This is a genomic window from Sphingomonas sp. AC449 (assembly GCF_979253475.1).
The window spans coordinates 56226-171568 of the sequence record NZ_CEEDCZ010000007.1 but is presented as its reverse complement, the minus strand read 5'-3'; the positions used below and the strand labels follow the sequence as shown (position 1 = coordinate 171568).

Annotated in this window: 87 protein-coding genes and 1 tRNA gene (2 of these 88 cut by a window edge); 56 read left to right on the top strand and 32 right to left on the bottom strand. The window is 67.3% G+C overall.

Features of this window, described 5'->3' with window-relative positions:
* A protein-coding gene (locus tag AC0CH3_RS13045) for a glycosyltransferase family 2 protein (protein ID WP_354299717.1) crosses the window boundary here: on the top strand, positions 1–586 show its 3' portion. 260 nt of this gene lie to the left of the window's left edge; only the last 586 of its 846 coding nucleotides appear in the window; its start codon lies off the left edge, out of view; its stop codon occupies positions 584–586.
* Here the strand turns inward: AC0CH3_RS13045 and AC0CH3_RS13040 are convergent.
* Positions 567–1919 (bottom strand): sensor histidine kinase, encoded by a 1353-nt coding sequence (locus AC0CH3_RS13040; RefSeq protein ID WP_354299715.1) that lies wholly within the window; start codon positions 1917–1919, stop codon positions 567–569. The genes AC0CH3_RS13045 and AC0CH3_RS13040 overlap by 20 nt on opposite strands.
* Positions 1916–2590: a response regulator transcription factor gene (locus AC0CH3_RS13035; RefSeq protein WP_354299713.1), complete on the bottom strand. Its 675-nt coding sequence runs from the start codon at positions 2588–2590 to the stop codon at positions 1916–1918. Before AC0CH3_RS13035 ends, AC0CH3_RS13040 begins: the two co-directional genes overlap by 4 nt.
* Positions 2591–2698: 108 nt before the next feature.
* On the opposite strand from AC0CH3_RS13035, the gene AC0CH3_RS13030 reads away from it, so the two are divergent.
* Together AC0CH3_RS13030 and AC0CH3_RS13025 are read left to right on the top strand one after the other, a co-directional pair.
* A complete protein-coding gene (locus tag AC0CH3_RS13030; protein WP_354299712.1) occupies positions 2699–3364 on the top strand; it encodes a hypothetical protein in 666 nt (221 codons plus the stop codon).
* 150 nt (positions 3365–3514) lie between these two features.
* Positions 3515–5389, top strand: a complete 1875-nt coding sequence (locus tag AC0CH3_RS13025) for a CocE/NonD family hydrolase (RefSeq protein ID WP_354299710.1) — start codon at positions 3515–3517, stop codon at positions 5387–5389.
* A 6-nt stretch (positions 5390–5395) separates the two neighbouring features.
* On the opposite strand, the gene AC0CH3_RS13020 is transcribed toward AC0CH3_RS13025, so the two are convergent.
* The 4 genes from AC0CH3_RS13020 to AC0CH3_RS13005 form a co-directional block, all read right to left on the bottom strand.
* Positions 5396–5959: a 3'-5' exonuclease gene (locus AC0CH3_RS13020; RefSeq protein ID WP_354299708.1), complete on the bottom strand. Its 564-nt coding sequence runs from the start codon at positions 5957–5959 to the stop codon at positions 5396–5398.
* A 104-nt stretch (positions 5960–6063) separates the two neighbouring features.
* Positions 6064–6420 carry a hypothetical protein gene (locus AC0CH3_RS13015; protein ID WP_354299706.1) on the bottom strand — a complete coding sequence of 119 codons (357 nt, stop codon included), beginning with the start codon at positions 6418–6420 and terminating at the stop codon, positions 6064–6066.
* Complete coding sequence (locus tag AC0CH3_RS13010) at positions 6413–7969, bottom strand: PepSY-associated TM helix domain-containing protein (protein ID WP_354299704.1); 1557 nt, start codon at positions 7967–7969, stop codon at positions 6413–6415. The genes AC0CH3_RS13015 and AC0CH3_RS13010 overlap by 8 nt, the downstream gene beginning before the upstream one ends.
* Positions 7966–8205 carry an iron transporter gene (locus tag AC0CH3_RS13005; RefSeq protein ID WP_354299703.1) on the bottom strand — a complete coding sequence of 80 codons (240 nt, stop codon included), beginning with the start codon at positions 8203–8205 and terminating at the stop codon, positions 7966–7968. The genes AC0CH3_RS13010 and AC0CH3_RS13005 overlap by 4 nt, the downstream gene beginning before the upstream one ends.
* A 280-nt stretch (positions 8206–8485) precedes the next feature.
* On the opposite strand from AC0CH3_RS13005, the gene AC0CH3_RS13000 reads away from it, so the two are divergent.
* Entirely contained in the window at positions 8486–9772 is a 1287-nt protein-coding gene (locus AC0CH3_RS13000; RefSeq protein ID WP_354299701.1) for a glycoside hydrolase family 130 protein, read from the top strand.
* Positions 9773–9832: 60 nt separating this feature from the next.
* Here the strand turns inward: AC0CH3_RS13000 and AC0CH3_RS12995 are convergent, their stop codons facing one another.
* Positions 9833–12223, bottom strand: coding sequence for a TonB-dependent receptor plug domain-containing protein (locus AC0CH3_RS12995; RefSeq protein ID WP_465237979.1), 2391 nt, complete (start codon positions 12221–12223; stop codon positions 9833–9835).
* Positions 12224–12798: 575 nt separating this feature from the next.
* Here AC0CH3_RS12995 and poxB point away from each other — a divergent pair.
* On the top strand, positions 12799–14547 hold the full coding sequence (poxB, locus tag AC0CH3_RS12990) for a ubiquinone-dependent pyruvate dehydrogenase (protein ID WP_354299697.1): 1749 nt from the start codon (positions 12799–12801) through the stop codon (positions 14545–14547).
* 59 nt (positions 14548–14606) lie between these two features.
* Here the strand turns inward: poxB and AC0CH3_RS12985 are convergent, their stop codons facing one another.
* Both AC0CH3_RS12985 and AC0CH3_RS12980 read right to left on the bottom strand, forming a co-directional pair.
* Entirely contained in the window at positions 14607–16274 is a 1668-nt protein-coding gene (locus tag AC0CH3_RS12985; RefSeq protein ID WP_056022747.1) for an MFS transporter, read from the bottom strand.
* Positions 16275–16377: 103 nt separating this feature from the next.
* A complete protein-coding gene (locus AC0CH3_RS12980) occupies positions 16378–17820 on the bottom strand; it encodes a DcaP family trimeric outer membrane transporter (RefSeq protein WP_465237978.1) in 1443 nt (480 codons plus the stop codon).
* A gap of 147 nt (positions 17821–17967) precedes the next feature.
* On the opposite strand from AC0CH3_RS12980, the gene acs reads away from it, so the two are divergent.
* The 3 genes from acs (at position 17968) to AC0CH3_RS12965 (ending at position 21457) form a co-directional block, all read left to right on the top strand.
* Positions 17968–19923 carry an acetate--CoA ligase gene (gene acs, locus AC0CH3_RS12975; RefSeq protein WP_465237977.1) on the top strand — a complete coding sequence of 652 codons (1956 nt, stop codon included), beginning with the start codon at positions 17968–17970 and terminating at the stop codon, positions 19921–19923.
* Positions 19920–20567, top strand: coding sequence for a response regulator transcription factor (locus AC0CH3_RS12970; RefSeq protein WP_056022737.1), 648 nt, complete (start codon positions 19920–19922; stop codon positions 20565–20567). The genes acs and AC0CH3_RS12970 overlap by 4 nt, the downstream gene beginning before the upstream one ends.
* A 101-nt stretch (positions 20568–20668) precedes the next feature.
* Complete coding sequence (locus AC0CH3_RS12965; RefSeq protein ID WP_056022734.1) at positions 20669–21457, top strand: hypothetical protein; 789 nt, start codon at positions 20669–20671, stop codon at positions 21455–21457.
* 4 nt (positions 21458–21461) lie between these two features.
* Here AC0CH3_RS12965 and AC0CH3_RS12960 read toward each other — a convergent pair whose 3' ends face one another.
* Entirely contained in the window at positions 21462–24785 is a 3324-nt protein-coding gene (locus AC0CH3_RS12960; protein ID WP_354299691.1) for a PAS domain-containing hybrid sensor histidine kinase/response regulator, read from the bottom strand.
* Between the two features lie 195 nt (positions 24786–24980).
* Here AC0CH3_RS12960 and AC0CH3_RS12955 point away from each other — a divergent pair, with 195 nt between their 5' ends.
* The 12 genes from AC0CH3_RS12955 (at position 24981) to AC0CH3_RS12900 (ending at position 39392) form a co-directional block, all read left to right on the top strand.
* On the top strand, positions 24981–26615 hold the full coding sequence (locus tag AC0CH3_RS12955; protein WP_056022727.1) for an NAD(P)/FAD-dependent oxidoreductase: 1635 nt from the start codon (positions 24981–24983) through the stop codon (positions 26613–26615).
* Between the two features lie 60 nt (positions 26616–26675).
* Positions 26676–27674: a cell wall hydrolase gene (locus AC0CH3_RS12950; RefSeq protein WP_354299689.1), complete on the top strand. Its 999-nt coding sequence runs from the start codon at positions 26676–26678 to the stop codon at positions 27672–27674.
* A gap of 73 nt (positions 27675–27747) precedes the next feature.
* Positions 27748–27972: a hypothetical protein gene (locus AC0CH3_RS12945; protein WP_354299687.1), complete on the top strand. Its 225-nt coding sequence runs from the start codon at positions 27748–27750 to the stop codon at positions 27970–27972.
* A gap of 97 nt (positions 27973–28069) precedes the next feature.
* Positions 28070–29377, top strand: coding sequence for a dicarboxylate/amino acid:cation symporter (locus tag AC0CH3_RS12940; RefSeq protein ID WP_354299685.1), 1308 nt, complete (start codon positions 28070–28072; stop codon positions 29375–29377).
* A 143-nt stretch (positions 29378–29520) separates the two neighbouring features.
* On the top strand, positions 29521–31116 hold the full coding sequence (locus AC0CH3_RS12935; protein WP_354299684.1) for an isocitrate lyase: 1596 nt from the start codon (positions 29521–29523) through the stop codon (positions 31114–31116).
* Between the two features lie 166 nt (positions 31117–31282).
* Positions 31283–31960: an ABC transporter ATP-binding protein gene (locus tag AC0CH3_RS12930; protein WP_354299682.1), complete on the top strand. Its 678-nt coding sequence runs from the start codon at positions 31283–31285 to the stop codon at positions 31958–31960.
* On the top strand, positions 31957–34464 hold the full coding sequence (locus AC0CH3_RS12925) for an FtsX-like permease family protein (RefSeq protein WP_465237976.1): 2508 nt from the start codon (positions 31957–31959) through the stop codon (positions 34462–34464). Before AC0CH3_RS12930 ends, AC0CH3_RS12925 begins: the two co-directional genes overlap by 4 nt.
* Positions 34464–35525, top strand: coding sequence for a lipocalin-like domain-containing protein (locus AC0CH3_RS12920; RefSeq protein WP_354299679.1), 1062 nt, complete (start codon positions 34464–34466; stop codon positions 35523–35525). The genes AC0CH3_RS12925 and AC0CH3_RS12920 overlap by 1 nt, the downstream gene beginning before the upstream one ends.
* Positions 35526–35620: 95 nt before the next feature.
* Complete coding sequence (locus AC0CH3_RS12915; protein ID WP_465237975.1) at positions 35621–36643, top strand: sulfate ABC transporter substrate-binding protein; 1023 nt, start codon at positions 35621–35623, stop codon at positions 36641–36643.
* Positions 36644–36673: 30 nt separating this feature from the next.
* Positions 36674–37528, top strand: coding sequence for a sulfate ABC transporter permease subunit CysT (gene cysT / locus AC0CH3_RS12910; RefSeq protein WP_354299675.1), 855 nt, complete (start codon positions 36674–36676; stop codon positions 37526–37528).
* Positions 37525–38364: a sulfate ABC transporter permease subunit CysW gene (gene cysW / locus AC0CH3_RS12905; RefSeq protein ID WP_082446088.1), complete on the top strand. Its 840-nt coding sequence runs from the start codon at positions 37525–37527 to the stop codon at positions 38362–38364. Before cysT ends, cysW begins: the two co-directional genes overlap by 4 nt.
* Positions 38361–39392 (top strand): sulfate/molybdate ABC transporter ATP-binding protein, encoded by a 1032-nt coding sequence (locus tag AC0CH3_RS12900; protein ID WP_354299673.1) that lies wholly within the window; start codon positions 38361–38363, stop codon positions 39390–39392. Before cysW ends, AC0CH3_RS12900 begins: the two co-directional genes overlap by 4 nt.
* A 41-nt stretch (positions 39393–39433) precedes the next feature.
* Here AC0CH3_RS12900 and AC0CH3_RS12895 read toward each other — a convergent pair.
* Positions 39434–39518, bottom strand: a tRNA-Leu gene (locus tag AC0CH3_RS12895).
* Between the two features lie 146 nt (positions 39519–39664).
* Entirely contained in the window at positions 39665–42748 is a 3084-nt protein-coding gene (locus AC0CH3_RS12890) for a TonB-dependent receptor domain-containing protein (protein ID WP_354299672.1), read from the bottom strand.
* Between the two features lie 202 nt (positions 42749–42950).
* Here AC0CH3_RS12890 and AC0CH3_RS12885 point away from each other — a divergent pair, with 202 nt between their 5' ends.
* From AC0CH3_RS12885 to nagE, 6 genes are all read left to right on the top strand, one after another.
* Positions 42951–43967 carry a N(4)-(beta-N-acetylglucosaminyl)-L-asparaginase gene (locus AC0CH3_RS12885; protein WP_354299671.1) on the top strand — a complete coding sequence of 339 codons (1017 nt, stop codon included), beginning with the start codon at positions 42951–42953 and terminating at the stop codon, positions 43965–43967.
* Between the two features lie 8 nt (positions 43968–43975).
* Positions 43976–44734, top strand: a complete 759-nt coding sequence (locus AC0CH3_RS12880; protein ID WP_354299669.1) for a copper homeostasis protein CutC — start codon at positions 43976–43978, stop codon at positions 44732–44734.
* A 183-nt stretch (positions 44735–44917) separates the two neighbouring features.
* On the top strand, positions 44918–45934 hold the full coding sequence (locus AC0CH3_RS12875; RefSeq protein WP_354300420.1) for an SIS domain-containing protein: 1017 nt from the start codon (positions 44918–44920) through the stop codon (positions 45932–45934).
* Entirely contained in the window at positions 45931–47079 is a 1149-nt protein-coding gene (gene nagA / locus AC0CH3_RS12870) for an N-acetylglucosamine-6-phosphate deacetylase (protein WP_354299667.1), read from the top strand. The genes AC0CH3_RS12875 and nagA overlap by 4 nt, the downstream gene beginning before the upstream one ends.
* Before the next feature lie 46 nt (positions 47080–47125).
* Positions 47126–49618: a phosphoenolpyruvate--protein phosphotransferase gene (gene ptsP, locus AC0CH3_RS12865; protein ID WP_354299666.1), complete on the top strand. Its 2493-nt coding sequence runs from the start codon at positions 47126–47128 to the stop codon at positions 49616–49618.
* Positions 49615–51333: an N-acetylglucosamine-specific PTS transporter subunit IIBC gene (gene nagE / locus AC0CH3_RS12860; protein ID WP_354299664.1), complete on the top strand. Its 1719-nt coding sequence runs from the start codon at positions 49615–49617 to the stop codon at positions 51331–51333. The genes ptsP and nagE overlap by 4 nt, the downstream gene beginning before the upstream one ends.
* 60 nt (positions 51334–51393) lie before the next feature.
* Here the strand turns inward: nagE and galA are convergent, their stop codons facing one another.
* Entirely contained in the window at positions 51394–54315 is a 2922-nt protein-coding gene (gene galA, locus AC0CH3_RS12855; protein ID WP_354299662.1) for a beta-galactosidase GalA, read from the bottom strand.
* Between the two features lie 22 nt (positions 54316–54337).
* Positions 54338–55075 carry a GntR family transcriptional regulator gene (locus tag AC0CH3_RS12850; protein WP_056022680.1) on the bottom strand — a complete coding sequence of 246 codons (738 nt, stop codon included), beginning with the start codon at positions 55073–55075 and terminating at the stop codon, positions 54338–54340.
* A 263-nt stretch (positions 55076–55338) separates the two neighbouring features.
* Here AC0CH3_RS12850 and AC0CH3_RS12845 point away from each other — a divergent pair, with 263 nt between their 5' ends.
* The 8 genes from AC0CH3_RS12845 to AC0CH3_RS12810 all read left to right on the top strand — a co-directional run bounded on the left by AC0CH3_RS12845 (position 55339) and on the right by AC0CH3_RS12810 (position 70993).
* Positions 55339–57702: a beta-N-acetylhexosaminidase gene (locus AC0CH3_RS12845; protein WP_465237974.1), complete on the top strand. Its 2364-nt coding sequence runs from the start codon at positions 55339–55341 to the stop codon at positions 57700–57702.
* Positions 57702–60287 carry a beta-mannosidase gene (locus tag AC0CH3_RS12840; RefSeq protein ID WP_354299659.1) on the top strand — a complete coding sequence of 862 codons (2586 nt, stop codon included), beginning with the start codon at positions 57702–57704 and terminating at the stop codon, positions 60285–60287. The genes AC0CH3_RS12845 and AC0CH3_RS12840 overlap by 1 nt, the downstream gene beginning before the upstream one ends.
* Positions 60284–62821, top strand: a complete 2538-nt coding sequence (locus AC0CH3_RS12835) for a glycoside hydrolase family 3 C-terminal domain-containing protein (protein WP_465237973.1) — start codon at positions 60284–60286, stop codon at positions 62819–62821. The genes AC0CH3_RS12840 and AC0CH3_RS12835 overlap by 4 nt, the downstream gene beginning before the upstream one ends.
* Positions 62818–64239: a glycoside hydrolase family 125 protein gene (locus AC0CH3_RS12830; protein WP_354299655.1), complete on the top strand. Its 1422-nt coding sequence runs from the start codon at positions 62818–62820 to the stop codon at positions 64237–64239. The genes AC0CH3_RS12835 and AC0CH3_RS12830 overlap by 4 nt, the downstream gene beginning before the upstream one ends.
* Positions 64236–66533, top strand: coding sequence for a GH92 family glycosyl hydrolase (locus AC0CH3_RS12825; protein WP_354299654.1), 2298 nt, complete (start codon positions 64236–64238; stop codon positions 66531–66533). Before AC0CH3_RS12830 ends, AC0CH3_RS12825 begins: the two co-directional genes overlap by 4 nt.
* Positions 66534–66551: 18 nt before the next feature.
* Entirely contained in the window at positions 66552–68489 is a 1938-nt protein-coding gene (locus AC0CH3_RS12820; protein WP_354299653.1) for an alpha-L-fucosidase, read from the top strand.
* 101 nt (positions 68490–68590) lie between these two features.
* Complete coding sequence (locus AC0CH3_RS12815; protein WP_354299652.1) at positions 68591–68830, top strand: hypothetical protein; 240 nt, start codon at positions 68591–68593, stop codon at positions 68828–68830.
* A 96-nt stretch (positions 68831–68926) separates the two neighbouring features.
* Positions 68927–70993, top strand: coding sequence for a catalase (locus AC0CH3_RS12810; protein ID WP_465237972.1), 2067 nt, complete (start codon positions 68927–68929; stop codon positions 70991–70993).
* Positions 70994–71170: 177 nt separating this feature from the next.
* On the opposite strand, the gene AC0CH3_RS12805 is transcribed toward AC0CH3_RS12810, so the two are convergent.
* The 5 genes from AC0CH3_RS12805 to AC0CH3_RS12785 all read right to left on the bottom strand — a co-directional run bounded on the left by AC0CH3_RS12805 (position 71171) and on the right by AC0CH3_RS12785 (position 77109).
* Positions 71171–71422: a hypothetical protein gene (locus AC0CH3_RS12805; protein ID WP_465237971.1), complete on the bottom strand. Its 252-nt coding sequence runs from the start codon at positions 71420–71422 to the stop codon at positions 71171–71173.
* Positions 71423–71436: 14 nt separating this feature from the next.
* Positions 71437–72231: a formate/nitrite transporter family protein gene (locus AC0CH3_RS12800; protein WP_465237969.1), complete on the bottom strand. Its 795-nt coding sequence runs from the start codon at positions 72229–72231 to the stop codon at positions 71437–71439.
* Positions 72228–74588, bottom strand: a complete 2361-nt coding sequence (locus AC0CH3_RS12795; RefSeq protein WP_465237968.1) for an FdhF/YdeP family oxidoreductase — start codon at positions 74586–74588, stop codon at positions 72228–72230. Before AC0CH3_RS12795 ends, AC0CH3_RS12800 begins: the two co-directional genes overlap by 4 nt.
* Before the next feature lie 132 nt (positions 74589–74720).
* A complete protein-coding gene (locus tag AC0CH3_RS12790; protein ID WP_354299646.1) occupies positions 74721–76070 on the bottom strand; it encodes an ABC1 kinase family protein in 1350 nt (449 codons plus the stop codon).
* Between the two features lie 46 nt (positions 76071–76116).
* Positions 76117–77109 (bottom strand): SDR family oxidoreductase, encoded by a 993-nt coding sequence (locus AC0CH3_RS12785; protein WP_082446080.1) that lies wholly within the window; start codon positions 77107–77109, stop codon positions 76117–76119.
* Between the two features lie 261 nt (positions 77110–77370).
* On the opposite strand from AC0CH3_RS12785, the gene AC0CH3_RS12780 reads away from it, so the two are divergent.
* Positions 77371–78288: an alpha/beta hydrolase gene (locus AC0CH3_RS12780; protein WP_465237985.1), complete on the top strand. Its 918-nt coding sequence runs from the start codon at positions 77371–77373 to the stop codon at positions 78286–78288.
* 21 nt (positions 78289–78309) lie between these two features.
* On the opposite strand, the gene AC0CH3_RS12775 is transcribed toward AC0CH3_RS12780, so the two are convergent.
* The 7 genes from AC0CH3_RS12775 to mdcA are packed head-to-tail and all read right to left on the bottom strand — an operon-like array spanning position 78310 to position 84262.
* Complete coding sequence (locus tag AC0CH3_RS12775; RefSeq protein ID WP_333993193.1) at positions 78310–79218, bottom strand: ACP S-malonyltransferase; 909 nt, start codon at positions 79216–79218, stop codon at positions 78310–78312.
* A complete protein-coding gene (mdcB, locus tag AC0CH3_RS12770; RefSeq protein ID WP_333993192.1) occupies positions 79215–80060 on the bottom strand; it encodes a triphosphoribosyl-dephospho-CoA synthase MdcB in 846 nt (281 codons plus the stop codon). Before mdcB ends, AC0CH3_RS12775 begins: the two co-directional genes overlap by 4 nt.
* Positions 80057–80686 (bottom strand): malonate decarboxylase holo-[acyl-carrier-protein] synthase, encoded by a 630-nt coding sequence (mdcG, locus tag AC0CH3_RS12765; protein ID WP_354299644.1) that lies wholly within the window; start codon positions 80684–80686, stop codon positions 80057–80059. The genes mdcB and mdcG overlap by 4 nt, the downstream gene beginning before the upstream one ends.
* Positions 80686–81402 carry a biotin-independent malonate decarboxylase subunit gamma gene (locus AC0CH3_RS12760; RefSeq protein WP_333993188.1) on the bottom strand — a complete coding sequence of 239 codons (717 nt, stop codon included), beginning with the start codon at positions 81400–81402 and terminating at the stop codon, positions 80686–80688. The genes mdcG and AC0CH3_RS12760 overlap by 1 nt, the downstream gene beginning before the upstream one ends.
* Positions 81389–82291 carry a biotin-independent malonate decarboxylase subunit beta gene (locus AC0CH3_RS12755; protein ID WP_354299643.1) on the bottom strand — a complete coding sequence of 301 codons (903 nt, stop codon included), beginning with the start codon at positions 82289–82291 and terminating at the stop codon, positions 81389–81391. The genes AC0CH3_RS12760 and AC0CH3_RS12755 overlap by 14 nt, the downstream gene beginning before the upstream one ends.
* Positions 82288–82605 (bottom strand): malonate decarboxylase acyl carrier protein, encoded by a 318-nt coding sequence (mdcC, locus tag AC0CH3_RS12750; RefSeq protein WP_354299642.1) that lies wholly within the window; start codon positions 82603–82605, stop codon positions 82288–82290. Before mdcC ends, AC0CH3_RS12755 begins: the two co-directional genes overlap by 4 nt.
* A 10-nt stretch (positions 82606–82615) precedes the next feature.
* Positions 82616–84262 carry a malonate decarboxylase subunit alpha gene (mdcA, locus tag AC0CH3_RS12745; RefSeq protein ID WP_354299640.1) on the bottom strand — a complete coding sequence of 549 codons (1647 nt, stop codon included), beginning with the start codon at positions 84260–84262 and terminating at the stop codon, positions 82616–82618.
* A gap of 165 nt (positions 84263–84427) precedes the next feature.
* Between mdcA and madL the strand changes: the two genes are divergently transcribed.
* The 3 genes from madL to AC0CH3_RS12730 are packed head-to-tail and all read left to right on the top strand — an operon-like array spanning position 84428 to position 86336.
* On the top strand, positions 84428–84865 hold the full coding sequence (madL, locus tag AC0CH3_RS12740; RefSeq protein ID WP_465237967.1) for a malonate transporter subunit MadL: 438 nt from the start codon (positions 84428–84430) through the stop codon (positions 84863–84865).
* A gap of 10 nt (positions 84866–84875) precedes the next feature.
* The gene (gene madM / locus AC0CH3_RS12735; RefSeq protein WP_056022622.1) at positions 84876–85640 is read left to right on the top strand and encodes a malonate transporter subunit MadM; all 765 of its coding nucleotides are present in this window, start codon (positions 84876–84878) and stop codon (positions 85638–85640) included.
* A gap of 6 nt (positions 85641–85646) precedes the next feature.
* Entirely contained in the window at positions 85647–86336 is a 690-nt protein-coding gene (locus AC0CH3_RS12730) for a GntR family transcriptional regulator (protein ID WP_354299638.1), read from the top strand.
* Between the two features lie 147 nt (positions 86337–86483).
* Here the strand turns inward: AC0CH3_RS12730 and AC0CH3_RS12725 are convergent, their stop codons facing one another.
* Positions 86484–86828 (bottom strand): hypothetical protein, encoded by a 345-nt coding sequence (locus AC0CH3_RS12725; protein WP_354299636.1) that lies wholly within the window; start codon positions 86826–86828, stop codon positions 86484–86486.
* An 85-nt stretch (positions 86829–86913) separates the two neighbouring features.
* Here AC0CH3_RS12725 and AC0CH3_RS12720 point away from each other — a divergent pair, with 85 nt between their 5' ends.
* Entirely contained in the window at positions 86914–87576 is a 663-nt protein-coding gene (locus AC0CH3_RS12720; RefSeq protein WP_465237966.1) for a Fe2+-dependent dioxygenase, read from the top strand.
* Between the two features lie 177 nt (positions 87577–87753).
* The gene (locus AC0CH3_RS12715; RefSeq protein WP_354299633.1) at positions 87754–88515 is read left to right on the top strand and encodes a FadR/GntR family transcriptional regulator; all 762 of its coding nucleotides are present in this window, start codon (positions 87754–87756) and stop codon (positions 88513–88515) included.
* Positions 88516–88552: 37 nt separating this feature from the next.
* Here the strand turns inward: AC0CH3_RS12715 and AC0CH3_RS12710 are convergent, their stop codons facing one another.
* Entirely contained in the window at positions 88553–90286 is a 1734-nt protein-coding gene (locus AC0CH3_RS12710) for a DUF885 domain-containing protein (protein WP_354300416.1), read from the bottom strand.
* Between the two features lie 236 nt (positions 90287–90522).
* On the opposite strand from AC0CH3_RS12710, the gene AC0CH3_RS12705 reads away from it, so the two are divergent.
* The gene (locus tag AC0CH3_RS12705; protein WP_354299632.1) at positions 90523–91839 is read left to right on the top strand and encodes an MFS transporter; all 1317 of its coding nucleotides are present in this window, start codon (positions 90523–90525) and stop codon (positions 91837–91839) included.
* On the opposite strand, the gene AC0CH3_RS12700 is transcribed toward AC0CH3_RS12705, so the two are convergent.
* On the bottom strand, positions 91826–94114 hold the full coding sequence (locus AC0CH3_RS12700; protein WP_465237965.1) for a glycoside hydrolase family 3 N-terminal domain-containing protein: 2289 nt from the start codon (positions 94112–94114) through the stop codon (positions 91826–91828). The genes AC0CH3_RS12705 and AC0CH3_RS12700 overlap by 14 nt on opposite strands.
* A 140-nt stretch (positions 94115–94254) precedes the next feature.
* On the opposite strand from AC0CH3_RS12700, the gene AC0CH3_RS12695 reads away from it, so the two are divergent.
* From AC0CH3_RS12695 to AC0CH3_RS12680, 4 genes are all read left to right on the top strand, one after another.
* Entirely contained in the window at positions 94255–95337 is a 1083-nt protein-coding gene (locus tag AC0CH3_RS12695; protein ID WP_354299629.1) for a LacI family DNA-binding transcriptional regulator, read from the top strand.
* Positions 95334–98333 (top strand): TonB-dependent receptor, encoded by a 3000-nt coding sequence (locus tag AC0CH3_RS12690; protein WP_354299627.1) that lies wholly within the window; start codon positions 95334–95336, stop codon positions 98331–98333. Before AC0CH3_RS12695 ends, AC0CH3_RS12690 begins: the two co-directional genes overlap by 4 nt.
* A 63-nt stretch (positions 98334–98396) precedes the next feature.
* Entirely contained in the window at positions 98397–99815 is a 1419-nt protein-coding gene (locus AC0CH3_RS12685) for a glucoamylase family protein (RefSeq protein WP_354299625.1), read from the top strand.
* Positions 99816–99906: 91 nt separating this feature from the next.
* On the top strand, positions 99907–101559 hold the full coding sequence (locus AC0CH3_RS12680) for a S10 family peptidase (protein ID WP_465237964.1): 1653 nt from the start codon (positions 99907–99909) through the stop codon (positions 101557–101559).
* Positions 101560–101582: 23 nt separating this feature from the next.
* Here the strand turns inward: AC0CH3_RS12680 and AC0CH3_RS12675 are convergent, their stop codons facing one another.
* On the bottom strand, positions 101583–102845 hold the full coding sequence (locus AC0CH3_RS12675; protein WP_354299622.1) for an NAD(P)/FAD-dependent oxidoreductase: 1263 nt from the start codon (positions 102843–102845) through the stop codon (positions 101583–101585).
* Positions 102846–103057: 212 nt separating this feature from the next.
* On the opposite strand from AC0CH3_RS12675, the gene AC0CH3_RS12670 reads away from it, so the two are divergent.
* Both AC0CH3_RS12670 and AC0CH3_RS12665 read left to right on the top strand, forming a co-directional pair.
* On the top strand, positions 103058–104323 hold the full coding sequence (locus AC0CH3_RS12670; RefSeq protein WP_354299621.1) for a PQQ-dependent sugar dehydrogenase: 1266 nt from the start codon (positions 103058–103060) through the stop codon (positions 104321–104323).
* Positions 104324–104468: 145 nt separating this feature from the next.
* Positions 104469–105011, top strand: a complete 543-nt coding sequence (locus tag AC0CH3_RS12665) for a GNAT family N-acetyltransferase (protein WP_354299619.1) — start codon at positions 104469–104471, stop codon at positions 105009–105011.
* A 21-nt stretch (positions 105012–105032) separates the two neighbouring features.
* Here AC0CH3_RS12665 and AC0CH3_RS12660 read toward each other — a convergent pair whose 3' ends face one another.
* Positions 105033–105746: a VIT1/CCC1 transporter family protein gene (locus tag AC0CH3_RS12660; RefSeq protein WP_354299618.1), complete on the bottom strand. Its 714-nt coding sequence runs from the start codon at positions 105744–105746 to the stop codon at positions 105033–105035.
* 1 nt (position 105747) lies between these two features.
* Positions 105748–106398: a BON domain-containing protein gene (locus tag AC0CH3_RS12655; protein ID WP_465237963.1), complete on the bottom strand. Its 651-nt coding sequence runs from the start codon at positions 106396–106398 to the stop codon at positions 105748–105750.
* Between the two features lie 173 nt (positions 106399–106571).
* On the opposite strand from AC0CH3_RS12655, the gene AC0CH3_RS12650 reads away from it, so the two are divergent.
* The 9 genes from AC0CH3_RS12650 to AC0CH3_RS12610 all read left to right on the top strand — a co-directional run.
* Positions 106572–107390, top strand: coding sequence for a universal stress protein (locus AC0CH3_RS12650; RefSeq protein WP_354299615.1), 819 nt, complete (start codon positions 106572–106574; stop codon positions 107388–107390).
* Positions 107391–107393: 3 nt separating this feature from the next.
* Complete coding sequence (locus AC0CH3_RS12645; RefSeq protein ID WP_354299614.1) at positions 107394–107519, top strand: hypothetical protein; 126 nt, start codon at positions 107394–107396, stop codon at positions 107517–107519.
* A 133-nt stretch (positions 107520–107652) separates the two neighbouring features.
* Complete coding sequence (locus AC0CH3_RS12640) at positions 107653–109218, top strand: PAS domain-containing sensor histidine kinase (protein WP_354299613.1); 1566 nt, start codon at positions 107653–107655, stop codon at positions 109216–109218.
* Positions 109211–109843 (top strand): response regulator transcription factor, encoded by a 633-nt coding sequence (locus tag AC0CH3_RS12635; RefSeq protein WP_354299611.1) that lies wholly within the window; start codon positions 109211–109213, stop codon positions 109841–109843. The genes AC0CH3_RS12640 and AC0CH3_RS12635 overlap by 8 nt, the downstream gene beginning before the upstream one ends.
* Positions 109844–109922: 79 nt before the next feature.
* Entirely contained in the window at positions 109923–110372 is a 450-nt protein-coding gene (locus AC0CH3_RS12630) for a response regulator transcription factor (protein ID WP_354299609.1), read from the top strand.
* Positions 110373–110540: 168 nt separating this feature from the next.
* A complete protein-coding gene (locus tag AC0CH3_RS12625) occupies positions 110541–113132 on the top strand; it encodes an ATP-binding protein (protein WP_465237962.1) in 2592 nt (863 codons plus the stop codon).
* Positions 113129–113521, top strand: coding sequence for a PAS domain-containing protein (locus AC0CH3_RS12620; RefSeq protein WP_354299606.1), 393 nt, complete (start codon positions 113129–113131; stop codon positions 113519–113521). Before AC0CH3_RS12625 ends, AC0CH3_RS12620 begins: the two co-directional genes overlap by 4 nt.
* A gap of 208 nt (positions 113522–113729) precedes the next feature.
* A complete protein-coding gene (locus AC0CH3_RS12615; RefSeq protein ID WP_354299604.1) occupies positions 113730–114329 on the top strand; it encodes an alpha/beta hydrolase in 600 nt (199 codons plus the stop codon).
* A 138-nt stretch (positions 114330–114467) separates the two neighbouring features.
* Positions 114468–115343: the 5' portion of a bifunctional methionine sulfoxide reductase B/A protein gene (locus AC0CH3_RS12610; RefSeq protein WP_354299602.1), read on the top strand. 81 nt of this gene lie beyond the right edge of the window; the window shows 876 of its 957 coding nt (coding positions 1–876); it begins with the start codon at positions 114468–114470; the stop codon falls past the right edge of the window.

Genomic DNA, 115343 nt, shown 5'->3' with positions numbered 1-115343 from the left:
TTGCATTCCCCTGTCGCGCTGCATCGGGCGGCTGAGCGAGACGCTTGACAGCGAAGACGCGCTGCTGTGCGCAGACGTCCGGTATCTGGGTGCCGACGACGCACGCACGACCTGGGACGACGCCGCACTGCTCGATCGCGGAACCCGACACCCGGTCCGCGATTTCCCCGCTGCAGGCGTGCGTCGCGAGACCAATCCGGGCCTGTTCTGGTCGCTCGCCTTCGCGATCCGCCGCACCCGCTTCACTGCGCTGGGCGGCTTCGACGAAGCGTTTACCGGCTATGGCGCGGAGGATACCGATTTCGGGTTCCGCGCCGACCGCGCGGGCACGCCGCTGCTGTTCGTCGGCGGCGCGATCGCCTGCCATCAGCATCACGAGAGCTTCGAGCCCCCCGTCCAGCATTTCGACGACGTCGTCCGCAACGCGGCGCTGTTCCGCCAGCGCTGGGGGTGGTGGCCGATGCAGGGCTGGCTCGATGCCTTCGCGGCGATGGGCCTCATCAGCCAAAGCGAGGATGGTATCCGCATTCTTCGCCGCCCCAACGCCAGCGACAGGGCAATCGCCGCTACCGCTCCCCCGCGATAGGCAACGTCACCGTCGCGGCCAGTCCCCCGCCCGGTGCCTCCTCCAGCACCAGCGCGCCACCGTGAAGGACCGCCAGCTCGCGGGCGATCGCAAGTCCGAAGCCATGTCCGTCATCGCGCTCGTCGAGCCGTACGCCGGGCGCCGTCGCGCGCGCGCGATCCTCTGCCGCGATCCCCGGTCCGTCGTCGACGACACGCAGCCGGATCCTACCCCCGTCGATCGCACCCTCCGCGGTGGCATCGATACGCACGGCGGACACCGCATGTCGCATCGCATTGTCGATCAGGTTACCCGCGAGCTCGTCGAGATCGGCGGCATCCATAGCGACCAACAAGCCCGGCTGCGCCGTCCGGGTGATCGCGACCGCGCGGCCAGCGTGGACCCGCATGATCGTGGACGCCAGATCGGCGAGCGCAGGCTCCAGAGCCGTGCATGCGCGCCGGTCGACCGCGACACTGCGCGCTCGCGAGAGATGATGCCGGATCGTCGCATCGATCCGTGCAACCTGCGCCGCAGCCGCGGCATCGTCGCGGACGGCGAGCGCAAGCGTTGCCACCGGCGTCTTCAGCGCATGCGCGAGATTGGCTGCCGACGCGCGGGCCGTCGCCAGCGCGGTGGAGGTGTCGCGTGCCAGCGCGTTGAGCTCCTGCGAGAGAGGCCGCAGCTCCTCCGGCTGGTCTTCGGACACGCCGTCAGCACCCCGCCGCATCGCCGCCACCCCGTCGCGCAACGTCCGCAGCGGGCGCAACCCGATCCGCAATTGCAATGCCGTCGCGATTCCCAGCAGCACGCCGAGGATCGCGAGCGTCCCCAGTAGCGGCAGGATCGCCGCACGGATCGGCCGCGCCACCACGTCACGCGGTGCCGCCGCGGTAAGTGTCACCGGCCCCGCGCTCGTCGTCAGTATGATCTGACGCGCGTGCAGCCCGGTCCCGCGCGCCTGCACGGCGTCGAGCGGATACGGGCGACCGGGCTCATCGAGCGGCGGTCGCTCGCCATTCGGCCCCCCGCGAAACGGAGGCCTGCGGTCGAGATCGGCAAGGACGTCCGACCCGATCGCGCCCGTCGGCGCGACGATCTGCCATCGCCACTCGGGACCGGCATCCAGCAATCCGCGCAGCCGCGTCAGTTTCGCGCGATCGATACGACCATCCGCGCCGACCGCGCCCGCCAGCAGCGACAGTTCCGCGTCGAGCCGCTGGTCGAGCCCCTGCGTGACGAAGCGTTGCAGCACGCCGGCGATCGCCGCCCCCGCAACAGCCAGTGCGACCAGCGTCGCGAGGACGGACAGCGCGAGCATCCGGCCATGGATCGATTGCGGGATCACCCTCATGCCGCACTCGGCGTCGGCGTCGCGAGACGGTAGCCACGGCCTCGCACCGTATCGATCAAACTCGCGCCGATCTTCTTGCGAAGCCGCCCGATGATCACCTCGAGGCTGTTCGAGTCGACATCCGCATCACCCTCATACACGCGTTCGGCCAGCGCGAGCCGCTCGATCACCACGTCCCTGGACAACATCAGCGCGGACAGCACGCGCCATTCGAGCGCGGTCAGTTTCAGCGGCAGGCCGTCGAGTTCGAACTGGCCCGTCTGCGTCTCGAACGCCAGCGGCCCGCATTCGAGCCGCGTTGCCGCATGACCTGCGGATCGCCGGACCAGCGCGCGCAGCCGCATCACGAGCTCCTCGACACGGAACGGCTTGGTCAGGAAATCGTCGGCGCCTGCCTTGAACCCGGCGACCTTGTCCGACCAGCCATCGCGCGCGGTAAGGATCAGGACCGGCAGGTCGCGCCCCGCCGCGCGCCAGTCGCGCACGATCGCGATCCCGTCCCGCCCCGGCAATCCCAGATCGAGCACCGCCGCGTCATAGGTCTCGGTATCGCCCAGATGGCCTGCGTCGACGCCGTCCGCGGCAAGATCGACCGCGCAATTCTCCCCGCGCAACGCCTTAGCGATGGCGGGGCCAAGATCCGGATCGTCCTCGACGAGCAATATACGCATGACGACCTCGCTAGCTTCGATCGCTAAACCCAATCTGAACGGGGAAGTTCAGCGTGGCGTGGGGCGGCGCGCTCTAGAAGCGGGACATCGACACGAAGGAGACGTTGAATGCCCCGCTTTACCGACAGAATGCCCCGCGCCACGCAGCTCAAGCTGGGCGCCGCCGCGTTGCTCGCGATCGGCGTCGCAGGAGGTGCCGGTGCCGTATCGCTCACGCGTCCGAGCATCGAGATGGCGCCGACGACACCGACCGCGATCGCGCGCCTCGCCACCACGGACGGCGTGGTCACCGTCAAGGGTCGCGTCGCCGAGGTGTTTGGCGACCGCTTCGTCCTCCAGGATGGGACCGGACGGACGATGATCGACGCCGGGCGCGATGCCAAGGCGGTCAGCAAGGGTGCGGCAATGACCGTGCAGGGCCGCTACGCCGATGGCCAGGTCCGCGCGTCCTATCTGGTCGATCCCGCCGGTCGCATCGATGCGGTTGGTCCGGCCGGTGGACGGCCACCGCGTCACCCGGAAGGTCCCGGCGGCCCGGGCGGTCCCGGCGGTCCGGGCCGTGATGGTCCGGATGGTGCCCCGCCGCCGCCCCCCCCCGGCGGCCCGGGCGCTCAGCGTCCGGAGGCTCGCGGACCAGGCAATGGCGCACCGCAGCCCGGCTGTGCACCGGCGCCTGTCGCTGGCGCCCTTCCCCCCGCGCCGATCGCAGGTGCGCGTGCACCCGCTCCCGCAACGCCGGTCGCGATCCGTTCGACCAGCACTGCCGCACAATAAGCGCGCGTGCTCCTGGCACCCGTCACCCCGACCACGGTCGGAGTGACGGGATCGCCGTGGAAGCGGCTTGAAACGACGGCGCGCGAGCCCGCTTGCGTCGCGCCACGGCCCGGCTAAGCTCCTGCCATATCGTCGGCTGGGGGTTCGGTCTTGAAACACGTCATCGTCACAACATTGCTGATCGTCGCGGTTCCCGCGAGCGCGCAGGACTTCTCGAAATACAGCGACGCCGCGGCTGCACAGGCACTGGCCGAGCAGGCGACCGTCGAGACGATCGTGATGGTACCGATGCGCGATGGCGTCGGCCTTGCGACCAACATCTACCGTCCGCGCGGTGCCAAGGGTCCGCTTCCGACCATCCTTTCGAAGACGCCGTATAACGAGCTCGGGAACAAGCCGTCTTCGCAGCGCGCGGCACTGAAGGCCGTCAGTCGCGGCTACGCCTTCATCATCCAAAACGAACGCGGCCGGTATTTCTCCGAAGGCAAATACGAGATTCTCGGCAAGCCGCAGACCGACGGCTACGACATGCTGACATGGGTCGCCAAACAGCCCTGGTCGAACGGAAAGGTCGGCACGCTCGGCTGTTCGTCCTCCGCGGAATGGCAGCTGGCGCTTGCCGGTCAGAACCATCCCGCGCATGCGGCGATGGTGCCGATGGCGTCGGGCGCGGGGATCGGCAAGGTCGGCCGGTTCCAGGAGCAGGGCAATTGGTACACCGGCGGCGTGCCGCGGACGCTGTTCTATGTCTGGCTCTACGGCGTCGACAATCCGCTGCGCGCCCAGCTTCCAGGCGGGCTCGATCAGGCAACGCGGTCGCGGATCGCGCAGTATAACGACCTCGATGCAAAGAAGCCCGAGGTCAACTGGACGCAGCAGATCAAGCATCTTCCCGTCGCCACGATGCTTTCCGACCTCGGCGAACCACCCGCGACGTTCGAACAGTTCATCACGCGTACGCCCGCCGATCCCGGCTGGACTCAGGGCGGACTCTATCACGAGGGGATGGGCTGGGGCGTTCCGGCGCTGTGGTTCAACAGCTGGTACGATGTGTCGATCGGCCCCAACATGGAACTGTTCAACCATGCCCGCGCCGCGAACACCGACCGCGAGGCAAGCGCGAACCAATATGCCGTGATCGGCCCGAACAATCACTGTGCGTTCGGCGCGCTCAAACCGGGTTTCGTGTCCGGCGATCGCGCGCTCGGCAACCCCAGCTTCGATACCGATGCCGAGATCTTCGCGTTTTTCGATCGGTTCCTGAAAAGCGATGTGAAGGCGTTCCCGAACACCACGCCGCACGTCCGCTATTACACGATGGGCCTGAACGCGTGGCAATCGGACGCGGCATGGCCGCCCAAGGCCGCGCGGATGGTCCGGATGTATCTGCGCAGCGGCGGTCGCGCGAACGGGCTCAGCGGCGACGGGCGGCTGCTCATGACCGCTCCGGCAAGCGGCGAGCCCGCGGATCGCTTCACCTATGATCCGATGAACCCCGTCCAGACGATCGGCGGCGGCGATTGCTGCAACGGGGGTATCGTCACTGCGGGCGCGTTCGACCAGCGCGTGATCGAGGCGCGCGACGATGTGCTCGTCTACACGACCGACGCGCTCACCGAACCCATGGAGGTGTCGGGGTTCGTCGATTCCGTCCTGAAAATATCGTCCGACGCGAAGGACACCGATTTCGCGGTCAAGCTCGTCGACGTCGCCCCCGATGGCACCGCCTATATCCTCGGCGACACGATCGTCCGCGCCCGTTACCGCGACGGCTATGCCTCCCCGGCGCCGATGCAGCCCGGCACGGTCTACACGCTGAAGCCCACCCCGATGACCACCAGCAACCGCTTCGAAAAGGGCCACCGCATCCGCGTCGAGGTGACATCCTCGAACTTCCCAAAATTCGTCCGCAACCTCAACACCGGCGGTCCGAACGAGAGCGAGAGCAAGGGGATCGTCGCGCACAACGTCGTGGTGCACGACGCCGGCAATGCGTCCTATATCGACCTTCCGGTCGTCAAATGAGGCGGCTCAGCGCTCGCGCGGGGTGATCTTATCCCGCCGAGCGCGCGCCGCGTCGCGCACCGCCGCCCACAGCGCCTGTTCGGCACGCGCATCGGGCAGCGCCCGGTGTGCCGGCGCGCCGGCTGCGCGGACATCGACGAGGACCATCACCGTCTCGACCTCGGCGTCCAGCGCCGCTGCGGGAACCACCTCGCGCAGGATGCTCCGCGCGACGTCCGCGAGTGCCTCGTCGGTATCGCGAAGCCGAAGCGTGTGTTTGGGATATCCCGTCGCGCGGAACAGGACGTTCAGCCACTTGCCGTCCCAGGAGGGCGCGCTGGCATGGAGGCTGTGGCCGGCAAGCACCGCGACCATGCGATCAGCGACTTGCTGCGCCGGCGTTCCCTCGCCCACCAGCATCGCGCGATCGATATGGTGGATCGCCTCCGCAGCGGGATCCCAGTCGGTCCACGCGGGCGCCGGCGCTATGAGATACGTTTCGGACGTCCCGTCCTCGAAAACCCAGGCGACCTCGATCGGATAGCTCGTCTTGCCGAGAGACGACGCTTCGAAATCCAGAAAAGCCAACATTCCCCGTCATGTATCAGCGCGCGTGATCGCCGCCAAGCACCGTCGGGATGAGGCGAACCGGACGAGCGCGGGCACACGCGTCGATCGATTGCCCGTTCCCGGTCCTATCGAAACGATGCGGTCCGGACTGGCACGGCGTGTGCGCTGTTCCGCGACTGCCGCATCGAGCGCGCCAGGGCGAGCAGGACCGCGACCGGTCGAAGCGCGGTCATCGGCGCGATCGACAGTGTCATGACCATGACCACCGCCGAGAGCGAACTCCCGCCGAGGAAGCGGACGATCCGCTCCCCGGTGACCGGTGCGCCGCAGCGCATCAGCGCGACCGCCAGCACGGCACCCGCCGCGATGCGGAGCGCGCGAACCGTCGAAGGGTTCGTGATTGCGAGATCCCGTCTGAAGCGAAATGCAGACGCCGCGAGCAGCATCCAGCCGACCGCCGTGATGATCACCGTTTCAAGCATGCGATACTCCTCGTGATTGCCCGTGCGACGGGCGGCGGTGCTTCGCCTCCGGCTTTTTCGCGACGATCCATGCTGCGACCCCGAACAGCGCCGCGGTCGCGAGCATCGCGCCGTCGAACCCGGCGAACAGCAGGTCGCCCGACGCCAGCGACGCCGCGAGCCCGCGGTCGGTTGTCGCTGCATTGACCAGCGGGATCGCGGCGAACGCCGCCGCCGCCAGCGCGAAGCCCTCGATCCAGGCGCGCTGGGGCGAACGGGCAAGCTGCGCGATCGCGACGCCGCCCCATAGCCAGAACATCGTTGCCACTTCGATGTCGGCGCGCCCGACCGCGTTCGCCGGGACCAGCCGGTTCGCCAGCAGATACCCCGCCATCCCGATCGGCAACCCGGCGATGACGGCGATGTTGAGCCGCTCGACCAGACGAAGCCCGAAGAACGGCACCGCGCCCGGCTTGCGACGCTTCGTCGTCCACAGCAGCAACCCCGTCCCGACCATCACCGCCCCCGTCAGGCCGAGCAGGAAGTAGGCCCAGCGCAGGCCGGTGCCGGCATATTGCGCGACGTGAAGCCCCAGCATCACGCCCGCCGTGTTCAGTGCCGGCCCCACATCGCTCGAGCGTTCGAGTTCGCGCCCCGAGCTGCCCGAAAAGGTCACCGAGGGCCCGCGCGCGTTGAGCGATGCGCTGGGATGCCGATAGACTGTGACCGTCGATGCGCTGTCGTTCGGATTGCGGACCACCACCCGCGTTGCCGGTGCGCTGAACACCGTCTCGGCACCGGCCACCATGGGGCCGATCGGCAGCAGCGGCGCGGCCACGCCGGTCGCCGCCCGGTCCGCCGGGATCCCGAACGCGACCGCGCCGAAGTCGAGCGGCGTCCTGTACGTCGCCATCACCGGCCACGGCATGTACATCGCAACCAGCGTGATCAGCCCGGTATAGGTGATCATCGCGTGATAGGGGAGCGCAAGCACGGCGGAGACATTGTGCGCGTCGAGCCAGCTGCGCTGGCCCTTGTTCCAGCGCAGCGTGAAGAAATCGGCGAAGATCCGCTTGTGCGTGATGACCCCCGATAGGATCGCCGCCAGCATGAACATCGCGCACAGCCCCGCGAGCCAGCGCCCCCATGGATGCGGCAGCTGAAGCTGGAAATGGAACCGGTAGAAATGCTCGCCACCGCGCGTCTCGCGTGCCGCAAGCGGCGTGCCGGTCGCGGGATCGAGAACGATTTCAGCGGGTCGCGGCCCCTTCGCCGTCGCGCTGGGCTGTTCGAAGATACGCGTCACCGCGGTACGGGCGTCGGGCAGATAGATGAACCACTGGACGTCGTCGGCACCGACGGTCTGCATATGGTCCATCGCGGTCTGCGCAGCCTGCGCCGCACCCACCTGCTTCGCGCGGAACTCGGGTTGCATCCACTGCGTGATCTCGGGCCGGAAATAGCTCGCGGTGCCCGTCAAGAACATCGCGAACAACAGCCAGCCCGCCAGCAGCCCCAGCCAGCCGTGAATCCACGCCATGCTTTGCCGCACGGTGACGGGCTTCGTCACGGGCGCATTCCGAGCAAGTAGAGGGCGAGGACAAGCGCCGCGGTCCCGCCCCAGACGAGCAGCATCACGCGCGCGACGCGCGGCTCGTGAAAACACCATAAGGCAATGCCGGCAAAAGCGAGAAACGACAGGTTCATGCCCCAGGCGGTCGCGTCTGCCCTGTCGACCGGCAGCAGCCGCGCGATCAGTGTCGCCACCGCGGACGCCAACGCATACCCGCCGAACAGCGCCGTCATCGACCGCGCCGCGGTCGTCAGCACGACAGGCCGGATCCGCCGCCGCGCAGGCGTTCCGCTGCGCCCGTTCGCCGGGTCCCGATGGGCTGCTGCGTCCATGAAGCGGCATTAGACGATGCTGCGACTGGTTATCAATAGCAAAGTTTTTTCCGGGTTTGTGCAGGCGTTCCAGAACAAACCGGCGGAAGATTGACGTGCGCGGGATATAAAGCGCCACTGCATCGCTCAGAACTAGGCACCGCGGCGCCCTTCGCGCCGCCGACGAAAAAAAGGGTCCCCGATGCTCGCTGCCGACGTCTTCACCACGCTCGACGTGGAACTCAAACCCGATCCGTCACGAACCGTCATCCGCCCGTTCAGCTTCGCCTATCCGGACGCGTTCAAGGCCGACCGCCCGACCCGGGCGATGGCGGTCGCCAGGCGCGTGCTCGACCTGAACGCGGACATGCGTGCGCGCATGATCGAACTCGTCTCGACACCGATGCGCGAGCGCCACCGCGACGCCGAAAGCGTCTTCCGCCGCCGGTTCGAGGAGATGCGACCCGAACTCGGCGACCTTGTCTGCGACCCGGACGAACAATTCCTGCTCGGTGCCTATTTCAGCCAAGAATATGCGTTCGAATCCGCCGCGCTCTTCAATCCGAGCATCGTCCGGATCGAGGACGAGCCACCATCGCAGCCCGATGCTGTCCGCTTTGCGCTGTCGCTTCGCGGCATCGGTGAGGGGCATATCTCGTCCGTGACGTTCCGGACGGGTGAATGGGCGTCGGACGGCGGCCTGACGATCCATCCGGCTAGCCCGCACGGCGTCCCGCCGCGGATCGAACGCAACCACGATGGCTGGGTGCGTCTCGTCTGCGACGACAGTCGCGAACCGTCCGAAACGGTGATCTTCCCGGTCCTTCCTAGCCAGCGCCAGGGCGTCGAGGATCTCCGGCTGGTCAATTTCACTGACCATGACGGGGTCCAGAGCCTGATCGGCACCTATACCGCGTTCGACGGCAAGGTCGCTCGTCAGGAGATGATCCGCGGCGTCGACATGCGCACCTTCGAGATGCGTCCGCTTGCGGGGGCGATGACGGGCTATAAGGGCATGGCGCTCTTCCCCCGGCGGATTAACGGCCAGTTCGTCATGCTCGGCCGTCAGGACAGCGAGAACATCTGGCTCAACCGTTCGGACGATCTCTATACCTGGGAGACGGGGACGCCGATCATGGCGCCCAAATACCCATGGGAATTCGTCCAGCTCGGCAATTGCGGATCGCCGATCGAGATCGACGAGGGCTGGCTCGTCTTCACGCACGGCGTCGGCATGGTGCGCGGCTATTGCATCGGCGCGTGCCTGCTCGACAAGGACGACCCTGCCCGCGTCCTCGCACGGACGCCGTCGCCGCTGCTCTTCCCCAGCGCCGAGCAACGGGGCGGCTATGTGCCGAACGTCACCTACAGCTGCGGCGGGCTGCTCAACGGGCGGCGGATCCTTCTCCCCTATGCGATCGGCGACGAATATACCGCATTCGCAACCGCCGATGTCGGCGACATCCTGTCCGTGATGGTCCCCGCCTGACCCCGCGCAGGCCGTCCGAAGGTTCGGGCGCGGTACCGGCTGATACCGCGCCCGATCTCGTCAGAAGGTGATGTTGAAGCGCGCGTAATAATAGCCGCCGTTGATCCCGTACGGGCTGAACGTCAGCGGTGCGTCGAGGACGTTGCCGTCATTGACCGTCGAATTGGTCGACCCCGGCACGAGCCCGACATTGGGCGGTCGCTTGTTGAACACGTTGTTCGCCCCGACCGAGAGCTTCAGGTCGCGGGTCAGATCGTAATTCAGCTCGACATCGCCGATGAACGCGGTGCCGATCGTCTGCTTGTAATAGGAGCCGCCGTCGGGGCTGAGATACGCAGTCGTCTTGCCGTACAGCGTACCGCGCAAGGTGGCGCCGAACTTGTCCAGCGCATAGAATATGGAGCCGATCACCTTGGTCTTGGGCGATGCGGTCTCGAGATAGCTCTGCGCTTCGAGATCGAACAACGGGATGTTGCCCAGCGTCGTCGGGGCGGCATTCAGGTTGAGCGCCTTGGTCTCGTTATAATTGCCCGACAGCGTCCAGTTGACCTTCCCGTAATCGGCAAAGTCGGTGACATAGCTGACCACCAGGTCGACGCCGCGCGTGCGTGTGTCGGCGCCGTTGGTGAAGATGTTGATCCCCGTCTGGTTGACGGTCGGGTCCAGCACGTTGCCATTCGCGCGGATCGCCTCGGTCACGATCGGAAAGTTGTTCGCACCGCCGCTGCCATAGATCGACCCCGTCCCCAGAATGCGATCGCGGATCTTGACCTGATACGCGTCGAGCGTGATCGTCAGCCGCTCAGCGGGCCGAATGACCGTGCCGATGCTGTAATTGGTCGACTTTTCGGGTTTCAGATTGGCGAACCCCAGCAGCTTCGCCGCTGCGGAGTTCGCCGGCAACTGGACGAATGCAGACGTCGGCGAGACGTTCGTCGCGGAATAGAACGACTCCGCCAGAGTCGGCGCGCGGAACCCGGTCGAGAACGTCCCGCGCAGTGCAAACGCGTCCGAGAAGTCGTAGCGTGTCGTCCCCTTGTAGATGAACTTGCTGCCGAAATCCGAATAATGCTCGTATCGTCCGGCGATATCGAGCTTGAGCCCTGCGACCGGCATCATCGCGACGTCGACATACGCGGCCTGGCTGTTGCGCCCGTTGACCCCGGCATCCGAAGGCCGGAACCCCGGATAGGACTGCCCGCCTTCCTTGTAGATCGATCCCGGATCGCCCGATCCGATCTCGTACACATTCTTGCGATACTCGCCGCCAAAGGCCAGGTTCAGCGGCGCTGCCATCCCCGCCTCGATCTCGCGCGTGAAATCGGCATTGGCGGTGAATTCGGTCGATTTGAAGAATCCGTTATAGAAGCTCGTCGGGGTGAATCCGGTATCCGCGTAGAGCGAGGCATTCGCCGAATCGACGGTGTAGATCAGGTTCTTGTCCTGGCCGAACGTCGTCGACAGATCGTAGTGGAAGCCGCTGACAAGCCCGCGGACGCCGCCGGTGAACGCCATGTCGTCCTCACGGATCTTCTCGCGCGGCGAGAAGCCGTTGACCGGGTTGTCGCCTTCGGGATCGAAATAGGTCGTCACACCATCCACCGTGCGCGACACGCGCGTCGGCACGCGAAGATTCTCGTATGCGCTCGCGATACGCTTGGAATAGGTCCCGAAGCTGTAGACCTCGGCGTCCCCGAAATCATACACGGTGTTGTATTGCAGGTTGGTCAGCCGCGATTGCGCATCCCCGTTGATCCGGTTGACGTAAGGGAAGTTTGGAATGTTGGCATAGAGCCGTTGCTGAAGCGGCGTTAGCGAGGGCGACGTCGTTCCCGTTAGCAGGTTGCCGTTGATATCGGTGACCCGCCGATCGATTCCGCCGACCTGCGTGAAGTCGTGATAGCGGTGGAACGCGGTGATGTTGAAGAACCCGTCCTCGCCGATCTTGGTCCCCAGATGCAGCGTTCCCGCATAGGTTCGGCCACCCGTCTGGTAGTTCTCGCCCAGGGTCGCATACCCGTCGCCGCCCGCATCGTCGTCCTTCAGGATGATGTTGATGACGCCCGCAATCGCGTCCGAACCATATTGGGCCGCCGCACCGTCCTCGAGGACTTCGATCCGCTTGATCGATGACGGCGAGATGAGATCGAGGTCGGCGGTCGCCGCGCCCTGATACGGCCCGCCCAGCACCGCGAGATTGGCCGTCCCGTGCCGCCGCTTGCCGTTGATGAGGACCAGCGTGTGGTTGGGGCTGAGACCCCGCAACCGCGCCGACAGCGTCAGATTGGCGGTATCGCCGCCAAATGCCTGCGCGGTGAACGACGGGACGAGTTGCGCCAGGACCTGATTGAGATTGGGTTGGCCGACATGGCTCATGATATCCGCATCGAGAACCTTGATCGGCGCCGCGCTTTCGGCGGCCGTAATCCCGGTCGCGCGGGTGCCCGTCACGATGATGTCGTCGGGAATCTGTCCGGTTGGTTGCGTATCGGCTGAGGCGATGGTCTGGGCGATGTCTTGCCCGAATGCCGCGGCATGCCCCCCGGCGACCATGGCTATCACAAGTGCACTGCGTGAAATGCTATGAACTATCTTCATTAGGCTACCCCCACATGATGAGCGCCTTTCGGATACTTCTCCCAATCCATCGACGATTTACGCCGTCTGCCCACGCGTTACTGCACTGCCGATCGAAACCTTTCGCTTGCCCTGCATCGACCAGATTCGATGTCAGGGGTACATGCTCGTATCTTGTTTTGTGCGATGCAACAGATTCACGCGGCAAATCGTCGGATGGCGTCGAATGTTCGCGCGATCGAAAGAATCGTTACCTTTTTGCAACAATCCGGTGACGGCGCGAAGTCAGTGGGTTCGCGTCGATCCGGCCCTGCGCGCGCCACCGCGGCCGCCAGTTGATAAAAACCCCGCGCCTTGGTCAACCAAAGCGGCGCCAGGCGCGTTTTCGATGCTCATCGTGCCCGGCCAACGCGCCCGGCCGCCCCGCTCACCGAGCCCGGAGTTTCCTGATGTCGAAGACCACGATCGCGGACCTGTTCGCGGATACCCTGCACCTCGCGGGCGTCGAGCGCATCTACGGCGTCGTCGGCGACAGCCTCAACGGGCTGACCGACAGCCTGCGGAAACGCGGCAAGATCGAATGGATCCATGTTCGCAACGAGGAGGCCGCCGCCTTCGCGGCCGGCGCGGAGGCGCAGTTGACCGGCAAGCTCGCGGTCTGTGCGGGTTCCTGCGGCCCCGGCAACATGCACCTGATCAACGGGCTGTACGACTGTCACCGGACGCGCGTCCCGGTTCTCGCCATCGCCGCGCAGGTGCCGAGCGGCGAAGTCGGCTCGAACTATTTCCAGGAGACACGCCCCGAAGCGCTGTTCCGCGAATGCAGCGTGTACTGCGAGACGATCGCCGATGCGGACCAGATGCCGCGCACGCTGGACACCGCGATCCGTGCGGCGGTCGGACGGCGCGGCGTGTCGGTCGTCGCGATGCCGGGCGACGTCGCCTTGCGCACCACCACGGGGCAGATCGCACGCTCGGCGACGGCGCTGCTGCCCGAGCCCGCCAAAATCGTCCCCGATGCCGGGACGCTGGCGGAACTCGCGGCAATGCTCAACGACGCGGGCCGCGTGACGATCCTCGCAGGGCGCGGCTGCCGTACCGCGCATGCCCAGCTCGTCGCGCTGGCAGCGGCATTGCAGGCGCCCGTCGTCCATGCGCTCGGCGGCAAGGAGTTCATCGAATACGACAACCCCTACGACGTCGGGATGACCGGGCTGATCGGCTTCTCCTCGGGCTATGATGCGATGATGGGCTGCGATACGCTGTTGATGCTCGGCACCGACTTTCCGTATCGCCAATTCTATCCCGAACAGGCCAAGGTCGTGCAGGTCGACCTGCGCCCCGAGTCGCTCGGTCTCCGAACCGCGATCGATCTCGGGGTGGTCGGCGACGTCGGCGCGACGATCGACCATCTGCTGCCGCTCGTCACGCGCAATCGGGACGACGCCTTCCTGAAGGAATCGCGGGCCAACTATGCCGAAGCGCGCAAGGGTCTCGACGACCTGGCGAACGGCACGCCGGGCAGCGGGGTGATCCACCCGCAACATGTCGCGCGGCTCGTTAGCGAGCAGGCGAGCGACGACGCGGTGTTCACCTGCGACGTCGGGACGCCGACGGTATGGGCAGCGCGCTATCTCGCGATGAACGGCCGCCGTCGGCTGATCGGGTCGTTCAATCATGGATCGATGGCCAATGCGCTGCCGCAGGCGATCGGCGCGCAGGCCGCCTTCCCCGGCCGTCAGGTCGTCAGCCTGTCGGGTGACGGCGGGCTCGCGATGCTGATGGGCGAGTTGCTGACCGTCCGCCAGCTCGGGCTGCCCGTGAAGATCATCGTCTTCAACAACGGCACGCTCGGGTTCGTCGAGATGGAGATGAAGGCGGCAGGACTGATCGAAACCGGCGTCGCGCTCGACAATCCCGACTTCGCGGCGATGGCACGCGCGATCGGTATCCACGGCGTCCGGGTCACCGACCCTGGCGAAGTCGACGCGGGCGTCCGCGAGGTCCTGTCGCATCCCGGCCCTGCCCTGCTCGACGCGGTCACCGCGCGCACCGAATTGTCGATGCCGCCCAAGATCACGCTGGAGCAGATGAAGGGCTTCACGCTCTACATGGCAAAGGCGGTGATGAGTGGCCGGGGCGACTCGATCGTCGAGCTGGGCAAGACGAATGCCGGCCTGCTCAAGCGGCTGTTCTGACAAACGCAAACGGGGTGCGGTTCACAGAACCGCACCCCGTCGCCGTGGTTTCGGGACGATCAGCCGTGCAGCGAGCGGCGGAACGTCTCGGGGAGGAACACCAGGCCGACGGCGGCGGTCACCGCACAGGCTACGATTGGGTACCAGAGCCCGTAATAGATATCGCCGGTTGCCGCGACCATCGCGAACGCCGCGGTCGGCAGGAACCCGCCGAACCAGCCGTTACCGATATGGTAGGGCAGCGACATCGACGTGTAGCGGATCCGCGTCGGGAACAGCTCGACGAGCAGCGCGGCGATCGGACCATAGACCATCGTCACGTACAGGACGAGCAGCACGAGGATCGCAACGACCATCGGCTTGTTGATCTGTGCCGGGTCGGCCTTTTCGGGATAGCCCACCGATGTCAGCGCGGTCTTCACCTCGCCACCGAACGTCTTGATCGCGGCGGCACGATCGGGACCGGTAACGACCGCGGGATTGACGACAGGGATCGTCGTATCACCGATATGGATCTGCGCGACCGTCCCCGCTGGCGCGACGACGTTGGTGTACGAGATACCCGCCTTCGCCAGATACGACTTGGCGATGTCGCACGAGCTGCTGTCGAACTTGTTCTTGCCGACCGGATCGAACTGGACCGAACATTCGTCCGGATTGGCGACGACGGTCACCGGTGCCGCCGATTGTGCCGCGTAGAGCGCCGGATTGGCGGCCTTCGACAGCGCATGGAACAACGGCATATAGGTCAGCGCCGCAAGCGCGCAGCCGGTCAGGATGATCCACTTCCGCCCGATCTTGTCCGACAGCCAGCCGAAGAAGATGAACGCGGGCGTCGCGATCAGCAGCGCGATGGCGATCAGGATGTTGGTGGTCGGCCCGTCGACACGCAGGTTCTTCTCGAGGAAGAACAACGCGTAGAACTGGCTGGTGTAGAACACGACGCCCTGGCCGACGACCGCACCGAACAGCGCGATCAGCACGACCTTGAGGTTGCTCCACTGGCCGAATGCCTCGGTCAGCGGGGCCTTCGACGTCTTGCCCTCGTCCTTCATCTTCTGGAACACCGGGCTCTCTTCGAGCTGCATGCGGATCCAGAGCGATACCGCGAGCAACGCGATCGAGACGATGAACGGAATACGCCAGCCCCAAGACGCGAACGCCTCTTCGCCGACCAGCGTCCGGACACCGATCACCATCAACAGCGCCGCGAACAGCCCGAGCGATGCGGTAGTCTGGATGAAGCTGGTGAACAGGCCGCGCTTCTTGTCGGGCGCATGCTCGGCGACATAGGTCGCGGCACCGCCATATTCGCCGCCGAGCGCGAGGCCCTGCAACAGCCGCAGCACGACCAGCGCGATCGGCGCGGCGACGCCGACCGAGGCATAGCTCGGGAGCAGGCCGACGAGGAACGTCGACAACCCCATGATCGCCATCGTGACGAGGAAGGTGTTCTTCCGCCCGACGACATCGCCGATCCGCCCGAACACCAACGCGCCGAACGGGCGTACCGCGAACCCGGCCGCGAACGCCGCGAGCGCGAAGATGAACCCGGTCGTCTCGTTGACGCCCGAGAAGAACTGCGCGGTGATGATCGTCGCGAGCAGGCCGTAGAGATAGAAGTCATACCATTCGAACACCGCCCCGAGCGACGAGGCGATGATGACCAGCGGTTGGCTTTGCTTCACATGCCCGAGGGGCGAAGCGTCCCCTGTTGTAGTCGCCATGGCGGTTTCCTCTCAGATGGAATGGTGGTTGGAACAGCCGATCGTCGCCGGCTCGGGAAAATTGCGGTGTCTCCCCCGCCCGGGGGACGGTGATAAGCGCCGTCTAGAACGAGTAGCGCGCGGCCAGCTCACCGCGGTCGAGCTTGCCGACCTGCCCGTCGACCAGCCGGCGCTCGGCGTGACGGAATTCGACCCCCAGATCGATGTTCTTGATCGGCGAATAGAACAGGTTGGCGGACGAGCTCCACACGGAGGCGCTCGCGCCGATCGGCTCGCCGCCGGTCGGATAATCGATCCCCTGGACGCTCCCGATAAAGGTCGAGCGGAGCTTGTCGGTCCAGCCGAGCTTGAGCGCGGCAAAACCCGCGGTCACGCTCGGCGTGTACAGCCTAGCCCCCGGCACGGGCAGGAACACCGCGTCCGGCGCGAGATTGAGCCCGACATAGCGCCCGATGCCATCGCCATGCGTGACCATGAACCGGATGTCCGAACGCCCGGCGGTATCGAGCGGAACCTTGCCCGCAAACGACACGCCCCACCCGTTCGCGCTGTCTTTCAGCGTGCCGGTGTCGATCGTCAGCTTGCGCGCCAAGCCCGCCAGCGAGAATTCGCCGAAGCCCGTCTTGTAGTTCAGCCGTGCGGCGACGTCAGGAAGCCGGTCGTCGGCATTCTCGACGATGGCCGCCGAGGCGAGACCGGTCGAGGCGGTTTCCGGATTTTCCGCCGCAACCGCGAGCGTGAGCGTATCGCTCAGCTTGCGCGTGTAGCGGACCTGCGCCTGCCGCACGAACACGCTCCCTTCGGACGGGCCGACAAAGTCGGTCGTCTCGGGTAGCGCGCCGATATACTGGAACGTCGTCCATTCCTGGCCGAACAGCCAGTTGTCGAACGTGAAGAACGCGCGGCGCAGTCCCGGATTATACCCGCTGACGACACGCTGGTTGCCCTGCGATCCTGGAACGACCTGGAAATCGAGTTCGATCAGCCCCTTGAGGCTATGCCCCGCGACGGGCGTCTCGGTCGCCATGACGATCCGCGTCTGCTTGGCATGGCCCTCGACGCTGTTGCCCTCGTTGCGGCCACCGACCGGGATCATCGACGGGAAATAGAAGTCACGGCCGACCGACTCGGGCGGAATGTTGCCGCCGCTATACCGGCTGACCGATGCCCAAGTCTTAAGGAAGCCGTTGAGCTTGACCGTCGTTCCCGCAACCTTGAACCCGTCGGTGGGCGCAGGACCGGGCGACGCCGGTTTTGCCTCGGCAATCGCGGTCGGCGCGGTCGCACCGCCCGGTCTTGCGGTCGGCGCCGTCACCGGTGCCGCGGCAAGCGCGGTCGGCGGTGTCGACGACGTGACCGGCGGCGGCGTAGCAGCAGATGTGCGCGCCGCGGTCAGCTCGCCACGCAGATCCTGGACCGCAGCCTCGAGCGCCTTGAGACGCGTCTCGAGCTCGATCTCGCGTGCTGTCTGCGCATGCGCCGCGCTGGGTGCGATACCCACAAGTGCGGTGCCAACCAATAGCGCTGTATATACCGATCGTCTCATCCGTACCTCCAACCTGCCTCACCGGTCTGGCGCGTGAATACAGGCCTCGATGAAATGCCTGATCGCCGCCATGGGGGCATCCCTGACTTTGGTTGGGGGTGATCGAACCGGGGGAACCGTTTACGACGGCGGGAAAAGGAGAGTTCGATGACCGAGGCCAGCTATCCCGTCCCCGCGGAATGGGCGAAGGACGCCCTGATCGATGCCGCCGCCTATGACCGGATGTATGCGGAGGCCGCGACCGATCCCGACACCTTCTGGGCGAAGGAGGCCAAACGCCTCGACTGGATCGTCGCTCCGACGAAGATCAAGGACACGTCGTTCGACGAGAGCGACTTCCGGATCCGCTGGTTCGAGGATGGGCAGCTCAACGTCGCCGCCAACTGCGTCGACCGCCACGCCGACGCCCGCCCCGACGCGACCGCGATCCTGTGGGAAGGCGACAACCCCGACGAGTCGCGCAAGATCAGCTACGCCGAACTGCGCGACGAAGTGTCGAAGCTCGCCAACTGCCTGAAGTCGCGCGGCGTCAGGAAGGGCGACCGCGTCACGATCTACCTGCCGATGATCCCCGAGGCGGCGTTCGCGATGCTCGCCTGCGCGCGGATCGGCGCGATCCACTCGGTCGTCTTCGGCGGCTTCTCGCCCGAGAGCCTGTGCAACCGCATCCACGACTGCGACAGCCGCGTCGTCATCACCGCCGACGAGGGCCTGCGCGGTGGCAAGACGGTGCCGCTCAAGGCGAATGTCGATGCCGCGCTCGACCACGGCGATCTTGGCGTCGAGGCGGTCATCGTCGTCCGCCGCACGGGCGGCAAGGTCGTGATGACCGAGGGTCGCGACTGCTGGTATCATGATTGCATCGCCGCCCAGTCGACCGACTGCGCGCCCGAGCCGATGAACGCCGAGGACCCGCTGTTCATCCTCTACACCAGCGGCTCGACCGGCCAGCCCAAGGGCGTGCTCCACACCAGCGGCGGCTATCTGGTCTGGGCGTCGATGACGCACGAATACGTCTTCAACTACCGCCCCGGCGAGATCTTCTGGTGCGCAGCGGACGTTGGCTGGGTGACCGGCCACACCTATTCGCTCTACGGCGCGCTCGCGAACGGCGCGACGACGGTGATGTTCGAGGGCGTCCCCAACTATCCCGACCACAGCCGCTTCTGGCAGATCGTCGACAAGTACCAGGTCAACATCCTCTACACCGCGCCGACCGCGTTGCGTTCGCTGATGCGCGAGGGCGACGACTGGGTGACGCGCACCAGCCGCAAGTCGCTGCGCCTGCTCGGGTCGGTCGGCGAGCCGATCAATCCCGAAGCGTGGAACTGGTATCACAACGTCGTCGGCGACGGCCGCTGCCCGATCGTCGACACCTGGTGGCAGACCGAGACGGGCGGCCACATGATCAGCCCCCTCCCCGGCGCGACCGCACTCAAGCCCGGCAGCGCGACCAAGCCGCTGTTCGGCGTGCTCCCAGAACTGGTCGATGCGGAGGGCAAGGTGCTCGACGGCGCGGTCGAGGGCAACCTCGTCATCGCCGACAGCTGGCCCGGCCAGATGCGCACCGTGTGGAACGACCACGAGCGCTTCTTCCAGACCTATTTCTCGACCTATCCGGGCAAGTATTTCACCGGTGACGGCTGCCGCCGCGACGAGGACGGCTATTACTGGATCACCGGCCGTGTCGACGACGTCATCAACGTCAGCGGCCACCGCATGGGCACTGCCGAGGTCGAGAGCGCGCTCGTCGCGCATGCCAAGGTCGCCGAGGCCGCGGTCGTCGGGATGCCGCACGACGTGAAGGGCCAGGGCATCTATGCCTATGTCACGCTGAACGCCAACGCCGAGACGAGCGAGGCGCTACGCAAGGAGCTCGTCCAGTGGGTCCGCCGCGAGATCGGGCCGATCGCGACGCCCGACATCCTCCAGTTCGCGCCCGCCTTGCCCAAGACGCGCTCGGGCAAGATCATGCGCCGCATCCTGCGCAAGATCGCGGAGAACCAGCTCGACCAGCTCGGCGACACCTCGACGCTCGCCGATCCGGCGGTCGTCGACGCGCTGATCGAAGGGCGCAGGGAGGCGCTGGCCGAACCCGCATGATCGATCCCGCCGTCCCGCCCGGTGGTCGGACGATCCTGATCGCCGACGATCACCCGCTCTTCCGCCAGGCACTCAAGCTGGCGGTCAGCCGCGCCGCGCCCGATGCGACGGTCATCGAGGCGGGACAGCTCGGCGAGGCGATCGATGCGACCCGCGCGGCCGGGCGGCTGGACCTGATCCTGCTCGATCTGCGGATGCCGGGCTCGGAGGGATTTGCGGGGGTCGCGCTGCTGCATGCCGAACGGCCCGCGACACCGATCGTCGTGATCTCGTCCGCCGACGAGAATGAGGCAGCGCCCCGCGCGCGCGCCTATGGCGCGGTCGGTTTCGTATCGAAGACCGCCGATCTCGCCATGCTCGAAAACGCGGTCGCGCGTGCGCTGGCCGGGGAGATCGATCCGATACCCCGGGCGCTTCCCGCCGACGACCTGTCGAGCCGCGTCGCGACGTTGACGCCGACCGAATTGAAGGTCCTGCTCGGGGTCTGCGCGGGTCGCCTCAACAAACAGGTCGCGTTCGATCTCGGTATCTCGGAGGCGACGGTGAAGGGGCACATGACCGCGATCCTGCGCAAGCTCGAGGTGCAGAACCGGACGCAGGCGGTTCTTGCCGCGCGCGCGCTCGACATCCATTTCGATGACTGATGCGTAAGCCCGGCCGGGCGGACGTCGTTGCGTAGACCGATCGACCCGCGTCTGCCGCGACGTCTTGCGACGCTGTCCCGCGCCGTCTAGGCACAGCGCAGATGGCTTCGACGTCCTATCTGTCCGCGTCGAGCCGATCGCGTCCCCCGCTCTGGCGGCGCGCAGGGTCGTTTCTGCTCGCGATCGTCGCGCACATCGTCGTCATCCTGCTGTTGCTGCGTCTCGCGCCAAACGTGACCAAACCCGAGCCCGCGCCGCCACCCAGCACGTTCCGCTTGCTCCCCGACCGTGAGGACCGCCCCGAAACGCCGCAGCGGCCGATCGTCGAAAAGGCCAAGCTCGTCGCAGGCGGCGCGTCGCCCCGCTCGCCCAAGCCCCCCGCTGCCGCCCCGGCGTCCGATCCGCGCCCGACCACCCCTGCCCCGGCGTTTCCCAAGATGCTCGCAGGCGGCATGGAGTTGTTCGACTCGGCGGACATCTCGAAAATCCAGTCGCAGCCCAGCGAGCGCAGCGACGGCGGCTCGGACACCGATGGCGCGGGCGCAGGCAAGGACAGCGGTTCCGCCTACGGTCCCGGCGAAGGCCCTGGTGGCCAGCGGCTCTACAACGCCGAATGGTATGTCGAACCCAGCCATGCCGAACTCGCCGGCTATCTGCCCAACGGCGCGCCGCCGGGGAGCTGGGCGCTGATCGCCTGCCGCACGATCGAGAATTACAAGGTCGAGAATTGTCGTGCGCTCGGCGAATCCCCGCCGGGATCGGGTCTTGCGCGCGCGATGCGTCAGGCGGCGTGGCAGTTCCGCGTGCGTCCGCCCCGCGTCGGCGGCAAGACGATGGTCGGCGCGTGGGTCCGCATCAAGATCGACTTCTCGAGCGGACCGCTGAAATAACGCGTCAGACCGCGGCTGCCGCTGCCGACGCGCGTTCGAGAAAGCCCCAGAGCTCGGCCGGTACGACGGGCTTGGCAAGGATTGTGATCCCCGCGCTCCGCGGATCGTCCCCGACATGCCGGTCGGCGGTCACCAGCGCGATCGCCGGCGCCGGGCTCATCGCTGCGAGCCGTGCCGCGACATCCAGCCCGTCCTCGGCCGCCTCGAGGTGAAAATCGATCAGCGCGACCTCGGGCTCCTCGTCCGCCGCCAATGTCATCGCCTCGGCGATCGTCGCGGCAAGCAACGGCACGCACCTGCGCGACCGGAGCGCCGCATCGAGCGCGACAAGCGTGGCAGCGTCGTTGTCGAGGCACAGGACGCGCAGCCCCGGCGGCAGGGTCCGCGCGACCGTCGCGACCGGTACCGCCGCAGGTAGAGTCGCACGCATCGCGGAGGGCACGCGCACCGCAAAGGTCGACCCGCTTCCCCGGCGCGACCGCAATTCGATCGGCAGGTTGAGCAACTGCCCGATCCGCCGGACGATCGCCAGCCCAAGCCCGACCCCGCCGCCCGCACTGCCCTTGCTTTCGACGCGTTCGAACTCGGCGAAGATCCGGTCGCGATCACCCGCCGCGATCCCCGGGCCGCTGTCGCGTACTTCAATCAGCACGTCCGCGCCGCGCCGCCGCGCACCGACCCAGATCCGTCCCGACGGCGTGTAGCGCACGGCGTTCGACAGGAAATTCTGCAGGATCGACCGCAGCAGCGACCGGTCGGTGGCGACCACCTGCACCCCGGGATGCGCGTGCAGCGCCAGCCCGCGCTCACCCGCCAGCGGCCTGAATTCCGCCGCGAGCTCGTCGATCAGGTCGCCGATCACGAACCGTTCGATCTTGGGCACAACGCCCCCCGCATCGAGCCGCGAGACGTCGAGCAGCGCACGCAGCAGGATGTCGGCGGATCCGATCGCCCCATCGATCGCACGGACCAGATCCGCCTGGTGCGGCGCCTTGCCCTCGTCGAGCGCGGCGCAGAAGAGCCGGGCCGCGTGCAACGGCTGGAGGAGGTCGTGGCTCGCGGCGGCAAGGAACCGCGTCTTGTCGCGCGTCGCGGTCTCGGCGTGCATCCGCGCCTCGTCCAGCATCGTGTTCGATCGCGCCAAATCGCGCGTGCGCGCCTCGACGCGCATCTCGAGTTGCGCCTGTGCCGCCTTTTCCGCGGTGATGTCGGTAAAGCTCTGGACATACCCGCCCCCCGGCATCGCGCGGCCGACCGTCTTGATCCAGCGCCCCGACGGTCGCAGCCGCTCGAAGCTGTGCGGCAACCCCCGCATCAGGTGCGCGAGCCGCCGCGAGACATGCGCGTCGACTCCGCCCGGGCCGCATTCGCCGCGCTCCGCATTGTAGCGGATCAGGTCGGCGATCGGCCGGCCCGCGATCACATAGCCCTCGGGATAGTCGAACATCTCGACATAGCGCGGATTCCACGCGACCAGCCTCAGGTTCGCATCGATCACGCTCACACCCGGGTCGATCGTTTCGAGCGTCGCCGACAGCAGCGACCGCGAGAATCGGAGACTGCGCCCGCGCTGGTCGAGCAGCCGGACGACGTCGCCGACTTCCATCGCGGACCCGGCGAGGCTCGACGTCACGATCAGTCGCGCCGATGGCGCTCCGATCACGCCGGCGATCAGCCGCTCCGCCAGCCGCGCGGCGCGCCCGTCGATCGGCGATTGCGGATCGCGCGACAACAGGTCGAGTCCTTCGGCGGCTTCGGCATCACCGACGAACCGTGCGACGAGGCCCTTGAGCTCGCCGAACGTCGTCACATGGTCGAGCACGCTATGCCGCCCGCCGAACACGCGACGGCGCTCGCTGTAGAGATGAAGCCCGGCCATCAGCGCGATGTTGACGCCGAGACTCCACGCGGTCCCGTTGACCAGCGGCGATCCCAGCGACAGCCGCAGCAATGCGTCGGGATCGAGCAGCCCGCCCGTCGCGCGCGTGATGCTGTCCCCGAAGCCCCAGCGGATCGACGGCATCAGCAGGCAATAGGCCCAGACGATCACCCCGCCGATCAGCCCGCCGCGCGCCGCACGTGCATCGGCGAAACCCCAGGAAACCGTCGCCACCAGCGCGGGGGCGAACTGCGCGACACCGGCAAACGCGATCAGCCCGATCGACGCGAGCGACAGCTCGTCGCCGATGCTCGTGCCGTACAGCAACGCCGCGCCGACGATCGCGCCGATGATGATCCGCCGCACGCGCAGCAGCCGACGGCCGAGATCGCCCTCGCCGCCATCGGTCTGCCGGCGCAGCAGCAGCGGCGCGAGCAGGTCGTTCGTCGCCATTGTCGACAGCGCGATCGTCTCGGTTACCACCATCGCCGTGGCCGCCGAGAAGCCACCGATGAACGCCATCAGCGCGAGCGGATCGCTGTCGCGCGACAAGGGTATCGCGAGCACATACAGGTCGGGGCGTATCGTTGCGGGCAGCATCGCCATTCCGGCGAGCGCGAGCGGCAGGACCATCACCGATATCACCGCGAGGTACGCGATGAACGGCCAGCGCGCGCGCGCGATCGCGCCGGGGTTCCGCGCCTCGAGGATGCCGACATAGAATTGGCGGGGCAGGCATATGATCGCGCACGCCGACAGCAAGGTGCGGATGAAGAAGTCGGGCGTCAGCGCACCGGGGGCAAATCCGTCCGCGAACTGCGTCAGCGAGGCGTCCGTCGCGGTCGGCGGAAGCCCGACGAGCAGCCACAAGGCAAACCCGCCCAGCGCGACGAAACACAGCAGCTTGATCAGCGATTCCGCCGCGATCGCCGCGACGACCCCCTCGTTACCGCCTGCGACCTCGTAGCGCCGCGCACCGAAACTGATCGCGAACGTCGCCAGCAGCAACGCGACGAGCGGCCCGACCAGCGCCGATCCGCCGATCCCGATCAGCGCACCGAAACTCAGCGTCACCGACCGCAGCTGCAGCGCGATATACGGGATCGATGCGACGAGCGCGGTGCCCGCGACGATCGCCGCGGTGCCGCGGTTGCGCCCGTAGCGCGCGGAGATGAAGTCCGCGATCGAACTCGAGCCTTCGTCGCGCGCCAGCCGGACCAGCTTCGCGAGGAATCCGGGGGCGAGCAGGAAGACCAGCGCGGGCCCAAGATAGATCGACAGATAGTCCCAGCCCTGCGTCGCCGCCGTGCCGACCCCGCCGAAGAACGTCCAGCTGCTGCAATATACCGCGAGCGACAGCGGATACGCGATCCGCGCCATCCGCACCGAAAGCCCGCGCCGGTCCACCACCCACGCGATCCCGAACAGCGCCGCCCCATAGGCAAGCATCGCGGCGATGACGACGGCGCTGTTGATCGATCGACATCCCTGTGGTGGCCCTTAACAGCACCGTGCAGAACCCGGCCCCCGACGGCAAGCCCTGGCGGAGTCCCACAATCCCCCCAACCACCGCTCAAGGCGGTCGTGTCGCGAACGCGCACCGCGCGACATGGCGAAATCCGCAACGCCGCGTTACAGGGCCCCATGCTGCGCATTACCGAACTCAAGCTTCCGCTCAACCACGCCGACGAAGCGATCCCCGCAGCGGTCTGCAAGCGACTGCGGATCACCCCGCGCGAACTCATCCGCTATACCGTCGCCCGCCGCGCGCACGACGCGCGCGACAAGATGGACATCCAGCTCGTCTATTCGATCGACGTCACCGCGAAGAACGAGGCGACGATCCTCGCGCGGTTTCGCAAGGACCGCCACGTCAACACGACCCCCGACACCGGCTATCGTCACGTCGCCAAGGCGCCGGAGACGCCGGCCGCACGACGTCCGGTCGTCGTCGGCACCGGTCCGTGCGGCCTGTTCGCCGGGCTCATCCTCGCGCAGATGGGGTTCCGCCCGATCATCCTCGATCGCGGCAAGCTGGTTCGCGAACGCACCAAGGACACCTGGGGTCTCTGGCGTCGCAGCGTCCTCAACCCCGAGTCCAACGTCCAGTTCGGCGAAGGCGGCGCGGGCACATTCTCCGACGGCAAGCTGTGGAGCCAGATCAAGGATCCGCGCCACCTCGGCCGCAAGGTCATCACCGAGTTCGTCAAGGCCGGCGCACCGCCCGAGATCCTGACCGAGGCGCATCCGCATATCGGCACGTTCCGGTTGGTGACGATGGTCGAGGCGATGCGCGAGACGATCGAGTCGCTTGGCGGTGAATATCGCTTCGAACACCGCGTCGACGACCTCGACATCGCGGTCGACGACGACGGTACGCGCCGGCTTCGCGGTCTCCACCTTCACACCGGCGAGTATCTCGAGGCGGATCACGTCGTGCTCGCGGTCGGGCACAGCGCGCGCGACACCTTCCACATGCTGCACGATCGTGGCGTGTATCTCGAGGCCAAGCCGTTCTCGATTGGCGTGCGCATCGAACATCCGCAATCCTGGATCGACCAGGCGCGGTTCGGCCCCTGCGCAGGGCATCCCGACCTCGGCGCCGCCGCCTACAGCCTCTCGCATCACTGTTCGAACGGCCGCACGGTCTACAGCTTCTGCATGTGCCCGGGTGGCACGGTCGTCGCCGCGACGTCGGAGCCCGGTCGCGTCGCGACCAACGGCATGAGCCAGTATTCGCGCAACGAACGCAACGCCAATTCGGGGCTCGTCGTCGGCATCGATCCCGCGCGCGACTATCCCGGCAATCCGCTCGCCGGCATCGAACTGCAGCGGCACTGGGAGTCGCGGGCCTATGTCGCCGGTGGTTCCGACTACAAAGCCCCTGCACAGCGGCTGGGCGATTTCCTCGCGGGCCGACCATCGACCGCGCTCGGGACGGTGATCCCGTCCTACCGCCCGGGTGTGCATCTCACCGACCTTGCCGAATGCCTGCCCGATTTTGCGGTCAGCGCGATGCGCGAAGCGCTCCCCGTCTTCGGCCGCGACATTCCCGGCTATGACCACCCCGACGCGGTACTCACCGGTGTCGAGACCCGCACCTCGTCCCCCGTCCGCATCACGCGCGGCGACGACTTTCAGAGCCTCAACACGATCGGGCTGTTTCCCGCGGGCGAAGGTGCCGGCTATGCGGGCGGCATCCTCTCGGCGGGTGTCGACGGGATCAAGGTTGCCGAGGCCGTCGGGCTGAGCCTCGTCGCCGCCGCGCCGGCGAGTTAACCAGTATCTAAGATACGGGCGGTACGTGCGGGGTTCCTGTCAGGACGCGCGATCCGCCTTATGCTCAAGAGAACATTGCTGGGGTTCACGGCGATCGCCGCCAGCACGTCGTGCGTTCCGCCCGCGCTGCGTCAGGCCGGCCACGTCGCCGCGGTTCCCGTCCGCGACGCCGCCGAAGCCCGCACATTGCTTGCCGGGCTCGCGCTCGACGCACCGGTCGAGCCGCTCGAACGCGCCTTCGCCAGCCCGGCCAGACTGACCGATGCGTTGCTGACGCCCGCCGCAGCCCCCGCGTTCACCGGCGCCGCCCGCAGCGAGAACGACCGTCAGCGGGCGATCGCGTGCCTGACCGCCGCGGTCTATTACGAGGCGCGGTCCGAATCCACCGACGGGCAGCGCGCGGTCGCGCAGGTCGTGCTCAACCGCGTCCGTGATCGCGCCTTCCCGCACAGCGTGTGCGGCGTCGTCTATCAGGGGTCGACGCGCCGCACCGGCTGCCAGTTCAGCTTCACCTGCGACGGCTCGATGAACCGTCCCCGCGACGAAAGCGCCTGGGCACGCGCGGCTTCGATTGCGCGCGCCGCCTTTGACGGGAGCGTCTTCGCGCCGATCGGGGCATCGACCTCGTATCACGCCGCCTCGATCCTGCCCTGGTGGGCGCCGAGCCTCAGCCGGGTCGGCGCGATCGGCGCGCACGTCTTCTATCGCTGGCGCGGCGCGATGGAACGCGCGCTGACCTTCCGTCAGCGCTATGCGGGCCTCGAGCCCGACCCTATCGCCGGACCCGCGACCGCGCTCGCCCCCACCACCGTCGCGTCCGGCTATACCGGCGCGATCGAGTCGAGCGTCACCGTACACCGTGGTCGAACGGCGCCGGATGCCGAGGTCATGGCGCCCTCGCCGCCTGCGTCGGCGCTCGCCTCGACCATGCCCTCCCCTCGTCTCCGACTGGCATCGGGCGTCCGCATCCATGTCGGCACCGCTCATGGCGGCGCGGTCATGGCAGCGAGCAGCCCATTGCCGGTGATCGCGATTTCCGAGGAAAGCGATCCGACCTGAACGCGCTTTTGGGGTGTCACATCGCGCCCCACGCGGTATCGCACGCCTCGATGCCCTGCTCCAGATCCCGCCGATGACCGCAAGCGAACTGCGCGACCGCCTCGTGACGGTACTGACCAGAGACCATCTCGGCGACCGCCGCCGGTGGCGGATGGCGGTGGGCGATGTGCGCGTCTATTCGATCGACACGCATCCGCACTGCAACTGGTCGGTCACGCCGTCGGGCAGCGCCGAAGACATCGATCGCATCGAGACGCTGGTCGATCGGTTCCGCGAGCAATTCCCCATCGTCCGCTGATTACGACAAGCTCGGCTATCCCGCGACGGACAGCGTCTTCGTTGCACATCACCGTGAAACCCCTGTAGCCCGGTCGGGTTTAGACGGGATGATGGCAATGCATACGTTACGGCGATCGTTCGGATTGCAGGTGTTGATCGGCATGATCAGCGGGCTCGCGCTCGGGTTTGTCGCGCGCAATCTGGGCGAGGGTTCGGGGCTTGCGGAGACGTTGCGCATCGTCGGCGAGATCTTCGTCCAGCTCCTGAAGACGCTTGTCGTACCGCTTGTCTTCACCGCGATCGTCGCCTCGATCGCCGCCCTCCGCAATCTCGACAACGCCCGCCGCCTCGTCATCAGCACGCTTGTCTGGTTCGCGATCACCGCGCTGATCGCTGTCACGATCGGCATCGCGCTCGGCCTGCTGATCCAGCCTGGCGTCACCGCCGGGGTAAATGCCGCAAGCGCGGTCGCGCCGAAGGCGGCTGGATCATGGCTCGACTTCCTGCGTGGTCTCGTGCCCGCGAACATTCTCGGGCTGGAGGCGTCGACCAAGCTGGCGGACGGCGCCGCGCGCACCGCCCTGTCGTTCAATGTCCTGCAGATCATCGTCATCGCGATCACGATCGGTGTTGCCGCGGTCCGGATCGGCGACGCCGGCGCACCGTTCCTCGCCTTTAACGCCTCCGCGCTCGCGCTATTCCGCCGCATCCTGCGCTGGGTCATCCGCCTTACGCCGATCGGGACCGGCGCGCTGCTCGGCAATGCGATCGTCCGCTATGGCTGGCAGTCGCTGTCCGCGCTCGGGGCGTTCAGCATCGCGGTCTATGCCGGCCTCGCACTGGTCCTGTTCGTCGTCTATCCCATATTGCTGATCGCCAACGGCCTGAGCCCGAAGCGCTTCTTTGCCGCCGCCTGGCCGGCGATCCAGCTCGGTTTCGTATCGCGGTCCTCGATCGCGACGCTCCCGGTCACCGAAGACGTCGTCGAGCGGGGGCTTGGCGTACCGCGAAGCTATTCCTCGTTCGCCGTACCATTCGCGGCGACGACGAAGATGGATGGGTGTGCCGCGATCTATCCCGCCGTGTCCGCGATCTTCGTCGCGCAATATTACGGCATTCCGCTCCACGCCGCCGATTATGTCCTCATCATACTCGTGTCCGTCCTCGGCTCCGCCGCAACCGCGGGTCTGACCGGCGCTGTCGTGATGCTGACGCTGACGCTGTCGACACTCGGGTTGCCGCTGGAAGGCGCGGGGCTCCTCCTCGCGATCGACCCGATCCTCGACATGGGCCGCACCGCGGTGAACGTCGCCGGCCAGGCGCTCGTGCCCACGATCGTGGCGAAGCGCAACGGGCTGCTCGAACAGACCTCTGACAATCCGAGCCACCAGATCCCGGCCGCGAGCACGACCGCCCCGGCCTGATCGGTTTTGTCAAGATCGTGACAACCGGACAGACGGCCATGAACGCCTGTGACACCTCGACGCTGTCGGAGGTGCGCTGACCGGGGCGGTCGCGTGTAATGCTGTGTACTCCCGCCGCATCAAACGCGGAACGAGGACGCAGCATGACCTTCCAGACCGACATCACGCATATCGACCACCTGATCGCCGCGCAGAACGGGACATGGGATGGGATCGCGTCCGAATCCGTCGCCCGGATGCGCGCGCAGAACCGGTTCCGCACGGGTCTCGACATCGCGCGGTACACGGCCGCGATCATGCGCAGCGATATGGCCGCCTACGACGCGGACCCTGCGCACTACACGCAGTCCTTAGGGTGCTGGCACGGGTTCATCGCGCAGCAGAAGATGATCAGCATCAAGAAGCATTTCGGCACGACCGACCGCCGCTATCTCTATCTGTCCGGCTGGATGGTGGCCGCGCTGCGAAGCGAATTCGGCCCATTGCCGGACCAGTCGATGCACGAAAAGACGAGCGTCCCCGCCTTGATCGAGGAGCTCTACACCTTCCTTCGCCAGGCCGATGCCCGCGAACTCGGCATGTTGTTCCGCGACATCGACGCGGCGCGCGCCGCGGGTAACGCCATAGAGGAAAAGCGCCTGCTCAACGCGGTCGAGAATCACCAGACGCACGTCGTCCCCGTCATCGCCGATATCGACGCGGGCTTCGGCAACGCCGAGGCGACATACCTGCTCGCACGCAAGATGATCGAGGCAGGCGCCTGCGCGCTCCAGATCGAGAACCAGGTCAGCGACGAGAAGCAGTGCGGACATCAGGACGGCAAGGTCACCGTGCCGCATGAGGACTTTCTCGCGAAGGTTCGCGCCTGCCGCTACGCGTTCCTCGAACTCGGCGTCGAGGACGGCATCATCGTCACGCGGACCGACTCGCTCGGTGCCGGGCTCACCAAGCAGATCGCCGTCAGCAAGGCGCCCGGTGATCTCGGCGATCAGTACAACTCCTATCTCGACTGCGAGGAGATCGATCCCGCGACCGCGCAGAATGGCGACGTCATCCTCAATCGCGACGGCAAGCTGCTCCGCCCGAAGCGCCTGCCCTCCAACCTGTTCCAGTTCCGCGCAGGCAGCGGCGAGGATCGCTGCGTGATGGATTGCATCGCCTCGTTGCAGAACGGCGCAGACCTGCTCTGGATCGAGACCGAGAAGCCGCACATCGAACAGATTGCGGGCATGGTCGACCGGATTCGCGAGGTCGTCCCCAATGCCAAGCTCGTCTACAACAACTCGCCGAGCTTCAACTGGACGCTGAACTTCCGCCAGCAGGTGTTTGATGCGTGGAGCGAAGCGGGTCGCGACGTCTCTGGCTATGACCGCGCACGGCTGATGAGCGTCGACTATGACGGCACTGCGCTCGGCGACGAGGCGGACGAACGCATCCGCACCTTCCAGGCGGATTCGGCGAAGCGTGCCGGCATCTTCCATCACCTGATCACGCTGCCGACCTATCACACCGCTGCGCTGTCGACCGACAATCTCGCCAGGGAGTATTTCGGCGATGCCGGGATGCTCGGTTATGTGAAGGGCGTCCAGCGCAAGGAAATCCGCGAGGGCATCGCCTGCGTGAAGCATCAGAACATGTCGGGCTCCGACCTTGGCGACGACCATAAGGAATATTTCGCCGGCGAGGCAGCGCTGAAGGCGGGCGGCGTGCACAATACGATGAACCAGTTCGCGGCCTGACACCGACGCCGGGGCGAAAGCTCCGGCGCGGATCCCAGACCGGCAGGCGGGTCGGGATGCCCGCCGCCACTGCGCTCGTTCCCCGCACGGATAACCCGCCCCCAAAGCAACGCAGGGCAACCCCGCCATGCTGTCCCCCGGAGACGCGCCGTGGCATGAGCGGACAATGCAAGCTCCCGCCCTCCTCGACGTCACCGCGCTGGAAAAGTCGGTGCCCGGTGGCCGCCAACTCTTCCGCGCGCTCGATCTCACCGCCAATCCCGGGGAGCTTATCGCGATCGTCGGCGAGAGCGGCGTTGGCAAATCGACGCTGCTCAACATCCTCGCCGGACTCGATACCGCGGATGCCGGGCAGGTCGCGGTCGAGGGCGTGACGCTCGGTACGCTGGACGAGGCCGCGCTGACGCATCTGCGCGCCACCCGCATCGGCTTCGTCTTCCAGGCTTTCCATGTCCTTCCCTATCTAACGCTTCGCCAGAACGTGGCGCTGCCGCTCGCGCTCGTCTCATCGGATAGCCGCGCCATCGCCACCCGCGCGCAGGCGATGCTCGAACGCGTGGGTCTCGGGACGCGCGGCGAAGGCTATGCGCGCGATCTGTCCGGTGGCGAGTTGCAGCGGGTCGCGATCGCCCGCGCGCTGGTCCACCGCCCCGCGCTGATCCTCGCCGACGAACCGACCGGCAATCTCGACCCCGAGACCGCCGCGAAGGTGCTCGATCTCTTTTCGCAGGCGGTGCGCGAAGACAAGGTCGCGGCGATCATCGTCACGCATTCCGAAGCTGCGGCGGCAGTTGCCGACATCGTCCTCACGTTGACCGCGACCGGGCTGGAACGCCGGGAGTGAGCGTTCTGTCCGCACGGCTCGCGCTTGTCTGGCTGGTCGTAGGCGAGTGGCGTGCGCATCCGGCACGCCTGGCGCTCACCGCCATCGCCATCGCGATCGGCGTCGCGCTCGGCTTTGCGGTCCACCTCGTCAACGGCTCGGCGCTGTCGTCGTTCGAGGGTGCGCTGCGTACCGTCAACGGCCGCGCCGACGTGCAGGTCAACGCGACGAGCCCGCTCGGCTTCGACGAGGCCCTCTACCCGCGCGTCGCCCGCGCGCCCGGCGTCGTCGACGCGAGCCCGGCCGTCGTCCTTCGCGCGACCATCGGGACGACGGGCTTCACGCTGCTTGGTCTCGACGTTCTGCGCGCGGCACAGATCACGCCGTCGCTGGTCGGGATCGTACCCACGGGCGTCGACCGCCGCTCCGACGCGGCGTTCGACGGCGATGCGCTGTTCCTGTCCGCCGCGGCGCTGCGCAACCTCCGCGTCGAACCCGGGCAGGCGGTGACGGTCTCGGCGAATGGCCGGACGACGTCGCTGCGTATCGCCGGGCGCCTTCCCGGCGTCGCCGAGGACCAGGCGATCGGCGTCGTCGACATCGCCACCGCGCAGTGGCGGTTCGGGCGGATCGGCCGGCTCGACCGTATCGACGTCGCGCAGGCCGAAGGTGCCGACACCACCCCGCTCGCGGCGATCCTGCCGCGCGACGCGGTGATCGGCACCGCCGCAAGCGACGCCGTCCGCAGCGATGCCTTGTCGCGCGCCTACCGCGTCAACCTCGACATGCTGGCCCTCGTCGCGTTGCTGACCGGCGGCTTCCTCGTCTTTTCCGCGCAGTCGCTGTCGGTCGCGCGACGGCTGCGCAGCTTTGCGCTGATCCGTACGCTCGGGCTGCCACGCAGCGGTATCGTCGCGACCGTCGCGTTCGAAGGGCTCGCGATCGGAACGATCGGCGCCACCCTCGGCCTGATGCTGGGCTATGCGCTTGCCTATGCCGCGCTCACGCGGTTCGGCGGCGATCTGGGCGCGGGCTATTTCGCGGATGGTCGTGTCCGTCTGACCTTTGCCCCGGTCGCAGCGGCCGGGTTCTTTGCGCTCGGGTTGCTCGCTGCCGTCGCGGGCAGCGTCCTCCCCGCCCGGATCGCCGCACGTGCCGCGCCCGCAGCGGCACTGCGCAATGCCGGCGACGTGATGGACCCGCGCGCGGCCGTGCCCTGGATCCCTGCCGCGATCCTGCTGGCGACCGGCGCCGCGATGGCACTCCTGCCCGCGATCAATGGCTTGCCGATCTTCGGGTTCGCCAGCATGGCCCTGATCCTCGCCGGCGGAATTGCGGGAATGCCCTGGCTGGCGCGCACGCTTTTGCGGCCCCTGGCGCGCCGCTCGGGCCGGCATGTTCCCGTCGATCTGGCGGTTCGCCACCTCCACGGCGCCCCCGGCGAGGCCGCGACCGCGCTGTGCGGGATCGTCGCGAGCACCGCGCTGATGATAGCCATGGCGGTGATGGTCACCAGCTTTCGCGGCGCGGTCGACGAATGGCTCGGACAGGTGCTCGCCGACGATCTCTACCTTCGCGTCGATGGCGCCGCGGGCTTCGATCCGGCCGCGCAGGCGGTCCTGCAGGCGACGCCCGGCGTCGCGTCGATCGCGTTCAGCAGACAGATTCCGCTGACGCTCGCCGCCGATCGCCCGCCGGTGACGCTGATCGCGCGCCCGGTCGCGACGGGTGGCGACCAGTCGCTCGTGCTGATCGAGGCCGCCGACGCGGTCCCCAAGGGCAGGACGCCGGTCTGGCTGTCGGAGCCTGCCGCGCGCATCTACGGCCTCCGCGTCGGCGATGCGGTGACGTTGCCGATCGCCGGTCGCTATGCCGTCGCCGGGATCTGGCGCGACTATGCGCGGCAGCAGGGCGCGATCGTCATCCGCGACACCGACTATACGCGCGCCACCGGCGACAGCACGCGCACCGAAGCCGCGATAAGGCTGGCGGGGGGCGCCGCAACGCAGACGGTTCAGCAAGCGCTCGTCCGACGATCGCCACGCGATCTGCGCAGCCGCGTGTCAATCGCCCGCCCCGCCACGCTGCGCCGCTATGCGCTCGAGCTGTTCGACCGGAGTTTCGCCGTGACCTATCTTCTCGAAGGCGTAGCGATCCTCGTCGGGCTTGCGGGCGTCGCCGCGACGATGTCGGCGCAGACGATCGCGCGCACGCGCGAATTCGGGATGCTGCGGCATATCGGGGTCTCGAAGCGCCAGATCGTCGCGATGCTGGCAAGCGAGGGTGGCCTGCTCGGGCTCGTCGGCGGCATCGCCGGCATCCTCCTCGGCGGGATCATGGCGCAGGTTCTCGTCCACGTGATCAACCCGCAATCGTTCAACTGGACGATGGCGACGCGCGTTCCCTGGGGGATCGTCGCGAGCGTCGCGGCAGCCTTGGTGGTCGCCGCAGCAGGCACCGCGACGATCGCGGGGCGCCGCGCGATCGCCGCCGATGCGGTCCGCATGGTGAGGGAGGATTGGTGATGCGCCGACTGCTCGCATTCGCAGCGCTCCTGCTAACGGCGGCGACGCCGGCTTCGACCGGACCCGCGGTCGTCCGCCCGGGCGCGCGCTTCGCGTTTCCCCGCGAACACGGCGCGCATCCCGAGTTTCGCACCGAATGGTGGTACGTCACGGGCCGGCTTGCCACCCCGGACAAGCGCGACCTCGGGTTTCAGATCACCTTCTTCCGGACCACGCCCGCCACCGATCCGGCCAATCCCAGCGCCTTTGCGCCGAAACAGATCCTGTTCGCGCATGCCGCGCTTTCGGACCCGCGTATCGGCCATCTGCTTCACGGCGAGCGCGCCGCGCGCGCGGGGTTCGGGCTGGCGCAGGCCCGGATCGGCGACACCGACGTCAGCCTGCGCGACTGGCGCATCCGCCGCCTGCCCGACGGTCGTTTCGTCACGCGCGTCACGACCGCCGATTTCGCGCTGTCGCTCACGCTGACCCCGCGCCAGCCGCCGCTGCTCGAAGGCGAGGACGGCTATAGCCGCAAGGGCCCCCGTCCCGAACAGGCCAGCTATTATTACTCGGTGCCGCATCTGTCGGTGTCGGGCCGGCTGGCCCGCAACGGCCAGGCCCAGCCGGTCACCGGACAGGCATGGCTCGACCGCGAATGGTCGTCCGACTATCTCGGCGGGGGCGCGGTGGGCTGGGACTGGACCGGGCTCAATCTCGACGATGGCGGCGCGCTGATGGCGTTCCGTATTCGCGGCGCGGGCGGGCGACAGATCTGGGCGGGCGGGTCGCTTCGCCGCAGGGACGGCCGCGTCGTCCGTTTCACGCCCGCCGATGTCCGCTTCGATCCGATCCGGCAATGGCGTTCGCCGCGGACCGGCGCGCTCTACCCGGTCGCGCAACGCCTCAGCGTCCGCCTGCCAGAGGGCGTGCGGCGGCTCGATCTCGTGCCGCTGTTTGCGGATCAGGAACTCGACGCACGGCGCAGCGGGATGCCCGTCTATTGGGAAGGCGCAGTGCGTACACGCGGCGGCAGCGGCTATCTCGAGCTCACCGGCTATGCGGCTCCGCTCAAGATGTAGACGTCACCGGATACCCAATCTTTTGCACGGCCAAGCTTTGCGGCTATTCCTTACGACCATCGACACGATAGGGATTGGAGGAAGCGGAGGACTGGATGACACTGAACCGAACGCATATCGGCCTTGCACTCGCGGCGATCGTCACGGGCTGCTCGTCTCCCTCCGGCACTGGCAAGGATGGCACGGTCGAACTGCTGAACGTCAGCTATGATCCCACGCGCGAGCTCTACCGCTCGGTCAACACCGCATTCGCCGCAAAGTGGAAGCAGGACACCGGCCAGACCATCAAATTCAACATGAGCCATGGCGGGTCGGGCAAGCAGTCGCGCGCGGTGATCGACGGGCTGGGTGCCGACGTCGTCACGCTGGCGCTCGCCTATGATATCGACGCGATCGCCGAACGTGCCAAGCTGCTCCCCGCCAACTGGGAAGCCCGCCTCCCCGACAACAGCGCACCCTATACGTCGACGATCGTCTTCCTCGTTCGCAAGGGCAACCCGAAACGGATCCGCGATTGGGCGGACCTCGTGAAACCGGGTGTTCAGGTCATCACCCCCAATCCCAAGACAAGCGGCGGAGCACGGTGGAATTTTCTCGCCGCCTGGGCCTATGGGCGAAAGGCAGGCGGGTCCGACGCTGCGGCGCAGGCCTATGTGACGCAGCTGTTCGGCCATGTCCCCGTGCTCGACTCCGGCGCGCGTGGAGCGACGACGACGTTTGTCGAACGCGGCCTGGGCGATGTGCTGATTGCGTGGGAGAACGAGGCCTTCCTGTCCGAAAAGGAACTCGGCGCCGGCAATTTCGACATCGTCGTCCCGTCGATCTCGGTGCTGGCGGAGCCCTCGGTGGCCGTGGTCGATGCCAACGCGAAGGCGCACGGCACCGAGAAGGTCGCCGACGCCTATCTGAAGTTCCTCTACACGCCTGAGGGTCAGGACATCGTCGCGAAGAACTATTACCGCCCGCGCGATCCCGCGGTCATGGCGCGCTATGCCAACGTCTTCCCGAAGATCGAGACGCAGACGATCCGCGATTTCGGCGGATGGAAGACTGCGCAGGCGCGCTTCTTCAACGATGGTGGCGTCTTCGACCGAATCTATTCGGGACCGAAGCGCTGACGCCGACGATGGACCGCAGGCAGGCATCTCATGGCTGAGCGCGCCTCTGTCGGGAAGCTTCGGTCGGTGCGGAGTTCGGTGATACCGGGATTTGGTCTTACCATGGGGCTGACGGTCGCCTGGCTGTGCCTGATCGTGCTGATTCCCCTGTCGACGATCTTCCTCCGCGCCGCGGGGCTTGGATGGGATGGGTTCGTCGCCGTCGGCCTGTCGCCGCGCGCGCTCTCGGCCTATCGCCTGAGCTTCGGCACGGCGTTCCTGGCTGCCATGGTCAACGCGGTGTTCGGGCTGCTGATCGCCTGGATCCTCGCGCGGTACGAATTTCCCGGCAAGAAGCTCGTCGATGCGGCGGTCGACCTGCCGTTCGCATTGCCAACCGCAGTCGCGGGTATCGCGCTGGTCTCGCTCTACGCCGAGAATGGCTGGATTGGGTCGATGCTCGCGCCACTCGGCGTCCGCGTCGCCTACACGCCGCTCGGCGTCGTCGTCGCGCTGATCTTCATCGGTCTGCCGTTCATCGTCCGATCGGTCCAGCCCGTCCTCGCCGACCTCGGCGCGGACGTCGAGGAAGCCGCGGCGACGCTTGGCGCGACCCGCTGGCAGACCTTCAGCCGCGTCATCCTTCCCGCGATCGCGCCCGCGCTGCTGACCGGGTTCGCACTCGCGTTCGCGCGCGGCGTCGGCGAATATGGCTCGGTGATCTTCATCGCCGGCAACATGCCCTACAAATCGGAGATCGCGCCGTTGCTGATCGTCACGCAGCTCGAGCAGTTCGATTATCCCGGCGCGACCGCGATCGCCTGCGTGATGCTGGTCGCGTCCTTCTCGATGCTGCTGCTCGTTAACATGCTCCAGGCATGGCGTGCCAAGCGGAGCGCGAAATGACCCGCGCCGCCGCAACCGAAAGCCCCCTGGGTCGGCGCGTCCTGATCGGCATCGGCATGGTCTTCCTCGCGCTGTTCCTCGCGCTGCCGCTCGTCGTCGTCTTCGTCCAGGCGTTCGCCAAGGGCTGGCCGATGTTTCTCGACGCGATCGCCGAGCCTGATGCGCGTGCCGCAATTCGCCTGACGCTTCTGGTCGCGGCGATCTCGGTCCCGTTGAACTGCGTGTTCGGCGTCGTCGCGTCGTGGGCGATCACGAAGTTCGAGTTTCGCGGGAAGAGCCTGCTGATCTCGCTGATCGACCTGCCCTTCTCCGTGTCACCGGTGGTCGCGGGTCTCATCTTCGTGCTGATGTTCGGCGCGCAAGGGTGGTTCGGCCCATGGCTGATCGCGCATAACTGGAAGGTCATCTTCGCGGTCCCGGGCATCGTGCTCGCCACGGTGTTCGTCACCTTCCCCTTCGTCGCGCGCGAGATCATCCCGCTGATGGCCGAGCAGGGGCGCGACGACGAGGAAGCGGCGGTGTCGCTCGGAGCGTCCGGGTGGCAAACGTTCTGGCACGTCACGCTCCCCAACATCCGCTGGGGGCTGCTCTACGGCGTGCTGCTGTGCAACGCGCGCGCCATGGGGGAATTCGGCGCGGTCTCGGTGGTTTCGGGACATATCCGCGGTCTCACGAACACGATGCCGCTGCATGTCGAGATCCTCTACAACGAATATGATTTTGTCGGCGCGTTCGCGGTCGCATCGCTGCTGGCGTCGCTGGCGCTGGTGACGCTGGTTCTGAAAAGTCTGCTCGAGTGGCGCTTCGGCTATCACCAGGCAAGGAGTGCGCATTGAGCATCGTCATCGACGCCCTTTCGAAACGGTTCGGCGCGTTCGCCGCGCTCAACGGCGTCACTCTGGAGGCACGCCCGGGCGAATTCCTCGCGCTGCTGGGTCCGTCGGGCTCGGGCAAGACGACGTTGCTGCGGATGATCGCGGGGCTCGACTTCCCCGATGCCGGGCACGTCCTCTTCGACGGCGTCGACATGACCGATACGCCGGCCGCCGAGCGCCGTATCGGCTTCGTCTTCCAGAATTATGCGCTGTTCCGGCACATGACCGTCGCGGACAATATCGCGTTCGGGCTCACCGTCCGCGCGCGCCGCGATCGTCCCGCCAAGGCGGACATCCGCGCGCGCGTCGCCGAACTGCTCGACCTGATCCAGCTTCCCGACCTCGGCCATCGCTATCCCGCGCAGCTGTCGGGCGGCCAGCGTCAGCGCGTCGCCCTCGCCCGCGCGCTCGCGGTCGAGCCGCAACTGCTCCTGCTCGACGAGCCGTTCGGTGCGCTCGATGCGAAGGTGCGCAAGGATTTGCGCCGCTGGCTGCGCGACCTACACGATCGGCTCGGTCTCACCTCGGTCTTCGTCACGCACGATCAGGAAGAGGCCCTCGAGCTCGCCGATCGCGTCGTCATCATGAACCGTGGGCTCATCGAACAGATCGGCACGCCGCGCGAGGTCTACGACACGCCCGCCACGCCGTTCGTCTCCGCCTTCGTCGGCGAGACCAACCAGATCCCCGTGACGATCGCGGGCGGACGCGCGGCTTACGCAGGACGACAGCTCGACGTGTCGACAGCCGGGATATCCGATGGCCCGGCCGAGCTGCACTTCCGGCCTCACCAGGCGGAGCTCGGGGCGGACGCTCCGGGGACGCTGCCGATCCTCGTCGGCCCCGCCCGGCAACGCGGCGGCGGGTGGCGGGTCGATGCCACGCTCGATGCACAACCGATCGAGTTCGACGTTTCCGGGCCGGTACCCGATCGCGGGACGCGCGCCGGCCTGCGCCTGACCGACGTGCAGCTCTTTCCGGTTCGCTGATATGAAAAGACCGGCCGCCGCTGGGCAGGCCGGTCATCGAGTGGTGCGGGTGGCCGGGGTCGAACCGGCACTCCTTTCGGAACAGGATTTTGAGTCCAGCGCGTCTACCAATTCCACCACACCCGCACACTCGCCGCGTCGGGCTCGAAGCCCGCTGCAGCGGCGGTTTCGCTAGCCCATGACGCAGTGCCCCGCAAGCACTCGACTGCATATACCACGCACAAAAAAAGGGCCCGCCGTTTTCGGCGAGCCCTTCAGGTCGGGGATGAGGATCAGAACTTGATCGTCGTGCCGATCGCCAGGTTGCGGCCGAGCGCGTCGTAGCGCTGCGGGATCGTGTTGCTGCGCGCGAGGCTGATATTGTAGGAATCGGGTACGATCGGCGGCGTCTTGTCGAGCAGGTTGTTCGCGATCAGGCGCAGCGAGAACTGCTTGGCGATCGCGAAGTTGAGCGCGAGGTCGAAATAGCTGATCGGTGCGACACGATAATAGCTCGTGCGCTCGCGCTCGGGCGTGCCGCCAATGGCTTCGTCGCCCGAATTATCGGCATGCGTCAGCGACCCGACATAGCGCCAGTTGAACGATGCGCTGAACGCCTTGTCCATCGTCGTGTAGGTCGTGCGCAGGCCGTGCGACCATTTCGGGATCAGCTGGCCGCACCCGTTGGCATAATAGCCCGCGCAGTTGCGCTTGGGCTGGACCGGCGAATCCTGCCCACCGGCAAAGGTCGTCAGCGAACCGTTGAAGTTCATGTCGATCTTGCCCGCGGTCTCGAGGTCGAGCGTATACTGGCCCTGGAAGTCCCAGCCGCGCGCGATCGACTGATAGAAGTTGGTCGTGCCCTGCCGGATGAAGCCCGTGCTCGGGTTGCCGGCGGGATCCGAATACAACGTGCCGGTGCCGGGATTGCGGACGATGCCCTGGCAGAAGAAGTCGTCGCCGCCCGACCGCTGACACCCGTCGGTATAATAGTTGAACGGGTTGTAGCCAAGTGAATCGTTGATCTTGATCCGGTAGCGATCGACCGAGAACACCAGGCCCGGAATGAACCGCGGCTTGACGATCAAACCATAGGTCTGTGTGTACGCGGTTTCTGGCGCGGACGTGAAACCGCCCGACCGCACCGTGCACTGGTCATCAGGGCACAACAACGTGGTGCTGCCATAGAGCGCGTCGGTCAGACCCGTCGCACGGCAGACCTCACGCGAGGCGACCGGCGCGCCATAGCTGATCGCCCCGGTGGCGGGATCCGCGATCGGGGTCGGGGCGCAGAAGTCGTTGATGCCGTTCGTGCCGACCGTCGCGAACTCGATATTGGTCGCCTGCCGGATCTCGAACACCGTCGGCGCGCGCTGTGCCTTGTTGAACGACGCGCGGAAGGTCAGGTCGCTGATCGGGGCATAAAGGCCCTCCAGCTTCCAGGTGCTGAACGAGTCCGGGTTGCTGCTGTACTTCGACACGCGATAGCCGCCATTGGCCTGCAACAGTTCGGCAAACGGCTTGTGCTCGATCAGCGGCGCCTGCACCTCGATGTTCGCTTCCCAGACATCCTGCTTCAGGTTCTGGTCGGCGCCGCCGAACCGCGTCCGGAAGCTCGGGTCGGCATACCCGCTGAACGTGTCCTTGCGGTATTCGGTGCCCAGCGCGATCGCCACGCCCTGTTCCGCCAGCGGTGACCTAATCCCGTATTTGCCGAGATCGCCGGTCAGCGATGTCACGACGTCATACAGTGTGCCGACGCCCGTCTGCGTGCCCGTAGCAAACAGGTAATTGCGCAGCGCCGGGTTGGTATTGCCGGCGCTGAACGCGTCGAACGGCACGCAGGCCGGGTCGGACGTTGTCGCGCAGGTCGGGTTGGCGAGCGTTCCGCCTACGTTTATCGCGTTCTGCAGCCGTGTCGGATCGACGAACGTCGGCGTGTAATCCTGATGATTCCGCGAATAGACACCGCCGACGTCATAGGTCCACGCGTCGCCGACCTTGCCGCGCACGCCGCCGCTCAGGCGAACGCCGGTATTGATATACGTGTCGGACACGTCGTTAAATTCGCCGAGGCGATAGGACAGGCTGATCGGTGCGAGCGCCGTGGTCCCCGCTGCCGCACCGCAGATCGTCGTCGCCTGCGACGCCGACAGGAACGGGTTGTTGCAGTTGACCTGCAGCTGCCCCTCGCCGCTGTAGCTCGCCCGGCCAGGATAATTGTTGAACGACTTGTCGCGGAACCAGACGCCCGACGCGTAGAGCTCGGCATTCGGGGCGATGTCGAGACTGACAAAGCCGCCTGCGTTGATCCGCTCGGACGGCCGCTGATACGCATAGTTGCTGAAATAGTTGGACGCGTTGCCCGCGCCGGCGCCGAATGGCACGAAGCTGCGGGTGCCGTCCGGATTGTTCACATATTGCTGGTTCGCATTGACGCCGCTGAGCGGCGTGACGAGACCGCTCGTCGAGCTGCTCGGGGTCAGACCGCATGAGAGCGGCCCGTCCGCGGTCAGCTGCGTCACGTAACAGCCCGAATTGGATCGATCCGACAGCGATACGGCCTCGCTCTCGCGATAGTTGACGAAGCCCGACACGCGCAATGCGCCGTCGAACAGCTTGACGCCACCGGTCAGCGTCACGTCGGCTCGGCCACCGTCATTGGTCAGGCCGCGCGGGGTGCGGAACCCCGCCGCGCGCGCCAGCGGCGACACGACCGTATCCTTGTTGAGGTGGTTGTAGAAATTGTAGTTCGCATCGAGCTGCAGGCCCTCGAAATCCTTCTTGAGGATGAAGTTGACCACGCCCGCGACCGCGTCCGACCCATAGACCGAGGACGCGCCCCCCGTCAGCACGTCGACGCGCTCGAGCAGCGACGTCGGGATGATGCCGACGTCCTGGCCATTCTGCGTGCCGAGGCGCTTGCCGTCGATCAGGACCAGCGTCCGCTCGAACCCGAGGCTGCGCAGCTTGATGCGCTGGCGACCGTCGGAATCGGCATAGGTCTGCTGGTTGTCCGGCGCGACCTGAGGCAGGCGGTTGAGTACGTCCTCGACGTTGACCGCGGCCTGCGCGCGAATGTCCTGCGCGGTGACCGACGCGATCGGCGCCGCCGACGTCATGTTGGGACGCTGGATCCGCGACCCGGTCACGACGATGTCGCCGTCGCCGGTCGCGGGACGCTGCGGCGTCGCGGCGGCGTCAGGCGTGGCGATCGCGGAGTCGGCGTCTGCTTCGACCTTTGCTTCGGCGGGCGTCGTCGCCTCCGCCTGTGCTGGCGTGACCTGCGCCGGGACATCCTGCGCGAAAGCCGGAGCGCTTGCCATCAGCAAGGCGCCCGAAATCGCAATGCGCGATGCGGAATGACGTAGGAACATACTCAACCCCTTTTACAGGGATGCAGCTTTAGCCTGCATCCATCTCCGCTCACGGGTTTTGGTCATAAACACTGTCCAGTCAATACCTAGATAATACCACTCGATTACATTTTTATGATCATGTGACAAACGTACCATACCTCTGGTCCTTGTCTTCGAAAGTCGATAGGCTTGGACACAGGGGCAGGTTGTGGGGGTAGGCATGACGACGAGACGATCGGTATTGGGCGGGCTTGGCATCGCACTGCCTCTGACCGCGTCCGCGACCAGCGGCGCGAACGCCTTCGCGGCTGGATCGGCGGGCGGCGCCGGCGCGCTCATTGTGTCGACGTGGGATTTCGGCGCTGCGGCGAACGCCGCCGCCTATGCCAGGCTTCGCGCCGGCGGGTCGCTGATCGACTCGGTCGAGGCGGGCGCGATGGTGCCGGAGGCCGACCCCGCCAATCATAGCGTCGGCTATTCCGGTTATCCCGACCGCGACGGGCACGTCACGCTCGATGCCGTGATCATGGACGATGCCGGCGGCGTCGGCGCCGTCGCGGCACTCGAGGACACGATCCACGCAATCTCGGTCGCGCGCCGCGTGATGGAGCGAACCCCGCACACCTTCCTCGTCGGCGAGGGCGCCACTCGCTTCGCGCGGGACCAGGGCTTTCCGAAACAGAACCTGCTGACGCCGGAATCGGAAAAGGCATGGCGCGACTGGCTCACCACCGCGCACTACAAACCCGAAGCCAATAGCGAGAACCGCGTCGACCGGACACCCGGTGGCGCGCTCGATCACGATACGATCGGCCTGCTGATGCGCTCCACCGGCGGACGCCTCGCGGGCGCCTGCACCACCTCGGGCATGGCGTTCAAGATGCGTGGCCGTGTCGGCGACTCGCCGCAGGTGGGTTCCGGCCTGTACGTCGAGGCGGGAGTCGGTGGCGCGACGTCGACCGGGCTGGGCGAAGAGGTGACGCGCGTCGCGGGGTCCGCCCGCGTGGTCGCGTCGATGCGGTCCGGCGCATCGCCGCAAAAAGCGTGCGAAGAGGTCGTCCGGCACATCGCCAAGCTGCGCGGCGACGCGATCCGCGGTGTCCAGGTCGGCTTCCTCGCCCTCGACCCGAAGGGCCGCGTCGGCGCCTTCTGCCTGCTGCCCGGCTTTACCTATGCAGTCACCGATCCGAACGGACGCACGATGGTCCTGACCGCGCCATCGCTGTTCAAGGCCTGACGCGAGTCATGCCGCGCATCAGGACGCTGGAGATATGCGTCGAGGATCTCGATGGCGTCGACGCCGCCGTTGCGGGGGGCGCGGATCGGATCGAACTCTGCACGGCATTGGCCGTCGGCGGGCTGACTCCGGCAGCCTCGCTCATCCGCGCCGCCGCGTCGGCCGCGCTGCCCGTTCATCTGCTGTCCCGTCCACGCGAGGGGGGCTTCGTTTACACACCGCGCGAATCCGCGATGATCGCCGATGACATCACGACCGCGGCCGAGGCGGGGCTCGCCGGCGTCGTGATCGGCGCGGCCAACGTCGATGGCACGCTTGACGCAGCGGTGCTCGCTGAACTGATCGCGCATGCCCGCCTGCTCGGCAAGGCACGCGGGCGCGACCTGTCGCTGACGCTTCACCGCGCGTTCGATCTCGTTCCCGATCTCGGCGCGGCGCTCGACACCGCCGTCGCGCTGGGGTTCGATCGCGTCCTCACCTCGGGCGGGGTGCCGAAGGCGATCGACGGGGTGGCCGCGATTGCGATGCTCCATCGCCGCGCCGCCGGCCGCATCGGCATCCTCGTCGGGAGCGGCGTGTCGATCGACACGCTTCCCGCAATCCTTGCGACCGGCGTCGGCGAGGTTCACGCCTCGTGCCGGCATCCCTGTGATCAGGACCAGGACCCTGCCCTCGTCCGGTTCGGGTTTGCCTCGACGCAGACCAGCCGGACCAGTCGCGGGCGGATCCGCGACCTCGCTACCCGCCTTGCACATTCCAACGCTTGAACAATACCAATCTATAACTTACGCAGGGCGAGAGTGCGTGGCGACGCATGTCCGCGTCGCCCTGCAATCGCATCACGCGACCCCATGAAGCGAGCCGCCATGACCGAGACCCTTCCCGATCCCGCACCGCGCACGCCCGACGGCGGCGTCCCGCTGTCGACGAACGCGACCGAGGCGACGCTGATGTTCCGCGAGGCCGCCGAATCGAGCGAGGCGGTCGCGCGCCTTCTCGCCGCCAATGCGGATACAATCGAAGCGCTGGGTGCGCGACTGCGCGCGGCGCCCCCCGCGGTCGTCGTCACCTGCGCGCGCGGTTCGTCCGACCATGCAGCGGTCTACGGCAAATACCTGATCTGGACGAAGACCGGCGTCCCCGTTGCGGCGACGGCCCCCTCGGTTGTCTCGCTCTACGATGCAAAGCTCAGCGCCGCCAACACGCTGTGCATCGCGATCTCGCAGAGCGGCCGCAGCCCGGATCTGCTGGCGACCGTGGCGGCCTACAAACAGGCGGGTGCGCATGTCGTCGCGCTCGTCAACGACGAAAGCTCGCCGCTCGCCGAAGCCGCCGACACGCTGATCGCCCTGAAGGCAGGGCCCGAGCGGTCGGTCGCAGCGACCAAGTCCTATATCTGCGCGCTTGCCGCACTGGCTGCGATCACCGCCGAATGGTCCGATGACGATGCGATGCGCACCGCCGTCGCCGCCCTGCCCGCGGATCTCGCGCGGGCCTGGGATCTCGACTGGTCGGCTGCGGTCGTGCCGCTGCAGTCGGCGACGAACCTGTTCGTGATCGCGCGCGGTCCCGGGTTCGGCATCGCCAACGAGGCGGCGTTGAAGATGAAGGAGACCTGCGCGCTGCATGCGGAATCGTTCAGCTCCGCCGAGGTGCGCCACGGGCCGATGCAGCTTGTCCAGGACGGCTTCCCGCTGCTGGCGCTCGCCACGTCCGACGCCGCCGGCGACGGCGTGCGCGAGGCCGCAGCGGAATTCGCGGGACGCGGTGCGCACGTGTTGATCGCCGACGCGCGCCTCGATGGCCGTCACGGCGACTCCGTCCTGCCCGCGCTCGTCGCGCATCCGACGATCGAGCCGATCCTCATGGTCCAGAGCTTCTACAAGCTGGTCAACGCCCTTTCCGTGGCGCGCGGGTTCAACCCGGACGCGCCTTCGCATCTTGCCAAGGTCACGTGCACGCTATGACGACTTTCCGGTTTCGCAACGGCCATATCGTCACACCGGATGCCGTCCTGACCGACGCGACCCTGCGCATCGAGGGCGACCGGATCGCCAGGATCGAGGCGGGCGTCGACTCCGACCCCGCGTCCAACGCCGAAACCGTCGATCTCGACGGCGGCTGGATCATGCCGGGATTCGTCGATACGCAGGTCAATGGCGGCGGCGGCGTGCTGTTCAACGACGCCACCACGGTCGAGGGCATCGCCGCGATCGGCGCCGCGCACGCCCCCTTCGGCACCACCGCGTTCATGGTCACGCTGATCAGCGACACCCCCGACGTCATCGCCCGCGCGCTCGATGCGGTCGATGCAGCGATCGATGCGGGCGTACCGGGTCTCGTCGGAATTCATGTCGAGGGCCCGGTCATCAGCGCCGCGCGCAAGGGCATTCACGATCCCACGCGGTTTCAGGATCTCGACGACGAGCTGCTCGCGCTGCTGACGTGCCCGCGCCGCGGCAAGGTGATGCTGACGCTCGCCCCCGAGCGCGTCACGACCGCGCAGATCGCGGCACTGACCGCGGCCGGCGTCCTCGTCAGCATCGGACATAGCGACGCGAGCTACGACGTTGCCGCCACGGCGATCGCGGCGGGGATCACCGGCGTCACGCATCTGTTCAACGCGATGTCGCCGCTCGTCCACCGCGCGCCGGGTGTCGTCGGTGCGGCGATCGACGACCAGGGCGTCTATTGCGGGATCATCGTCGACGGCTTCCACGTCGACGACGCCGCGCTGCGCATCGCCCTGCGCGCGCGCCCGCACGACCGCTTCATGCTGGTGTCCGATGCGATGCCGTGCGTGGGTGCGGTCGACAAGGCGTTCATGCTGCAGGGGCGCGAGATCCGCGTGGAGGGTGGCCGCTGCGTCGGCGCCGACGGTACGCTTGCGGGGTCCGATCTCGATATGGCGGGTGCCGTCCGCAACAGCGTGGAACGGCTCGCCCTGCCCCCCGAAAAGGCTGCGGCGATGGCCGCGACCTATCCCGCGGCCTTTCTCGGGCTCGATCGCGATCGCGGCGCGCTCGCACCGGGCCTGCGCGCTGACTGGGTTCGTCTGACGCGCGAGCTTCAACCCGCAGGGACCTGGATCGGCGGCATCGCCTCCGCCTGATCCGCCGCCTGCACTGCACCCGCACTCGCAAACCAAGGACGACCATATGGCTCCCATCATCCTGAGCGCGCCGATGCAGGGTTGGGCATTACCCGTGTCGCAGGTGCCCGACGCGGTGTTTGCGGAAGCGATGCTGGGGGACGGCGTCGCGATCGATCCGACCGGCGACGGTCTGTATGCGCCGTGCGACGCGACGGTCCTGACGCTGCTGGACACGAACCACGCGATCACGCTGCGGACGCGCGACGGTGCCGAGATCCTCATCCATATCGGCCTTGATACCGTTGCGCTGGCTGGACGCGGCTTCACCCCGCGCGTCGCGGTGGGCGACACCGTCGCGACCGGCGACCTGCTGATCGGGTTCGATCTCGACCTGCTGGTGCGCGAGGCGCGGGCGGTCGTGACGCCGATCATCGTCATCAATCCCGAACGATTTGCCATCACCACGCGCACGACCGATCAGCGCGTCGAAATCGGCACGCCGCTGATGACGATCCTGCCGATCGCGCCGGTCGGTCGCCAGCCGGCCGCGCAGGCCGCGGGCGAAGTCCTCACCCGGACGTTTGCCGTTCCGCTGCCGCACGGCATCCACGCGCGTCCTGCCGCCCGGCTCGGCGAACTGGCGAAGACGTTTGCAAGCAGCATCAGAATCGAATGCCATGACAAGACCGCCGACCTGCGCAGCCCGATCGGCCTGTTGTCGCTCGGCGTCCGCCACGATGATTCGATCACTCTGACCGCGCAGGGATCCGATGCCGCGACCGCGATCGCCGCGATCGCCGATCTGATCCTCGGCGGGATGGACGAGCCGATCGAGACACCGCGTACCCCGGCGCCCGCCGCCGCCACACGCCCCGCGATCGACGGCGCGTTGCTCGGCGTCACCGCGGCCCCGGGACTTGCGATCGGCCAGGCACGGTGGTTCCGGCACGCCGAGATAACCGTTCCAGAACAGGGGGAAGGGATCGCGGTCGAGCAGGACCGCTTCACCGCAGCACTCGCCACGCTGGCGGCAAGGCTCGCGGACCAGGCTCGCCACGCGCGCGGTGCGGAACAGGCGATCGTCGCGGCGCATGCGGCGCTGCTCGATGATCCTATGCTGCTCGAGGGAACGCACGCGCGCATCGCCAGCGGCCAGAGTGCCGGCCATGCATGGCGCGCGACGATCCGCCCGCTCGCCGATGGCCTGCGCGGGAGCGCGGATCAGCGACTTGCGGAGCGCGCGGACGACATGCTCGACCTCGAACGGCGGCTGCTCGGCGTGATTACGGGGGTAGAGGACGCGACGATACGCTTCTCCGCCGACACCATCCTTCTCGCCGACGATCTGCTTCCGTCGGATGTGCTTGCGCTCGATCGGTCGACCGTGGTCGGCATCTGCGTCGCGCGCGGCGGCCCGACGTCGCATGTCGCGATCCTTGCCGCGACGATCGGACTGCCCGCGCTCGTCGCGGTCGGCCCCGCACTCTCCGCCGTCGCCGACGGCACGTCCGTCATTCTCGAGGCGACCGATGCGTTGATCCGGGTTGATCCCGATGCCGACACGCTGGGCGCCGCGCGTGTCCGGCTCGTCCAGGCCGACATGCGCCGCGCCGACATGCTCGCGCGCGCCAGCGACGAGTGCCGGATGGCGGACGGAACGCGGATCGAGGCCTTTGCCAATCTCGGCGCGATCGGCGATGCCCGGCTCGCAGTCGACAATGGCGCCGAAGGATCCGGGCTCCTCCGCACCGAATTCCTGTTCCTCGAGCGCGACTCCGCGCCGACCGTTGCCGAACAGACCGCCGACTACCAGGCGATTGCCGACATGCTCGACGGGCGCCCGCTGATCGTCCGGCTGCTCGATATCGGCGGCGACAAGCCCGCACCCTATCTGCCCATGGCGGCGGAGGAAAATCCCGCACTCGGGCTTCGCGGGATCCGTGTCGGGCTGGCCTATCCGCAATTGCTCGAGGACCAGGTCCGCGCGATCCTGTCGGTCCGCCCGGTCGGCCAGTGCCGGATCATGGTGCCGATGATCGCCAGCCGCGACGAACTGCGCGCGGTACGTGACGTGGTCGACCGGATCGCTCTCGAGCTCGGTCTCGCCGAGCGCGTCGCGGTCGGCGTGATGATCGAGACGCCCGCCGCGGCCGTCACCGCCGACCTGATCGCCGCAGAAGCCGACTTCCTGTCGATCGGGACCAACGACCTGACCCAATATGCGCTGGCGATGGACCGCGGAAATCCCGCCGTCGCCGCCAAGATCGACGGCCTCCACCCTGCCGTGCTGCGCCTGATCGCACAAACCTGCGAAGGCGGCGCGCGACATGATCGCTGGACCGGCGTTTGCGGCGGTCTTGCCTCGGACCTTGCCGCGGTGCCGATCCTGATCGGGCTTGGCGTGACCGAGCTTTCGTCGTCGCCGGCGGTCATACCCGAGGTGAAGGCGCTGGTGCGCACGCTCGCGCTCGACACCTGCCGTGCGCATGCCGCCAAAGCGTTAGCGTGCGCCTCGGCCGCCGAAGTTCGAAGCCTCGCCCGGGAGTTTGCCGCATGAAGTCGATCCTCGAAGCGCTGCAGCCCCTTGGCCGTGCGCTCATGCTGCCGATCGCGGTCCTGCCGATCGCAGGACTGCTGCTCCGTCTCGGCCAGCCCGACCTGCTCGACATCGCGTTCGTCAGCGCGGCGGGCAACGCGATCTTCTCGCATCTCGGGCTGCTGTTCGCGATCGGCGTCGCCACCGGCTTCGCGCGTGACGGCAATGGCGCTGCGTGCCTCGCGGGCGTGGTCTGCTTCCTCGTCGCCACCGAAGCGGGGATGATATTCCTCGTCGTCGCCCCCGATGTCGTGGCGGGTCTGAGCGGACCGACGGCGGACGTCGTCGCCGCCGCCTGGAAGGCCAAGGCGATCGCACGCCTCGACGTGCCGATCGGCATCCTCTCGGGGCTTGCGGGCGGGCTGCTCTACAATCGGTTCTCGACGATCAAGCTTCCCGAATATCTCGCCTTTTTCGGCGGGCGGCGGTTCGTCCCGATCGTCAGCGGCGTCGCGGGTCTGGGTCTCGCCCTGGTGTTCGGAATGGGCTTCGGGATCCTCAACACCGGCATCGACCAGCTGAGCCTCGCGATCAGCGGCAGCGGCGCGATCGGGCTGTTCCTGTTCGGGCTGCTCAACCGCCTGTTGCTCGTCACCGGGCTGCACCACCTCGTCAACAACATCGTCTGGTTCGTCGCCGGCGATTACAACGGCGCGACCGGTGACCTTCGCCGCTTCTTCGCGGGCGATCCCGACGCGGGCGCGTTCATGGCGGGGTTCTTCCCAGTGATGATGTTCGGCCTGCCCGCGGCCTGTCTCGCAATGTACCACGCCGCGCTGCCCGACCGCCGCAAGGCGGTTGGCGGCATGTTGTTCAGCCTCGCGCTGACATCGGCGCTCACCGGCGTGACCGAGCCGATCGAGTTCAGCTTCATGTTCCTCGCGCCGCTGCTCTACGCGGTGCACGCGGTGCTGACCGGTCTGTCGATGGCGCTGATGAACGCGCTCGGCGTCAAGCTCGGCTTCGGCTTTTCGGCCGGGCTGCTCGACTATGTGCTGAACTTCGGCAAGGCGACGCGGCCGCTGCTGCTGCTGCCCGTCGGCGCGGTCTATTTCGCGCTATATTACGGGTTGTTCCGCTTCTTCATCCGCAAGTTCGATCTCGCCACGCCCGGTCGCGAAGCCGAAGCGCCGGTCGCAGCCGCGTCGGTCGCGCCTGGCGGACGCGGTGCCGCGTTCGCGCAGGCGCTTGGCGGCGGGGCAAACCTGACGACGGTCAGCGCGTGCACGACGCGCCTGCGGCTGATCGTCGTCGACCAGTCCGCGGTCGACGACGCAGCCTTGAAGTCGCTCGGCGCACGCGGCATCCTCCGGCCCTCGAACGCCGCGTTGCAGGTCGTGCTCGGCCCGATTGCCGACGTCGTCGCCGTCGAGATCCGCGACGCGCTCGCGGTCGGCGGAACCGTGGCCTCGACGGCGCCACCCCCGACCGCGTCTGTAGAGCCGACAATCCTGCTTACCGAAGACGCTGGCGCGGCGCTGGGCGGATCCGCCAATATCCGGACCGTGACGCGTCACCCCGGCCGTCTGCGCGTGGAAGTCGCCAATGCCGCCGCGATCAACGAGACGCGTCTGCAGGATCTGTCGATCCGCACCACCGCACGTCCCGCGCCGGGCCAGATCCACCTGCTCGGGGATGACGCGGCATTGTCGACGCTGATCCGCACGACACCCTGATCGGCTGCCGCCCGTCATCCCGATATCGATCAGGATGACGGGCGGCATGCCGCGCGGCCGTCACCGCGCGCGCGGCTCGAGCGTGACCGCGCCGACAATCCCCGACGAAACGCCCGGCGAGGCCTCGACCATCAGGACGATCGTCCGCACCGCGCCGCCGGCTGGCATCGTCGCTTCCAGCGGACCGGTCTGCGCCGTGTCCTTGACCGCCAGCCGCGTGCCGTCGATCCAGAGCTCGGCACGACCCGTGATCGCGGCGAACCGGATCAGCCCGCCCTCCTGCGCAACGCGCCGCCAGGGCGAGACGCCAGCGCGGTAGATCCGCCAGCGGCCTGCCGCACTCGGATCGACCGGCGTGCCGCTGCGCACGAACGCCCAGCTGTTGTTGTCGCCGTCGACCGGGGCCAGCGCCGGATCCGGCCGCGCGGCAAACGCGGGTGAGCGTCGCCATTCGCGGATCGCCATCGTCGCGGTGGCGACAGGTATCTGGCCTGGCGCGGCGATGCCCGCCCGGTCGATCACCAGTCGCGCGGGCTTGAGCCCCTGCCCGGTCGCGGTCATCACGACCGGCCCGCGCCCGGCGTCCGCCTGCAGGATGACCTGCGCGAGCCCGTTGAACAGCGACCGGGCATTGCCCTTTTCGGGCTCGTGGCTGTTCGGATCGCCATTGCCGATACCGATTATCGCAGCCCCCTCGACCGCGAACCGCGTCGGCAGGTTGGCGGTCGGGACATGCCGGCCCGCGGCATCGACCGCATCGATCGTCACCGGCTGCGCGTCCTCGCCGTCGCCCGCCATCACCGTCCGCGCAGGCGTCAGGCGCAGCGCGACGGGGGGCCCGGCGGTTGCATGCGCCGCGGTGGCGACCACCGCGTTCCCGCGCAACGCCGTGACTTCGATCCGTCCGGGCGCATAGGGCACGGTGAATTCGTTCCCCATGATCCGGTCGACCGTGGCCTGTCCGACGATCCGGCCGTTCAACCGCAGCACGATACGTTCGGCATTGCTCATCACCAGGACCGTGACGGGCGCCCCCTCGCGCCCCGGCCAGGTCCAGTGCGGTGTCAGGCTGACGACGGGCGTGTCATCGACCCAGTGCGCACGGTGGATGTCGAATGCTGTCTTCGGGAATCCGCACAGGTCGAGGATCCCGAAAAAGCTGGAGATCGTGGGCCATTCATGCGGGGTCGGCTCGCCGTGATAGTCGAACCCGGTCCAGACGAACCCGCCCGCGACGAACGGACGCTCGGCGATCTTCTTCCAGGTGCCGCGGTGCGTATCGCCCCAGCTGGCGGCTTCGACGTCGTAGGAGGACTGGATATGCCGCGCCGGATCGCTCGCAAACGCGCCGCGCGTCTCGTACGCGCTGGTGTCCTCCGAACTCGTGATCGGCTTGGTCGGGTTGAGCTGGTGAAAGCGGTCGTAGTCGCCCTGGTAATAGTTGAAGCCCGTCACGCCCACCACGCTCGAGACGTTGACCGGATCGAAGAACGCCCCGTTCATCGCCGCGGTCACGGGCCGGCTGTCGTCGAGCGCATGCGCGGCGTGCGCCATCCGTCGCAGCATCTCGACACCCGCCTCGGTCCCCTGCATCGGCTCCTCGTTGAAGACCGACCACAGGATCACGGATGGATGGTTGCGATCGCGCCGGACCATCCATTCGAGTTGCGCCATATAGTCGGGCGCAGGGTTGAACTGGCGGTTCTCGTCCATCACGACGAACCCCATCGCGTCGCAAAGATCGAGCAACTCCGCGGCGGGCGCGTTGTGCGAACAGCGGATGGCGTTGCACCCCATTGCCTTCAGCCGCTCGAGCCGCCAGCGGACCAGCGAGTCGGGAATCGCCGTGCCGACACCGGCATGGTCCTGATGCAGGCATACGCCCTTCAGCTTCACGGGCTGCTCGTTGAGGAAAAAGCCGCGATCGGCATCGAACCGGATCGTCCTGAACCCGATCGGCGTGCGTCGTTCGTCGACGATACCGTCGCCGCGCCGCACGCGCGTCACGACGGTATAGAGCGTCGGCGTCTCGATCGACCAGATCCGCGGTGCCGTCACCAGCATCGCGATCGTCGCGGTCGCGCGTTCGAGCATCGCGACCGTCGCCGACGTCTGCGCCGAGCCGATCTGCGTGCCATCGGGGTCGAGCAGCATCGCCTCGACGGTGACGGTGACGTTCCGACGATCGCTGCTGCCGAGCGTGACCGAGACCGGCACGTGCCAGGCGCCATCCGGGCCACGCCGCGGATCGCAGTGAACACCGTCGGTGATGATCGCGACCGGCGCGCGCCGGATCAGCCAGGCGTGGCGATAGATCCCTGCCCCCTCGTACCACCAGCCCTCCATGGCGTCCGCATCGACGCGGACCGCGATGACGTTGAGGTCGTCGCCAAACCGCGCGAACGGCGTCAGGTCGATCTCGACGCTGTTATACGCCGACCAGTTGTGCGCGACGACGCTGCCATTGACCCAGACCGTGGCATTGGTGGCGATGCCATCGAAATGCAGCAGGATCGTCTTGCCGCGGTCGGCCGGTTCGAGCCGCAGCGTCCGGCGATACCAGCCGATCCCGCGCGGACGATAGCCTTGCGAGATGTTGGCGGTCTTCACGAATGGCTGCGCGGACGCCCAGTCATGCGGCAGGCGCACGGGGGCCCAGTCCGAATCGTCATACGCCATCGCCGCCGCACCCAGTGCGTTGCCTGCCTTGACGCTCAGATAGGTCGCGTTGTGCCCATCGGGCGCCGGGGCGACGACATCGCCCTCGTGAAACAGCCATCCCCGCTCCATGCGCGTCCGCGATCGGTCCTGCTCGGGCATAGGCGCGGGCAGGATCCGCGACGGCACCGGCATCGGCAGCGCGCCGGCGTCCGACCCGGTCGGCGCGGAGCGAGCTTTGCCGGTGACGGCGGACGAAATGCCCCCGACCGCCAGCGTGGCCCCGGCACCGGCGGTGCCGAGGAGTATCTGACGTCGGTTCATCGCGTACTCGATTAGTGAAAGGTCAGTTGTCGGCCAGTTCGGCGACGAAGTCATAGGCATCGCCGCGGTAATAGGACCGCGTGAACTCCGCCGGCCGGCCATCGCGGAGGAATCCGCGCCGCTCGATCAGCAGCCCGGCATGCCCCGCGTCGACGCCGAGCATTCTGGCATGTTCGCCACCGAACGGCACGGCGCGAAGCCGCTGCAATGCGCGAACAGGCCGGCAGCCCGCCTTTTCGAGCGCGGTATACAGCGAATCGTCGACGACCTCGATCGACGGCAGGCAATATCCGGCGATCGTCGTGAACTCGAGCGCCATCGCCTCGTCGTCGGCATAGCGGATACGATTGAACCGATAGACCGGCGCGCCTGGCGACAGGCCAAGCGCCATGGCCTCTTCCGGATTGACCTGCCCCGCCGACCGCGAGATCCAGCTGCTGCTCGACGTACGTCCGCGAGCCGCCATGTCTTCGCTGAACGACGACAATTTGGAGAAGCTCTTCTCGACACGTCCCGCGACGAACGTCCCCGCACCGCGGCGACGCGTCAACAGCCCCTCTTCGACCAGCCCGCCGATCGCCTTGCGGACGGTGATGCGCGATATGTCATACTCGGTCGCCAGATCGCGCTCGGCCGGTATCGCATTGCCCTGAACCAGAATCGCATCGCCGATCGCGGTCCGGATCAGGTCTTGCAGCTGGAGATACAGTGGCGATGGATTGCTCTCGCGAAAGCGCCCGATCTCGTCGGCAAACGCCATGGTCTCTCCTTCCGACCGGCCGCCCCCCATCGAGCCCCTGCCATGTCCGTGCACCTGCCTAACCAAAGCCGCGCTGCCCGGCAACATGCACGTCGGGAAAGCCTAGATTGGTATCTGCCAATCTGGAACTCAGCTTATCGAATATTGGTATCGCTACCTGCGCAAACGCGTCGTGCGATTCAGAATACGGGTTGTGCCTGGACCTATATTGGTTACGTTCAATGCGAGCGGTAACGACAAGCCGGCCCAGGGAGAACAGATCAATGCGCGCCATTCCGACCCACGGAACCGCTGGGCCTTCCGCAAGCGTGACGCGCGTCGGTCTTCGCGCGATCCGTAGCGCGACGATCGCTGGCGCGGCGGCGATCGGGCTCACTGCGCCCGCGGGCGCCCAGACGGCCCGCCTGCCACTCGTTCCCGCACCCAGCAGCATCACGCCGTCGACCGGCAGCTTCACGATCGACAACAGCACGACGATTGCCGTCGACGCGGCGGATCGCGGCGCGACGGGCGCCGCGCGGCTTTTCGCCGCGCATGTGAGCACCGAGCGCGGGCTGACGATCCGATCCGCCTCCGGTGGTGCGATCCGTTTCGTCCGCGACGCCAGCATCAAGGGGACCGAAGCCTATCGACTGACGGTAGCCCCTTCGGGCGTCCGCATCACCGCATCGGGCGACGCTGGTCTTGTCTATGGCGCAATGACGCTCGCGCAACTCGTCAGTCCCGACGCGGCGTTCTCACAGCCCGCGCGGCTGGCAGCGGTCACGATCGACGATGCCCCCCGCTTCGGCTGGCGCGGGCTGATGATCGACACCGCACGGCATTTCCAGTCGCTCCCCTCGCTCTACGCGATCGTCGACCAGATGGCGTCGGTGAAGCTCAACACGCTGCATCTCCATCTTACCGACGATCAGGGCTGGCGGTTCGAGGTGAAGGCCTATCCCCGGCTGACCGCGATCGGCAGCGTGCGGACGTCGCCCTCGACCGGCGAGGCGCCCGGCACGCAGGTCGGCGGCTTCTACACGCAGGACGAGCTGCGCAAGCTCGTCGCCTATGCGACCGAACGCGGCATCGTCATCGTCCCCGAGATCGACCTGCCCGGCCACGCGCAGGCGCTCGTCGCCGCGTATCCAGACCTCGGCGTCCTCGGCGACACGCCGAAGGTCAGCAGCGACTGGGGCGTCAACCCCTATCTCTTCAATCCCGGCCCCAAGGGCATCGCCTTCGTCAAGACGGTGCTCGACGAGATCATGGCGGTCTTCCCCGGCACCTATGTCCATCTCGGCGGCGACGAGGCGGTCAAGGATCAGTGGGAACGCAGCCCCGAAGTCCAGGCGCAGATGGTCAAGCTCGGGATCAAGGACGAGAACGGGCTGCAAAGCTGGATGATCGACCAGTTCGGCGAATATCTCGCGAGCAAGGGCCGCCGCCTGATCGGCTGGGACGAGATTCTAGAAGGCGGCCTCCCCGCCTCCGCGTCGGTGATGTCGTGGCGTGGCGAGAAGGGCGCGGTCGAGGCCGCGAACCAGAACCACGACGTGGTCCTTTCGCCCGCGCCGACGCTCTACCTCAACAGCCTGCAAAGCGATCGCAGCGACGAACCGCCGGGCCGGATCGACATCCAGTCTCTCGAGACCGTGTACAAATACGAGCCGATGCCCGCGGGGATCCCCGCCGACAAGGCGCATCACGTGCTCGGTGCACAGGGCAATCTGTGGAGTGAGTACATCGTCACGCCCTATCAGATGCAGCATCTGATCTTCCCGCGCGCCGCCGCGCTCGCGGAGATCACCTGGTCGGGCAAGGACAAGCGCGACTTCGGCAGTTTCCTCGAGCGGGTCCAGCCGCAGATCGGCCGCTGGCGCATATCGGGCATGCAGGTCGCGGACAGCGCGTTCGCGGTCGGCTACACGCTGGCCGGGACGCGCGGCGATGCGCTGCGCAGCAAAAACGCCAAGGTCTCGCTGGCGACGCAGGCGCCCTATGGCACGATCCGCTACACGCTCGACGGCAAGGCCCCCGGCCCGCGGTCGGCCGCCTATACGACACCGCTGTCGATCAAGCCGGGGGTCAAGATCCGCGCCGCCGCATTCGACGCCGCCGGGCGCCAGATCGCCGAACCGCGCCTGTTCGATACCGGCCGTCAGGCGCTGCTGACGCGGACCGCGTCCGACATGGTCGCCTGTCCCAAGGGATCGCTCGCACTCCGCGTGCCGCTCACGCCCGAGGCGCAGGGCAACGCGCCGGTGTACAATATCGACCTGTTCGACCTGTGCACCGCCTATCCCGCCGCGCCGATGGATGTCGCCAAGGGCTTCACGATCGATATCGCGCGACTGCCGCGTCATTATGCGCTGGCGCATGAAGAGACCAAGCTGCGCCGGCATTATAACGTCACGCCGCACGGTGAGCTGATCGTGCTCGTCGGCTGCACCGTCGCGGGCTCCAAGCCCGTCGTCGCCGGCACCTTCCCGCTCCCCGATCCGGCAACCGCCGCCACCCGGTTCAGCGTCAAGGGCCGCCTGCCCGCGCTGACCGGCGACCGCGACATCTGCCTGCAATTCACCTCCCCCACGTCCGATCCCTATTATGCGGTCGAGCGGATGCAACTCACGGAGACACGCTGATGCGTCGCTGGTTCCTTCTCCCTCTCCTCGCACTCGCCTCGCCCGCGATCTCGGCCCCGAAGACGGTCGTCACGCTCGACGGCGACTGGAAGGTCCGGATCGATCCGACCGACACGACCGCGGTCGCCGCGCACAAGCGTGAGGCGAAATGGCTCGCAGCCACGGTGCCGGGCTCGGTCCAGCAGGACCTGATCACCGCGCGCCGCGTCCCCGATCCCTATAAGGGCATGAACGAGGCCGCGATCCAGTGGGCGGGGCTGACCCGGTGGCAGTTCCGTCGCGAACTCGACGTCACGCCGGCGATGCTCGCGCGCGATCATCTCGACCTCGTCTTCGACGGCCTCGACACCTTTGCGACCGTCACCGTCAACGGCACGCCGCTGCTCAAGACCGACAATGCGCACCGTCGCTGGCGCGTGGACGCGAAATCGGCGCTGAAGGCGGGCCGCAACGAGGTGCTGGTGACGATCGCCTCGCCGATCCGCACGCTGCAGCCGATGGTGCTCGCGGAGAAGCACCCGCTGCCCGGCGAATATGACAGCGCGTTCGGCGACGAGCCCAAGGGCAAGCAGACCTCGCCCTATATCCGCAAACCCAAATATCATTACAGCTGGGACTGGGGTCCCCGGATCATCAATATCGGCATTTGGCGGCCGGTCCGTCTCGAGATCTGGGATGAGGCGCGGATCGAGACCTTCCGCGTCGACCAGGAGGATCTGAGCGACGCGGAGGCACGGATTGCGGCCAAGCTCGACATCGTCGCCGACACGCCCGGTCGCACCACCGTCCACGCCGTGCTCACGGGCCCCGATGGCAAGACCGTCACCGTCGACCGCAGCGTCACGCTCGCCGCCGGCAGCAACAGCGTCTCGCTCCCGCTGACGATCGCCGCGCCGCAGCGGTGGCAGCCGATCGGCTATGGTGCGCAACCGCTTTATACCGTCACTGCCTCGCTCGCCGGCGCGCAAGCGACTGCCGAGGACAGCATCACGCGGCGGATCGGGCTGCGCACGATCGAACTGATCCGCAAGGACGGCAGCTTCGGCTTCAAGGTCAACGGCACGCCGATCTTCGCCAAGGGCGCGAACATCATCCCGTTCGACATGTTCCCGACGCGCGTCACCCCCGCTTACATGCAGACGATCCTGAAGGGCGCGGCCGACGCCAACATGAACATGATCCGCGTGTGGGGCGGCGGCTATTATTTCGACGACGCCTTCTACGACATCGCCGACCGGATGGGGCTGATGGTGTGGCAGGACTTCATGTTCGGCGGCAGCGTGACGCCGCCCGACGCCGCGTTCCGAGAGAATGTCCGGATCGAGGCCGAGCAGCAGGTCGCCCGGATCGGCTCGCATCCCTCGGTCGTGATCTGGGCCGGTGGCAACGAGGTGCTGTCGGGCTGGGAGAACTGGTCCGATCGCAAGGCGTTCAAGAAGGCGGTCGGCGCGGACGAACAGGAGCGGATCGGCGCGGGCATGGCGGTGCTGTTCGACCGCGTGCTGCGCCAGGCGGTGACACGATATTCGCCCGGCACCCCCTATTGGCCGGGCTCGCCGTCGACCGATTATGAGGGTCCGACCGACACCGACAAGGACGGCGATCGCCATTTCTGGGATGTCTGGTCCGGGTCGAAGCCGGTCGAGCGCTATCTCGACAGCTGCCCGCGCTTCATGTCCGAATATGGCTTCCAGGCGATGCCCGATCTCGCGATGATCCGCGACTTCGCGGGCAAGGGCCCGCTGGCAGCCGACAGTCCGGTGATGAAGGCGCACCAGAAATTCCTCGCCGGCGAAGGCAATGAGCGGCTGCTGATGTACCTGCGCGATCGTCTGCGCCCGGCAAAGGACTTTGCCGATCTCGTCTATCTGACGCAGGTCAACCAGGCCGAGGCGATCCGCATCGCCGCGCTGCATCACCGCGCGTGCCGCCCGGTGACGATGGGGTCGCTCTACTGGCAGCTTAACGACGTCTGGCCCTCGATCAGCTGGGCGAGCATCGATCATGACGGCCAGTGGAAGCTGCTCAACTATGCCGCGCGCCGCTTCTTCGCGCCCCAGGCGATCGCCGCGGAGCACAAGGACGGCGCGACGCGGATCTCGCTGATCTCGGACGCGACGACGCCGATCACGGCGCGCTGGCGGGTGCGTGCGATGGACATGGGCGGCGCCGTGCTGAACGACACCACCACGCCCGCGACGCTGCCGCCGCTCTCGTCGACACTCGCCGCGACGCTCCCCGACGCGACGCTGTTCGGCAGCGCCGCGCCGGGGGCCAGCTATGCGGTCGCCGAGCTGATCGTCGGTGACGCGGTCGCCAGCCGGGCGATCATCGAACGCGCGCTGCCCAAGGACATGGCCTATCCCGATCCGGGCCTGAGCGTCACCTGGTCGGGCTCGACCGCGACCGTCACCGCCAAACGCTTTGCGCGCGCGGTCATGCTCGATTTCGGCGCCGTGGCGGCGCAGCCCGCCGATGACGGGTTCGACCTTCTGCCCGGCGAGACGCGGACCGTCGCCGTTGCGTCGACCGCGTCGCCTGCCACACTGCGCAAAGCGCTCACCCTGAGGACTCTTGCCCGATGATCTGGCTCCTGCTCGCCTCCGCCGATCCCGTCGCCGCCGCGGTCGCCACTATGTCGCTCGAGGAAAAGGCCGCGCAGCTGCAGAGCACCGCGCCTGCGGATGCGAAGCTCGGCCTGCCCGCCTATGACTGGTGGAACGAGGGGCTGCACGGTCTCGCGCGCAATGGTCACGCGACCGTGTTCCCGCAGGCGATCGGCATGGCTGCGACCTGGGATCCGGCACTCGTCCGCAAGATCGGCGACGTCGTCGCGACCGAGGCGCGCGCGCGCTTCAATGCGAAGCCCGCCAATGCCGATCGCCGCATCTATGAAGGGCTGACGGTCTGGTCGCCCAACATCAACATCTTCCGCGATCCGCGCTGGGGCCGCGGGCAGGAAACCTATGGCGAGGACCCGTATCTGACCGGGCGGCTCGGCGTCGCCTTCATCGGCGGCCTCCAGGGCCCCAACCCGCTCTATCCCAAGGTCATCGCCACCCCGAAGCATTTCGCGGTGCACAGCGGCCCCGAGGCCGGGCGCGACAGTTTCGACGTCGACCCCAGCCCGCAGGATCTCGAGGCGACCTACCTGCCCGCCTTCCGCCAGGCGGTGACCGAGGGCAAGGCGCTCTCGCTGATGTGCGCGTACAACTCGATCCACGGCGTGCCCGCCTGCGCATCGTCGCCGCTGATGGTCGACCGGCTGCGGCGCGACTGGGGCTTTACCGGCTTCACCGTCTCGGATTGCGACGCGGTCGGCAATATCAGCACCTATCATCACTACCGGCTCGACACGCCCGGCGCAGCGGCTGCGGCGATCAAGGGCGGCACCGACCTCAATTGCGGCACCGCCTATGCCGGCCTCCCCGCCGCGGTCCGCCAGGGGCTGGTGAGCAAGGCCGAGGTCGACACCGCGCTGACGCGCGCCTTCCGCGCCCGCCGCGCGCTCGGCATCGCGTTCGGTGGTGACAGCCCGTGGAGCAAGATCGGCACCGATCAGGTCGACACCCCCGCGCACCGCGCGCTCGCGCTCGAAGCCGCGCGCAAGTCGATCGTGCTGCTCAAGAACGATGCCGGCCGCCTGCCGCTCAAATCGGGCAGCCGGATCGCGGTGATCGGCACCAATGCCGACGATATCGGCGTGCTCCAGGGCAATTACCACGGCACCGCCGCCGCCCCGGTCACCCCGCTCGAGGGAATCCGCAAGCAGTTCGGCGCCGCCAATGTCCGCTATGCGCAGGGCTCGGTGCTCGCCGACGGCGCACCGGTGGTGGTGCCCGAAACCGTCTTCCCACAGGGTCTGAAAGCGGAATATTTCGCCGGTACCGGGACGACCGGCGGCACGCCCGTCCTGACGCGTACCGAACGCCGCATCGACGCGGACCTCAATCGCGTCAGTCCGGCGCCCGGGCTCGGCCGCAGCTTCGGCGTTCGCTGGTCGGGCATGTTCACCCCGCCCGCCGCGGGCGACTATACGCTCGTGATCGACGTCCCGGCATGCTGGAAGGACTGTTCGGTTCATGACGTCGCGCGCCTCTGGATCGGCGACCGCCAGCTTGCCGACGGCGAGGTCAAGAAGGGCCGCGTCGAGATCCCGTTGACCAGCGACGGGAAGCCCGCCGCCTTCCGCCTCGAACTCGATCACCGCAGCGACGACGAGGGTATCCGCCTGCTGTGGACGCCGCCTGCCGCGCCGATGCTCGCCGCCGCCGTTGCCGCCGCAAACGCGTCGGACGTCGTCGTCGCGGTGATGGGCCTGTCGCCCGACCTCGAAGGCGAGGCGCTGTCGGTCAGCGTCCCCGGCTTCGTCGGCGGCGACCGCACCGACGTCGGGCTTCCGCTTGCGCAACAGGCGCTGCTGAAAGCGCTGCGCGCGACCGGCAAACCCGTCATCCTCGTCCTGACCAGCGGCAGCGCGGTGGCGGTCGATCCGTCGCTCGCCGATGCGATCCTGACCGCCTGGTATCCGGGCCAGGCCGGCGGCACCGCGATCGCCGAAACGCTCGCGGGGCTCAACAACCCCTCGGGTCGCCTCCCCGTCACCGTCTACAAGTCCGCCAGCGACCTGCCCGCGTTCATCGACTATACGATGAAGGAGCGCACCTATCGCTATTTCACCGGCAAGCCGCTCTGGGGCTTCGGCCACGGGCTGAGCTATACCAGCTTCGGCTATACCGCGGCAAAACCCGCCCTCACCGTCGCCGCCGGCCAGCCGCTCACGCTCGCGGCGAAGGTCTCGAACACCGGCGCGCGCGCGGGCGAAGAGGTCGTTCAGGCCTATCTCGTCCCGACCGCGACCACCGGCGGCGGAGCGACCACCGCCGTGCTCCAGCGCCAGCTCGTCGGCTTCGACCGCGTCGCGCTCAAGCCCGGCCAGTCGCGCACCGTCTCGTTCGCGCTCGATCCCCGCGCGATGAGCAGCGTCGCGCGCGACGGCACGCGGACGATCCAGCCCGGCGCGTACCGCCTCTATGTCGGCGGCGGCCAGCCCGGCGACGGCGAGGGACAATGGACCGACCTGACGATCACCGGCGCAGCGGTGGGGCTGCCCAAATGATCGATCGCCGTTCGTTGCTCGCCGGCGGGCTCGCGCTCGTCGGCACCCCCGCCTTCGCCGCCCGCCCGAACCTGCCCTCCAAGCGCCCACCAGTCGCCGACCGTCTGTTCAAGAGCCGGGCGGTGGAACGCGAGATCGCCCGCGTGTCGGCCAGGATCGGCGATCCGAAGCTGCGCTGGATGTTCGGCAACTGCTATCCCAACACGCTCGACACGACCGTGCGGATGAGCACCATCGGCGGTGCGCCCGATGCGTTCGTCATCACTGGGGACATTCCCTGCCTGTGGCTGCGCGACAGCTCGGCGCAGGTCCGTCCCTATCTCCATCTCGTCCGCCAGGACCCGGCACTACGCACGCTGTTCCGCGGCCTGATCGCGCGTCAGTCACGCTCGATCCTGATCGATCCCTATGCGAACGCGTTCCTCGAGGACCCCGCTGGCAAGACCGATCTCAGCTGGGCATTGCACGACCAGACGGAGATGAAACCGGGGGTCGCCGAGCGCAAATGGGAGATCGATTCACTCTGCTACCCGATGCGTCTTGGCTATGGCTATTGGCAGGCGACGCGCGACGCGACCCCGTTCGACGCGGCCTGGGCCGAGGCCGCGCGCGCCAGCCTGCGCACCTACCGCGAGCAGCAGCGCAAGCATGGCCGCGGACCCTATAGCTTCCTGCGCGCTTCGAACCGCAATACCGAGACGATGGCGCTCGAGGGCTGGGGCAATCCCGCCAAGCCCAACGGCCTGATCCAGTGCGGTTTTCGTCCGTCCGATGATGCCTGTGTCTATCCCTATCTGATCCCCGCCAATCACTTCGCGGTGACGACGCTGCGCGAACTGGCGGTCGTCGCGAAGGAAGCGCGCAACGACACCGCGCTCGCCGCGGACGCCGCCGCGCTCGCGACCGAGGTCGAGGCCGCGCTCAACGCGCATGGCAAGATGCGGCTGCGCGACGGCCGCGAGGTCTGGGCCTATGAGGCCGACGGGTTCGGCAATGCGGTCTTCATGGACGACGCCAACGTGCCGTCGCTGTCCGCGCTCGCCTATATGGGCTGCGTTTCCGCCACCGACCCGCTGTGGCGCCGCACCGCCGACGCAGCGTGGAGCGACGCCAACCCCTATTTCTTCAAGGGAGCGAAAGCGGAGGGGATCGGCGGCCCGCATGTCGGGCTGGGGCAGATCTGGCCGATGTCGCTGATCATTCGCGCGCTTGCCGGCGCCGACGACGCGACCGTCCGTGCCTGCCTCAGGATGCTGCGCGACACCGATGCGGATACCGGCTTCATGCACGAGGCGTTCGACATGGACGATCCGAGCAAGTTCACGCGCAGCTGGTTCGCCTGGACGAACGGTCTGTTCGGCGAGCTGCTCGTCCATCTCGCCGATACCCGCCCCGCGCTGCTGGCGGCGCCGTTATGAGGCTCACACGACGCACGTTGCTCGGCTCGACCGGCGCGCTGGCGCTGACCGGCGCGATGCCGGCCTTTGCGAAGCGATCGGGTGCCGTGCCCGATCTGTGGATCGGCACGGGCGGCGACGGCCATACCTATCCGGGCGCGACCGTGCCGTTCGGCATGGTCCAGGTCAGCCCCGACACCGATACCGAGAACTGGGCGAACTGCTCGGGCTATCATTACGGCGACCCGTCGATCATGGGGTTCTCGCACACGCACCTGTCGGGCACCGGCATCGCCGACATGATGGACGTGCTGGTCGTTCCCGCGCGCGGGCCGGTGAAGCTGTTCCCTGGCGCGCCCGATCGCCCCGGCGAAGGCTATCGCCAGACCTATGCCCAGGAGACTGCCGAGCCCGGCTATTACGCCTGCACGCTCGGCAATGGCGTCCGCTCGGAGCTGACCGCCGAGCCACGTGTCGGCTGGCAACGTCACCGGTTTCCCGCGGGTCCCGGCCACCTCCTGATCGACCTCGGCAATTACCGCGACAGCCGTCCGGGCGAAGGCCCGCTCATCGACGACAGCCGGATCGAGATCGAGACCGACGGCGTCCTGATCGGCAGCCGCCGCACGTTCCGCTGGGCCAAGGGGCGCCGCATCCATTTCGCGATGCACGTCTCGCGCAAACCCGACCGGATCACGCTCCATGCCGGCGAGCAGGTCGTCGGGGGGGCAATCGCCACGGCCGACCGCGTGCGCGCGGTGCTGCATTACGACGATGCGGGCGCAGCACCGATCGTCGTGCGGACGGCGGTCTCCGCGGTCGACATGGCCGGCGCACGGACCAATCTCGCGGCGTCGATCAGCCGCGAATTCGATGCGGCACGACGCCAGGCGGTGCGCGACTGGGCCGACGCGCTGAAAACCGTGAAAGTCGATGGCGGCAGCGACGACGAACGCGTCATCATGGCGAGCGCGGTCTATCACGCGATGCTCGCGCCGACGCTCTTCTCCGACGCCGACGACCGCTATGTCGGGCTCGACCGGCAGATCCACAGCGTCCCCAAGGGCGAACAGGCGTACAGCACCTACTCGACCTGGGACACCTATCGCACGCTTCATCCCCTGCTGACGCTGATCGCACCCGATCGCGCGCGCTCGCTCGTCCGGGACCTCGTCCGTCAGACCCAGCAAAGCGCCTATGGCCCCCCCTGCTGGCCGCTTCAGGGGGTGGAGACCGGCACGATGATCGGCTGGCATTCGGTCGCGATCATGGCGGAGGCTGCGGCGAAGGGGATCGATGCGGACTATGCCGCCGCCTGGCCTGCGATCCGCACGCGCGCTTTCGATCCCAAGGCGCCCGACCTCGTCAACAGCCGCGCGCGCGGCACCTATATCGCGCGTGGTTATCTGCCCGCAGACCAGGTTGATGAATCGGTCAGCCGGACTCAGGAATATGCCTATGACGACTGGGCGATGGCGGCGCTCGCCGCGAAGGCCGGCGCCACCGAAGACGCCGCCCGCCTGCGCGAACGCAGCCGCAACTATCGCAACGTCCTAGACCAGGCGATCGGGCTTGCGCGGCCCAAGCTCGCCGACGGCAGCTGGCTGACGCCCTACGACCCGATCCAGCTCGGCCATACCAAGCGGTACCACGACTTTACCGAAGCCAATGGCTGGCAGACGACCTTCCTCAACCAGCATGATCTCTACGGACAGATCGCGCATTTCGGCGGCGAGGCGAAGTTTGCCGCGCGGCTCGACGCGCTGTTCGCCGCGCCCTCGACGCTACCCAGGGATGCGCCGCCCGATATATCCGGGCTGATCGGCCAATATGCGCACGGCAATGAACCCGATCAGCACGTGCCGTATCTCTACGCCTATGTCGGCCAGCCCTGGAAGACGCAGGCGCTGGTGCGCAGGATCCTGACGACGATGTACAAACGCGCGCCCGACGGGATCATCGGCAACGACGATTGCGGGCAGATGAGCGCGTGGTTCGTGATGTCCGCGCTCGGCCTCTACCCGGTCGATCCGGTCGCCGCGGTCTATGTGTTCGGCTCGCCGCTCTTCACGCGTGCCGAGCTGCTGGTCGGGCCCAAGCGCAAGGTCGTGATCGAGGCGCCCGGCAACCGCGCCGACACGCCCTATGTCACCGCGGTCACCTGGAACGGCAAACCCTGGACGAAAAGCTGGATCGCGCATGCCGACCTTGCCGCGGGCGGCACGCTGCGCTTCACCATGTCCGCCACCCCCGATCGCGCGTTCGGCGCAAAGCCTGCCGACCGCCCCCCCTCGTTCGGCCGCCCCGCCGCCTGAGTCCCCCCGGAGACGATGATGACCGAAGTTTCCCGCCGCCGCCTGCTCGCCTCGAGCGTCGCTGCAACCGCGACCGCAGCGACCGCTCCCGCGCTGGGCGCGACACGCCAGCCTGCCCCACGACCATGGGGCGCGACGCCGTCGAAGCGGCAGCTCGCCTGGCATGCGCGCGAGCAATATGCGTTCGTCCATTTCTCGATCAACACCTTCACCGATCGCGAATGGGGCTATGGCGACGAGGATCCCAAGCTCTTCGACCCGACCGATTTCGACCCCGATCAGATCGTCGCGGCGGCAAAGGCTGGCGGCATGCGTGGCATCATCCTGACCGCCAAGCATCATGACGGCTTCTGCCTGTGGCCGACGATGCTGACCGAGCATTGCATCCGCAACAGCCCGTACAAGGCGGGCAAGGGCGACGTGGTCGGCGAGATGGAGCGTGCGACGCGCCGCGCCGGGCTCGACTTCGGGCTCTACCTCTCGCCCTGGGATCGCAACCACCCCGAATATGGCCGCCCGGCCTATGTCGAGTATTTCCGCAAGCAGGTCGTCGAGCTCTGCACGCGCTACGGGACGCTGTTCGAATTCTGGTTCGATGGCGCGAATGGCGGCGACGGCTATTATGGCGGCGCGCGCGACACGCGGAAGATCGATGCGCCGAAATACTACGACTGGCCGTCGATCGTCGCGCTGGTGCACCAGCATCAGCCGATGGCCTGCACCTTCGATCCGCTTGGCGCGGACGTCCGCTGGGTCGGCAACGAGGACGGCGTCGCGGGTGATCCCTGCTGGCCGACGATGCCGAACCATCCCTATGTCCAGAGCGAGGGCAATTCGGGCGTGCGCGGCGCGCCGCTCTGGTGGCCGGCCGAGACCGACGTCTCGATCCGGCCCGGCTGGTTTTATCACGCTGACGAGGATTCGAAGGTCAAGTCGCCCGAGCGCCTCGTAAAGCTCCATGACGAGTCGGTCGGTCGCGGCACCAACCTCAACCTCAACCTGCCACCCGACCGTCGCGGCAAACTCGCCGATATCGACGTCGCCGTGTTGAAGTCATTCGGCACCGCGCAGGCCGCCACCTTCGCGCGCGACCTTGCCCAGGGCGCCGTCGCCTCCGCCAGCCATGCGCGCGGCCCGAGTTTCGCGCCCGCCAAGGTCCTCGACGGCGCGGCCGACAGCTATTGGTCGACCCCGGACGGGGTCACCACCCCCAGCCTCGTCCTCGACCTGCCGCCCGGACGCACATTCGATCTCATCCGGCTGCGCGAATATCTGCCGCTCGGCGTGCGCGTGACGCGGTTTGCGGTCGACGCAGAGGTGGGTGGCCAGTGGCGCGAACTCGCGCAGCATCAGGCTATCGGCGCGCAGCGGATCATCCGTCTCGCCGAGCCCGTCACCGCGCGCCGTCTGCGGCTGCGTATCCTCGAGGCGCCCGCCTGCCCCGCCATTCGCGAGGTCGCGCTGTTCCGTCAGGTCGCGCCCGTCCCCGTCGCCCCCGTCGTCGAAAGCGATGCAAGCATCGTTCCGACCGCCGGCTGGTCGATCGCCGCCGCCTCCGCACCCGGCGCGGAAGCGCTGCTCGACACCGACGCCGCAACCCGCTGGGCGGTGCCCGCACCGCAGCCCGGCATGCCCGCCCTGGTCACGATCGATCTCGGCGCGACCGAGACGCTTGCCGGGTTCAGCCTGACGCCGTCACGCGCGGTCATGGCGGATACTGCGCCCCCCAAGGCCTACCGGGTCGAGATCAGCACCGACGGCAAGACATGGCGCGAAGCGGGCACGGGCGAACTTCCCAACATCGCCTATGCGCTCGCGACACAGCGCATCGCCTTCGAAGCGCCCGTCAAGACGCGGTTCTTGCGGTTCAGCTTTGCCGAGACCGCGATCCCTGCGCGTCGTCTCGCGATCGCCGGCATCGGTGCGTTCCGGCCACGCATCGTGCAGGCGCGCTGACGCCAGGACGAGGCCTGTCCCACGCCTGCAATAATCCGGGGGCATATCATCGATCAGGCGCGGGGACTCGATGGCTCCATATCCCGCGCCGGGGACAGGTCATGACAGCGATCGACGCCGGTGCATCATCGATATCCCTCCGCGCTGCCCCCGCGGTGGCCGCGATCCGTTCCGCGTGGCTTGCCCCCGGCTTCTATCTCGCGCTGCTGTTCGGCGCGCTGATGCTGTTTGCGATCGGGTTGATCCTGCTTTGGCGTCTGGTCAGCACCATCCGCCGCGCCAAAGCCCGGAGCACGCGCCGATCGATGCCGCCTGGTGCCGTCAATATGCATCACGCCTAATCTGAAGCAGGCTAATTCCGTCGCAGCACGATGGACCCGGGCACGCGTATCGCTCGTTAACTGCGCGACTATCGTCCTCGACAGCAAGGATCCGCAATGAGCGACATCGAACAGCGTAACCCCGGCAACGGTGGTGAAACGCACCAGCAGGCGGGCGGCGACGTACCCGTTTTGACCACCAATCATGGCGTCCCCGTATCCGACAACCAGAACAGTCTGAAATCCGGCGCGCGCGGCCCGACGCTGCTCGAGGATTTCGTGCTGCGCGAGAAGATCTTCCACTTCGATCACGAGCGCATCCCCGAGCGGATCGTCCATGCTCGCGGATCGGGTGCGCACGGCTATTTCGAGGCGACCGACGACATCTCCGACCTGACCAAGGCGGCAGTGTTCAAGAAGGGCACGAAGACCGAGCTCTTCACGCGTTTCTCGACGGTCGCCGGCGGCGCCGGTTCGGTCGACACCCCGCGCGACGTGCGCGGCTTCGCGGTCAAGTTCTACACGACCGAGGGCAATTGGGATCTCGTCGGCAACAACATCCCGGTGTTCTTCATCCAGGATGCGATCAAGTTCCCCGACCTGATCCATTCGGTGAAGATGGAGGCCGACCGCGCCTATCCGCAGGCGGGTTCGGCGCATGACACCTTCTGGGACTGGGCGTCGCTGACCCCGGAATCGACGCACATGCAGATGTGGGCGATGTCGGACCGTACGCTCCCGCGTTCGCTGCGGATGATGGAAGGCTTCGGCGTCCACACGTTCCAGCTCGTCAACGAGGAAGGCAAGTCGAGCTTCGTCAAGTTCCACTGGAAGCCCAAGCTCGGTCTCCAGTCGACGATCTGGGACGAGACGCTCAAGCTTCAGGCTGCGGACAACGACTATCACCGTCGCGATCTGTGGGAAGCGATCGACACCGGCGACTTCCCCGAGTGGGAGCTCGGCATCCAGGTGTTCGACAAGGCGTTCGCCGAGGCGCAGCCCTATGACGTGCTCGACTCGACCAAGCTGATCCCCGAGGAGGACGTTCCTGTCCGGATCATCGGGCGGATGGTGCTTGACCGCAACGTCGACAATTTCTTCGCCGAGACCGAGCAGGTTGCGTTCCTGCCGACCAACATCGTCCCCGGGATCGATTTCTCGAACGATCCGCTGCTTCAGGGCCGCCTGTTCAGCTATCTCGACACGCAGAAGTCGCGTCTCGGCACCACGAACTTTCACCAGATCCCGGTCAACGCACCGCGCAGCCCCGCTGGCAATTTTCAGCGTGACGGCATGATGCAGACCAAGGTGCCAAAGGGTCGTGCCAATTACGAGCCGAACAGCCTGTCGGTTGTCGGCGAGGACGGTGGGCCGCGCGAGTCGCCCAAGGGCTTCGTGACCACGACGAACCCGACCGGTGCGGACGAGCAGGGTGAAAAGCTGCGGATGCGCGCCGAGCTTTTCGGCGATCATTACAGCCAGGCGCGGCTGTTCTGGGTATCGGCGACGGATAACGAGAAGGCGCATATCGCGTCGGCGTTCACCTTCGAGCTGTCTAAGGTCGGCCTCGCGCATGTCCAGGAGCGCACCGTCGCCAACCTGCGTAACGTCAACGAGGAGTTGGCGAGCCGCGTGGCGGATGGTCTCGGTATCGACCTGCCCGCAGCGAACCCCGCCTTCCGCGAGCCGGTCGACATGGCGCCAAGCCCGGCGCTGTCGATCCAGCAGAACATGAAGGATACGCTCGAGGGTCGTCAGGTCGGCATCCTGATCGCCGACGGTTCGGACGGTGGCGAGATCGACGCGGTTGTTGCGGCAGTCGAGGGTGCCGGTGGCAAGCCGGTCCTCGTCGCGCCGAAGGTCGGCGGTGCCAAGCTCGCCGATGGCAGCATGAAGAAGGCGCAGGGCCAGCTCGCGGGCAGCCCGTCGCAGATCTTCGATGCGGTCGCGGTCATCCTTTCGGCCGAGGGCTGCAAGACGCTGCTCAAGGAAGGCGCCGCGGTCCAGTGGGTCATGGATGCCTTTGGTCACCTCAAGGCGATTGGTGCCAATGCCGCAGCAAAGCCGCTGCTCGACAAGGCCGGCGTCGAACCCGACGCGGGCGTCGTCGATCTGGATGCCATCGCGACGGCTGGCACGAAGCGCTATTGGGATCGCGAGCCCGGCGTTCGCACGCTCGCCTGATCCGGAGAGGCACCAGCGCGGCTGGTGCCCGACCGGCGACGTTCGACCGCCCTCGCTATTCAGCGTAGGGCGGTCGTTCTGCGTTTGACGGCCATCGAAGCGCGTCGTTCCGGTGAGGCAGCTTGGGCCTGGCGTCACTCAGGCGTAGCAGCAAAGGACAGCGGTTCGCTCCGCCCCTTACGTCCGCACGACCTCGACGATTTCAAACTGGTGCGACACCCACCCTCGCTGGCTCGCCGCATCGGCCGCCGCGGTCCGCTTTCGCTTTGCCTCGGCGTGCGTCTTGGTATGGCCCCAGAAGACCTCGGTTCGGCCGTTCGCCAGCACGGCGACGATCCGCCAATAGTGCGTGAATGGCGTGGCCGTGGGGCCGATCGTCTTCACATAGCCGTTGGGAAGCGTGGCCGTCAGATAGTGCTTCTTGGCCACGCCCCCTCCTCGTCTCAGCCGCGGTCCGTCGACGGCGCCTCTTCGGTTCGTGCGATCGCCATATACGCCGCAACGACAGACACCAGCGCACCGACGATGTTGCCAACGCTGACGATGGCCAGGTTGCGCAATGCCCCGCCAAGGGCGATCGACGGGTCGGGCATCATCAGCCCCAGCGTCAGTGCGGTCATGTTCGCGACCGAATGCTCGAAACCGGGCGCGACGAACGCCAGCAGGATCCAGGCCATGCCGATGCACTTCGCGGCATCCCCCTTCATCCGCGCCGACGTCCAGATCGCCAGACACACGAGCCAGTTGCAGAGCACGGCACGCGCAAACAGCGCGCCCGCGTCGGCGTCGACCTTGTGCGCGACGAACGCGCTGAACATCGTGTCGGCATGATCGAACACGGGCCCGTCACCGCAGGCGGCGAAGATCGCCGCGAGCACGATGCCGCCGACGAGATTGCCGATCCACACCACGACCACGAGTGTGATCGCCTCGCCTGCGGTGATCGTCCGGCGCGCAAGCCCGAACCCGAGATACATGACATAGCCCGTGAACAATTCGGCGCCGGCGAACACCGTCAGCACGAGCCCGACGCCGAACGTCGCACCCATCACGAGCGGTCTGATCCCTGCATCGAGCCCCGCGGCGGCGCTCAGTGCAAGGATCATCGCGATACCGATATACGTTCCCGCCAGCATCGCCCCGACGAAGAACCCGCCCGGCGATCGACGCAACGCCGCCATCTTGGCGGCAGCGGTTTCGGCATAGGTTTCAATCAGCGGCGTATAGCCCGCACTCATGCCGGTACGCGTTCCTGCTGCCCCACCACGCCTTCCCGCACGACGCCGCGCTCGACGCCCATGTCCGCTTGAGCCGGCCGCACCACCACCGGCACCGACTTGTAGGACGGCGTGAAGCTCTGCGGATCGTGATCCTCAAGCGCGATCAGCGGCTGCGTCTCGGGATAATAGGACGCGATACACCCATCGGGCAGTGCATAGCGGACCAGCGTCAGCTTCTGAACGACGCGGTCCGGCGCCGCAAATTGCAGCGCAGTCGCGACGTCCACCACGTCGCCCTCGGCATAGCCCAGCCGGGCCATGTCGCGTTCGTTCATGAACAACACGTCGCGACGGCCGAACACGCCGCGATAGCGATCGTCGAGACTGTAGATCGTCGTGTTGTACTGGTCGTGCGCACGGAGCGTGGTCAGGCGCAGGACATTCGGCTCGTTCGCCGTCTCGTCCTTCTGGACCCCTTCGGCGACGATGAAGTTGGCCTTCCCGCTTTCCGTCTTCCAGATCCGCAGCGCAGCGGAGTTGGGGAGATGGAACCCGCCCGGCTGGCGAATGCGCTCGTTATAGTTGGCAAAATCGGGGAACACGGCCTCGATCTTGTCGCGGATCAGATCGTAATTCGCCGCGTAGCCGTCCCAGTCGATCCCGCCCTTGCCCTTCAGCGTCGCCTTGGCGATTTCGGCGACGATCCAGATCTCGGACTTCACATTCTCGCCCGGCGGCATCAGGAAGCCGCGCGACGCGTGCACCATCGACATCGAATCCTCGACCGTGACCGACTGCGGCCCGCTCGCCTGCGTGTCGAGTTCGGTGCGCCCGAGGCATGGCAGGATGTACGTGTCCTTCGCCATCAACAGCATCGTCCGGTTCAGCTTGGTCGTGATGTGCGCTGCAAGATCGAGGTTGCGAAAGCCTTCCGCGCAGGCCTGCGGATCGGACGAGGCGATCGCGAGGTTGCCGCCGAGGCAGACGATCGCCTTGGCCTTGCCGTCGCGCATCGCGGCGATGCTCTCGACCACCGAATGACCATGCTCGCGGGGTGGTTCGAAGTTGAACACGTCGCGCATCCGGTCCAGCAACAGCGGCATTGGCCGCTCGGTGATGCCGACCGTACGGTCGCCCTGAACGTTGCTATGGCCCCGCAGCGGGCAGATCCCCGCGCCCGGCCGGCCCATATTGCCGCGCAGCAGCAGCAGGTTGGCGAGCTGCTGCACGTTGCTCGTACCCGTGCGGTGCTGCGTGATCCCCATGCCGTAGCACGCGATCGTCGCCTTCGAGGTCGCGTAGATCCGCGCGACGTCTTCAAGATCGGCACGTGACAGACCGCTCGCCTGTTCGATGTCGGTCCAGTCGGCCGCCGCCAGATCGGCGATGTACGCATCGAGCCCGGCAGTATGTTCGGCAATGAACGCATGGTCGAGCGCCGGCTCGCCCCCCGAACTCCGTGCCGCGTCGTCGAGCGCGACAAGCGCCTTGGCGATGCCCTTCAGCGCCGCGGCATCGCCACCGACCTTGACCTGGAGATAGCTGCTCGCGATCTGCGTCGAGGTGCCGGTCGCCATCTCGACCACCGACTGTGGCGACTCGAACCGCTCGAGCGAGCGCTCCTTCAGCGGATTGAACACGATGATCTTGCCGCCGCGGCGCGATACCTCGCGCAGCGTCGCCATCATCCGCGGATGGTTCGTCCCCGGGTTGTGACCGATCGAGAGGATCAGATCGGCGTGATCGAAATCCTCGAGGCTGACAGTTCCCTTGCCGATCCCGATCGACTTCGGAAGACCGACCGACGTCGCCTCGTGACACATGTTCGAACAGTCGGGAAAGTTGTTCGTCCCGTACAGCCGCACGAACAGCTGGTACAGGAACGCCGCCTCGTTCGAGCAGCGACCCGAGGTGTAGAATTCCGCCTGGTTCGGATCGGGCACCGCGGCGAGGCCCGCGCTGATGCCGGCAATCGCCTCATCCCAGGTCACGACCTCATAATGGTCGGTCGCCGCATTGTAGCGCAACGGTTCGGTAACCCGTCCCTGCGACTCGATCCAGTGGTCGCTCTGTTTCCAGATGTCCGAAACACTGTGCTCGGCAAAGAAGTCCGCACCGATCAGTTTCGCCGTGGATTCCCACGCGACGGCCTTCGCACCGTTTTCACAGAATTCGAACGACGACGTGTGCTTCGGGTCGGGCCATGCACAACTCGGGCAGTCGAACCCGTCGGGCTGGTTCGATTTCAGCAGCGTCTGGCCGCCACGGACCACGATCTGCTGTGCCTTCAGCGACGCCGCGACCGCACGCAGGGCTCCCCAACCGCCGGCGGCGCCCTTGTAATCCTCGATCCCGTCAGGGCGTTTGTTACGCATACCAATCTCCAACTCTCTTTGCGCGACGCGAATATCGCCGTTCATACGCATTGAACCATTGGTGATGCTATTAGCTGCCTAGGCTATGGTCGCCAAAGCGGGATTATCGCGTCCGGTGATCGCCTTACTAGGTCAGGGAAGATAGGCCGACACCATCGATCGGACATCCACACGCGCCTTCAGCCGCGCGGCGAGCAGCGCGGTACCGCTGATCTTGCGCTGAACCAGGAGCATGTCCGCGGACGGAATATGCCAGCTCGCCCGGTCGCGCGCGACGGTCGTGCCTTCGTCGCGCAACACGGAGACAAATCCACGATCGCCGAAGTCGAACGCGCGGGTCCGGTTCATCTCCTCAAGGATCACGTCGATCATCCGGTCGATTGCCGGCCGATGCGCAGTGACGGCATTCTCGCCCAAGAACCCGGCCGCGACAGCCGCGTCGCGCACCGCGTCGCGGTCACCGGCCAGCCCGGCGGCCAGGAGGCGCCGATACCCGTCGGCGACGACGGCGGGCACCGCGCGCGCTGCGCCGAAATCGAGCAGCACGATCCGTCCAGTCTCGGGCTGCCAGCGATAATTGGCGAAATTGGGATCGGTCTGCATCAACTGCCAATCGAGCAGTTCGCGCAAGGTCAGCGCAATCAGCCGCGCCACCGTCCTGTCGCGGACATCCTGCGGCTCGGTATCAAGCGTCTCGATCGGCACGCACTCGATATAGTCCATCGCGAGAACGCGCGATGTCGACAGGGCCGGCTCGAACTGGGGTACGATCAGCGTGGGATCGTCGCCCACCAGCCCGCGATAGCGTTCGAGCATGGCGCCTTCGCGCTCGTAATCCGCCTCGTCGTGCAGCTGCCGCTTCGCATCGGCGAGCAGTGCGGAAATATCGAGGCCCTTGGGCAGCAGGCCCGAGACGCGCAACAAGGTCGCGACATTGTCGACATCGGCGTCGATGCTCTCCTTGACCCCCGGATACTGGACCTTGATCGCCAGCATGCGCCCATCGGGCAGTTTGGCGCGGTGAACCTGACCGATCGACGCCGCGGCGATCGGGTGTGCCTGGAAGTGCGCGAAGCGCCGCCGCCAGTCGCGCCCCCATTCGGCGGTGAGAACGCGGTCGAGCTGCGGCGGCGGCATATGGTGCGCATTGTCGCGCAGCCGCGCCAGGATCGTAGCCAGTTCGGGCGGGAGCATGTCGCCCGCATCCATCGACACCATCTGCCCAAGCTTCATCGCCGCGCCACGCAGATGCGCGAGCTGGTCAGCGACGCGCACCGCATTGGCGGGGGTCATCAGCAGATCCGCCATGCGGGGCCGCTCCCCGCTCGCCAACCGGCGCGCGCCCTCGCTGACGACACCGCCCGCGACGCCGCCTGCCATCCGCCCGAACACACCGAGTCGCGACAAGCGCCCCTTGGGGACGGATCGTCCTGAACCGGCGCGCGCCGGGTCGCGGGCGCCGTCGAAATCGTCGTTGCTCATAGTCTCCTTGATCGGGATGGCCCCGAATAACGTGTCGACGATCGGATCAGGCGGGTTGTTCGTTGCCGCCCGTCGACCCGAAGATCTGTCCGGTCGAATAGCTCAACGACGGATCGGCCGCCGCGACATACAGCCCGGCAATCTCGGCAGGCTGACCGGGGCGCCCGAGCGGCGAGGTTTCGCCGAAGGTGCGCTGTTTTTCCGGCGTTGCGCCGCCGCTGACCTGCAACGGGGTCCAGAACGGCCCCGGAGCGACAGCATTGACGCGAATGCCCCGCTCGGCGAGCTGCTTGGCCATGCCCTTGGTGAAATTCAGCACGGCGGCCCGCGTCATCGCATAATCGATGATGTCCTTCGACGGTGAACCGGCCTGCTCCGAAGAGGTGTTCACGATCACCGCGCCTGCGGTCATGCGCTCGAGCGCCGCCTTGGTCAGCCAGAATGGCGCATAGACGTTAGTCTTCATCGTATCGTCGAAGTCCTGGCTGGTGATGTCCGCAATGCCGGGCCTCGTCTGCTGCCGCGCTGCGTTGTTCACGAGGATATCGAGCCCACCGAGCTGATCCGCCGCCTGTTGCACCAGCCGGCGACAGAATTTCTCGTCACGCAGATCGCCGGGGATCGCGACTGCCTTGCGGCCGGCCGCCCGGATCAACGCGACGACTTCGCGCGCGTCGGGCTCCTCGGCAGGCAGATAATTGATCGCGACGTCGGCGCCCTCGCGCGCATAGGCGATCGCCGCCGCGCGGCCGATACCGCTATCGCCGCCGGTGATCAGCGCCTTCTTGCCATTCAGCCGCCCCGACCCCTTGTAGCTCGTCTCGCCATGATCGGGCCGCGGCGACATCTTCGATGCGAGCCCCGGCCAGGGCTGACGCTGCACGGCGAACGGCGGTTTCGGGTAGGCGGCAGCGGCAGGCGCGGTCGCGGCTTGAACGCCACCGCCCGCCTGTGCGGACGCGGAGTTCGCACCGGCTGCGGCTGCGCCCGCGACAAGCGCTGCGCCCGTCACAAATGTACGGCGATTGGTATCGGTCATGTGGAGCTCCCGCTGGTCTGTCATGGACACCAAAGGCCGGTCGCTGCTTACGTTCCCGATTCTGCGCGCTAATTCGAGAATGTGCGCAAACGATAACGCGCATCATCCCGCCGCGGCCGGCCCGCGCGCGAGCAATACTGGTACGAATTCGGGGATTGTCCGATGATAGCGCTATCGATACGTTCGCCCCCATAACAAAAATGGGAGAGCGCGATGAGAATTGTACACGGCATCCGTCGGAAGATCGCCTGGCGCCTGACGATGACCGCGCTCCTCCCCCTGCTTGCTGCAGCACCGGCGCTGGCGCAGTCCGCGACGTCGGTCTCAGCCGACGCGATGACCCCGTTGCCCGTCCCCGATCAGCCGACCGCGATCATCCTGGATACCGGCAAGCTCGCTGGCACGAACGCCCCCGAGGCCTGGCATAGCCAATATGGCAGCGTCTTCGCGCGCAACGTCACCGTCGCCACGCTGACGCCGTTCCTGCCCGACCCTGCAAAGGCGACGGGTACCGCCGTCATCGTGGCACCCGGCGGGGGGTTCCGGACGCTGTCGATGGAGAACGAAGGCTGGGATGTCGCGAAAGCACTGGCGGCGCGCGGCGTTGCCGCGTTCGTCCTCAAATACCGGCTCAACCCGACACCCGTCGATATGCCCGGTTTCGAGCAATCGATGCGCGCGATGTTCGCCCCCGGCGCACGCCCCCCGCGACCCGACCCTGCTGCCATGATGGCGAGTCTGAAACCGCAGATCGCGGATGCCCGCGCCGCGTTCAGCCTGGTCCGCAAGCGTGCCGGGGAATGGCACGTCGATCCGGCGCGAGTCGGCATGGTCGGATTCTCGGCGGGCGCGATGCTGACGATGGCGACAACGCTGGTCGGCGAGGATGCGAAACCCGCGTTTATCGGTAACGTCTACGGCCCGCTCTCCGCGATGCCGGTGCCCGGCGATGCGCCGCCGATGTTTGTGGCACTCGCGGCGGACGATCCGTTTTTCGGCAACGCCGGCTTTGGGTTGATCGATGCCTGGCATGCAGCGAAGCGCCCCGTCGAGTTCCACCTGTACGAACAGGGGGGACACGGATTTGGCATGTATCCGAAATCCACGACCAGCACGGGATGGTTCGACGCGTTCACCCGCTGGATGACGATGCATGGATGGATGAAGCCCGCGTCGTAGTGGCATAGGCGACGCCGTGATTCATCCGATCCAGGAAGCGATTCCCGCGCAGGTGCGAAAGTCGTCGACCGCGCGGACATCGACCATCGGATAGGTCGCGCGCACCATGTCGGCCAGCGCGGTGCCGGGCCCGAGTTCGAGCATCCGGTCGACACCGCGCTCGATCAGCGCTTCGAGCGTCGCCGCCCAGTCGATCGTCGTGTCGATCTGCGCTGCAAGCCCCTCGATGCCTTGCCGTCCCCGCACGATGGTCGGGCCCGTCGTGCTGAGCAGCGTCCGTCCCGGGGCCGGTCTTGCCATATCCGCGGTCAGCAGCGCGTCGCGAAACGTCGGGACCGCCGCCGACAGGCGTCGCGTGTGTGATGCGACATGAACCGCAATCGGCCGCGCGCTGGTCGCGCCTGACGCGAGCGCGGCCTCGCAGCAGCGCACGACGTCGTCGCGGATGCCGCCAATGACGAACATCTCGCCGGGATTGACGATCGCGATCGCGCAGCCGAATTGCGCGGTTATTCGCGTGACGGCATCGATCGGCAGTCCGCGGACGAACCCGAGTCCGTCATCGGGACCGCCCGCGGCGTCCATGATCTCGGCCCGCAGCGCCGTCAGCCGCAATGTCTGTTCGGGCGACCAGAGCCCCGCGACGCCCCAGGCCGTCATTTCGCCGACGCTGTACCCACTCACGATCAGCGACGCGCTGGATGCGAGGCAGACAGCGGCTGCCAGACCGCGCGCGACGCACAGGATCTGGCTCGTCCGGTTGGCATGCCACGCCGCATCATCGCTCGTGCGCAATACCGACCGGACATCCTCCCCGAGCAAGCGACTGGCCTCGGCGAGGATCGCCCCCGCGGCGGGCGCATCGGCGAACAGATCGAACATCGCCGGATCCTGCCGCCCCTGCCCCGAACACAGCAGCGCGAGCGTCACGTCAGACGCTCGACGAACATCGCCATCGCGAGAAGATCGGCGCAGCCGCCCGGGCTGAGTCGACGCGCGGTGAAGCGCTCGTGGAGCGCTACCGCGCGGTCATGCCACCCTATGGTCGCAATGCTCCCGCCCTCGAGAAATGCCCGTGCCTCGGCCTGCGCGTACGCCAGCCCCTCGGCGCCGCCGCGATAGAGGAGATTGGTGTCCGCGACGTCCGCTATGAGCACCATCAACGCGTGAACCTGCGCCGCATGCGGCCAGGTCTGCGCGTGCAGGCGCGCCAGGCTCCGTCCCTGGACGAGCGCGGGTATCGCCAGATGATAGAGCGATGGGAAGCCGGCCGCGGCTTCCGCGCGCGCGCCGCCGGTCGAATGGCGGCGTGCAACCTCGCTGCCGTGGCTGTGCGGCTGCGTCGGGCCGCGCCCGATCGCGGCACCCCACCGGTTCCTGACGATCGCGCCAAGCGACGCCGCCACGTGATACCGCGCTCGAAATCCTGCCGCCGCGCACAGCAACCCCATCCCGAAGATGGCACCCCGGTGCGTATTCACGCCGCGCGTCGCAACCATCATCGCCGCCTCCGCCTCGATGCCGATCGCGCGAAGGCGGCTCATGTCCGCACCGTCTGCGCCCGCACCCGCCAAGGTCGCGAAATAGGGCTCGAGGGCGTCCGCGCTCCGGTTCATCAACGGCGCGTCCATATCGTCATGCGCGCCGGTATCGACGGGACTGACAAGGCCGGGCTTCGGATAGGTCGCCACCTCTGTCTTGAGACTTAGGGTTGCGAGCGAGGCCAGCAATTCGGCATCGCCTGACGCCGCGAGACGTCGCAACGCCGTCATGCAAACACCGCGTCACGGCGTACCAGCCGATTGCCATCGGCCGTCTTGGCCAGCAGGTCGGCGGCGTCGCCGCGCCATTCCTGCCACTGGATCGCCAGTCCGGCAGGCGCGACCATTTCGCCGTCGATCCGCATCGGCGCCGCAGCGGCGATCGCGGCCAACGCGGGTAACAGCCGGTCGACATCGCCTGCACAGTGCACGCGCCACAGCAGATCGAGGTCCGAAGTGGCAGTCAGGTAGGACAGCCCGGTCAGATATGCCCAAGCGAGGCCGCCGAAACACCGCGTCGCAGGATCGAGCGCAACGACCGCGTCGATAGCGTCCTGCCAGCCATCGGGTGCTGCGATACGCGCATCGGCGAGCAAAGGTGGCGGCTCGATCGACAGCAAGGCGTCCGACGGGACAATGAACGAAAGCCGCTGCTTGCCGTGTGACGGCGGCAGCGGGAGGCCAAGCGGCACATGGTCGCGCACATCCTCGAACAGCGGCCGCCGGACGATCAGCGGGCGCCCTGCACTCACCCACTCGACCACCATCGGCATCCGACGCGCCTCGGCGTGCCCCGCCAGGACTTCTGGCCAGCGTTCCGGGTCGAGCCGGACGATGTGGTGCCGGTCGAACCGCATTACCCCTGCGCCGCCGCGACGACAGCAGACGCGATGCGGGCGGACACTGGCCGCCCGCATCGCGCGGCACCACGCGCGCCGCGTTCGTCCTCCTTGGCGGGCGGATGATCAAGTATCATCGCCAACTGGTCCGCAAGACCGTTGGCCGGGTCCCAGGTCTCCGCAATGCCGCCGACCTTGACGATATTGTCGAGCCCCGGCGCAAAGACCGGCGTCGCCGCGGCCTTTGCCTCGAGCACATCGAGCGGCAGCTTCGTCACGCGCGCCATCGAGGCGAGGTCCATGACTTCCGGATGCGCGCCGGGCAGCGCGACCAGCGTGCCGCACGCCAGCGCAGTCGCGATGAACGCGCCCGCCGCACTGCCGCCATAGAGCAGCCCGATCGTGCGATGCCCCTGCGCCTCCGCCAGCAGCAACGACTTGGCGAGGTGCGCGAGATATTCGCTCAGACCGAGCAGTTCGTCGCGCCGGCTCATCCGCTGGCTGGCGCTGTCGACGAGGAACAGGATCGGCGCGGCGTCGTCGGTCGACGCGATGTCCAGCACCGCGGCGGACAGCCGGATCGCCTGGTCGATCCCGATCGGTGCGCGGCCGGTCGCGCCGACGACATGGACGATGCCGTCGCCGAACTTTGCGCGGCCGAACAGAAGATCGCCTTCGGTCGCGACGTCATGCCCTGCGGGAAAGAGCGTATCGAGGATCTCAGCGGGCGTCATCGGCGCTCTCCCGGTATTGGGCGGCTAGGGTCGCGAACGTGTCTGCGGGCATGTCGGGGATCACGTTCGGATCGTCGACGCCGAGCGCGTGCCAGATGTCGGTCGCATCGCCCAGATCGCCGAACCGTTCGATCCGGCGTTCGAGCCGCGCCTGTTCCGCTGCCAGCGCGGCGGCGTCGAGCTTCGCCGGTCGCGCGAGCGCCGCCGTCGCCGCAGCGCGGAACGCAGCCGCGTCGTCGTCGACGAACACGTCCGCGCCGCCGATCAGCGTGCGGTGCTTGCCGCCCATCGTCCGCCACACCAGCGCGCGGTCGCGCGAGTCGAATTCCTCGACGCCCTTGTTGGTCTCGATCACCTCGGGCCCGGTCACGCTGATCCGGCCCTGCTCGGACACGATCAGCGTCGAGCAACAGCCGGCGATCAGCCCGCCGCCGCCATAGCAGCCCGCGCGCCCGCCGATCAGCCCGACGACGCGAACGCCGTCCAGCCGCGCCTCGACGATAGCGCGCATGATCTCCGCGATCGCGATCTCGCCGGCGTTGGCCTCCTGCAAGCGCACGCCGCCGGTGTCGAACGCGATGACCACGTCGCGTGCCAGTGCCTTGGCCGCGCGCAGCAGGCCGGTGAGCTTCGCGCCGTGGACCTCGCCGAACGCACCGCCCATGAAGCGCCCCTCCTGCGCGGCGACGAGGACGGGCGTGCCGTCGATCGAACCGCTGCCGACGACGATACCGTCGTCGAACTGCGCGGGCAGGTCGAAGATGCCGAGATGCGGGCTGGTCTCGCGGCACTCGGGGCCGACGAACTCGGCGAAGCTGCGCGGATCGACCAAAGCGGCGATCCGCTCGCGCGCGCCGGCCTCGTACCAGCTCTGGCGGATGTTGCTCATGCCTCGGGCTCCTCGATCAGGCGAACGGCCTGCGCCAGCCGCAACGACACGGTATCGGGCCGCGCGCCGCCGTCGTTGATCGCGATCCGCAAGCCCCCCGCGGCGCGCCGGCCGACGAAATCGGCGACCACCGCGTCCCACAAATCGCGAAAGCCGTGCGCCGCGGTGCTGATCTCAATCGCGCACCGATCGGCCGCGTCGCCGCGCTCGACCAGCACCTCGAGATTGCCCGACGCGACCACGCCGACCAGCGCCATTTTCCGTGTGCCCGCCGCGGCGATCGGCGCGGCGATATCGAAATGGAGAATTTCCATGCGTCGTCTCCTACCAGTTCCGGAACCGGCTCGGCGGCCGGTACAGCCCACCCGAGGCGAGCATGAGGTCCTTGATCGAACGCGCGGCCAGCATGTTCCGGTTCGCGTCGAGGGGGTCGATGCCGAGATCCTCGGGCCGCTGGATAATCTTGCGTGCACGCAGCCGCTCGACCATCGCCTTGTCGCGGCCACGGCCGATCTCGGTAAAGCCCGCCACCCCGCGGATCGCCTGTTCGCGCTCGTCCGCGTTGCGGCAGAGCAGCAGGTTGGCGATGCCCTCCTCGGTCACGATGTGGGTCGTGTCGTCGGCATAGACCATGATCGGCGCGAGATCGAGATCGAGCTTTTCCGCGAGTTCGAGCGCCCCCAGCTTCTCGACGAACAGCGGCGCGTTGCCCTCGCCAAACGTCTCGCCGATCTGCACCACGAGCTTGCGGCCGCGCCGAAGCGGCGCCGCGGTATCGGGATCCGCCTCCGCGCCGGCCTGCAACCAGGGTGCGCTCGGATGGCGCCGACCGCGCGCGTCCGACCCCATGTTGGGCGCGCCGCCAAAGCCCGCGATACGGTTCGCGGTGATCGTCGAGCTGTGCCCGGCAAGGTCGATCTGCAGCGTCGAGCCAATGAACATGTCGCAGGCGTACAGCCCCGCGGTCTGGCTGAACGCGCGGTTCGAGCGCAGCGAGCCGTCGGGGCCGGTGAAGAAGATATCGGGCCGCGCGGCGAGATAATCCTCCATGCCGACTTCGGAGCCGAAGCAATGGACCTGCTCGACCCACCCCGCCTCGATCGCGGGGATCAGCGTCGGGTGCGGGTTGAGCGCCCAGTGCGTGCAGATCTTGCCCTTCAGCCCGAGCTTCTCGCCATAGGTCGGCAGCAGCAGCTCGATCGCCGCGGTGTTGAAGCCGATGCCGTGGTTCAGCCGGCGTACGCCGTAGGGCTGGTACAGCCCCTTGATCGCCATCATCGCGGTCAGGATCTGCGTCTCGGTCATCGCGGCGGGATCGCGCGTGAACAGCGGCTCGACATAGAAGGGCTTGCCCGCGTCGAGCACGAAATGGACCTGGTCGCCGGGAATATCGACGCGCGGCAGCGTATCGACGATTTCGCCGACCTGCGCGATCACGAGGCCGCTGCCGAAACTCGTCGCCTCGACGACGGTCGGCGTGTCCTCGGTATTGGGGCCGGTATACAGGTTGCCGTGGCGATCCGCGCTGACCGCGGCGATCAGCGCGACCTGCGGCGTCAGATCGACGAAATAGCGCGCGAACAGTTCGAGATAGGTGTGGATCGCACCAAGCTCGATCTTGCCGCCGAACAGCATCTTGGCAATCCGCGCCGATTGCGGGCCGGAATAGGAGAAATCGAGCCGCTTCGCGATTCCGCTGTCGAATATGTCGAGATGCTCAGGCAGCACGACGCCCGACTGCACCATGTGCAGGTCATGGATCCGCGCCGGGTCCATTGCGGCCAGCCCCTTGGCCAGCACGTCCGCCTGTTTCTGGTTGTCGCCCTCGAGGCAGACCCGGTCGCCGGGCCTTAGCACCGCTTCGAGAAAGTCGACGAGCGTTTCGGGATCGACCAGCTTGCCGGTGGCAAAACCCCGACCCGCCGCGATCCGCTCCTCGCGCATCTGCTTGCGCGTATTCCATTGCCGCACCGCATCGTCTCCTGACGCTTATTCCACTACTCTTGTATTCCCTATTGCTCGAAACGCAACCCTGTGCATACTTAAAGAGGTATAAGACGCTAGATCGAATACATTGAGAGGATATGCCATGAGCGAGTCCCTACAAATTGCCGCCCCATATGCGGGACGCGGCGCATGATTGCCGGAGTCGCGCTGCTCGCGATCTGTACGCTGATCGGGCAATTGCTGGGCGAAGGCCTTGGCGTGCTGCTCGGCGTGAAGGCCAATGTCGGCGGGGTCGGCATCGCGATGATCCTGCTGATCGCCGCGCGGATGTGGCTCAAGACGCGCGGCCGCTACAATGAGGGCGTGTTGCGCGGGATCGGCTTCTGGGGCGCGCTCTATATCCCGATCGTCGTCGCGATGGCGGCGCAGCAGGATGTCGTCGCCGCGGTCGAGGGCGGCCCGATCGTGCTGATCGCGGGCGTCGGCGCGCTGCTGCTGTGCTTCAGCGCGGTGGCGCTGATCAGCCGGCTGTCGGGTACGCCCGAGACGATGGACGAGATCGAGGCACGCGAAGCCCGCGAGGCGCTCGATGCAGCCCGCGCGCCCTCCCCCGTAACGACGCACTGAGGCGATTGTCATGGAAATGATCACCAAGGTGCTGACTGCCAATGCGCTGCTCACCGCATTCGCGGTCGTTGGCATCGTCATGTGGCTGTCGAACATCCTCTCCGCAAAGCTGACGATGGGCCGCGTCCACGGCTCGGCGATCGCGATCCTGATCGGGCTCGCGCTCGCCTTCTGGGGCGGCATCGCGACGGGCGGGCACAAGGGGCTCGCCGACCTGCCGATGCTCGCCGGCATCGGCCTGATGGGCGGCGCGATGCTGCGCGACTTCGCGATCGTCGCGACCGCGTGCGAGGTCGATGTCGAACAGGCCAAGAAGGCGGGGCTGATCGGCGTCGTCGCGCTGCTGCTCGGCACGATCCTGCCGTTCATCGTCGGCGCGCTGGTCGCGGCGTCGTTCGGCTATACCGATGCGGTGTCGATGACGACGATCGGCGCGGGCGCGGTCACCTATATCGTCGGGCCGGTCACGGGCGCGGCGATCGGGGCGAGCTCGCCCGTCATCGCGCTGTCGATCGCGACGGGCGTGTTCAAGGCGGTGATGGTGATGGTCGGCACGCCGTTGGTCGCCGGACTCATCGGCCTCAACAACCCGCGCAGCGCGATGGTGTTCGGCGGGTTGATGGGCACGGTCAGCGGCGTGTCGGGCGGGCTCGCCGCGACCGATCGCCGCCTCGTCCCCTATGGCGCCTTGACCGCGACCTTCCATACCGGGCTAGGCTGCCTGGTGGCGCCGTCGATCCTGTACCTGATCGTCCGCGCGATCGTGGGGGGCTGAGCGCACATGGCGGATATCGAGACCGAAGACACGGGGCTGTTGTCCGACCGGATCCGCAACGCGCTGACCGATGCGATCTCGTCGGGCGAGCTGGCGCCGGGCACCACGCTCGACGAACAGCAGCTCGCGGACCGTTACGGCGCCTCGCGCACCCCGGTCCGCGAGGCGCTGCGACAATTGGCGACCAGCGGCATGGTCGAGGTCCGCCCGCGCCGCGGCGTCCTCGTCCGCCACGTCACCGCCGAGGAGGTGATGGACATGTTCGAGACGATGGCGGAGCTGGAGGCGGTGTGCGTCCGCCTCGCCACCTACCGCATCACCCCGCTCGAGCGCAGCCGCCTGCTCCGCATCCACGAGGCGAGCCAGGCCGCGGTCGAGCAGGACGACGTCGACGCGTATGATGCGCTGAACCGCGACTTCCACGAGGCGATCTACCGCGCCGCGCATAACGACTTCCTCGCCGACCAGGCGATCGCGGTCCGCACGCGCCTCAACGCCTTCCGACGGATGCAGCTGCGACAGGCCCGCCGCCTCGCCAGTTCGCGCGCGGAACACGATGCGGTGATGCAGGCGATTGCCGAGGGCAATGGCGAGGAGGCCGGCCGCCGCATGCGCGCGCACATGCTCAACGCCGCCAGCGCGCTAGACAGCTACATCGCGCATCAGGATCGCGCGCACACCGGCGCCACGACCTAGCTCCGGCGCAATTTAGGCGGGGCGCGCGGCAGGCTTTGCGACTGTTTTCCACAGGATCAGCATGCTCGGCGCAACTTCAAAACGTCGCTGCGCAGGAGCACGACGTTTTCCTTCAGCAGTACGGCTCTGACGCTCAGGCTAGCGCGATTAGCGCTCGCCCTCACCCTCACCCTCACCCTCACCCTCACCTTCGCCACGTTCGTTTTCGCCGCCCTCATACTCGCCCTCGCCGCGTTGGCCAGCGTGTTGCCGCGCGGCCTGGGCGCGACGGGGATTGCGAACGATCTGGCGCGCCTTGCTCGAGCGTGCGACGGGGCGTCGTCCTTCGCCCTCCCCTTCACCTTCGCCGCGCTCGTTCTCGCCGCCCTCCCCGGACCGGCCCGCGATCTGGTCGGCGACGGACGATGATGGCGAAGCGGCATGGGCAATTACGGCCTGCCCGGACTGCGCCACGACGAACGCGCCGATGCCGACCCATAATTTCGTACGCATATACTTACCATTTCCGGCGCGCATTCCCGCGCCTGCTTGGCTAGAGCCTCGTGCCCGGCATCATGCCGCAGCGAGAGGGTTCCAGATGTTGATCATGATCGCAAACGTTCTGGATGCCGAGAATGTTCAGTGGCTCCGGGATAACCTTGCGCAAGTTCGCTATGTCGATGGTCGCCAGACGGCGGGGCGTGAAGCGCGTCTCGTCAAGCGCAACGATCAGGTCGATCGCGCCGATCCGCTGCTCGCACGGATGCAGGATCTCGTGACGGACCGACTGCTCGATCACCAGCTTTTCCGGATGGCGGCACGGCCTCATCTCGTTCGCCCGCCGCTCTTCAGCCGGTACAAACCCGGGATGGCGTATGGCAGCCATGTCGACGATGCGATCATGGGCGGCATGCGCACCGACCTCTCCGTCACCGTGTTCCTGTCCGATCCCGAAGACTATGACGGCGGTGAACTCGTCATCGAGTCCGCAGCCGGCGAGCAGGACGTCAAGCTCGCGGCCGGCGACGCGGTCGTGTATCCAACCACTTTCCTGCACCGCGTCGCGCCGGTCACGAAGGGCGAACGGCTTGCCGCGGTGACGTGGGTCCGCAGCGTCGTCCGCGATGCCGCCAAGCGTGAAATGCTGTTCGACCTCGAAACCGCGCGGCATGCGCTGTTCGAGCGCCTCGGCAAGACGCCGGAACTCGACCTGCTTGCCAAAACGCAATCGAACCTGCTGCGGCGCTGGGCCGAGGACTGATACTGCCAGGCACTCGGGCCACGCGATTTCGACGCATCGACAACGCGTTCGTGACATCGCCGGCGTTTGCACGCTGGCGAAGGGCACAGTCGGAACGGCCTGCGGCGATGCCGGGGTTGACGACGGCGCGCGTTGCGCGAACTAGGACAGGCATGATCGAAGCTTCGGGTGGCCAACATGAACGATAGCACGGCCGTGACGACCGACGGCGGAGGAAAGCTGTATCGGCGGATCGTCAAGGCGATCATCGCCGACATCGAAGACGGCGCCTATCCGGTCGGATCGCGGTTACCGGCGGAGCGCGATCTGACCGAACGGTTCCAGGTAAGCCGGCCGACGATCCGCGAGGCGATGATCGCGTTGGAAATGAAGGGCATGGTCGAGGCGCGCAAGGGATCGGGCGTGTTCGTCCTCGCCGCGTCCACGGCGAACGCCGATCAGGAACTCGACATCGGCGCGTTCGAGATCACCGAGGCGCGCCGTCTGCTCGAGGGCGAGGTCGCCGCCGTCGCCGCGACCGAGATCACCGAACCGCAGCTCGCCGAACTGCGCAAGATGCTGACCGAGATGGACCAGGAAGACGTCACTGCCGCCGAAGACGCCGACCGGCGGTTTCATATCGCCATCGCCGAAGCGACCGGCAACGCAGTCATCATCTCCGCCGTCACCGATTTCTGGGATCTGCGCTATCGGTCGCCGCTTGCGCGTGAAGTCCTGCTCAAGGCGGGCAGTCTCGGGATCGAGAACCGGATGGAGGAACATGGCCGGATCCTGACCGCGCTCGAGGCGCGGTCACCGGTCGATGCGCGACTGGCGATGCGCGATCACTTGGCGCGCGTGATCGATCATCTGCTCGACGTGACCGAGACCGAGGCGGTCGAGCGCGCCCGCGCCGCAACGACACAGCGCCGACGCGCGCTCGCCCGTCGCTCGGTCTGATCCACTACCGGATCGCTCGCCGGTCGGCCGGCCCCCTTCAGAGAGGCGGCGTCGCTTTCTCCCGAGCGATCCAGGCGAGCATCTCGCGCTCCATCGCCGGAAGCGGCACGGATCCCAGCCCGAGCAGCCGGTCGTGGAACCGACGCTGATCGAACCTCGGGCCAAGTTCGCGCTCCGCAGTCGCGCGAAGCGCACGCATCTTCATTTCGCCAAGCTTGTAGGCCAGCGCCTGTCCAGGCCAGCTGATATACCGGTCCACCTCGATCTCGACATCGAGCTTGGCGAGCGCGGTATGGCTGGCGAGATAATCGATCGCCTGCTGCCGGGTCCAGCCCTGGCTATGGAGGCCCGTATCGATCACCAACCGACACGCACGCCACATCTCGAACGTCTCGCGTCCGAATTCCTCATACGGCGTCCGGTACATGCCGAGCTTGGTGCCCAGCCATTCGGCATACAGCCCCCACCCCTCGCCATAGCCCGAGAAATATGTCGCGCGGCGAAAGGCGGGGCGATCGGGCGCCTCGAGCGCCATCGCCGCCTGGTGACTGTGCCCGGGCACGCATTCATGCAGCGTCAGCGCGACGATATTGTACAGCGGCCGCGACTTCAGGTCGTAGGTGTTCATCAGACAGCCGCTGAGCCCGCCCCGCCCCGACGTGTAGAGCGGCGCGATCGCATCGGGCACGGGCTGGATGGTGAACCGATAGCGCGGCAGGACGGTGAAGACATCCTTCAGCCGTCCATCCATGCGCTTGGCGACGTAGGAGGAGAAACCGAGGAGCTCGTCGGGGGTCCGCGCATAGAATTGCGGATCGCTCCTGAGAAAGGCGAGGAAGTCGGCAAAGCTGCCCGTGTACCCAGTCTGTGCGATCGTCGCCTTCATATCGGCATCGATCCGGGCGACCTCTTTCAGGCCGATCGCGTGGATTGCCGCGGGCGTCAGGTCGAGCGTGGTATATTCGCGAACCTGGCTTTCATAAAAGGCCTTGCCGTCGGGCAGGGCCGATGCGGCGAGCGTCTCGCGCGCACCGGGCAAATAGACCTTGCGGAAGAAGTCGAGCAATCTGGCATAGGCCGGTGCCGCCTGCGCGTCGATCGCCCGCGCCGCCTCGGCGCGCAGCGCGGCCTGTTCGGGCATGGGGATCGAGGCCGGCATCGTCTCGAACGGGTCGTAGAGCGGGTTCTCCGGCCCGGTCACGGCGAACGCGGCGATCGTCGCGTCGCGGCCGGCGAGCGTTACCCGCGGCGGCGTGTACCCGCGCTTCAGCCCGGCCTGCATGTTGAGCGTGTTCTCGGCAAACCAGCGCGGCACGTCCCGCAGCCGCGCGATATAGCGGCGATATTCGGTGGCGGTCTGCAGCGGCGAATAGGGTTTGACCGAACTCCAGAACGCGGAGTCGCTGTTGAGCGGGGCTTCGTACGTCCGGTACGCGATGTTCGCGATATCGGCGCGCAGCGTTTCGGTCAGCACCGCCGCATTCAGGCGTTCCTCGTCCGAATAGCCAGCCGGAGCAATCCGGGCGATCTTCGCGAGCACGTCCTGCCAATATGCCTTGCGCCGGGCCCAGTCCGCCGCGGTCACCGCGGGTAGATGATCGTCGGCCTTGGTCTCGAGCCCGTCCGTGAGTTCGGCAAACTCCTTTTGCCGCCACTGCCATTCGGCATCGTACAGCGCCTTCAGCTGTCGGTCCGCCGCACTCGCCGTCGTTGCCCCCTCCGCCCCCGGCGCGATGGTCAATGCGAGGACGAACCCCAGCGCCGCATGCATCCTCGTCATGTCCCCAACCCTTCCAGCTCAACCGAGCGATGTTCATTACCCACTGCACAAGCCCCGCCGACCCGCTTTCCGGAGGGTATGCGTATCCAAGCGCGCGGTGCAACGGGAGACGGCGTTTTCGCGGTGGAGGACGGCGCGGCGCGGAGCGCGCGCTGTCTCGCGTTGCGATGCGATCGTGCCTAAGGACACGCGATGCGCCTGTGTCGACATGAGCCTTGCGAGGAGCGATGATAGCCCGTCGTTCGATCCTGCTGTTCGCCTCGGGCGATTTCGCGTTCAATCTCTATTGGCAGAGCATCAACCTCTACCTGCTGTTCTTCTACATCGATGTGCTGGCGCTGCCGCCTGCCACGGCGGGGCTCGTGTTCATGGTCGGCGCGCTCTGGGACGGGGTCGCGGACCTGCTGACGGGCATCTTTGCCGAGCGCACGGGGGTGTCGTACGCGCGGATGATAGGGTGGCTGACGGTACCGCTGGGGATGGGTTTCGTCTGGGCGTTCTGGGGGGGCATGACGTCCGTGGGGGGACTGATCGCCGCGCAGGTCCTGTTCCGGTCCTTCTACGCCGCGACCAACGTCCCCTATGCCGCGTGGACAGGACGGCTGAGCGCACACAGTGCGACGCGGACGATGCTGACCGGGCTGCGGATGACGTTTGGCGCCGCCGCCGCCGCCGCGGTCGCGATGGGCGTTCCGGCGCTCGCGCGTCTCTCCGCATCGTCGCCGGTCCTCGGCTATCCGCGCGCCGCCGCGATGCTCGCAGGCCTCGCGACACCGATCCTGCTGCTGATGGCGTGGCGGGTACCCGAACCCCGCCGGCCCGCGCAGCAGACGCGCCGCGCCGAAGGACCAAAGCTTGCCGCGCTGGTCCGGAACCGCGCGTTCATGCTGCTCAACATCGCCGCGGCGACAGGCGGTGCAGCGGCGGCGCTGCTGGTCCAGTCGGTCCCCTATTATTTCCGCTATGTCGCGCATGATCCCGGCCGCGGCGCACAGGCGCTGGCGGCAATGGGCGTGGCGAGCGCGCTGGCACTGCCGCTCTGGACCGCGCTGGCCACGCGCATCGGCGCACGCGCCGCATGGCTTGCGGCGACCGCGCTTGCACTGGCGAGCCTCGCCGCGGCCTTCGTGCTCGAACACACGACGGCAGACCCGGCGCTGTCGACGGTGGCGCCGATCGTCCTCGCCGCGATCGCGTTTGCCGGCATCAACCTGACGGCATGGTCGCTGCTCCCGGACAGCCTCGACTGGGGGGAAATCCAGGGTCAGCCCAGGGTCGAGGCGCTCGCCTTCGGTGCGTTCGCCTTCCTCCAGAAAGCCGCGCTTGCAGGCGCGGGCATGGCGATCGGCGCGGTCTATGCCTCGAACGGCTTCAGCGCGGGCGTGACGCAGACTGCGGGCACGATCGCTTCGATCCGCTGGCTGATGCTCGCCGGGCCCGGCATCCTGATCCTCGCCTCGGCGCTGGCGATCGCGGCGCACCCGTTGCGCCGCGATACGCTCGGGGCACGGCGCGACGCTGCGCCGACGGTCAGACCAGCGTAATCGTTCCCGCGACGCCTTCCGCCTGCGCGGACGGCGCGATCCAGACGCGGAACTGACCAGGCTCGACCGTCGCGACGAGATCGCGGCCGATGAACAGCAGGTCGCTGCGCGTGAGCGTGAACGTCACCACGCGCGCCTCGCCGGGCTTGAGCGCGATCCGACGGAAGCCCTTGAGCGCGCGGACGGGCTGCGTGACGCTTGCGACGACGTCCTGGATGTAGAGCTGGACGACCTCGTCGGCGGCGTGGCGGCCGCTGTTCGTGACTGTCGCGGACAGCGTCAGCCCGGCCTCGGCGGTCAGCCGCCCGCCCCCCGTATCCAGGTTCGAATAGCTGATCTTGCCGAACGTCAGGCCGTGCCCGAACGCGAACGCCGCATCATTGGCAAATTCACGGTAATGCGCCTTGTATTCGGCAAGCGGCCCCGGACCGTTGGGGCGGCCCGTGCTCTTGTGCGCATAGTGATAGGGCTGCTGTCCGGTGGCGTGCGGAAAGCTGACCGGAAGCCGTGCGGAGGGCGCGACGACCCCGAACAGGACATCGGCGATCGAGCGTCCGGCCTCCGATCCGAGGAACCACGTCACCAGCAGGCTCGACGCTTCGAGCACCGCGCCCGACAATGCCAGCCCGCGGCCCGTCGAGAGCAGCACGACGACCGGCTTGCCCGTCGCCACCACCGCCTCGACCAGCTGCAACTGCGCCGCCGGGATGACGATGTCCGACCGGCTCTGCGCTTCGCCCGACATGCGCTGGCTTTCACCGACCGCGAGGATGGCGACATCGGCCGCGTTTGCCGCCGCGACCGCCGCGGCAATGCCGCCGGGCAGCGCGGCTTCGATACCCGACCCGTCGACGACGGTCACCGCGCGGGGATCGGCGACGATCTCGCGCACGCCGGTCGCGAGATCGACCGCGTCGGCGTCGGTGCCGTAGACGTTCCACGGTCCGATCAGGTCGCGACGTCCTTGCGCGAACGGTCCGATCAGCGCGACGCGCTTGCCCGACCGGGGTAGCGGGAGGAGATCCCCTGCGTTCTTGAGCATCACGATCGACCGCGACCCCGCCTCCCGGGCGAGCGCGAGCGTCTTTCGCGTCCGCACCTGCGTCTTTTCCCGGCGCGGATCGATACGCCGGAACGGGTCGTCGAACAGGCCGAGCGAGACCTTGAGCGCGAGGACGCGCCGCACCGCCTGGTCGAGCCGCGCCATCGGGACCTCACCGGTGCCGACCAGATCGGGAAGATGCTTGATATAGAAGCCCGACTGCATGCTCATGTCGACGCCGGCGAGGAACGCCAGCCGGGTCGCCTCGCGCGCGTCGGCGGCAAAGCCGTGCGCGATCAGTTCCTCGTCGCCCGTGTAATCCGAGACGACGAGCCCGCCGAATCCCCATTCGCGGCGCAGCACCTGCGTGAGCAACCAGTCGTTCGCGGTCGCGGGGACGCCGGAGATCTCGTTGAACGCCGCCATCACGGTCGGCACCCCCGCCGCCAGCGCCGCCTGGAATGGCGGAAAATACACGTCGCGCAACGTCCGCTCGGATATGTCGACGCTGTTGTAATCGAGCCCGGCCTCGCCCGCGCCATAGGCTGCGAAATGCTTGGCGCAGGCAGCCACCGCATCGGCCGCGGCAAGCCCGCGCGTCCCCTGGAATCCCTCGACACGCGCCCTCGCCATCATGCGGCCCAGATACACGTCCTCTCCGGCGCCCTCGACGCCGCGGCCCCAGCGCTGATCGCGCGCGATGTCGACCATCGGCGCGAACGTCCAGTCGATCCCCGCGGCCGCCGCCTCCGCACCCGCCGCACGCGCCGTTCGCCGCGCGAGGTCGGGGTCGAAACTGCCCGCCTCGGCCAGTGGCACGGGGAATACCGTGCGGAAGCCGTGGATGATGTCGGCGGCGAAGATCAGCGGGATCTTCAGTCGCGACTCGCGCATCGCAGTCGTCTGCATACGCTGCGCCATCGCTGCGCCGTTGCCGTTGAAGACGCCTGCGAGACGCCCCGCCCTGACGTCCGCGAGCTGCCCGTCAAAGCTTGCAGCGGCGCCGGCCGGATTGAGCGCCGTCGCGCTGCCCCCCGCCCAGGCCGCGGCCATGATCGTCAGCTGCCCCGCCTTCTCCTCGACCGTCATGCGCGCGATCAGCGCCTCGATCTTCGGCGGCAGTGCGGTGGCCGCCGTGCCGGCCGCAAGCGCCTGAAGCGGCGAAGAGGCCCAGGCCGCGGCCATCGTTCCACCGAGTACCAGCGCGCGTCTTGAAATGTGCCGATCGTCCATGAAGCCTCTCCAAAACCACGTCTTTGAAATATTTTGCGTGGCAAGCCCTAGGTTATTGTAACCGGTTACATCAAGGTCTTATAGACGATCCCAGACCCGCGATGCGACGCAGATCGCCGTCGAGAGGATGAAGGAAGGGAATGCCGCACGCCACGATCCGCGATGTCGCTCGCGTTGCCGAAGTGTCGGTGGCGTCGGTGTCGCGCGTGCTCAACGGGCATGCCAATATTCGCGACGCGATGCGCCTCAGGGTCGAGGAGGCTGCGCGCCAGCTCGGCTATGTCCCGCATGCCGGCGCACGCAACCTCAGCCTTTCGCGGTCGGGTGCGATCGGCGTGGTGTTGCCCGACCTCCACGGCGAGTTCTTTTCGGAACTGCTGCGCGGGATGGACGAGGAAGCCGCGGCACGCGGTCTCCACCTGCTGCTGACGGTGATGAACGACCGCCCGGGTCGCGGGACGGAGGCGCTGCAAGCGATGCGCGGTCGCGTCGACGGGCTGGCGATCATGGCGCCGCACATCGCCGCGGACGAGCTGGTCGCGCGGCTGCCCGCGGGGATACCCGCCGTCCTGCTCAACTGCGCGCTGCGCACCGGTCCCCACACCGCGATGCGCGTCGACAACGTGTCGGGGGCGGAGGCGATGATCGACCACCTCGTCGCGACCGGGCGTCGGCGGATCGTCCATATCGCGGGTCCGGCGACGAACATCGATGCGATCGAACGGCGGCGGGGCGTCGAGCAGGCCGCCGCGCGTGCGGGGCTTCCGGTCCGGATCATCGAGGGCAATTTTCTCCAGGACGCGGGGATCGCCGCGGCCACGATGGTGCTCGCGGATCCATCAAGCGTCGATGCGATCTTTGCGGCGAACGACATGATGGCGCTGGGTGCGATCGTCACGCTGCGGCGCGCGGGGATCGCCGTCCCCGACCAGATCGCCGTGGCCGGTTTCGACGACATCCCGCTGGCCAGGCTCGTCTCGCCCTCACTCACTACCGTCCGGATCGACATCGCGGCGATGGGGCAGCGCGCGGTTGCGTCCCTCGACGCCGCGATCGCCGCAGACGCACGGCGGCGCAGCGCGGCGAAGGCCCGCGGCCCCGCCGCGCCATCAGCCGCCGTCGACCGGGACACCGACATGATCGTCCCGTCGCTCGTCATTCGGGAAAGCACAGCTCAACCAAGCCTCAAAAAGGGGCATAACGCAGGGGAATACAGGACATGACACGACATTTCAGGATGGCCTTGGCCGGTGCCACGATGCTCGCGAGCGCAGGCGTCGCGCTCGTTCCGGCAGCGGCGCAGACCTCGACCGCGTCGATCCGCGGCCAGGTCAGCGGTGCGGATCGCGCGCCGCTGTCCGGCGCGACCGTCGCGGCGGTCAGCACGGGCACCAATCAGACCTATCGCGCGATCAGCGACGCGAGCGGCCGCTATATCCTGAACGGTCTGCGCCCCGGCGAATATCGGATCACGATCACGGGGACCGACGGCGCGCGGTTCGAGCGCGTCATCGTCGTCGCGATCGGCCAGTCCGCCAGCCTCGATGCGACGCTCGTCGCCGCCGCACCGGCAGCGGCCGAGGGTGGTGCCACCGCAGCCGCACCCGGCGCCACCGGCGACGTGGCAGCAGCGGCCCCGGTCGCGGGTGACGGCGGCGAGATCGTCGTGCGTGGCGGCCGGCTGGTCGAGACGCGCACCAGCGAAATCGCCACCAACGTCAGCCAGGAACAGATCCGCACGCTGCCGCAGACCGACCGCAACTTCCTGACCTTCGCCGCGCTGGCACCGGGCGTGCGTTATAACGACAGCGAGACCGACAAGAGCTTCAGCTCGGGCGCGTCGACTGCGAGCCAGGTCAACGTGTTCATCGACGGCGTCAGCCTGAAGAACAAGCTGCGCGAAGGCGGCGTCGCCGGGCAGCAGAACAGCCGCGGCAACCCGTTCGGCCAGCTGGCGGTGCAGGAATTCCGCGTCCTGACGCAGAACTACAAGGCCGAATACGAGCAGGCCGGTGCGGCGATCATCACCGCGGTCACCAAATCGGGCACGAACGAGCTGCACGGCGAGGTATTCGGCCAGTATACCGACCGCAGCCTGAGCGCGAAAAGCTTCCTCGACCGCCGCGACGGCAACGCCAAGCCCGCATTCGAGCGCAAGCAATATGGCGCGTCGCTCGGCGGCCCGATCATCAAGGACAAGCTGTTCTTCTTCGCGGCCTATGAAGGCAACGACCAGGACCGTGCGTTCAACGTCAACACGACCGGGTCGGATGCCGCGGTCGCGCAGTTCGAGCAGTTCTCGGGGCGCCGCCTGTCGGAATTCGAGGGCGCATTCGTCAGCCCGTTCCGCGGCGACTTCTACTTCGGCAAGCTGACGCTGACCCCGGATGATCGCCAGGTCTTCGACCTGTCGTTCAGCCGTCGCACCGAGACCGACATTCAGGGCTTTGGCGGCAACGTGGCGTTCGAGAATGCCGAGAACAAGCGCAACAAGGTCGACACCTACCTGTTCAAATGGACCTATTCGGGCGACAGCTTCGTCAACGAGGTCAATCTGAACTATCTCGATTACCAATTCCGGCCGACCTCGATCAATCCCGGCTTGCCGACCTTCGACTACGACTCGGTGCTGGTGTTCGGCGGACGCGATTCGACACGTCGCGAGATCCAGCAAGGATACACGATCCGCGACGACCTGACCTATACGGGACTTCAGGGCCACGCGATCAAGGCGGGCGCGCGTGTCGAGATCACCGACATCGAGTTCAACAACATGTCGTTCGTCGAGCCGCGCTATACCTTCCGCATCGACCAGGCGGGCACGCCGACCGACACGAGCGACGACACGAACTTCGCATTTCCCGCCGAAGCGCGACTGGGTCTCGGCAATGGCCGGATCTTCGGGTCGAACACGCAGGTCGGGCTGTATCTGCAGGACGACTGGGACGTGACCGGGCGGTTGCAGCTCAATCTCGGCGTGCGGTGGGATTACGAGACCAACGGCGTCAACAACGACTATATCACCCCCGCCGCGGGCGTGGCGGCGTTGCGCGCGCTGCCGCAGACCTCGTATTTCAAGGCCGAGGATTACATCTCGACGGGCAACAACCGGAAGCCTTTCACCGGCGCGATCGCCCCGCGCCTGGGCTTTTCCTGGGACGTGAAGGACGATCAGTCGACGGTGATCTTCGGCGGTTTCGGCCGTTATTACGACCGCAACAACTTCAACAACACGGTCGACGAGCTGTCGCGGACGATCAATCCGATCGGCGTCTTCCGCTTCTCGCAGAACGGCACGCCGCGCTCGAACCTGCCGACGGTGAAGTGGGACCCGTCCTATCTGACGCGCGACGGCCTGCTGGCGCTTGCCGCAAGCTCGACGCAGGGGCTGCCCGAGTTGTTCGCAGTGAAGAACAACGCGCGGCCGCCGGTCAACGATCAGGCGAGCTTCGGCGTCCGGCAGCGCGTCGGCGCGTTCCAGGCGGCGGTGACCGCCTCCTACCAGCGTGGTCGCAACGGCTATACCAACGTGTTCGCGACCCGGCAGAATGCGGGGCTCGGCAATTGCTGCGATACCGCCCCTGCGCTCGCCAACGGCTATTCGAACGTCATCATCGGGCTCGACGGGCTCGATACCCGCTACAAGGCGCTCTATTTCACGCTCGACAAGAACTATAGTCAGTCGTCGGGCTGGGGTCTGAACATCGCCTATACGGTGTCGGAGTCGGAGCAGAATGGCGGCGATCTGTTCAGCCTCGATGCGATCACCCCCGATGCCTATGGCTGGCGTCGCCGGGCGGGGGACGAACGCCACCGCGTCGTCATCTCGGGGATCGTCGATCTGCCGCTCAATTTCCAGCTGTCGACGCTCACCACGCTCGGGAGCGGCCAGGCCTATCAGGTCACCGACGCGCGGAACGGGTTCGACACCGGACAGCTGCGCTTCACCTCCGCCTATCCGGAGAAGAACTGCATCGGCGGCGTCTTCGCGTTCTGCGAGGTCAACCTGACGCTGGCGAACAAGTTCAAGCTGTTCGGATCGAACGACCAGGTCGAGGCCGCCGTCGACCTGCTGAACGCGTTCAACACCAAGAACCCGAGCGGATTCGACGGGTTCTTCAGCAACACCGATCCGCTCGAAGCCGCCAATTCGCGGACCGGCAGCAGCGCGCTCACCCTGCCGCGCCGCGTCCAGTTCCGTCTGGGCTACCGCTTCTGATCCGACGGGGGCGGCGTCTGCCGGTGCCGCCCCCGTCCCGTACCGCGTAACAGGAGCGTGCCGATGCTTGGCAGACGAGATTTCCTTGGCCGCAGCGGGCTCGCACTCGCCGGCCTGACAACGGGCTGCGCGACGAACCCGCGGCTTGCCACGCCGACAGGGCAGATAACCGGCAACGCGCTGGTCGCCGATCTGCAGGAGCGGACCTTCCGCTTCTTCTGGGATACGACCGATCCGGCGACGGGGCTTGCGCCCGACCGCTGGCCGACGCCGTCCTTCTCGTCGGTCGCGGCGATCGGCTTTGCGCTGACCGCCTATCCGATCGGTGTCGTGCACGGCTGGATCACGCGCGAACAGGCGCGGGCGCGGACGCTGACGACGCTGCAATTCCTCGCAGACGCCCCGCAAGGCGACGGCGCGACCGGCTTCAGCGGCTATCGCGGCTTCTTTTATCATTTCCTCGGCGTCACCAAGGGGCAGCGCTTTGCACGCTGCGAACTGTCGACCGTCGACACCGCGCTGCTGCTCGGCGGGACGCTGTTCGCGCAAAGCTGGTTCGATGGCGATCATCCCGACGAAGTGCGGATCCGTGCGCTGGCCGAGCGGCTCTACACCGCCGTCGAGTGGACCTGGATCACGCCGCGTGCGCCATTGCTGTCGATGGGCTGGCATCCCGAGACGGGGTTCATCAAGAGCGACTGGGATGTCTATAACGAGGGGATGCTGCTGTATGTGCTGGCGCTCGGATCGCCGACACATCCGCTGCCCGAGGGGACGTGGCAGGCATGGTCGAGCCGCTTCGAATCGTCGTGGAGCGACCGCTGGGGGCAGCCCCATCTCCATTTCCCACCGCTGTTCGGGCATCAGTACAGCCATGTCTGGATCGACTTTCGCGGCATTCGCGACGCGTACATCGCGACTCACGACATCGATTATTTCGAGAACAGCCGGCGCGCGGCGCATGCCCAGCGCGCCTATGCGACGGCAAACCCGGGCGGCTGGCGCGGCTATGACGCGGAGGTCTGGGGCCTGACCGCGTGCGACGGTCCCGGCGACTTCACGACGCGGATCGCCGGCGTCGATCGCACCTTCTACAGCTATTCCGCGCGCGGCCCGGGCGACCGTGACGACGGCACGATCGCGCCGACTGCGGCGGCCGCGTCGATCGCGTTCGCCCCGGATATCGCCACGCAGGCGATCGGCGCGATGCATCGCCGCTACGGCGCGGGCATCTATGGCCGATACGGGTTTGCCGATGCGTTCAACCCGACGCTGACCGCACCGCCCGGGCCGCTCAAGCATGGTCGCATCGTCCCCGGCATCGGCTGGGTCGACGGCGACCACCTCGGCATCGACCAGGGCCCGATCGTCGCGATGATCGAGAATGCGCAGTCGGGGCTCATCTGGAACACGATGCGTCGCAATCCGCACATCCGGCGCGGGTTGCAGCGCGCGGGTTTTTCCGGCGGCTGGCTCGGCTGAACATCGCCGTCGGCGTGGCTTGCGGCAGGCGGTATAAGCGGGAACAATGGCAGCACCGCTGCCCCGGGCAGCACAGCACAAGGGACCCTGCGTGATCCGTACCCATCTTGCCCCGATACTCGCCGCCGCCATCCTCGTCCCAGCCCTGGCCTCTTCGCCGCTGTCCGCACAGGACACGCCGGCGCGGCCGAAGGCGGCCAGCGCCGCAGACCGCGCGAAGGAGGAGGTCGAAGCGGCCTGGGCGCATGCGCCGGTCGACGAGCAGGAGGTACGACACCGGGATTCGGTCACGATCGCGGGTCGCCGCTATCCCTATACCGCGTCGGCGGGCACGCTCACGCTGCGCAACGTCGAGGGCAAGCCGACCGCGTCGATGTTCTACACCGCCTACACGCTGGACGGGACCAAGCCGGGCACGAAGCGCCCCGTGACGTTCCTGTACAATGGCGGCCCCGGATCGCCCTCGTTCTGGCTGCGAATGGGATCGTTCGCACCGATCAGGATCCGCACCACGAACCCCGAGTTCATCCGCCCCGCCCCCTATGACGTCGGCCCCAATCCCGACTCGCTGCTCGACAAGACCGATCTCGTCTTCCTCGATGCGATCGGAACGGGTTATTCGCGGCCGCTCGGGGATACCAAGCCCGAGGCCTTTTACGGCACCGACGAGGACGCGGATGCGTTTGCCAGGGGCATCCTGCGCTACGTCACCAAATATGGCCGCTGGATGAGCCCCAAGTTCCTGCTGGGCGAAAGCTACGGCACGCTGCGCTCGGGCGCGCTCGCCTATCAGTTGCAGGAGCGCGGCATGGCGCTGAACGGGGTCGTCCTGCTCAGCTCGATCATGAACTATGGCTATCGCCAGCCGGGGCTCGATCAGGTGTATCTGAACTATCTGCCGAGCTACGCCGCGACCGCCTGGTATCACAATCGCATCGCCAACCGCCCTGCCGATGTCGCGACGATCGTCGCCGAAGCGCGCGCCTTCGCGACCGGGCCGTACATGTCCGCGCTCGCAAAGGGCCAGTCGATCTCGGATGCCGAACGCGACCAGGTCGCGCAGCGGATGAGCCAGCTGACGGGGCTCGGCGTCGACTTCATCAAGCGGGCCAATCTGCGTGTCGACCTGCCGCGGTTCCAGAAGGAGCTGCTGCGCGGATCGGCCCGCACCGTCGGCCGGTTCGACGCGCGCTACACGGGGATCGACACCGATGCGGCCGGCGAGCGGCCGGAGACCGATGCATCGTCGGATGCGATCTCGGGCGCGTATATCGCGTCGTTCAGCGACTATCTGGGCTCGACGCTGAAGTACGAGACCGAACTGCCGTATCGCCAGTCCGCGCGCGATGCCGCCGGCTGGACCTGGAACTGGAAACACGCCGCCCCCGGCCCCGGCCAGCCGCAGAACAACCCCAATACGGCGATCGACCTGGGCGCGGCGATGCGCGCGAACCCGTATCTCAAGGTGCTGTCGATGAACGGCTATTACGACATGGCGACGCCGTTCTTCGGGACCGAAAACGACCTTGGCCATATGATGCTGGACCGGGCGCAGCAGGCGAACCTGCGCTTCACCTATTACCCGGCGGGCCACATGACCTATCTCAACCCCGAGGCGCTGCACCAGATGAAGGCGGATCTGGCGCAATGGTATGACGAGGCGGTCAGCGATGCCCGGTCGGCGACACCGCCGGTCCCGGCAACGACATCGTCCGCGACCCCGCCGAACCAGATGCCGAACTGATCGTCGCGCGGATGGCCAGCCCGTTACCCGACGGCTGCGCCATCCGCCGCCGCAAGCGCGAGCGTCTTGAGGTCGACTGCGGTGTCGGCGAGCGAAGCGGGGTCGAGCCGCGCTGACCCGACAACCAGCGCGCGGCCCTGCACGTAATCCTTCACGCGGTTGACGCAGTCGAGCGCGATCACGCGCCCCGCCTTCAGATAGATCAGCGAGAAGCTGCGCGTGCCGGGATCGCCGCGCGTCACGATAGCGTCATACCCCGTCGACAGACCGACCGTCTGGAGCTTAAGGTCATATTGGTTCGACCAGAACCACGGCACCGCGTGATACGGCTCGGGAGCGCCGGTCAACAGCTTGGCGACGGTCATCGCCTGGTCGTTCGCGTTCTGGACCGATTCCAGCCGGATCACCTGCCCCTCGGCAAACGCGCTGGCGTGCGCTGCGCAATCGCCGATCGCGAACACGTCCGGCAGCGACGTCCGGCAATATTCATCGACCGTCACGCCGTTGTCCCCCTTCGCACCAGCCTCGATGAGCGGCGCGACCGCAGCGACGATGCCGATGCCGACGATCACCATGGTGCATGCGAGCAGTTCGCCGTCGGCGAGCCGGACGCCGCATACCGCACCATCCGCCTCCTCGATGCAGGACACCGCAACGCCGGTGCGTACGTCGACGCCGTGCGCGCGATGTTCGGCTTCGAAGAAGCGCGACAGTGGTTCGCCCGCCACGCGCGCCAGCACCCGGTCCTGTGCCTCGATCACCGTGACCGACTTGCCAAGCTTGGTCAGGACGGCCGCCGCCTCGAGCCCGATATAGCCGCCGCCGATGACCACGACGTTGGTGACGCCGGGCAGTTCGGCGCGCATCCGATCGGCGTCCGCACGCGTCCGCACGGTATGGATCCCCGCCAGGTCATGGCCCGAACAGGTCAGCCGTCGCGCCGTTCCCCCCGTCGCCCAGATCAGCGAACCATAGCGCAGGACGTCGCCGTCGGCGGTCGTGACGCTATGCGCTTCGACATCGACGTGCGTCACCGTCGTGCCCAGCAGCAGTTCGATCGCGCGATCCGTCCAGAAGGAGGGCGGTCGCAACAAGATGCGCTCGAACGGCTTGTCGCCCGCCAGATATTCTTTCGACAAGGGCGGCCGTTCATAGGGCAGCGAAGCTTCGTCGCCGACGATCGCGATCGTGCCGGCGAAACCGCGCTGTCGCAGCCCGATCGCGGCCTGCGCACCCGCATGTCCCGCACCGACGATGAGCACGTCATGGCAGACCGGTTCAGCCATCAGCGATAGTCCTTCCGAAAATTGAGCCGGTTGATGCGTCGGACGATCGGAATGATCAATGTCCATGGCCTGCCCTCCCCCCGAAATCGCATGGGCATGCGTCGCACGGAACCATATTCAACCGCGGGGCGCAGACGCCGATCCTGGTTGCGGCATTCGAACGCAACGACGATACGGGTTCCCGAATAGCGGAAATACCAGGAAACTTGTCGATGCAGCGCCACCCTTTGCTTCCCCTGGCCGTCATCACGCTGATGGCGGGGTGCGGTCAGGCTCAGAACGCCCCGCCACCCCCGGCGGAGGCCAAGATGCGACCGGTCAATTACGGTACGTCTGCACCCAGCGCGAACAAGCCGTTCAAGGCGACCGAGATTGCCGCATTCGATGCGCCATGGGCGCTCGCCTTTCTGCCGGATCGCCGCATGCTGGTGACCGAGAAGACGGGTCACCTATGGCTGGTGACCCCCGCCGGCGCGAAGACCGAGGTGGGCGGCGTACCGACGGTCCATGACGAAGGACAAGGCGGCCTGTTGTTCGTCGCGACGTCGCCTGCATTTGGCCGGGATCGACAGGTCTACCTGACCTATTCCGAACCCGGAGAGGGCGGCGACGGGCTCGCGCTGGCGAAGGCGACGCTCGGGACGGTCGCGGGCAAGCCGGTCCTGCAGGGGCTGCAGGTGATCTGGCGGCAGCTTCCGCGCGGCGCCGGTGGCCAGTTCGGCGGCTATATCGCGTTTTCGCCCGACGGCCGGTATCTGTTCCTGACCTCCGGCGAGCGTCAGCGCTTCAACCCGGCGCAGGATCCCGATCAGGCGCTCGGCAAGATCCTGCGGCTCACGCTCGATGGAAAGCCTGCACCGGGTAATCCGGGTCAAGGCAAGACGGGCGCGACCACGATCGGCGTCATCGATCCGCCCGAAAACACCGCGTCCGCGGCGACCGCACCCGTGCGCAAGGCAACGATTTCTTCGCCAAATCTCACGCCTGCGGAAACATGGTCGACCGGGCATCGCAATCCCTACGGCCTCGCCTTCGATACGCAGGGCCGCCTGTGGGAAACCGAGATGGGGCCTCAGGGTGGCGACGAGCTCAATCTGATCGAGCCGGGCCGGAACTATGGCTGGCCGATCGTTTCCTATGGAAAGAATTACGACGATACGCCGATTGCCAAGCCCGATACCCGGCCGAACTTCCAGGAGCCCGCCTTGTACTGGGATCCCGTCATCGCACCGGCGGGGCTCGCATTCTATGACGGCACCATGTTCCCGCAATGGCGCGGGTCTGCGTTCGTCGGGGGGCTGGCCGCGACATCGCTGATCCGGATCGCGTTCCACGGCACGACCGCGAAGGAAGTCGAGCGATGGGACATGGGCGCGCGGATCCGCGCGGTGATGGCGGGGCCGGACGGCGCGCTCTGGATCCTCGAGGATGGCAGCGGCGGGCGCCTGTTGCGGCTCACCACGACCCGCGGCGCGTAGGAACCTCGCCACGATCGCGGGGCGGTCGCGCGGATCGGACCCTACGTGTTTTCCGACGCTCGGGGCGCGCGGGACTTTCGGCTAGGCGCATGGGGCGGCCGCTTATGGGACGCGCGGGATAAGGGACGCCACGATGGTCGAACATGTGAGCCAACACGCGGCCGCCGGGGCCCCGCCCCCCAGGTCCTGGGCGCGCGACCTGACGACCCGCAACGGCCTGGTCTTTCACGTGCGCCCAGCCTCGCCGGAAGACGAACCCGCGCTCGATGCGTTCTTCGGCCATGTCGACGCGGAGGACCTCCGCTTTCGTTTCTTGAGCGCTGTCCGCAAGGTCGACCATGACCAGCTGAGGGCGATGGTCACGATCGATCACGATCGCACCGAACATTTCCTCGCCTTCGATCCCGCGACCGGCCAGATCATCGCGACCGCGATGCTCGCAGCCGACCAGAGCTTCCGCCGTGCCGAAGTCGCGATCGCGGTCCACCGCGATTTCAAGCGGATGGGGATCAGCTGGACGCTGCTCGACCATGTCGTGGATTTTGCCCGCTGGAAGGGCATCCTGACGCTCGAATCGATCGAGAGCCGCGACAATCACGACGCGATCGATCTCGAACGCGAACGCGGCTGGATCGCGTCGGCCTGCCCGGGCGACCCCACGTCGACGATCCTGCGGATGACGCTCTAGGCGTGCGCCTCGGGCCGGGCGTCAGACCGCGCCGCCGATCAACGCCCCGATCGCCGCGGTCGCGATCATCGCGAACGCACCCCAGAAGGTGACACGCACCGTCCCGCGCCAGACGGTCGCGCCCCCGGTCTTCGCCCCGACCGCGCCGAGCAGCGCGAGGAACAGCAGCGACCCCGCACCGACCGCCCAGATCAGCACACCCGGCGGCACGACGAACACGCTCAGCAACGGCAACGCCGCGCCGACCATGAAGCTCGCCGCCGATGCGAACGCCGCCTGCACCGGCCGCGCGCGCGCGCCCAGCGTGATGTCGAGCTCGTCGCGTGCATGCGCGCCGATCGCATCCTTCGCCATCAACTGCGCCGCGACGGTCGCGGCGGTCGCGGCGTCGACACCACGCGCGACGTAAATCGCCGCGAGTTCGGCCAGCTCGCCATGGGGGTCGTCGACGAGTTCGCGGCGTTCGCGGTCGAGCTCGGCGGTCTCGGTATCCGCCTGCGCGCTGACCGAGACATATTCGCCCGCCGCCATCGACATCGCCCCCGCGACCAGCCCGGCCGTCCCCGCGATGACGATCGCGCTCGTGTCGCCAGCGGCCTCCGTCGACGCCGCCGCAACGCCGATGATCAGGCTCGCGGTCGAGACGATCCCGTCATTGGCGCCGAGCACGGCCGCACGCAGCCAGCCGATCCGGTCGGCGACATGACGCTCGCGGTGCGACGACAGCGCCCGCATCTCAGGCGATCTCGAGCATGTTCTCGACCTTCATCGCACCCGGTGCCGCCCACGCCGTGCGCTCGGCGACCATCCGGTCACGCGGCGAATCGACCGATCCGGTCAGCCGTATCGTGCCGCCGTCGACCGAGACCTTGATCGTGTCGCCCTCGAAGAACCATGAGCGGTGCAGCGCCGCGCGGATGTCGTTGCTGACATCGGTGACGTCGACGCGCGGCTGCAGGACGATATGGTTCGTCACGCCCACCACGCCGGCAAGCGTCCGTACCGCGGCCTCCGCTGCATTCTTCTGGAAATGCCAGCGCACAGTCCCGCGCAGGCTCACCCAGCCATCCTCGACCTGGGCCTTGATGCAGTCGTGCGGGACGATCGTGTCCCAGGACAGCCGCTCGACGATCGCGGTGGCGATGGCCTCGTCCCCCCGCTTGAAGCGGTCCTCCAGCCGGACCTCGATCTCTTCGGCGACCGCCTTGACGCCGTCGACGCGCGCTGCCGCCCGTTCGGCGGCATATTTCGCCGCATAGCTGCCGGCGTGGCCGCTGAGCGTGACGACGCCGTTGTTCGCGGTGACGCCGATATGCCCGGCCGGGACGCTCGGATCCCAGTTGAGTTCGGCAAGGACGGCTTTCTGCAATCTGGCGTCGTGCGACATGACACTCTCCTGAAGGGGCGCGGCGCGTGCCGAACCGTTGGCCACAAGCCTATCGACGCACCCCGTCGCCGACAGAGTCGGGAACTACGCACACGCCGCCGACTGCGTAGTTCCCGATAGTTTCGCACGCGCGCCCGATCGCCGACGATGGACGTCCAAGAGGGAGACCGCGCATGACCTATCCAACGCTGCTGGTGCATCTCGATGGCGGACGCCGAAACGCCGCCCTGCTCGATGTCGCCGCGACGCTCGCCGACCGGCATCACGCCGCGGTGATCGGCATCGCCGCATGCCGCCCGGTCCCGATCGCGATGGGCGACGACTATCTCGGCGGCGACTATGCGGTGATCGAGCGCGAGATCGTCGCCGACGAACTCGCGCGCGCGAAAACCGAGTTCGAGGCGCATCACCGTCTTGCGCGGCATGTGCTCGAATGGCGCTCGATCCCGACGCTTTCCAACATCGCGCATGTCGTCGCGCGGCATGCGCGCGCCGCCGATCTCGTCATCACGAGCGCGGGGCCGGGGTTCGCCGATCTCGCGACGCATGCGGATACCGGCGACCTGATCCTGCGTGCGGGCCGCCCGGTGCTCGTCGTTCCCGACAGCGGCGCGACGGCGACCTTCTCGACCATCATGGTCGCCTGGACCGACACGCGCGAATGCCGCCGCGCGATCAGCGATGCGCTGCCGATGCTGCGTCTCGCCGAGCGGGTCGTGATCGCCGAAGTCGCGATCGACGTGCTCGATGCGCGCGCGGCGATCGACGATGTTGCCGGCTGGCTCGCGCGCCACGGCATCGCGGCCGACAAGATCGTCTCGCGGCCGAAGCGCTCGAGCACCGACACGCTCACGGCGCTCGCCGACGAGGTCGGAGCGGACCTTGTCGTCGCCGGCGCGTACGGCCACAGCCGGATCCGCGAATGGGCGTTCGGCGGCGTCACTCGCGACCTGCTGTTGCGCGACCGGCGCTGCACGCTGCTGTCGCACTAGGCGATGACCCGCCTCGCAAGCCGCAAGTATCTGGAAGCGTTCGCGATACTAAATCCAAGACTAAGTATCGGCGGGACGATCCTGTTCGCGATCACGGCGATCGAGGGAGTATTGGCGTATAGTGCGTAATTCGCCTAGCGTGTGTCCTGTCGCGATGTCGGCGGTCGAGACCTCGATCCCCGACAGATCGCAACCGTCCGCCGAACAGGGCCCATCGCGCAATGACTTGCCGCTCCGTGCCACGAGCAAACGTACTGCCCGCATGAACGCGCCCCGGTCGCCGCAGGAGCACGACAGCGCCGGAGCCGTCGCGCGCGGCGATGCGACGCTGGCGGAGGAACTGGGGCTGCTGATCGACGGTGCAACGACCTATGCAATCTACATGCTCGATCCGCAGGGGCGCGTGACGATCTGGAATCGCGGCGCCGAGCGGATCAAGGGCTGGGCCGAGGCAGAGATCATCGGCCGTAACTTCGCGATCTTCTACCCCGCCGACGATATCGCCGCGGGCAAGCCCGAGGCCGACCTTGCCCGCGCGCACGCCTGCGGACGGATCGAGGAGGAGAGCTGGCGGGTTCGCAAGGACGGCTCCGAATTCCTTGCCGCCGTCACGATTACCGCGCTTCACGACGATGCGGGCGCACTACGCGGGTTCGGCAAGGTGATCCGCGACATCACGCACGAAAAGGCGGCCGAGGCCGCGATCGTGCGGCGCGAGCATCACCTGCGCTCGATCCTGAACACCGTCCCCGACGCGATGATCGTGATGAACGAGCATGGCATCGTCGCCTCGTTCAGCGCCGCGGCCGAGCTGGTCTTCGGCTACGCCGCCAGCGACGTGGTCGGGCAGAACGTGGCGATGCTGATGCCGCAGTCCGAGGCGCGCGCGCACGACCGGCATCTGCGCACCTATCGCCGGACGGGCGAGCGTCACGTGATCGGCAATGTCCGGCTCGAGAGCGCGATGCGCAACGGCGGCGAGATCTTTCCGATCGAGCTCGCGGTCGGCGAGGCGTCGATTGCCGGCGAGCGGATTTTTACCGGCTTCATCCGCGATCTGACGCATCGCCGCGCGACCGAACGCCGCGTGCAGGAGCTTCAATCCGAACTCGTCCACGTCTCGCGCGTCAGTGCGATGGGAACGATGGCCTCAACGCTCGCGCACGAGATCAACCAGCCGCTGACCGCGATCGCCAATTATCTGGAGGCGGCGCGCGCGATGATCGGCGACGATCGCAACGCGTTGCTGACCGACATTGCCGAGGCGCTGGACCTGGCGGCGGCGCAGTCGTTGCGCGCGGGGACGATCGTCCGGCGGCTTCGCGCGTTCGTCGATGGCCGCGATACCGGGTTCCGCGACGAACCGCTCGACCTGCTCGTCGAGGAGGCGACCAGCCTTGGCCTGCTCGGCGCGCACGAGGCGGGTATCGCGGTCTGCACCCGCGTCGCGCCGGGGCGCGCGATCGTGCTGGTCGATCGCATCCAGATCCAGCAGGTGCTCGTCAACCTGATCCGCAACGCGATCCAGTCGATGGCGGGCTCGCCCGACAAGGTGCTGACGATCGCCACCGCGCGCGAAGGCAACGGCTCTATGCAGATCACCGTCGCGGACACCGGCACCGGGATCGACGCTGCGGTGCGCGCGCGCCTGTTCGAAGCGTTCGCGACCACCAAGGAGGATGGCATGGGGCTCGGCCTGTCGATCTGCCGGACGATCGTCGAGGCGCATGGCGGACGGATCTGGGCCGAGGGCATCGCCACCGGCGGCACCGCCTTCCACTTCACCGTGCCGCTCGCACAAGGCCAGGATACCGGCACCGATGACTGACCAACGCCGCACCGTCCATATCGTCGACGACGACGAGGCGATCCGCCAGTCGGTCGGCTTCCTGTTGCGCAAGGCCGGTTATGCGGTCGAGACCTATCCCTCGGGCACGCAGTTCCTGAAGGCGGTCACGCGCGAGACGCGGGGCTGCGTGCTGCTCGACGTCCGGATGCCCGATCTCGACGGCCTTGCGGTGCAGGCACGCCTTGCCGAGACGGGCATCGCGCTCCCGGTAATCATGCTGACGGGGCACGGCGACGTCACGCTCGCGGTGCGCGCGATCAAGGCAGGCGCGGTCGAATTCCTCGAAAAGCCGTTCGAACGCACCGTGTTGATCGCCGCGATCGAGACCGCACTGGCGCAGGCGGCGCGCGCCGACCGCGGCGATCTGACCGCGGCGGACGCGGTGGTCCGGCTTGCCGCGCTGACGCAGCGCGAACGCGACGTACTCGACGGCATGGTGCGCGGCCGGCCCAACAAGCTGATCGCGTACGACCTGTCGATCGCGACGCGTACGGTCGAGGTCCACCGCGCCAACCTGATGGAAAAGCTTTCGGCGCGCAGCCTGTCGGACGTGCTGCGCATCGCCTTCGCCGCCGGGCTGGGCGACCCCGGCGATCGCGCCTGACGCACCGTGCCCTCGCCTACTACGTACAGACGCCACGCCGCGCCGCTGCCATCCAGGGTCTCGGAAGAAGGACGCTGCGATGACCGAGGAAACACCCCCAGCGCATGACGGCATCGGCGTCCTGCTCGTCGAAGGCGATCCGCATGTGCGACGCGCGCGCCAGATCATGCTGCTGTCGGAGGAGTACGACGTCCGCTCCTATGCCACGGGTGCGGCGGTGCTGGCGGATCCGCGATCGCGTGCCGTTCCGTGCATCGTCGTCGATACCGAGGGATCGCCGGCGGCCGGCATCGACGTGGTCGAGGCAATGCGCGCTTCGGGTTGGCGGGGAACGGCGATCCTGCTCGACGGCAGCGCGCCTGCGCCTGCGCTGCTCCGCGCCGCCGAACACCACGGCGACCGGGTGCTCGACCGCGCGACCGGCGACGCCGCGTTGCTGGGCGCGATTGCAGCATCGCTCGGGTACGATCGGTCCGGCAGGCCTGCATGCCGGTGCGCACGCGACGGCACCGAAAAATGTCCGTCGTGACGCCGCGAACGCCGCCGGATCCGCGCGATCGGGTGGCGATACGCCGTGCCCAATACGCGACGTAAACGCATCGTATTCCGGTTTAAATTCGCCTCCGATATGGCGCTAATCCGAGCGATGTGCTTATTGTTACGCATCGGTATCGATGCAGCCCACAGGGGTCTTCTGATGGAAGATGTCAACGACGGCCATGGTTCCACGGTCGAGCCTCTCGCCAAGGCGCGGCGCGCCGAGTCGATCGACGTCGTGCCGCGCGGAAATGCCGCGCTGCTCCAGATGGCGGAATATACCGGCGACCTGATCGGTCTGTGCGATGCCGGGGGCCGGCTGGTCTATCTCAACCCCGCGGGCCGCCGCCTGATCGGGATCGAGGATGCCGACATCTTCCCGATGCGGCTGACCGATTACGTCGTTCCGGACCAGCGCCATCTCGTCGACGAGGTCGTTGTGCCGACCGCGCGGCGGGACGGCGTCTGGAGGGGCGACATGCAGCTCGCCAACCTCAGGACCGGCGCCATCATCGACGTACAGCGCTCGACATTCGCGACGCGTGACGAGCGCGGCGCGGTCACGGGGTTCGTATCCGTCATGCGCGACGTCACGCAGGCGAAAGCCGAGGAACACCGGCTTCGTCGCCAGGTCGAGACGTTCGAGGCGTTGATCGCGAACAATCCTTTCGGGGTGTATCTGGTCGATGCCGACTTCACGCTGCGCGTGGTCAGCCGGGGCGCGCAGACGGTGTTCGCAAATGTCCGTCCGCTGATCGGGCGCGATTTCGCCGACATCCTCCGGGCTGTCTGGCCCGAGCCATTCGCGAGCGAAGCGATCGGCCACTTCCGACGGACTCTCGACACCGGCATCGCCTATCAGGCGGGGCCGACGTCCGAGCAGCGCGCGGACGTCGAAGCGCGCGAGGCGTATGACTGGCGGATCGAACGCGTGAGCCTGCCCGACGGGCGGTACGGCGTCGTGTGCTATTTCTACGATCTCACCGAGCGCGAAGACTGGACGCACGTCCTGGCAGAACGTGAGGCCGAGCTCCGTGATCTGACCACCGACCTCGAACGGCGTGTGCGCGCGCGCACCGCGGCACTCAACCTCGCCAACGAACGCCTCGCCACCGAGATCGAGCGACGCGAGGCGGTACAGGCGGCGCAGTTGCAGAGCCAGAAGCTCGAAGCGCTGGGCCAGCTTACCTCGGGCGTCGCGCACGACTTCAACAACATCCTCGGTGCCGTGATTGGCGGGTTCACGATCATCCAGAACCGCAACGACGACCCGCGCATCCAGCAAATTGCGACGATGGGGCAACGTGCCGCCGAGCGCGGGGCGGCGCTCGTCCGGCAGCTTCTCGCGTTCGCGCGGCAGGAAGACGTCGTCGCGCAGCACATCGATCTGGCCGGGGCGATCGGCGAGATCTCCGACCTCATCAAGCATGGCATGCGCGGGACCGTCGCGCTCACGCTCGAATGCGACACCGGGCTCTGGCCCGTCCATGCCGATCCGACGCAGCTACAATCCGCGCTGCTCAATCTCGCCAACAATGCCAGCGACGCGATGAACGGGGTAGGCCATCTGCGGATCGCGGTGAGCAACTGCGCGGCAGCCGCGGCGGATCATCCGCTCGAGCTCTCAGGGCAGGACGCGATTCGGATCGTCGTGGCCGATGACGGCCCCGGCATGTCCAGCGATACGCTGCAACGGATTACGGAGCCGTTCTTCACGACCAAGGAGCGCGGCAAGGGAACCGGGCTTGGCCTCGCCATGGTGCAGCGCTTCGTCGAGCAATCCGGCGGTGCGCTCCGGATCGAGAGCCGGCTTGGTCAGGGAACGACCTTTTCGATCTACCTGCCGCGTGCGGTCGATCGGGGCGTTTCGGCTGCGAGCCTGGCGAGCGAGGACACAAGCGGCGACGTGGCCGGACGCGCGTTCGAGACGGTGCTGCTTGTCGACGACGACGACGAATTGTGCGCGATGATCGCCGAGGGGCTGGCGGACGAGGGGTTCGACGTGGTGGTGGCCCGCGACGCGCGCGCAGCCCTCGACGTGTTGCGAACACGTGGCGTCGATGCGCTCATCACCGATGTCGCGATGCCCGACATGACGGGGATCGATCTGGTCGCGCGGGTGCGTGCGTCGGGACCCGATATCCCGTGCGTGTTCATGACGGGCATCACCAATGACGCCGCTCTCACCGGCGAGACGGTGGTGCAGAAGCCCTTCAGCCCCGCGGTCCTGCATTATGCATTGCGGCGTATCCTCATCGCACGCGATCGCCGCGCATCGGATGCCGAGCAGCTCGATCGGCTCGCGTTGCGGCTGAAATCGGACTGCACGCGGTCGTTGCTCGACCATTGGCGCGCGGTCCGCGGGGCCCTGACCGTACCGTTGTTCGACGCCTTCGCGATCACCGCGTGCAGCGAGCCACACCGGATCGTCGTCGCGCGGATCGACCTCGGGAAGGTGCCGATCGACTTCACCTTCACGCTGGTCGGCAACACCCTGCGCGATGCGGTACCGGACGGCATCGACCTGGCCGACATGCCCGTCAGCGGCAATGACGCGCTGGCGGCGCGCGAAGCGGCCTATCGCCGCTGCGCGCTGACCGGGAAGCCGTCGTACGAACATGCCAGGATCGACCTTGGCGACGGGTATCGCGAGACGTTCGAGCGACTGCTGCTCCCCTTCTCGTCCGACGGCGTTGCGGTCGATCATATCGTCGGGGCCGTCGTCATCGAGCGTGAGGCTGTGGAGGAATGATCGTGATCGACGCGTGCGAACTACCCGATTTCGACGCACCGCGCCTCGCGATGGCGATCGAGGCGCTTCCGAGCGAGGCGGTCGATACGCTACCCTTTGGCGCGATACGTCTCGGCGACGACGGCAAGGTCGAATATTACAGCGCGGCGGAGCGGCATCTGTCGGGGTCCGGCGATCATGACCGGCTCGGACTCGACTTCTTCAGCCAGATCGCGCCGTGCATGGACAATGCCGACTTTCGCGGTCGCGTCGAGCGTGCCCGGGCGTCGGGCAAACTCGACCTGGAGTTCAGCCATGTCGGTGACTTCGAGGATCGCGACCGCGAGCTGACCGTGCGGATCCAGTCCGCGAGCACGGGCGGCTACTGGATTTTCATGCGCCGCGACTGAGCGCAGGGTCACGCCGTTTCGCGCGACGTTGCACCGGTCGGGCGCGCACGCTCAACGTCGGCTTCGGCATTGGCGGCATCCTGTCGCCGCTGGTGTCCGGTACTGCGGTGGCCGCACCGCGCCCCCCGGGATCGGTCGAAAGCCGAGAGAGAACGGCCTGCCGCGTATCGGGCCAACCGCATTGCGCCGTCGACCGGGAAACGGCAGCATGCGTGCTCAAGGAACGGGAGACCGCATTGTGTCTGTTGCTGTTTTGGATAGCCGACGGCTGAACCTCATCGCGCTCGTCCCCGAGAACGCCGTGTCGATCTTCGACCGGTTCCGCGAATTTCCACGGTTTGGCGAGATGCAGCAGATCGCGGTTCGCGGCCGTACCGTGGCGGAGCGAAACGCGATGGCGGCGCGCATCGACGCCGCGGTGTCGATGTCAGACCGTGCCGTGATGCTTCTGGCGCAGGGAACCGCGTGTGCCGCTGCCGCATGGTGGGCGCGCCTGTCGCCGAGATCCTATACGGCGAACGTCTCGGGCGCGTTGCTGGTGGCCCCCGAAGGCGCAGGCCGTGGCCGTCAGAGTTTTGCGTCGCCCAAATTGACCCTCCCCTTCCCCTCGATCGTCGTCGGCGCTGATGACGAAATGCAGCGGCTCGGCGTGGAGTGGGGAAGCCGGTTGATCGACGGCCCGCTTCTGACCACGGCGGCAGCGCCCACCGGTCGCCTGCGCACGATCATCGAACGCTTCACCGCAGCGGTCGTCGAGCGCGATGTCGAGGCGGCGTATCGCATCCTTCATGCGATCGGTGATCGCTAGGCAGCGCTGGACCCGCGCTAATCCTGGAGCAGACGTCGGCGGATGCCCGACCCGATCGGTGCTGCTCCCGAGACGATAGGTCGGCCTCCTCGACATATCGACGCGGCCTAACCACATGCTGGTCAACGGAGTTTTCCCATGACCAGCTATCGCAAGACCGACGCCGCAGTCGCCGCGCTGACCCCCGAGCAGTTCCGCGTGACCCAACAGAACGCCACCGAACGTCCCGGAACTGGCGCACTTCTCAACACCAAGGCCGCAGGGATCTATGTCGACATCGTATCCGGCGAACCGCTGTTCGCGAGTGCCGATAAATATGATTCCGGTTGCGGCTGGCCGAGTTTCACCAGGCCCATCGACCCTGCGAGCGTGACCGCGAAGCGGGACTGGTCCATGCTGATCCCCCGCACCGAGATCCGCTCGACCGGCGCAGACAGCCATCTCGGCCATGTCTTCAAGGACGGTCCGCGCAGCCGCGGCGGGCTGCGCTACTGCATCAACTCGGCGGCATTGCGGTTCGTCCCGCGCGCCGCGATGGCGGAGCAAGGCTATGCCGCGTATCTTGACCAGGTCGAGGACGTCCCCGCCGATACCGAGCGCGCAGTTCTCGCCGGCGGGTGTTTCTGGGGCATGCAGGATCTGATCCGCGCGATGCCGGGCGTGGTGTCGACGCGCGTCGGCTATTCGGGTGGTACCGTCGCCAACGCGACATATCGCAATCACGGCACGCATGCCGAGGCGATCGAGATCGTGTTCGACCCCGCCCGCACCGACTTCCGCACATTGCTCGAATATTTCTTTCAGATCCACGATCCGACCACCCCCAACCGGCAGGGCAACGACCGCGGCGTCAGCTATCGGTCGGCGATCTTCTACACCGACGAGCGCCAGAAGGCGGTCGCCCAAGAGACGATCGGCGACGTCGACGCATCGGGGTTGTGGCCGGGCAAGGTCGTCACCGAACTCTCCCCGGTCGGCGACTTCTGCGAGGCCGAGCCCGAGCATCAGGATTAT

Coding starts and splice junctions, on each gene's coding strand:
- AC0CH3_RS12785 (WP_082446080.1), bottom strand. CDS start 77,109: ATGACCGATACCAATCGCCGTACATTTGTGACGGGCGCAGCGCTTGTC.
- AC0CH3_RS12850 (WP_056022680.1), bottom strand. CDS start 55,075: ATGGCGTTTGCCGACGAGATCGGGCGCTTTCGCGAGAGCAATCCATCG.
- AC0CH3_RS12685 (WP_354299625.1), top strand. CDS start 98,397: ATGCTTGGCAGACGAGATTTCCTTGGCCGCAGCGGGCTCGCACTCGCC.
- AC0CH3_RS12660 (WP_354299618.1), bottom strand. CDS start 105,746: ATGCGGGCGCTGTCGTCGCACCGCGAGCGTCATGTCGCCGACCGGATC.
- AC0CH3_RS12810 (WP_465237972.1), top strand. CDS start 68,927: ATGAGCGACATCGAACAGCGTAACCCCGGCAACGGTGGTGAAACGCAC.
- AC0CH3_RS12695 (WP_354299629.1), top strand. CDS start 94,255: ATGCCGCACGCCACGATCCGCGATGTCGCTCGCGTTGCCGAAGTGTCG.
- madL (WP_465237967.1), top strand. CDS start 84,428: ATGATTGCCGGAGTCGCGCTGCTCGCGATCTGTACGCTGATCGGGCAA.
- AC0CH3_RS12820 (WP_354299653.1), top strand. CDS start 66,552: ATGACCGAAGTTTCCCGCCGCCGCCTGCTCGCCTCGAGCGTCGCTGCA.
- AC0CH3_RS12675 (WP_354299622.1), bottom strand. CDS start 102,845: ATGGCTGAACCGGTCTGCCATGACGTGCTCATCGTCGGTGCGGGACAT.
- AC0CH3_RS12830 (WP_354299655.1), top strand. CDS start 62,818: ATGATCGATCGCCGTTCGTTGCTCGCCGGCGGGCTCGCGCTCGTCGGC.
- AC0CH3_RS12965 (WP_056022734.1), top strand. CDS start 20,669: ATGGCTTCGACGTCCTATCTGTCCGCGTCGAGCCGATCGCGTCCCCCG.
- AC0CH3_RS12980 (WP_465237978.1), bottom strand. CDS start 17,820: ATGAGACGATCGGTATATACAGCGCTATTGGTTGGCACCGCACTTGTG.
- galA (WP_354299662.1), bottom strand. CDS start 54,315: ATGAACCGACGTCAGATACTCCTCGGCACCGCCGGTGCCGGGGCCACG.
- cysW (WP_082446088.1), top strand. CDS start 37,525: ATGACCCGCGCCGCCGCAACCGAAAGCCCCCTGGGTCGGCGCGTCCTG.
- AC0CH3_RS13005 (WP_354299703.1), bottom strand. CDS start 8,205: ATGACGGCGCTGTTCGGCGGGTATGCGTTGGCGTCCGCGGTGGCGACA.
- AC0CH3_RS12655 (WP_465237963.1), bottom strand. CDS start 106,398: ATGTCGCACGACGCCAGATTGCAGAAAGCCGTCCTTGCCGAACTCAAC.
- mdcB (WP_333993192.1), bottom strand. CDS start 80,060: ATGACGGCGTTGCGACGTCTCGCGGCGTCAGGCGATGCCGAATTGCTG.
- AC0CH3_RS12845 (WP_465237974.1), top strand. CDS start 55,339: ATGCGCGCCATTCCGACCCACGGAACCGCTGGGCCTTCCGCAAGCGTG.
- AC0CH3_RS12790 (WP_354299646.1), bottom strand. CDS start 76,070: ATGAGCAACGACGATTTCGACGGCGCCCGCGACCCGGCGCGCGCCGGT.
- AC0CH3_RS12875 (WP_354300420.1), top strand. CDS start 44,918: ATGTTCCGCGAGGCCGCCGAATCGAGCGAGGCGGTCGCGCGCCTTCTC.
- AC0CH3_RS12650 (WP_354299615.1), top strand. CDS start 106,572: ATGACCTATCCAACGCTGCTGGTGCATCTCGATGGCGGACGCCGAAAC.
- AC0CH3_RS12625 (WP_465237962.1), top strand. CDS start 110,541: ATGGAAGATGTCAACGACGGCCATGGTTCCACGGTCGAGCCTCTCGCC.
- AC0CH3_RS12930 (WP_354299682.1), top strand. CDS start 31,283: ATGCAAGCTCCCGCCCTCCTCGACGTCACCGCGCTGGAAAAGTCGGTG.
- acs (WP_465237977.1), top strand. CDS start 17,968: ATGACCGAGGCCAGCTATCCCGTCCCCGCGGAATGGGCGAAGGACGCC.
- AC0CH3_RS13020 (WP_354299708.1), bottom strand. CDS start 5,959: ATGTTGGCTTTTCTGGATTTCGAAGCGTCGTCTCTCGGCAAGACGAGC.
- AC0CH3_RS12620 (WP_354299606.1), top strand. CDS start 113,129: ATGATCGTGATCGACGCGTGCGAACTACCCGATTTCGACGCACCGCGC.
- AC0CH3_RS12800 (WP_465237969.1), bottom strand. CDS start 72,231: ATGAGTGCGGGCTATACGCCGCTGATTGAAACCTATGCCGAAACCGCT.
- AC0CH3_RS12700 (WP_465237965.1), bottom strand. CDS start 94,114: ATGGACGATCGGCACATTTCAAGACGCGCGCTGGTACTCGGTGGAACG.
- AC0CH3_RS12710 (WP_354300416.1), bottom strand. CDS start 90,286: ATGCATGCGGCGCTGGGGTTCGTCCTCGCATTGACCATCGCGCCGGGG.
- AC0CH3_RS12890 (WP_354299672.1), bottom strand. CDS start 42,748: ATGTTCCTACGTCATTCCGCATCGCGCATTGCGATTTCGGGCGCCTTG.
- AC0CH3_RS12935 (WP_354299684.1), top strand. CDS start 29,521: ATGACCTTCCAGACCGACATCACGCATATCGACCACCTGATCGCCGCG.
- AC0CH3_RS12715 (WP_354299633.1), top strand. CDS start 87,754: ATGAACGATAGCACGGCCGTGACGACCGACGGCGGAGGAAAGCTGTAT.
- AC0CH3_RS12840 (WP_354299659.1), top strand. CDS start 57,702: ATGCGTCGCTGGTTCCTTCTCCCTCTCCTCGCACTCGCCTCGCCCGCG.
- AC0CH3_RS12730 (WP_354299638.1), top strand. CDS start 85,647: ATGGCGGATATCGAGACCGAAGACACGGGGCTGTTGTCCGACCGGATC.
- mdcG (WP_354299644.1), bottom strand. CDS start 80,686: ATGCGGTTCGACCGGCACCACATCGTCCGGCTCGACCCGGAACGCTGG.
- AC0CH3_RS12940 (WP_354299685.1), top strand. CDS start 28,070: ATGCATACGTTACGGCGATCGTTCGGATTGCAGGTGTTGATCGGCATG.
- AC0CH3_RS12630 (WP_354299609.1), top strand. CDS start 109,923: ATGACCGAGGAAACACCCCCAGCGCATGACGGCATCGGCGTCCTGCTC.
- AC0CH3_RS12915 (WP_465237975.1), top strand. CDS start 35,621: ATGACACTGAACCGAACGCATATCGGCCTTGCACTCGCGGCGATCGTC.
- AC0CH3_RS12720 (WP_465237966.1), top strand. CDS start 86,914: ATGTTGATCATGATCGCAAACGTTCTGGATGCCGAGAATGTTCAGTGG.
- AC0CH3_RS12880 (WP_354299669.1), top strand. CDS start 43,976: ATGCCGCGCATCAGGACGCTGGAGATATGCGTCGAGGATCTCGATGGC.
- poxB (WP_354299697.1), top strand. CDS start 12,799: ATGTCGAAGACCACGATCGCGGACCTGTTCGCGGATACCCTGCACCTC.
- AC0CH3_RS13030 (WP_354299712.1), top strand. CDS start 2,699: ATGCCCCGCTTTACCGACAGAATGCCCCGCGCCACGCAGCTCAAGCTG.
- AC0CH3_RS12945 (WP_354299687.1), top strand. CDS start 27,748: ATGACCGCAAGCGAACTGCGCGACCGCCTCGTGACGGTACTGACCAGA.
- AC0CH3_RS12690 (WP_354299627.1), top strand. CDS start 95,334: ATGACACGACATTTCAGGATGGCCTTGGCCGGTGCCACGATGCTCGCG.
- AC0CH3_RS13040 (WP_354299715.1), bottom strand. CDS start 1,919: ATGAGGGTGATCCCGCAATCGATCCATGGCCGGATGCTCGCGCTGTCC.
- AC0CH3_RS12920 (WP_354299679.1), top strand. CDS start 34,464: ATGCGCCGACTGCTCGCATTCGCAGCGCTCCTGCTAACGGCGGCGACG.
- AC0CH3_RS12950 (WP_354299689.1), top strand. CDS start 26,676: ATGCTCAAGAGAACATTGCTGGGGTTCACGGCGATCGCCGCCAGCACG.
- AC0CH3_RS12780 (WP_465237985.1), top strand. CDS start 77,371: ATGACCGCGCTCCTCCCCCTGCTTGCTGCAGCACCGGCGCTGGCGCAG.
- AC0CH3_RS12705 (WP_354299632.1), top strand. CDS start 90,523: ATGATAGCCCGTCGTTCGATCCTGCTGTTCGCCTCGGGCGATTTCGCG.
- AC0CH3_RS12955 (WP_056022727.1), top strand. CDS start 24,981: ATGCTGCGCATTACCGAACTCAAGCTTCCGCTCAACCACGCCGACGAA.
- AC0CH3_RS12725 (WP_354299636.1), bottom strand. CDS start 86,828: ATGCGTACGAAATTATGGGTCGGCATCGGCGCGTTCGTCGTGGCGCAG.
- ptsP (WP_354299666.1), top strand. CDS start 47,126: ATGGCTCCCATCATCCTGAGCGCGCCGATGCAGGGTTGGGCATTACCC.
- AC0CH3_RS12970 (WP_056022737.1), top strand. CDS start 19,920: ATGATCGATCCCGCCGTCCCGCCCGGTGGTCGGACGATCCTGATCGCC.
- mdcC (WP_354299642.1), bottom strand. CDS start 82,605: ATGGAAATTCTCCATTTCGATATCGCCGCGCCGATCGCCGCGGCGGGC.
- AC0CH3_RS12815 (WP_354299652.1), top strand. CDS start 68,591: ATGACAGCGATCGACGCCGGTGCATCATCGATATCCCTCCGCGCTGCC.
- madM (WP_056022622.1), top strand. CDS start 84,876: ATGGAAATGATCACCAAGGTGCTGACTGCCAATGCGCTGCTCACCGCA.
- AC0CH3_RS12960 (WP_354299691.1), bottom strand. CDS start 24,785: ATGCTTGCCTATGGGGCGGCGCTGTTCGGGATCGCGTGGGTGGTGGAC.
- nagE (WP_354299664.1), top strand. CDS start 49,615: ATGAAGTCGATCCTCGAAGCGCTGCAGCCCCTTGGCCGTGCGCTCATG.
- AC0CH3_RS12640 (WP_354299613.1), top strand. CDS start 107,653: ATGAACGCGCCCCGGTCGCCGCAGGAGCACGACAGCGCCGGAGCCGTC.
- AC0CH3_RS13000 (WP_354299701.1), top strand. CDS start 8,486: ATGCTCGCTGCCGACGTCTTCACCACGCTCGACGTGGAACTCAAACCC.
- cysT (WP_354299675.1), top strand. CDS start 36,674: ATGGCTGAGCGCGCCTCTGTCGGGAAGCTTCGGTCGGTGCGGAGTTCG.
- AC0CH3_RS13015 (WP_354299706.1), bottom strand. CDS start 6,420: ATGCTTGAAACGGTGATCATCACGGCGGTCGGCTGGATGCTGCTCGCG.
- AC0CH3_RS12670 (WP_354299621.1), top strand. CDS start 103,058: ATGCAGCGCCACCCTTTGCTTCCCCTGGCCGTCATCACGCTGATGGCG.
- AC0CH3_RS12985 (WP_056022747.1), bottom strand. CDS start 16,274: ATGGCGACTACAACAGGGGACGCTTCGCCCCTCGGGCATGTGAAGCAA.
- AC0CH3_RS12615 (WP_354299604.1), top strand. CDS start 113,730: ATGCGTGCTCAAGGAACGGGAGACCGCATTGTGTCTGTTGCTGTTTTG.
- AC0CH3_RS12835 (WP_465237973.1), top strand. CDS start 60,284: ATGATCTGGCTCCTGCTCGCCTCCGCCGATCCCGTCGCCGCCGCGGTC.
- nagA (WP_354299667.1), top strand. CDS start 45,931: ATGACGACTTTCCGGTTTCGCAACGGCCATATCGTCACACCGGATGCC.
- AC0CH3_RS12825 (WP_354299654.1), top strand. CDS start 64,236: ATGAGGCTCACACGACGCACGTTGCTCGGCTCGACCGGCGCGCTGGCG.
- AC0CH3_RS12760 (WP_333993188.1), bottom strand. CDS start 81,402: ATGACGCCCGCTGAGATCCTCGATACGCTCTTTCCCGCAGGGCATGAC.
- AC0CH3_RS12635 (WP_354299611.1), top strand. CDS start 109,211: ATGACTGACCAACGCCGCACCGTCCATATCGTCGACGACGACGAGGCG.
- AC0CH3_RS12645 (WP_354299614.1), top strand. CDS start 107,394: ATGACCCGCCTCGCAAGCCGCAAGTATCTGGAAGCGTTCGCGATACTA.
- AC0CH3_RS13035 (WP_354299713.1), bottom strand. CDS start 2,590: ATGCGTATATTGCTCGTCGAGGACGATCCGGATCTTGGCCCCGCCATC.
- AC0CH3_RS12795 (WP_465237968.1), bottom strand. CDS start 74,588: ATGCGTAACAAACGCCCTGACGGGATCGAGGATTACAAGGGCGCCGCC.
- AC0CH3_RS12755 (WP_354299643.1), bottom strand. CDS start 82,291: ATGAGCAACATCCGCCAGAGCTGGTACGAGGCCGGCGCGCGCGAGCGG.
- AC0CH3_RS12885 (WP_354299671.1), top strand. CDS start 42,951: ATGACGACGAGACGATCGGTATTGGGCGGGCTTGGCATCGCACTGCCT.